The organism is Acutalibacter sp. LFL-21 (assembly GCF_025630755.1).
GTDB lineage: Bacteria > Bacillota > Clostridia > Oscillospirales > Acutalibacteraceae > Acutalibacter > Acutalibacter stercoravium.
The window spans coordinates 228,638-343,980 of the sequence record NZ_JAOTNT010000003.1; the positions used below are offsets into that span (position 1 = coordinate 228,638).

97 protein-coding genes and 1 pseudogene (2 of these 98 running past the window's edge) are annotated in these 115,343 nt (G+C 61.7%); 30 read left to right on the top strand and 68 right to left on the bottom strand.

What is annotated here, in order from left to right:
- Positions 1–180, top strand: the 3' portion of a protein-coding gene (locus ODJ80_RS05070; protein ID WP_263041187.1) for a recombinase family protein. It extends 1,353 nt beyond the left edge of the window; 180 of the gene's 1,533 nt are visible here — the last part of the coding sequence; its start codon lies beyond the left edge, outside the window; the stop codon is at positions 178–180.
- Between the two features lie 139 nt (positions 181–319).
- Here the strand turns inward: ODJ80_RS05070 and ODJ80_RS05075 are convergent, their stop codons facing one another.
- On the bottom strand, positions 320–1,300 hold the full coding sequence (locus ODJ80_RS05075) for a tyrosine-type recombinase/integrase (RefSeq protein ID WP_263041188.1): 981 nt from the start codon (positions 1,298–1,300) through the stop codon (positions 320–322).
- Positions 1,301–1,315: 15 nt separating this feature from the next.
- Entirely contained in the window at positions 1,316–1,507 is a 192-nt protein-coding gene (locus ODJ80_RS05080) for a transcriptional regulator (RefSeq protein WP_040917605.1), read from the bottom strand.
- 301 nt (positions 1,508–1,808) lie between these two features.
- On the opposite strand from ODJ80_RS05080, the gene ODJ80_RS05085 reads away from it, so the two are divergent.
- Together ODJ80_RS05085 and ODJ80_RS05090 are read left to right on the top strand one after the other, a co-directional pair.
- Positions 1,809–2,339 carry a helix-turn-helix domain-containing protein gene (locus ODJ80_RS05085; protein ID WP_263041189.1) on the top strand — a complete coding sequence of 177 codons (531 nt, stop codon included), beginning with the start codon at positions 1,809–1,811 and terminating at the stop codon, positions 2,337–2,339.
- Positions 2,329–2,784 (top strand): hypothetical protein, encoded by a 456-nt coding sequence (locus ODJ80_RS05090; RefSeq protein WP_263041190.1) that lies wholly within the window; start codon positions 2,329–2,331, stop codon positions 2,782–2,784. The genes ODJ80_RS05085 and ODJ80_RS05090 overlap by 11 nt, the downstream gene beginning before the upstream one ends.
- A gap of 206 nt (positions 2,785–2,990) precedes the next feature.
- On the opposite strand, the gene guaA is transcribed toward ODJ80_RS05090, so the two are convergent.
- The 6 genes from guaA to purC form a co-directional block, all read right to left on the bottom strand.
- Entirely contained in the window at positions 2,991–4,526 is a 1,536-nt protein-coding gene (guaA, locus tag ODJ80_RS05095; protein WP_263041191.1) for a glutamine-hydrolyzing GMP synthase, read from the bottom strand.
- Positions 4,527–4,609: 83 nt separating this feature from the next.
- The gene (locus ODJ80_RS05100; protein WP_263041192.1) at positions 4,610–5,113 is read right to left on the bottom strand and encodes a GNAT family N-acetyltransferase; all 504 of its coding nucleotides are present in this window, start codon (positions 5,111–5,113) and stop codon (positions 4,610–4,612) included.
- Between the two features lie 123 nt (positions 5,114–5,236).
- Positions 5,237–7,066 carry a glutamine--fructose-6-phosphate transaminase (isomerizing) gene (glmS, locus tag ODJ80_RS05105; protein ID WP_263041193.1) on the bottom strand — a complete coding sequence of 610 codons (1,830 nt, stop codon included), beginning with the start codon at positions 7,064–7,066 and terminating at the stop codon, positions 5,237–5,239.
- A 96-nt stretch (positions 7,067–7,162) separates the two neighbouring features.
- Entirely contained in the window at positions 7,163–8,443 is a 1,281-nt protein-coding gene (locus ODJ80_RS05110) for an adenylosuccinate synthase (protein ID WP_263041194.1), read from the bottom strand.
- Between the two features lie 69 nt (positions 8,444–8,512).
- Entirely contained in the window at positions 8,513–9,946 is a 1,434-nt protein-coding gene (gene purB, locus ODJ80_RS05115) for an adenylosuccinate lyase (protein ID WP_263041195.1), read from the bottom strand.
- 101 nt (positions 9,947–10,047) lie between these two features.
- Positions 10,048–10,761, bottom strand: a complete 714-nt coding sequence (gene purC, locus ODJ80_RS05120) for a phosphoribosylaminoimidazolesuccinocarboxamide synthase (protein WP_263041196.1) — start codon at positions 10,759–10,761, stop codon at positions 10,048–10,050.
- A gap of 332 nt (positions 10,762–11,093) precedes the next feature.
- On the opposite strand from purC, the gene gdhA reads away from it, so the two are divergent.
- Positions 11,094–12,425, top strand: coding sequence for an NADP-specific glutamate dehydrogenase (gene gdhA / locus ODJ80_RS05125; RefSeq protein WP_178864855.1), 1,332 nt, complete (start codon positions 11,094–11,096; stop codon positions 12,423–12,425).
- A gap of 417 nt (positions 12,426–12,842) precedes the next feature.
- A complete protein-coding gene (locus ODJ80_RS05130) occupies positions 12,843–13,931 on the top strand; it encodes a PTS transporter subunit IIC (protein ID WP_263041197.1) in 1,089 nt (362 codons plus the stop codon).
- 58 nt (positions 13,932–13,989) lie between these two features.
- Here ODJ80_RS05130 and ODJ80_RS05135 read toward each other — a convergent pair whose 3' ends face one another.
- The 22 genes from ODJ80_RS05135 to ODJ80_RS05240 all read right to left on the bottom strand — a co-directional run bounded on the left by ODJ80_RS05135 (position 13,990) and on the right by ODJ80_RS05240 (position 36,602).
- Positions 13,990–14,460 (bottom strand): 23S rRNA (pseudouridine(1915)-N(3))-methyltransferase RlmH, encoded by a 471-nt coding sequence (locus tag ODJ80_RS05135; protein ID WP_263041198.1) that lies wholly within the window; start codon positions 14,458–14,460, stop codon positions 13,990–13,992.
- A gap of 11 nt (positions 14,461–14,471) precedes the next feature.
- Positions 14,472–15,254 carry an MBL fold metallo-hydrolase gene (locus ODJ80_RS05140; RefSeq protein ID WP_263041199.1) on the bottom strand — a complete coding sequence of 261 codons (783 nt, stop codon included), beginning with the start codon at positions 15,252–15,254 and terminating at the stop codon, positions 14,472–14,474.
- 76 nt (positions 15,255–15,330) lie between these two features.
- Entirely contained in the window at positions 15,331–16,620 is a 1,290-nt protein-coding gene (locus tag ODJ80_RS05145) for a UDP-N-acetylglucosamine 1-carboxyvinyltransferase (RefSeq protein WP_178864852.1), read from the bottom strand.
- A gap of 354 nt (positions 16,621–16,974) precedes the next feature.
- Positions 16,975–17,673, bottom strand: a complete 699-nt coding sequence (locus ODJ80_RS05150; protein ID WP_263041200.1) for a glycerol-3-phosphate acyltransferase — start codon at positions 17,671–17,673, stop codon at positions 16,975–16,977.
- Between the two features lie 48 nt (positions 17,674–17,721).
- Complete coding sequence (gene der, locus ODJ80_RS05155) at positions 17,722–19,047, bottom strand: ribosome biogenesis GTPase Der (protein WP_263041201.1); 1,326 nt, start codon at positions 19,045–19,047, stop codon at positions 17,722–17,724.
- 113 nt (positions 19,048–19,160) lie between these two features.
- On the bottom strand, positions 19,161–20,516 hold the full coding sequence (locus ODJ80_RS05160; protein ID WP_263041202.1) for a DUF512 domain-containing protein: 1,356 nt from the start codon (positions 20,514–20,516) through the stop codon (positions 19,161–19,163).
- Positions 20,517–20,606: 90 nt separating this feature from the next.
- Complete coding sequence (gene rpmF / locus ODJ80_RS05165; RefSeq protein WP_178864848.1) at positions 20,607–20,789, bottom strand: 50S ribosomal protein L32; 183 nt, start codon at positions 20,787–20,789, stop codon at positions 20,607–20,609.
- 106 nt (positions 20,790–20,895) lie between these two features.
- Positions 20,896–21,399, bottom strand: a complete 504-nt coding sequence (locus tag ODJ80_RS05170; RefSeq protein WP_263041203.1) for a YceD family protein — start codon at positions 21,397–21,399, stop codon at positions 20,896–20,898.
- Between the two features lie 155 nt (positions 21,400–21,554).
- Positions 21,555–21,968 carry a hypothetical protein gene (locus ODJ80_RS05175; RefSeq protein WP_178864846.1) on the bottom strand — a complete coding sequence of 138 codons (414 nt, stop codon included), beginning with the start codon at positions 21,966–21,968 and terminating at the stop codon, positions 21,555–21,557.
- A gap of 69 nt (positions 21,969–22,037) precedes the next feature.
- Complete coding sequence (locus ODJ80_RS05180) at positions 22,038–23,378, bottom strand: glucose-6-phosphate isomerase (protein ID WP_263041204.1); 1,341 nt, start codon at positions 23,376–23,378, stop codon at positions 22,038–22,040.
- A gap of 215 nt (positions 23,379–23,593) precedes the next feature.
- Positions 23,594–24,727 carry a D-alanyl-D-alanine carboxypeptidase family protein gene (locus tag ODJ80_RS05185; protein ID WP_263041205.1) on the bottom strand — a complete coding sequence of 378 codons (1,134 nt, stop codon included), beginning with the start codon at positions 24,725–24,727 and terminating at the stop codon, positions 23,594–23,596.
- A 436-nt stretch (positions 24,728–25,163) separates the two neighbouring features.
- Positions 25,164–26,393 carry a peptidase U32 family protein gene (locus ODJ80_RS05190; RefSeq protein WP_263041206.1) on the bottom strand — a complete coding sequence of 410 codons (1,230 nt, stop codon included), beginning with the start codon at positions 26,391–26,393 and terminating at the stop codon, positions 25,164–25,166.
- A gap of 4 nt (positions 26,394–26,397) precedes the next feature.
- Positions 26,398–27,687 (bottom strand): endolytic transglycosylase MltG, encoded by a 1,290-nt coding sequence (mltG, locus tag ODJ80_RS05195; RefSeq protein ID WP_263041207.1) that lies wholly within the window; start codon positions 27,685–27,687, stop codon positions 26,398–26,400.
- Positions 27,684–28,271: a 5-formyltetrahydrofolate cyclo-ligase gene (locus tag ODJ80_RS05200; RefSeq protein ID WP_263041208.1), complete on the bottom strand. Its 588-nt coding sequence runs from the start codon at positions 28,269–28,271 to the stop codon at positions 27,684–27,686. Before ODJ80_RS05200 ends, mltG begins: the two co-directional genes overlap by 4 nt.
- Positions 28,271–28,819 carry a DJ-1 family glyoxalase III gene (locus tag ODJ80_RS05205; RefSeq protein ID WP_178864840.1) on the bottom strand — a complete coding sequence of 183 codons (549 nt, stop codon included), beginning with the start codon at positions 28,817–28,819 and terminating at the stop codon, positions 28,271–28,273. The genes ODJ80_RS05200 and ODJ80_RS05205 overlap by 1 nt, the downstream gene beginning before the upstream one ends.
- Positions 28,820–28,850: 31 nt before the next feature.
- Positions 28,851–29,036: a hypothetical protein gene (locus ODJ80_RS05210; RefSeq protein WP_263041209.1), complete on the bottom strand. Its 186-nt coding sequence runs from the start codon at positions 29,034–29,036 to the stop codon at positions 28,851–28,853.
- A gap of 14 nt (positions 29,037–29,050) precedes the next feature.
- The gene (locus ODJ80_RS05215; RefSeq protein ID WP_263041210.1) at positions 29,051–29,719 is read right to left on the bottom strand and encodes a dTMP kinase; all 669 of its coding nucleotides are present in this window, start codon (positions 29,717–29,719) and stop codon (positions 29,051–29,053) included.
- A 66-nt stretch (positions 29,720–29,785) separates the two neighbouring features.
- Complete coding sequence (thyX, locus tag ODJ80_RS05220) at positions 29,786–30,544, bottom strand: FAD-dependent thymidylate synthase (protein WP_263041211.1); 759 nt, start codon at positions 30,542–30,544, stop codon at positions 29,786–29,788.
- Positions 30,545–30,676: 132 nt separating this feature from the next.
- A complete protein-coding gene (locus ODJ80_RS05225) occupies positions 30,677–32,074 on the bottom strand; it encodes an extracellular solute-binding protein (protein ID WP_263041212.1) in 1,398 nt (465 codons plus the stop codon).
- A 134-nt stretch (positions 32,075–32,208) separates the two neighbouring features.
- Positions 32,209–32,730 carry a nitroreductase family protein gene (locus ODJ80_RS05230; protein WP_263041213.1) on the bottom strand — a complete coding sequence of 174 codons (522 nt, stop codon included), beginning with the start codon at positions 32,728–32,730 and terminating at the stop codon, positions 32,209–32,211.
- A 46-nt stretch (positions 32,731–32,776) separates the two neighbouring features.
- Entirely contained in the window at positions 32,777–35,257 is a 2,481-nt protein-coding gene (locus ODJ80_RS05235) for a transglutaminase-like domain-containing protein (RefSeq protein WP_263041214.1), read from the bottom strand.
- A 25-nt stretch (positions 35,258–35,282) separates the two neighbouring features.
- A complete protein-coding gene (locus ODJ80_RS05240) occupies positions 35,283–36,602 on the bottom strand; it encodes an alpha-L-fucosidase (RefSeq protein WP_263041215.1) in 1,320 nt (439 codons plus the stop codon).
- A 166-nt stretch (positions 36,603–36,768) separates the two neighbouring features.
- Between ODJ80_RS05240 and ODJ80_RS05245 the strand changes: the two genes are divergently transcribed.
- Entirely contained in the window at positions 36,769–38,277 is a 1,509-nt protein-coding gene (locus ODJ80_RS05245) for a DUF6056 family protein (RefSeq protein ID WP_263041216.1), read from the top strand.
- Positions 38,278–38,712: 435 nt separating this feature from the next.
- On the opposite strand, the gene ODJ80_RS05250 is transcribed toward ODJ80_RS05245, so the two are convergent.
- The 3 genes from ODJ80_RS05250 to ODJ80_RS05260 form a co-directional block, all read right to left on the bottom strand.
- Positions 38,713–40,410, bottom strand: coding sequence for an AMP-binding protein (locus ODJ80_RS05250; RefSeq protein WP_263041217.1), 1,698 nt, complete (start codon positions 40,408–40,410; stop codon positions 38,713–38,715).
- Positions 40,411–41,276: 866 nt separating this feature from the next.
- Positions 41,277–41,825: a helix-turn-helix domain-containing protein gene (locus ODJ80_RS05255; protein ID WP_263041218.1), complete on the bottom strand. Its 549-nt coding sequence runs from the start codon at positions 41,823–41,825 to the stop codon at positions 41,277–41,279.
- Positions 41,826–41,899: 74 nt separating this feature from the next.
- The gene (locus ODJ80_RS05260; protein WP_263041219.1) at positions 41,900–43,132 is read right to left on the bottom strand and encodes a glycoside hydrolase family 10 protein; all 1,233 of its coding nucleotides are present in this window, start codon (positions 43,130–43,132) and stop codon (positions 41,900–41,902) included.
- A gap of 118 nt (positions 43,133–43,250) precedes the next feature.
- Between ODJ80_RS05260 and ODJ80_RS05265 the strand changes: the two genes are divergently transcribed.
- The 4 genes from ODJ80_RS05265 (at position 43,251) to ODJ80_RS05280 (ending at position 47,226) form a co-directional block, all read left to right on the top strand.
- A complete protein-coding gene (locus ODJ80_RS05265; protein ID WP_263041220.1) occupies positions 43,251–43,946 on the top strand; it encodes a YjjG family noncanonical pyrimidine nucleotidase in 696 nt (231 codons plus the stop codon).
- 215 nt (positions 43,947–44,161) lie between these two features.
- On the top strand, positions 44,162–44,941 hold the full coding sequence (locus ODJ80_RS05270) for an ABC transporter ATP-binding protein (RefSeq protein WP_178864827.1): 780 nt from the start codon (positions 44,162–44,164) through the stop codon (positions 44,939–44,941).
- On the top strand, positions 44,934–46,922 hold the full coding sequence (locus ODJ80_RS05275; protein ID WP_263041221.1) for an FtsX-like permease family protein: 1,989 nt from the start codon (positions 44,934–44,936) through the stop codon (positions 46,920–46,922). Before ODJ80_RS05270 ends, ODJ80_RS05275 begins: the two co-directional genes overlap by 8 nt.
- A 25-nt stretch (positions 46,923–46,947) precedes the next feature.
- Positions 46,948–47,226 (top strand): hypothetical protein, encoded by a 279-nt coding sequence (locus ODJ80_RS05280; protein WP_178864825.1) that lies wholly within the window; start codon positions 46,948–46,950, stop codon positions 47,224–47,226.
- Positions 47,227–47,267: 41 nt separating this feature from the next.
- Here ODJ80_RS05280 and leuS read toward each other — a convergent pair whose 3' ends face one another.
- The 27 genes and pseudogenes from leuS to spoIIR all read right to left on the bottom strand — a co-directional run bounded on the left by leuS (position 47,268) and on the right by spoIIR (position 79,536).
- Positions 47,268–49,676: a leucine--tRNA ligase gene (gene leuS / locus ODJ80_RS05285; RefSeq protein WP_263041222.1), complete on the bottom strand. Its 2,409-nt coding sequence runs from the start codon at positions 49,674–49,676 to the stop codon at positions 47,268–47,270.
- A gap of 284 nt (positions 49,677–49,960) precedes the next feature.
- A complete protein-coding gene (locus tag ODJ80_RS05290) occupies positions 49,961–50,512 on the bottom strand; it encodes a DUF2441 domain-containing protein (protein WP_178864823.1) in 552 nt (183 codons plus the stop codon).
- 134 nt (positions 50,513–50,646) lie between these two features.
- Positions 50,647–51,000, bottom strand: coding sequence for a ribosome silencing factor (gene rsfS / locus ODJ80_RS05295; protein WP_178864822.1), 354 nt, complete (start codon positions 50,998–51,000; stop codon positions 50,647–50,649).
- Positions 50,997–51,584 carry a bis(5'-nucleosyl)-tetraphosphatase (symmetrical) YqeK gene (gene yqeK, locus ODJ80_RS05300; protein WP_263041223.1) on the bottom strand — a complete coding sequence of 196 codons (588 nt, stop codon included), beginning with the start codon at positions 51,582–51,584 and terminating at the stop codon, positions 50,997–50,999. The genes rsfS and yqeK overlap by 4 nt, the downstream gene beginning before the upstream one ends.
- Positions 51,581–51,934 carry a cupin domain-containing protein gene (locus ODJ80_RS05305; RefSeq protein WP_263041224.1) on the bottom strand — a complete coding sequence of 118 codons (354 nt, stop codon included), beginning with the start codon at positions 51,932–51,934 and terminating at the stop codon, positions 51,581–51,583. Before ODJ80_RS05305 ends, yqeK begins: the two co-directional genes overlap by 4 nt.
- Positions 51,935–52,017: 83 nt before the next feature.
- Positions 52,018–52,620, bottom strand: a complete 603-nt coding sequence (gene nadD, locus ODJ80_RS05310; RefSeq protein ID WP_263041225.1) for a nicotinate (nicotinamide) nucleotide adenylyltransferase — start codon at positions 52,618–52,620, stop codon at positions 52,018–52,020.
- A 13-nt stretch (positions 52,621–52,633) separates the two neighbouring features.
- A complete protein-coding gene (locus ODJ80_RS05315; protein WP_178864818.1) occupies positions 52,634–52,930 on the bottom strand; it encodes a YhbY family RNA-binding protein in 297 nt (98 codons plus the stop codon).
- 20 nt (positions 52,931–52,950) lie between these two features.
- A complete protein-coding gene (locus tag ODJ80_RS05320; RefSeq protein ID WP_263041226.1) occupies positions 52,951–53,415 on the bottom strand; it encodes a DUF3795 domain-containing protein in 465 nt (154 codons plus the stop codon).
- Between the two features lie 3 nt (positions 53,416–53,418).
- Positions 53,419–53,991 (bottom strand): RdgB/HAM1 family non-canonical purine NTP pyrophosphatase, encoded by a 573-nt coding sequence (gene rdgB, locus ODJ80_RS05325; RefSeq protein ID WP_263041227.1) that lies wholly within the window; start codon positions 53,989–53,991, stop codon positions 53,419–53,421.
- 319 nt (positions 53,992–54,310) lie between these two features.
- Positions 54,311–55,213 (bottom strand): annotated as a pseudogene (ftsY, locus tag ODJ80_RS05330) (signal recognition particle-docking protein FtsY); the annotation flags it as partial.
- A 35-nt stretch (positions 55,214–55,248) separates the two neighbouring features.
- Positions 55,249–58,812 carry a chromosome segregation protein SMC gene (smc, locus tag ODJ80_RS05335; RefSeq protein WP_263041228.1) on the bottom strand — a complete coding sequence of 1,188 codons (3,564 nt, stop codon included), beginning with the start codon at positions 58,810–58,812 and terminating at the stop codon, positions 55,249–55,251.
- Positions 58,809–59,834 carry an elongator complex protein 3 gene (locus ODJ80_RS05340; RefSeq protein ID WP_263041229.1) on the bottom strand — a complete coding sequence of 342 codons (1,026 nt, stop codon included), beginning with the start codon at positions 59,832–59,834 and terminating at the stop codon, positions 58,809–58,811. The genes smc and ODJ80_RS05340 overlap by 4 nt, the downstream gene beginning before the upstream one ends.
- The gene (gene rnc / locus ODJ80_RS05345) at positions 59,834–60,514 is read right to left on the bottom strand and encodes a ribonuclease III (RefSeq protein ID WP_263041230.1); all 681 of its coding nucleotides are present in this window, start codon (positions 60,512–60,514) and stop codon (positions 59,834–59,836) included. Before rnc ends, ODJ80_RS05340 begins: the two co-directional genes overlap by 1 nt.
- Positions 60,515–60,529: 15 nt before the next feature.
- Positions 60,530–61,531: a phosphate acyltransferase PlsX gene (gene plsX / locus ODJ80_RS05350; RefSeq protein WP_263041231.1), complete on the bottom strand. Its 1,002-nt coding sequence runs from the start codon at positions 61,529–61,531 to the stop codon at positions 60,530–60,532.
- Entirely contained in the window at positions 61,528–62,904 is a 1,377-nt protein-coding gene (trmFO, locus tag ODJ80_RS05355; protein WP_263041232.1) for a methylenetetrahydrofolate--tRNA-(uracil(54)-C(5))-methyltransferase (FADH(2)-oxidizing) TrmFO, read from the bottom strand. Before trmFO ends, plsX begins: the two co-directional genes overlap by 4 nt.
- 1 nt (position 62,905) lies before the next feature.
- Positions 62,906–65,002: a type I DNA topoisomerase gene (gene topA, locus ODJ80_RS05360; RefSeq protein ID WP_263041233.1), complete on the bottom strand. Its 2,097-nt coding sequence runs from the start codon at positions 65,000–65,002 to the stop codon at positions 62,906–62,908.
- 145 nt (positions 65,003–65,147) lie between these two features.
- Positions 65,148–65,531, bottom strand: coding sequence for a VOC family protein (locus tag ODJ80_RS05365; RefSeq protein WP_263041234.1), 384 nt, complete (start codon positions 65,529–65,531; stop codon positions 65,148–65,150).
- A 31-nt stretch (positions 65,532–65,562) separates the two neighbouring features.
- On the bottom strand, positions 65,563–66,723 hold the full coding sequence (gene dprA, locus ODJ80_RS05370; protein ID WP_263041270.1) for a DNA-processing protein DprA: 1,161 nt from the start codon (positions 66,721–66,723) through the stop codon (positions 65,563–65,565).
- The gene (locus ODJ80_RS05375) at positions 66,724–66,927 is read right to left on the bottom strand and encodes a hypothetical protein (protein WP_263041235.1); all 204 of its coding nucleotides are present in this window, start codon (positions 66,925–66,927) and stop codon (positions 66,724–66,726) included. It abuts the gene before it with no gap.
- Complete coding sequence (locus ODJ80_RS05380; protein WP_263041236.1) at positions 66,920–67,735, bottom strand: TrmH family RNA methyltransferase; 816 nt, start codon at positions 67,733–67,735, stop codon at positions 66,920–66,922. Before ODJ80_RS05380 ends, ODJ80_RS05375 begins: the two co-directional genes overlap by 8 nt.
- 149 nt (positions 67,736–67,884) lie before the next feature.
- Positions 67,885–68,238 carry a 50S ribosomal protein L20 gene (rplT, locus tag ODJ80_RS05385; protein ID WP_178864807.1) on the bottom strand — a complete coding sequence of 118 codons (354 nt, stop codon included), beginning with the start codon at positions 68,236–68,238 and terminating at the stop codon, positions 67,885–67,887.
- Between the two features lie 143 nt (positions 68,239–68,381).
- The gene (gene rpmI, locus ODJ80_RS05390) at positions 68,382–68,585 is read right to left on the bottom strand and encodes a 50S ribosomal protein L35 (RefSeq protein ID WP_178864806.1); all 204 of its coding nucleotides are present in this window, start codon (positions 68,583–68,585) and stop codon (positions 68,382–68,384) included.
- Between the two features lie 34 nt (positions 68,586–68,619).
- On the bottom strand, positions 68,620–69,153 hold the full coding sequence (gene infC / locus ODJ80_RS05395) for a translation initiation factor IF-3 (protein WP_263041271.1): 534 nt from the start codon (positions 69,151–69,153) through the stop codon (positions 68,620–68,622).
- Between the two features lie 301 nt (positions 69,154–69,454).
- Positions 69,455–71,884 (bottom strand): beta-mannosidase, encoded by a 2,430-nt coding sequence (locus tag ODJ80_RS05400; RefSeq protein ID WP_263041237.1) that lies wholly within the window; start codon positions 71,882–71,884, stop codon positions 69,455–69,457.
- A 73-nt stretch (positions 71,885–71,957) separates the two neighbouring features.
- Positions 71,958–75,482: a helicase-exonuclease AddAB subunit AddA gene (addA, locus tag ODJ80_RS05405; protein WP_263041238.1), complete on the bottom strand. Its 3,525-nt coding sequence runs from the start codon at positions 75,480–75,482 to the stop codon at positions 71,958–71,960.
- Positions 75,475–78,804, bottom strand: coding sequence for a PD-(D/E)XK nuclease family protein (locus ODJ80_RS05410; RefSeq protein ID WP_263041239.1), 3,330 nt, complete (start codon positions 78,802–78,804; stop codon positions 75,475–75,477). The genes addA and ODJ80_RS05410 overlap by 8 nt, the downstream gene beginning before the upstream one ends.
- A 111-nt stretch (positions 78,805–78,915) precedes the next feature.
- Positions 78,916–79,536 (bottom strand): stage II sporulation protein R, encoded by a 621-nt coding sequence (spoIIR, locus tag ODJ80_RS05415; protein ID WP_178864802.1) that lies wholly within the window; start codon positions 79,534–79,536, stop codon positions 78,916–78,918.
- A 178-nt stretch (positions 79,537–79,714) separates the two neighbouring features.
- On the opposite strand from spoIIR, the gene ODJ80_RS05420 reads away from it, so the two are divergent.
- From ODJ80_RS05420 to ODJ80_RS05430, 3 genes are all read left to right on the top strand, one after another.
- Positions 79,715–80,554 (top strand): putative manganese transporter, encoded by an 840-nt coding sequence (locus tag ODJ80_RS05420; RefSeq protein ID WP_263041240.1) that lies wholly within the window; start codon positions 79,715–79,717, stop codon positions 80,552–80,554.
- A gap of 1,196 nt (positions 80,555–81,750) precedes the next feature.
- Positions 81,751–82,422 carry a response regulator transcription factor gene (locus ODJ80_RS05425; RefSeq protein ID WP_178864800.1) on the top strand — a complete coding sequence of 224 codons (672 nt, stop codon included), beginning with the start codon at positions 81,751–81,753 and terminating at the stop codon, positions 82,420–82,422.
- Positions 82,413–83,729 carry a HAMP domain-containing sensor histidine kinase gene (locus ODJ80_RS05430; protein ID WP_263041241.1) on the top strand — a complete coding sequence of 439 codons (1,317 nt, stop codon included), beginning with the start codon at positions 82,413–82,415 and terminating at the stop codon, positions 83,727–83,729. The genes ODJ80_RS05425 and ODJ80_RS05430 overlap by 10 nt, the downstream gene beginning before the upstream one ends.
- 53 nt (positions 83,730–83,782) lie before the next feature.
- On the opposite strand, the gene ispE is transcribed toward ODJ80_RS05430, so the two are convergent.
- From ispE to ODJ80_RS05455, 5 genes are all read right to left on the bottom strand, one after another.
- Positions 83,783–84,652, bottom strand: a complete 870-nt coding sequence (ispE, locus tag ODJ80_RS05435; RefSeq protein WP_263041242.1) for a 4-(cytidine 5'-diphospho)-2-C-methyl-D-erythritol kinase — start codon at positions 84,650–84,652, stop codon at positions 83,783–83,785.
- Between the two features lie 61 nt (positions 84,653–84,713).
- Positions 84,714–85,850 (bottom strand): DUF362 domain-containing protein, encoded by a 1,137-nt coding sequence (locus ODJ80_RS05440; protein ID WP_263041243.1) that lies wholly within the window; start codon positions 85,848–85,850, stop codon positions 84,714–84,716.
- Positions 85,847–87,016 carry an aminotransferase class I/II-fold pyridoxal phosphate-dependent enzyme gene (locus tag ODJ80_RS05445; protein WP_317619867.1) on the bottom strand — a complete coding sequence of 390 codons (1,170 nt, stop codon included), beginning with the start codon at positions 87,014–87,016 and terminating at the stop codon, positions 85,847–85,849. The genes ODJ80_RS05440 and ODJ80_RS05445 overlap by 4 nt, the downstream gene beginning before the upstream one ends.
- Positions 87,012–87,500 carry an Lrp/AsnC family transcriptional regulator gene (locus ODJ80_RS05450; protein ID WP_178864872.1) on the bottom strand — a complete coding sequence of 163 codons (489 nt, stop codon included), beginning with the start codon at positions 87,498–87,500 and terminating at the stop codon, positions 87,012–87,014. Before ODJ80_RS05450 ends, ODJ80_RS05445 begins: the two co-directional genes overlap by 5 nt.
- A gap of 82 nt (positions 87,501–87,582) precedes the next feature.
- Positions 87,583–88,398, bottom strand: coding sequence for a histidinol-phosphatase HisJ family protein (locus tag ODJ80_RS05455; protein WP_263041245.1), 816 nt, complete (start codon positions 88,396–88,398; stop codon positions 87,583–87,585).
- A gap of 201 nt (positions 88,399–88,599) precedes the next feature.
- On the opposite strand from ODJ80_RS05455, the gene ODJ80_RS05460 reads away from it, so the two are divergent.
- From ODJ80_RS05460 to ODJ80_RS05485, 5 genes are all read left to right on the top strand, one after another.
- On the top strand, positions 88,600–88,881 hold the full coding sequence (locus ODJ80_RS05460; protein ID WP_178864794.1) for an ACT domain-containing protein: 282 nt from the start codon (positions 88,600–88,602) through the stop codon (positions 88,879–88,881).
- An 83-nt stretch (positions 88,882–88,964) separates the two neighbouring features.
- Positions 88,965–90,329 carry a PFL family protein gene (locus ODJ80_RS05465; RefSeq protein WP_263041272.1) on the top strand — a complete coding sequence of 455 codons (1,365 nt, stop codon included), beginning with the start codon at positions 88,965–88,967 and terminating at the stop codon, positions 90,327–90,329.
- A gap of 34 nt (positions 90,330–90,363) precedes the next feature.
- Complete coding sequence (locus ODJ80_RS05470; RefSeq protein WP_263041246.1) at positions 90,364–90,936, top strand: GNAT family N-acetyltransferase; 573 nt, start codon at positions 90,364–90,366, stop codon at positions 90,934–90,936.
- A 174-nt stretch (positions 90,937–91,110) separates the two neighbouring features.
- Positions 91,111–92,439 carry an HIT family protein gene (locus tag ODJ80_RS14190; protein ID WP_442863894.1) on the top strand — a complete coding sequence of 443 codons (1,329 nt, stop codon included), beginning with the start codon at positions 91,111–91,113 and terminating at the stop codon, positions 92,437–92,439.
- Positions 92,440–92,523: 84 nt separating this feature from the next.
- A complete protein-coding gene (locus tag ODJ80_RS05485; protein ID WP_263041247.1) occupies positions 92,524–93,828 on the top strand; it encodes a carboxylesterase/lipase family protein in 1,305 nt (434 codons plus the stop codon).
- Positions 93,829–93,928: 100 nt separating this feature from the next.
- Here ODJ80_RS05485 and thrS read toward each other — a convergent pair whose 3' ends face one another.
- Entirely contained in the window at positions 93,929–95,833 is a 1,905-nt protein-coding gene (gene thrS / locus ODJ80_RS05490; RefSeq protein ID WP_178864790.1) for a threonine--tRNA ligase, read from the bottom strand.
- 715 nt (positions 95,834–96,548) lie between these two features.
- Here thrS and rny point away from each other — a divergent pair.
- The 9 genes from rny to recG all read left to right on the top strand — a co-directional run bounded on the left by rny (position 96,549) and on the right by recG (position 107,476).
- Positions 96,549–98,111, top strand: a complete 1,563-nt coding sequence (rny, locus tag ODJ80_RS05495) for a ribonuclease Y (RefSeq protein WP_442863895.1) — start codon at positions 96,549–96,551, stop codon at positions 98,109–98,111.
- Positions 98,112–98,188: 77 nt separating this feature from the next.
- Entirely contained in the window at positions 98,189–99,121 is a 933-nt protein-coding gene (locus ODJ80_RS05500) for an aminoglycoside 6-adenylyltransferase (RefSeq protein WP_263041248.1), read from the top strand.
- On the top strand, positions 99,118–99,888 hold the full coding sequence (locus tag ODJ80_RS05505) for a TIGR00282 family metallophosphoesterase (protein WP_263041249.1): 771 nt from the start codon (positions 99,118–99,120) through the stop codon (positions 99,886–99,888). The genes ODJ80_RS05500 and ODJ80_RS05505 overlap by 4 nt, the downstream gene beginning before the upstream one ends.
- A 222-nt stretch (positions 99,889–100,110) precedes the next feature.
- Positions 100,111–101,982 carry a hypothetical protein gene (locus ODJ80_RS05510; RefSeq protein ID WP_263041250.1) on the top strand — a complete coding sequence of 624 codons (1,872 nt, stop codon included), beginning with the start codon at positions 100,111–100,113 and terminating at the stop codon, positions 101,980–101,982.
- A 42-nt stretch (positions 101,983–102,024) separates the two neighbouring features.
- A complete protein-coding gene (locus ODJ80_RS05515; protein ID WP_263041251.1) occupies positions 102,025–102,507 on the top strand; it encodes a hypothetical protein in 483 nt (160 codons plus the stop codon).
- A complete protein-coding gene (locus tag ODJ80_RS05520) occupies positions 102,473–102,961 on the top strand; it encodes a hypothetical protein (RefSeq protein ID WP_178864785.1) in 489 nt (162 codons plus the stop codon). Before ODJ80_RS05515 ends, ODJ80_RS05520 begins: the two co-directional genes overlap by 35 nt.
- 160 nt (positions 102,962–103,121) lie before the next feature.
- Complete coding sequence (locus ODJ80_RS05525; protein WP_263041252.1) at positions 103,122–104,813, top strand: DAK2 domain-containing protein; 1,692 nt, start codon at positions 103,122–103,124, stop codon at positions 104,811–104,813.
- Between the two features lie 89 nt (positions 104,814–104,902).
- On the top strand, positions 104,903–105,415 hold the full coding sequence (locus tag ODJ80_RS05530) for an AAA family ATPase (protein WP_263041253.1): 513 nt from the start codon (positions 104,903–104,905) through the stop codon (positions 105,413–105,415).
- 21 nt (positions 105,416–105,436) lie between these two features.
- A complete protein-coding gene (recG, locus tag ODJ80_RS05535) occupies positions 105,437–107,476 on the top strand; it encodes an ATP-dependent DNA helicase RecG (RefSeq protein ID WP_263041254.1) in 2,040 nt (679 codons plus the stop codon).
- Between the two features lie 112 nt (positions 107,477–107,588).
- Here recG and ODJ80_RS05540 read toward each other — a convergent pair whose 3' ends face one another.
- Complete coding sequence (locus tag ODJ80_RS05540; RefSeq protein WP_263041255.1) at positions 107,589–109,175, bottom strand: D-alanyl-D-alanine carboxypeptidase family protein; 1,587 nt, start codon at positions 109,173–109,175, stop codon at positions 107,589–107,591.
- A gap of 267 nt (positions 109,176–109,442) precedes the next feature.
- Between ODJ80_RS05540 and ODJ80_RS05545 the strand changes: the two genes are divergently transcribed.
- The 3 genes from ODJ80_RS05545 (at position 109,443) to ODJ80_RS05555 (ending at position 114,106) form a co-directional block, all read left to right on the top strand.
- Positions 109,443–110,567, top strand: a complete 1,125-nt coding sequence (locus ODJ80_RS05545) for an exonuclease SbcCD subunit D (RefSeq protein ID WP_263041256.1) — start codon at positions 109,443–109,445, stop codon at positions 110,565–110,567.
- A 21-nt stretch (positions 110,568–110,588) separates the two neighbouring features.
- The gene (locus ODJ80_RS05550; protein WP_263041257.1) at positions 110,589–113,336 is read left to right on the top strand and encodes an SbcC/MukB-like Walker B domain-containing protein; all 2,748 of its coding nucleotides are present in this window, start codon (positions 110,589–110,591) and stop codon (positions 113,334–113,336) included.
- Between the two features lie 77 nt (positions 113,337–113,413).
- Positions 113,414–114,106 (top strand): MBL fold metallo-hydrolase, encoded by a 693-nt coding sequence (locus tag ODJ80_RS05555; RefSeq protein ID WP_178864779.1) that lies wholly within the window; start codon positions 113,414–113,416, stop codon positions 114,104–114,106.
- Between the two features lie 63 nt (positions 114,107–114,169).
- Here ODJ80_RS05555 and ODJ80_RS05560 read toward each other — a convergent pair whose 3' ends face one another.
- Positions 114,170–115,343, bottom strand: the 3' portion of a protein-coding gene (locus ODJ80_RS05560; RefSeq protein ID WP_263041258.1) for a putative polysaccharide biosynthesis protein. 599 nt of this gene lie beyond the right edge of the window; 1,174 of the gene's 1,773 nt are visible here — the last part of the coding sequence; the start codon falls outside the window, past its right edge; the stop codon is at positions 114,170–114,172.

A 115,343-nucleotide genomic window follows, 5' to 3' on the forward strand; every position in this document is an offset into this window, starting at 1 on the left:
GCCGAACAGGAAGAACGGCAGCACCAGCGCCAGCAGATGGATATTTCCCGGATGCTGACGGAAAGCGATGGGCTGACTTCGGAATTGGTTGATCTTCTGATTGATAAGATTTATGTTTACCCTGATAAACGGGTGGATGTTGAATTTAAGATAAGGGACAGTTTTGCAGCTCACAAATGAGGGAAAGGGATTGATTATGCGGATTGCGTTTTATTACAGAAAAGGCAACACAACTTTTGGCTGTATGCTGCCGGAAGAAAAGGAACGACTTCATGTTTTTTTTGCCGCCGAACAGAAACGGGAGGCGGCAAAATCCCTATCAAGAAAGCTGGATCATGGGGACAAGAAAAAATAAATATTTTTTTGTCGTGGGCTTGACATAAGGGTGTCTCAAATCGTGGATGCGAATCCGTTTCACACCAGTTGCCTTGCATCCCCGATCCATTTCCCTGTGGAGATAACTTTTGCTGATGGGAAACATCCGGCTATCCGGCTGTACACCATAAAGCTGCTTGAGGTAATCCTGGATCTCGTCACAGAGGAATTTCGGCATCTGAATTACCCGGTTACTTTTCGGCGTTTTGGGATCTGTGATCACATCCTGCTTGTTCAGTCTCTGGTAGGACTTATTGATGCTGACCGTGCGCTTTTCAAAATTGAAATCTGCCGGGGTCAAAGCAAGCAGCTCTCCTTCTCGGAGGCCACACCAGTAAAGCATCTCAAAGGCATAGAAGGACAGCGGTTTATCCATCATAGCCTCGGAGAACTTGGTATACTCTTCCCTGGTCCAGAACAGCATCTCTTTCCGTTCTTCCGTCCCCATATTTCCCGCCTGTCTAGCCGGGTTGATGTTCAGGCCATAGAAGCGAGCTGCGTGATTAAAGATGGCGCTGAGCTGGTTGTGAACCGTTTTCAGATAGGTTTTGGAAAGTGGCTTTCCGTGCCAGTCCGTCAGTTCTCGGATCTCATTCTGCCAGTGGATAATATCCTTGGCTGTAATCTCCGACAGTTTTCTCTTGGCGAAATAAGGCAGGATCTTCTTTTTGATGATGCTCTCCTTTGTAAGCCAGGTATTGAGCTTCAGCTTTGGTTTGACATCCTTCTCATACAGCTCGACGAAGCTCTCAAAGGTCATATCGATATCCGCCTGTTTCTGCATCAGGAACTCACGTTCCCAGGCAAGAGCCTCCTTCTTGGTGGCAAACCCACGCTTGAGTTTTTGCTGCCGCTCACCTTTCCAGTCGGTATAGCGGAACTGCACATACCAGGTACCGTTGTTCTTGTTCTTAAACGCTGCCATAATCACTCCCTCCTTTCAGTCTTTCTCAGTTCTTGTACCGTAGAACTTCTCGTGGAAGAACTTGCGGTCAATCCGCCCGGAAATTGTGATGCACCCAGTTTTGGCCAATTCCTCATTCAACTGGCGGATCAGCTTGTAGGCGTAGGGTATCGATACACCCAATTCCTCGGCCACTTCGTTAACACGCATAAAAATCTGGTTTGCCATGATAAGTACCTTCCTTTCTCTGTTGTTCGTGACTGCGGCTTGCGGTTGTTGCGTTCCATACATGCCTCCTTGCTTATGGCCATCACCTTATCTCGTTTGTACCCAGAAATCGGACGGTCCATTTTATGCACTATGATTTCTAAGCTTTTATGCTTAGTGTTTTTATAATACTATACATATTAGCTTAGTTCAAGCCTTTTCAGAAAAATATTATTAAATAAATTTGTTTAGATTCTCTTGACTTTTCTAAGCAAATATGCTATGTTCACTATAAAGACAATCATAGATTGGAGTTGGACGTATGGCCATCGGTGAGAGAATCCACTTTTTCCGTCTGCTGCGAGGGATGACACAGAAATATCTGGGTATGGCCGTGGGCTTCCCCGAGAAATCCGCCGATGTGCGCCTGGCTCAGTATGAGACCGGATCAAGAACCCCAAAAGCAGAGCTGACGGCTGCCCTGGCCCAGGTACTGGATGTTTCCCCGCACGCACTCTCTGTCCCGGATATAGACTCCTACGTTGGCCTCATGCACACCCTGTTTGCCCTGGAGGACAACTACGGGCTGAAAGTCACAGAACAGGATGGTGTACTCTCCCTGCAGGTAGATTTCCGCAAAAATAAGGATGCTGCTAGACTTCACGAGATGCTCTGGGCCTGGCGGGAGCAGGCTGCCAAGCTGGAGGCTGGAGAGATCTCTCAGGATGAGTACGACCGCTGGCGTTACCACTACCCGGAGTTTGACAAGGCTCAGACTCATGTGAAGGTGCCATCTCAGCACTTCAGCAACCGGGTTGTTGACACCCTAAAGGAGGGCTCTAATGACTCTTAAAAAATTAGTTTATAAATTCCGTAATGCCATTGAGAGAGCCAAAGATAACAACGAACCCGGTGAATTTTTCAGAAAATTTCCAATCGGTCAATGTGGAAATACCAGCGATATGCTCGCTCAATATTTAATTGAAAACCACATAGGGCCTATTGAGCTTGTCAGCGGAATTTATTATGCAGATGACCCCAACTATCCAGACGACCGCCAATCTCATGCCTGGTTGCTCGTAAAGGGGGTTATCATTGATATAACTTGCGATCAGTTTAAATTTCATAACACTCCGTTAAAATGTGATAATCCTATATATATCGGCCCAATGTCTGACTACTATCGACAATTTGATACTAGCCATGCTGAGATTTATTGGCACCAGGGGCTGGATAAAAATTGGCCTCATTATAACCAGCTCCGTTCAACATATGAAACAATCAAACGTTACTTATGAATAACATAAAAAAGGTCTAACTGATCAGCAAAAATCAGTTAGACCTTTTCTCTTAGAATAAAAATCCTGCGTATTCGCAAGCCACCCAAATCACCAGAATAACTCTGAAATTGACGGGTGCTATCAATCTGCTATCAAAGGGGAAATCTGAAATCCAGAAACCCAGTGCCTATGCGGGTTTGCGGGCTCTCATATCCACTTTTTACTTACTCGAACTCTATTGTGGCGGGCGGCTTGCTGGTGATATCGTACACCACGCGGTTGACGCCCTCCACCTCGTTGATGATGCGGTTGGAGGTGCGGCCCAGCAAATCATAGGGCAGGTGGGCCCAGTCGGCTGTCATGAAGTCGGTGGTAGTCACGGCGCGCAGGGCCACGGTGACCCCATAGGTGCGGCCGTCGCCCATGACGCCCACGCTGCGGTTGGCAGTGAGCACGGCAAAGTACTGGTTCACGCTGCGCTCCAGGCCGGCGTTGGCCACCTCTTCCCGGAAGATGGCGTCAGCTTCCTGCAAAAGCTTCACTTTCTCCGGGGTGACCTCGCCCATGATGCGCACCGCAAGGCCGGGGCCCGGGAAGGGCTGGCGCCACACCAGCTGAGAGGGGATGCCCAGCTCCAGCCCCACGCGGCGCACCTCGTCCTTGAACAGGTCCCGCAGGGGCTCCACCAGGCCCTCAAAGCCGATATCCTCCGGCAGGCCGCCCACGTTGTGGTGGCTCTTGATGACGGCCGCCTGGCCGGTGCCGCTCTCCACCACGTCGGGGTAGATGGTGCCCTGGCACAGGAAGTCCATCTTGCCCAGCTTCTCGCTCTCCGCCTCGAAGACGCGGACAAACTCCTCACCGATGATCTTCCGCTTCCGCTCCGGGTCAGTGACACCGGAGAGCTTGGAGAAGAACCGGTCCGCCGCGTTGACGCGGATGATGTTCATGTCAAACTCTTTTTTGAACACCTGCTCCACCATGTCGCCCTCGTCCTTGCGCAGCAGGCCGTGGTCCACGAAGATGCAGGTCAGGTTCTTGCCGATGGCCTTGTGCACCAGCATGGCCGCCACGGAGGAGTCCACCCCGCCGGAGAGGCCGCAGAGGACCTTTTTGTCCCCCACCCGCTCCCGGATGGCGGCGATGGTCTCCTGGGCAAAGGACTTCATCTCCCAGTCACCGGCGCAGCCGCAGATGTTGTACAGGAAGTTGTGGAACATCTGCTGGCCCTGCTGGGTGTGCTCTACCTCGGGATGGAACTGGGTGGCATAGAGCTTTCTCTCCCGGTTTTCCATGGCCGCGGCGGGGCAGTGGGCGCTCCAGGCGGAGGCGGTAAAGCCCTCGGGCAGCTGGGAGATGTAGTCGTTATGGCTCATCCAGCAGACGCTCTCCCCCACGTTCTGGAACAAGGGAGAATCGTTCTTGAACTGGGTCATGGTCTTGCCGAACTCCGGCACCTCGCTGGAGGACACCGTGCCCCCCAGCAGATGGGCCATCACCTGGGCGCCATAGCAGATGCCCAGCACGGGGATGCCCAGTTCAAAGACCTCTTTGGAGCACAGGGGGGCGTCCTGGGCGTAGACGCTGTTGGGGCCCCCGGTAAAGAGGATGCCCTTGCAGTCCCGCAGCTCCTCCGGATCGGTTTTATAGCTTTTGATCTCGCAGTAGACCCCCAGGTCCCGGACCCGGCGGGCAATGAGCTGGGCGTACTGGCCGCCAAAGTCCAGCACCACTACCCGCTCGTGGGCGTTGTTTGCCATGTGTATCCCTTCCCTTTCCCTTTGGCTTGTTGTAGGGCTATTCTACCACACTCCCTGTCTTTTCGCAAGCCCGGCAGCTCGCTTCAGGGGCGGGGGATGCGGGTATAGTACTCCACGCCGTCCTCATGGTCCACCCGGGCGCCGTTGCGGAGCTGCACCTTCAGTGAAGCGGGGTTATCCTTGTGAACAGAGAGGTAGATCTCCTCTTCGGGAACGATCTTCCAAGCCTCCTTCAAGGCCAGTGCCAAAGCCGCCGTGGCGTATCCCCGGCCCCGGTACTCCTTGCGGATCCCATAGCCGATGTGGCCCGCACCCTGCCGCAAGGCGTCGTTCAGGCGGTGGCGCAGGTTCACCAGGCCCACATAGTCCCCGTCATCGTTCTCCAGCACATAGACTGTGTCAGGCACATAGCCCTCCGGCAGGTCAAGGCCCTGGGAATTTCGCTTACGCAGCTGGACATAGGCCCCAAACCCCTCCCGATCCAGGCCGCGGGCCGTGTTAACGAACCCATTCTCCTCTGGGAGGAAGCTCATCTGCAAATCGTAGGCTCGTTCCTCATCCGCCTCCCATAGAGGGACCAATCTCATGCAAAGCCACCCTTTCCAATTGAAAAATTGCAATCAGTATACCACAGCTTTCCTAAAAAGGGAAGAAATTTTTCCGGCATGAAAAAGGAACCGCCCTGCCGGACGGCCCCTTTCAAATTTCTCTTATTCCACGGTGACAGACTTGGCCAGGTTGCGGGGCTTGTCGATATCGCAGCCCTTCATGCTGGCCACATAATAGGCGAACAGCTGCAGGGGCAGGATGGACAGGCTGGGCAGCATAAAGTCCGTGATCTTGGGCACGCAGAACTGGAAGTCCGTCTCCTGCTTCAGGGCTTCTTCTTTGTCCTGCACCGTAATGCCCAGCACCACGGCGCCCCGGGCCTTCACCTCCCGCACGTTGGACATCATCTTGTCGAACAGCTTCTCATAGGTGGCAATGGCGATGACCAGGGTGCCGTCCTCGATCAGGGAGATGGGGCCGTGCTTCAGCTCGCCGGCGGTGTAGGCCTCGGAGTGAATGTAGCTGATCTCCTTGAGCTTCAGGCTGGCCTCCAGGCTGGCGGCGTAGTCCACGTTGCGGCCGATAAAGTACATGTCGTGGGCATTGAAGTACTGAGAGGCAAAGTATTGGATGGTCTCCTTGTCCTGCAGGCACTCCGCCGCCAGATCCGGCAGGCGCTGCAGGTCTGCCATGTACTGGGCCATCTCTTCCTGGGAAACGCTGCCCAGCTGGTCCGCCATGTACAGCACGATCATATAGATCACCGCCAGCTGGGTGCTGTATGCCTTGGTAGAGGCCACGGCGATCTCCGGCCCGGCCCAGGTGTACAGCACGTCGTCGCTCTCGTTGGCAATGGTGCTGCCCACCACGTTGACGATGGACAGGATGCGGCAGCCCTTGGCCTTGGCCATGCGCAGGGCGGCCAGGGTGTCGGCTGTCTCGCCGGACTGACTGATGATAATGACCAGGGTGTTCTCATCTAAAATGGGTTCCCGATAGCGGAACTCGGAAGCCACATCCACCTCCAGGGGGATCTTCAGCAGGCGCTCAAAGGCATACTTGGCCACCACGCCCACATGGTAGGCCGTGCCGCAGGCCACGATGCACACCTTGCGGATGTTCTGGATCTGCTCCCGGGTGAGGGTGATGTCATCCAGGACGATCTTTCCCTCCCGGATGCGGGGGGAGATGGTCTTGCGCAGGGCCTCGGGCTGCTCGTAGATCTCCTTCATCATAAAGTGCTCATAGCCGCCCTTTTCCGCCGCGTCAATGTCCCACTGGATGCGCTCGGGCTCCTTCTGGATGGGGTCCAGCTCCTGGTTGTAGAAGGCAATGGACTCCCGGGTGAGGACGGCGATCTCCCGGTCCTTCAAGCGGTAGATGTCCCGGGTGTAGGAGAGGATGGCGGGCACATCGCTGGCGATGAAGTTCTCCCCCTGGCCCACGCCAATGATGAGGGGGCTGTCCTTGCGCACGGCGAACAGCTTTTCCGGGCAATCCGCGCAGAGGATGCCCAGGGCATAGCTGCCTTCTACCCGGGCAATGACCTTCTGGATGGCCTCCAGCACATCCCCTGTATAGTAATATTCCAGCAGCTGGGCCACCACCTCGGTGTCCGTATCCGAGGCGAACTCCACCCCCCGGCCCATCAGGCGGTTTTTCAGCTCCAGATAGTTTTCGATGATGCCGTTGTGCACCACCACGAACTTGCCCCCATCGCTGACCTGAGGGTGGGAGTTTACATCGCTGGGGGCGCCGTGGGTGGCCCAACGGGTATGACCAATGCCCACTGTGCCGGGCAGGCTTTTGCCTCCCTCCAAAATGCCCTCCAGCACGCTCAAGCGCCCTTTGGACTTGACCACATGCAGGCCGGTACTGTTGTACACCGCCACACCGGCGGAGTCATACCCCCGGTACTCCAGCTTCTGCAGGCCGTTTAAGAGGATGGGAGCCGCCTGCTCCTCTCCGATATATCCTACGATACCGCACATTGCGTCTCGCTCCTTTCTCAGCCCGGGTTCTTCCCGGGCGTTTTGCTGTTACTAGCATAGCAGACCCTTTGGCCCATTATGCATGCCCGCCGCCCTTTACCGGTAAATGATATCCTCCCGGGCGGGGCCGTTGGAAACCATGGTGATGGGCACCCCGATTTCCTTCTCAGCAAACTCCACATACCTGCGGGCGTTTTCAGGCAGATCCTCATAGCGCTTGATGCCGCCAATATCGCACTTCCAGCCGGGCAGCACCTCCAAGATGGGCTTGCAGCGCTTCAGCTGGGCCGTGGGCGGGAAGCTGTCAATGCGCTTGCCGTCCAGCTCGTAACCCACGCATACAGGAATCTCATCCAGATAGCCCAAGGCATCCAGCACGGTGAAGGCCACCGCTGTGGCCCCCTGGACCATACAGCCATACCGGGCGGCCACCAGGTCCAGCCAGCCCATGCGGCGGGGCCTTCCGGTGGTGGCGCCGTACTCGCCGCCGTCGCCGCCCCTGCGGCGGAGCTCCTCGGCCTCGTCGCCAAAGATCTCGCTGACAAACTCCCCGGCGCCCACCGCGCTGGAGTAGGCCTTTACCACGGTGACGATCTCCCCGATGGCGTAAGGCGGAATGCCGCCGGCACCCACTGCGCCATACCCCGCCAGCGGTGAAGAGGAGGTGACCATGGGATAGATGCCCAGGTCCGGGTCTTTCAAGGAGCCCAGCTGCCCCTCCAGCAGGATGGTCTTGCCCTCCTTCACGGCGTTGTGGAGCAGGGTGGTGGTGTCCGCCACATAGGGGGCCAGGGCCTCCTTGTACTCCATGAGCTTTTCGTAGATTTCCTCACGGTCCAGGGGCTTCTGGTGGTAGAGCTCAGTATAGAGCACGTTCTTCAGGCCCAGCACATGGTCGATGCGCTCCATGATGGAGTCCTTGTCGTCGAACAGATCGCTGACCTGGAAGCCGATTTTGGCGTATTTGTCGGAGTAGAAGGGGGCGATGCCTGACTTGGTAGAGCCGAAAGACTTGGCGGCCAAACGGGCCTCCTCCATGCCGTCCAGCTCCTTATGGTAGGGCATGACCACCTGGCAGCGGTCAGAGACCAGCAGCTTGGGGGCGGGCACGCCCCTCTCCACCACGGACTGCACCTCTTTGAGGAAGTTCTCCACAGACAGGGCCACGCCGTTGCCAATGATGTTGGTGATGTTCTGCCGGAACACACCGCTGGGCAGCTGGTGCAGGGCAAATTTCCCATACTCATTGATGATGGTGTGCCCGGCGTTGCTGCCGCCCTGGAACCGCACTACAATGTCGGAATCCTCGGCCAGCACATCGGTAATCTTTCCCTTGCCCTCGTCGCCCCAGCAGGCGCCTACAATCGCTTTAACCATAATACTTCATGCCTTTCTGAATGATTCAGTCTGGGGGTCTCCCCCCTGGGTCGGATGGGAACAGGTGGCTTACACGGTGATCTCCGCAGCCTCCTCAGCTACATCTTTATATCTCTCCAGCACGGGGGCCACCGTCTCGGTGAGGAACTCTTCTGTCTGCACAGGAGCCCGGCCCACATACTTTTCAGGCTTCACAATGTCGTGAAGCTCCTCCAGGGTGACGCCGAAAATGGGATCCCCGGCGATGCGGGCCAACAGGTCGTTCTCGCCGCCCTGCTCCTTCACCACCTTGGCAGCCTCCATAGAGTGGACCCGGATGCGCTCGTGGAGCTCCTGCCGGTTGCCGCCCCGCTTCACCGCGTCCATCATAATGTTCTCTGTGGCCATGAAGGGCAGCTCCCGCAGCATGTGCTGCCGGATGACCTTGGGGTACACCACCAGGCCGTCGGCCACGTTCTGGTACAGGTTCAAAATGCCGTCCACCGCCAGGAAGGCCTCGGGCACGCTGATGCGCTTGTTGGCGGAGTCATCCAGGGTGCGCTCGAACCACTGGGCGGCCATGGTCATGGCGGGGTTCACCGCGTCAGCGATGACGTACCGGGCCAAAGAGGCAATGCGCTCGCTGCGCATGGGGTTGCGCTTGTAAGCCATGGCCGAAGAGCCGATCTGCCCCTTTTCAAAGGGCTCCTCCACCTCTTTCAGGTGCTGGAGCAGCCGGATGTCGTTGGAGAACTTGGCCGCGCTCTGGGCGATGCCGGAGAGGATGTTCAGCATCTGGCTGTCCAGCTTGCGGGAGTAGGTCTGGCCGGAGACGGGGAAGCACTTCTCATACCCCATCTTCTGGGCGATCTTCTCATCCAGCTGGCGGCACTTCTCGTGATCCCCCTCAAACAGCTCCAAAAAGCTGGCCTGGGTGCCGGTGGTGCCCTTGCAGCCCAGCAGCTTTGCCTTGGAAAGCTGGTACTCCACATCCTCCAGGTCCATCAGCAGGTCCTGCATCCACAGGGTGGCCCGCTTGCCCACGGTGGTGGGCTGGGCAGGCTGAAAGTGGGTAAAGGCCAGGGTGGGCAGATCCTTGTACTCCCGGGCAAAGTGGGAAAGCACCCGCAGCACCCCCACCAGCTTGTTGCGGATGAGCTTGAGGGCCTCAGTCATAATGATGACATCGGTGTTGTCCCCCACATAGCAGGAGGTGGCGCCCAAGTGGATGATGCCCGCCGCTTCAGGGCACTGCTGGCCGTAGGCGTAGACGTGGCTCATCACATCATGGCGGACCACCTTCTCCCGCTCCTGGGCCACCTCGTAGTTGATGTCCTCGGCGTGGGCTTTCAGCTCGTCGATCTGCTCCTGGGTGACGGGCAGGCCCAGCTCATGCTCCGCCTCGGCCAGGGCGATCCACAGCTTCCGCCAGGTGCGGAACTTCATATCCGGGGAAAACAGGTATTTCATTTCCCTGTCCGCATACCGGGCGGACAAGGGGGATTCGTACATGTCTCTTGCCATGGCTTGACCAAACCTTTCTTCTTTGAATTCCCGAAAAACACAGTGAGTCCCGGGGGATGGGCCTTCTTCCCCACCCCGCGGGACCCTGCTATACTCCTGCGTTACTTGCGCAGCCCCAAGCGGCGCATCATTTCCTCATAGGCCTCTTCCACACCGCCCATATCCCGGCGGAAGCGGTCCTTATCCAGCTTCTCGTGGGTATCGCTGTCCCAGAAGCGGCAGGTATCCGGAGAGATCTCGTCCGCCAGGATGATCTGGCCGTCAGAGGTCTTGCCGAATTCGATCTTAAAGTCGATCAGGTCCACCTTTACAGACTTGAAGAAATCCACCATAAGCTGGTTGATCTTAAAGCTCATCTGGGCGATCTGGTCCAGCTCCTCACGGGTGGCAAGGTCCATGGCCAGGATGTGGTAATCGTTGACCATGGGGTCGCCCAGCTCGTCATTTTTATAGCTGAACTCCAGCACAGGGCACTTGAGAGCGGTGCCCTCGGGCAGGCCCAGGCGCTTGGAGAGGCTGCCCGCGGCCACGTTGCGGATGATGACCTCCAGGGGCACAATCGTAACCTTCTTCACAGCGGTCTCCCGCTCGTTGAGCTCTTCGATGTAGTGGGTGGGGATGCCCTCCTTTTCCAGCATGCGGAACATGAAATTGGACATCTCGTTGTTGACCACGCCCTTTCCCACAATGGTGCCCTTTTTCAGGCCATTGAAGGCGGTGGCGTCGTCCTTATAAGAGACGATATAGACCTCGGGGTCCTCCGTCTTATATACCTTCTTGGCTTTCCCCTCGTACAGCAGTTCCTTCTTTTGCATGGCAGTAAAAACCTCCGTCCAGCAGCGTTTCATTTTCCCTTTTGTCAGAAGGGAAGCGCCCGCCCTTTGGCAGCAAGGCCCAGCGGGCAGTCCCATACGCTTCAATTTTAGTAAAAAGTTGGGCCGATGTCAACCGTTCGGGGAAAGATTTTCCCACCTGCCCCCGCTTCCAAGGCAGCGGGGGCGGGCAAGATGGGCGAGGGGGAATGTTCACAAAATCGCAAAAAGAATTTTCGAATTTTTTTCTTGTAAAATTCACCCCTCTATGGTAAAATAACCCTATGATTTTGCAAGATTCCCAAATCAGACTTGCAGTATGGAGGGAAAATACTATGTCTTATGTCAGCGAGCAGCTGGAGCTGCTGAAAAAGAAAAATCCGGGCGAGCCGGAGTTCATCCAAGCCGCCACCGAGGTGCTCACCTCTTTGGAGCCCGTTATCCAGGCCAACCCCCAGTATGAGGCCGCAGGCATTCTGGAGCGCATTGTGGAGCCCGAGCGCCAGATCATGTTCCGGGTGCCCTGGGTGGACGACAACGGCAAGGTGCAGGTAAACCGCGGCTTCCGGGTACAGTTCAACTCCGCCATCGGCCCTTACAAGGGCGGCCTGCGGCTCCATCCTTCCGTCAACCTGGGCATCATCAAGTTCCTGGGCTTCGAGCAGATCTTCAAAAACAGCCTGACCGGCCTGCCCATCGGCGGCGGCAAGGGCGGCTCTGACTTTGACCCCAAGGGCAAGTCTGACCGGGAAGTGATGGCCTTCTGCCAGAGCTTTATGACCGAGCTGTACCGCCACATTGGCCCCGACACCGACGTGCCCGCCGGCGACATCGGCACCGGCGCCCGGGAGATCGGTTACATGTACGGCCAGTACAAGCGCATCCGCAACGCCTTTGAGGGCGTGCTCACCGGCAAGGGCCTGACCTACGGTGGCTCTCTTGCCCGCACCGAGGCCACCGGCTACGGCCTGCTGTACTTCACCGCCGCCATGCTGAAGAAGAACGGCTATGACATGGCCGGCAAGACCGTGGTCATCTCCGGCGCCGGCAACGTGGCCATTTACGCCTGCGAGAAGGCCCAGGAGATGGGCGCCAAGGTGGTCACCATGTCCGATTCCACTGGCTGGGTGTACGATCCCGAAGGCATCGACCTGGCCGCCATTAAGGAGATCAAGGAGGTCAAGCGCGCCCGCCTGACCGAGTACAAGAACTACCGTCCCAACAGTGAATACCATGAGGGCCGCGGCGTGTGGAGCGTCAAGTGCGACATCGCCCTGCCCTGCGCCACTCAGAACGAGCTGCTGGAGGAGGACGCCAAGCAGCTGGTGGCCAATGGCTGCATCGCCGTGGCTGAGGGCGCCAACATGCCCACCACCATCGAGGCCACCAAGATCCTGCAGGAGGGCGGCGTGCTGTTCGCCCCCGGCAAGGCTGCCAACGCCGGCGGCGTGGCCACCTCCGCTTTGGAGATGACCCAGAACAGCGAACGCCTCTCCTGGACCTTCGAGGAGGTTGACGCCAAGCTGAAGGGCATTATGGAGAACATCTTCAAGTCCGCCGACGAGGCCGCTGAGAAGTACGGCCATCCCAAGAACTACGTTATGGGCGCCAACATCGCCGGCTTCATCAAGGTGGCCGACGCCATGCTGGCCCAGGGCGTGATCTAAGGGGTTGCACCCCGGGCAAGTCCCGTCCCGTTTCTATGAAGGTAAAAAAGGACATCCAAGGGTAAAAGCTTGGGTGTCCTTTTCCATTGCCTTCCCTGATGCCCCGCAAAAATCTCACGCCTGTTCTTCCACTTTCCCCCCATTTGTGGTATGATATCCCGGTAACCAAAACGGCCTGGGCGGCCAGTACCGCCAGTAGCGCCCTGGGACGACCAGCGCGCCGGGAGGCCCCCGGCAGGCGATCCCACGGCCCAAAACGGACAGCCCGCCCGGGCAACATAGCCAATATAGATTCCCCGCAGCACAGCGCCCTGTGCCGGGCCGCGGGAAAGGCACGGAAAAACCACGGAGAAGGATCGGTGAGGAACCGCCCGCGGTTTTTCTCCGGCCCCTCTCCTCTGAGAAGGGAAGATCGTTTTGGAAGATACAAAGCAAACTCAGGCTGCCGGGCCCCAAAAGGGGAACGCTGCCTGGGACAAAGTAAAAGCCTACGGCAGGCTCTACTTCGTAGACGCTATGAGCGCCATGGCCCAGGGCCTGTTCGCCTCTCTGCTGATTGGCACCATCATCTCCACCCTGGGCTCCCAGCTGGGCGTGCCCCTGCTGGAGGAGATCGGCAACTTCGCCAAGGAGATGGCGGGCCCCGCCATGGCCGTCGCCATCGGCTATGCCCTGAAAGCCCCGCCCCTGGTGCTGTTTTCCCTGGCGGCAGTGGGCAGCGCCTCTAACACCCTGGGCGGCGAAGGGGGGCCGCTGGCTGTGCTGGTGCTTGCCATTATCGCTGCGGAACTGGGCAAGCTGGTGAGCAAGAAAACCCCCGTGGATATCCTGGTCACCCCCCTGGTGACCATCCTCTCCGGCTCGCTGCTGGCCTATGTGCTGGCGCCGCCCATTGGCACTGCCGCCGCTGCGGTGGGACAGCTCATCATGTGGGCCACGGATTTGCAGCCCTTCCTGATGGGGATGTTTGTCTCGGTGCTGGTGGGCGTGGCTTTGACCCTGCCCATCTCCAGCGCGGCTATCTGTGCTGCCCTGGGGCTGACCGGCCTGGCCGGGGGCGCCGCTGTGGCGGGCTGCTGCGCCCAGATGGTGGGCTTTGCGGTCATCAGCTTCCGGGAAAACCGGTGGGGCGGCCTGGTGGCCCAGGGCTTGGGCACCTCCATGCTGCAAGTGCCCAACATCATCAAGAACCCCTGCATCTGGATCGCCCCCACTCTGGCCTCCGCCATCACCGGGCCTTTAGCCACCTGCGTCTTCCGCCTGGAGATGAACGGCGCGCCGGTCTCCAGCGGCATGGGAACCTGCGGCCTGGTGGGACAAATCGGCGTCATCGACGGCTGGGTGAACGATGTGGCCAACGGCTTGAAAGCTGCCATCACCCCTATGGACTGGGTGGGCCTGGTGCTGCTGTGTTTTGTCCTGCCCGCCGTGCTCTCCTGGGTCTTGAATCTGGGATTGCGCAAGCTGGGCTGGGTGAAGGACGGCGACATGAAATTGGACGTATAAACCGATCCGCCCAAGCTGAAAAGCGGACCTTCCCAAATGGGAGGGCCCGCTTTTCCCTTTATTTGTGATAAGAGGTGTTTCCCAAAATCTGGAAGCCCCGGTAAATCTGCTCGCACAGCATCACCCGGGCCAACTGATGGGGAAAGGTCATGGGGGACATGGAAAGCCCCTCCCCGGCCCGCTTCACCGCTGGAGACAGCCCAAAGGAGCTGCCGATGACAAAGCTCACCGCCCCCGGGGACTGCATGGCCCCCGCCAACCGCTTTGCCACTCCGGGGGAATCCACCGGCTTCCCCTCAATGCACAGGGGGTACACCGTTCCAGCCGTGTGGCGAAGGATTTGCTCCCCCTCCTTTTCCAGGGCGGCGGCGATCTCCGCCTGGGAGGGGGCGCTGGGCAGCCGTGCCTCCGGCAGCTCGATGAGCTCCCACTTGCACAGAGGGCGCAGACGCTTTTCATACTCCGCCACGGCGTCCCGCCAATAGGCTTCCTTCAGCTTCCCCACGCAGACCAGTTTGACTGCCAACATACCGCGCCCTCCTAAAAGATGATTGCTTTTCCCTCCTGGTTTTCCACGGGAGCTACCCCCAGCCAGAAGTCCGTGCCCTGGGAGAGCCCCGCCCCGCAGAGGGACGAGAGGGCCGCTTCCCGGGCCAGGGTGGGAGTGTTGTTCTCCCGGCTCAAATGGGCCAGCAGGAACCGCTTGGTTCCCACCTGGGCCAGCTCCGGCAGAAAGGCCGCGCACTCCCCGTTGGAGAGGTGGCCCGTCCCCGCCAGGATGCGCCGCTTGAGATAAGGGGGATAGGGCCCGTTGCGGAGCATCTCCTTGTCGTGGTTGGATTCGATGACCACGAACTCCGCCCCCAAAAGGTGCTCCCGCACACAGTCCGTCAGCGCTCCCAGGTCCGTTGCCAGGGCAAATTGACGGCCATCTTCCGTGCGGATGCGAAACCCAAGGGATTGGGCGCTGTCGTGGGGAGTGGCAAAGGGGCGGACTGTCATCCCCGCCAGCTGGAGCTCCTCCTCCAGAACCCAGCGTTCCACTCCCTCCAAGGAGGAGTCCATGGCCAGAAGGGTCCCTTGGGAAGCGAACACCGGGATGCCGTACTTCTTAGCAAAGACACGCACCCCGGCGATATGGTCGCTGTGCTCGTGGGTGATGAGAATTCCCTGCACGGCTAAGGGGTCTATCCCACAGCGTTGAAGCGCACCCACCAGCTGACGGGCGCTGCGGCCCGCGTCCAACAGCAGACCCGCACTGCGGGTGCCTATGTAGTAGCTGTTCCCCGTGCTGCCGGAGAACAGGGGGCACAGCCTGGCCATTTCCCTGCTCCTTTCTTCAAAACAAAAGAGCTGCCGCTCAGCAGCCGCAGCTCCATCCTTCCTCGTTTCAGGCTTTTCAGCCAATCTTATCCATCACCTGGTCCGGCTCCTGGCTGCGGTAGATATCCGCCCCCAGGTCCACCAGCTTCTCTACAATGTTCTCATAGCCCCGCTCGATATATTTCACGTCTTCCAAAACCGTGGTGCCCTCTGCCACCAGCCCGGCAATGACCATGGCGGCGCCGGCCCGCAGATCCAAGGCGCGCACTGGCGCGCCCTTCAGGTGGTCCACACCCTCTACAATGGCCACCTTGCCGTCCACAGTGATCTGGGCTCCCATGCGGCGCAGCTCATCCACATATTTAAAGCGGTTGCTCTCCCATACGCTCTCATTGACCATGCTGGTGCCGTGGGCAATGGACAGCAGCGTGGTAATCTGAGGCTGCATATCCGTGGGAAAGCCCGGGTGGGGCATGGTCTTCACATTACATTTGCGCAGGGGCCGGTCGCACACCACGCGAACCGTGTCGTCCCCTTCTTCCACAGTGACGCCCATTTCCACCAGCTTGGCGGAGATGGACTCCAGGTGCTTGGGCGTTACGTTCTTCACCGTTACGTCCCCGTGGGTGGCCGCAGCAGCCACCATATAGGTGCCCGCCTCAATCTGGTCGGGGATGATGGAATAGGTCACGCCCCGCAGCTTCTGCACCCCGTGGATTTTGATAGTATCCGTGCCCGCGCCCCGCACATCCGCGCCCATGGTGTTCAAAAAGTTGGCCAAATCCACGATGTGGGGTTCTCGGGCGGCGTTTTCAATGATAGTCAGGCCCCGGGCCTTGGCGGCGGCCAGCATGATGTTCATGGTGGCCCCCACAGTGACCACATCCATATAGACACTGGCCCCATGCAGGTCCCGAGGGGCGGAGACGGCAATCATGCCGTTATCCAGGCTGTAATCGCAACCCAAAGCGGAAAAGCCTTTCAAATGCTGGTCAATGGGACGGATGCCGAAGTTGCAGCCGCCCGGCATGGGGACCACCGCCCGGCGGCACCGTCCTAGCAGAGCGCCCAAAAAGTAATAGGAGGCGCGGATACGCCGTGCCACCTGATCCGAAACCGTATCCGTATCCACTGGCCGGGGATCAATCTCCACAGTATGGCGGTCCAGGTACTCCACCTTAGCCCCCATGCTCTCTAAAATATAGGTCAGGGTCTTCACATCGGAAATATCGGGAAGATTTTCCAGCCGGCAAGGGGAATCCGCCAAAATCACGGCGGGAATAATGGCCACTGCCGCGTTTTTGGCTCCGCTGATATTCACTTCACCGGTCAGGCGGCAGCCGCCTTTAATCACATATTTTTCCAAGTTTACACTTCCTAACACCCTCAATCGCAAAGCAGCTGAGAGGCTTCTAAAGTCTTCGGGAATAGTATTTGACTGATGACTATGATAATACATTGGGGCCAAAAAGTCAATATCAGGCAGCAGGGCCGCCGCTTCTCCGGCAAAGGTTCTCGAAAAAAGACACGTCCGTTCTTTTTCCACAACGCCTCTTCAAAAAGGAACAAGTCCCCAGAAAAAGCGGGAAAACCCGCCCTTCTCTCTGTAAATGGCGGAAAAGCGCCCCGTCCTTTTTTCCGGCTTTCCCCCGCAAGGAAGCCGCCTTTACACAGCGCGGCCTCCCCTGCTGGAACTGCATGGAAGCCGCTGGCAGGCGCCTTACTTCTTTTTCCCAAAAATCACGGGCTTCTCCTCGCCCCGGCGCAGGCGGCCAATATTGGCACGGTGCTTCACCAGCACTGTGCCCCCGATAAAGACTGCCGCCAACGTGGCAAACAGCACATAAGCCAGGCTGTGTTCTCCGTGGCTGGGCAGGGGGCTTCCGGAAAATTCCGCCAAAAACAGGAAGAGAAAGGTGAACACTGGGTACAGCGCCGCGCAGACCACAGAGGCCAGCGAGACAATGCGTTTCCAGGCAAAGACAATGGCAAAGGCCAGCAGCACCAGCAGGAATACACGCCAATCCGTCAGGGCAATCATGGCCGCAGAGGTGACCACGCCCTTCCCTCCCCGAAAGCCATAGTAAACGGGGAAGATGTGGCCCAGCACACAGGCCATTCCCGCCACATAGCGAGCCACGTCATAAAACTCTACGGACGCTGGGGCAAGCCATGCCACAAAGGCTTGAGAGAGCAGCAAAGCCGCTACGCATTTAAGGAAATCCCCCGCGAAGGTGAGCACGGCGGGCAGCTTGCCCACGCTGCGCAGCACGTTGGTCATGCCTGCGTTGCCGCTCCCGTACTTTCGGATATCCTCCTTGTCCTTAAAAAACCAGGTTAATATGATGGACCAATTGATGCTTCCCAGCAGATAGCCCGCAACCGCCGTGAAAACCAGTGCCAAAACCTCTTGCCCCATTGCCAAACCGCCTTTCTAACAGAAATTCGTATACGAGATCCAACCCGTTCAGTCCTTTTCTCCCCTCTCCCGGATGACCATGCGCACCGGGGTGCCCTCCAGGCCAAAGGTCTCCCGGATACGGTTCTCCAGGTAACGCTGGTAGGAAAAATGGAACAGCTCGTGGTCGTTGCAGAAGCAGATAAACGTAGGGGGCTTGGTGGAAGCCTGGGTCATGTAGTAAATTTTCAGCCGCTTGCCCTTGTCCGTAGGGGGCTGCACCCGGGCGGTGGCCTGGGCCAGGATATCGTTCAAGGTGCCGGTGGTCACCCGCATGGCGTTGGAGGAGGCCACCCGCTTGATCAGCTCGAACATCCGGTCCAGCCGCTGGCCGGTCTTGGCGGAGATGAACAGGATGGGGGCGTAGGACATGAAGGAGAAGTCCTTCTCCAGCTTAGCCCGCATCTCCTGCATGGTCTTGTCGTCTTTTTCCACGGCATCCCATTTGTTCACGCAGATAATGCAGCCCTTGCCCGCCTCGTGGGCGATGCCCGCCACCTTAGAGTCCTGCTCGGTAAAGCCCACCTGGCCGTCGATGAGGATGAGGCACACGTCGGCCCGCTCCACGGCCATCTCGGCCCGCAGGTTGCTGTAGTGCTCGATGGCGTCCTCCACCTTGCTCTTCCGGCGCAGGCCGGCGGTGTCGATGAAGGTAAAGGTGCCGTGCTGGTTCTGGATGGTGGTGTCCACCGCATCCCGGGTGGTGCCGGCAATGTCCGAGACAATGCACCGGTTCTCCCCTGCCACCTTGTTCACCAGGGAGGACTTGCCCACGTTGGGCTTGCCGATGACCGCCACCTTGATGACCTCTCCCTCGTCCTCCTCTTCCACTTCATCGGGGAGGACATCGCAGATGCGGTCCAGCAGGTCGCCGGTTCCATGTCCGTGGACAGAGGACACCATCACCGGGTCCCCCAGGCCCAGGTTGTAAAACTCGTAGAACTCGGCGGGGGGCTCTCCCACCGAGTCGCACTTGTTGACGCACAGCACCACCGGCACCCCGCTTTTCAGCAAGATGTTGGCCACATCCGCGTCGGTAGCGGTCACTCCCGTGCGGATGTCCGTGACGAAGATGATGGCGCTGGCGGAATCAATGGCGATCTGGGCCTGCTCCCGCATCTGGGTCAGGATCACGTCTTTACTGGCGGGCTCGATGCCGCCGGTGTCCACCAGGGAGAAGCGGCGTCCGCACCACTCCGCGTCACCGAAGATGCGGTCCCGGGTGACGCCGGGGGTGTCCTCCACAATGGAGAGCCGCTGCCCCACGATTTTATTGAACAGGGTGGACTTGCCCACGTTGGGCCTTCCCACAATGGCCACGATTGGCTTTGCCATGTTTTCACCAATCCTTTCTAAAAAGCGGGAAAACCCGCTTGCAGTTCTTCGTTTCTATAACGTACCAGGGGGACTCTCATGCGGGGACAGCCAGCCGCCCCAGAGCCCTCGGGCTACCGGTGCTCCCAGGAGCCTTCATAGGGGTTAAAGCCAGGGGTATCCGGCTGGGGCAGGCCGCAGATGGCGCACACCAAGGCCTCGCCCGTGCTGCCCACCCGGCGGCAGGGCACCCCCAGGCTGGCGGAGAGGTCCTCCCGGGTCATGTCATCCAAAAAGATGTCCTCCCCTGCCCGCATCATATTGGTAGCGAGAAGCACCTCATCCCCCAAGTCCCGGCCTTTCAGGTTCTTCAAAATGTCCTGGCCGGTGAGAAGCCCGGTGACGTTCACCGTGCCGCCGAAGAAGTCGTTCTTCACCGGGATCAGGTCGATAGTAATATTATGGCATTTCTGCCGCAATCCGTCAAGGAGCTGGCCCAGGAACCGGAACCCGCATTCCCCGGTGGGGATGGTCACATGGCGGGGAGAATCCGGCAGCTCCAGGTCCTCCAGGGCCCAGTCAAACTCATCCTGGAGGTTGCGCAGCATGCCCACCCCGTTTTCAATCTGGGGGAAGTCCTCGTAAAACTCCAAAGGCGGGATGGGCCGCCCAGCCAGCAGGTACAGCTCATCCGAGGCGTACACCGTGCGGGCGCCCCGCTCCTCTTTCCACTTGTTCCCCCACCGTTCCAGGATATCCAGCACCTCTCCGGCTGTCTTTTGGTTGTAGGGCTCCAAGGGGTACAGGCCCTCCCGGTAGCGGGTGAGGCCCACCGGCACACAGGCCACGCTGAGGAGCCCCTCCCCCAGGGACCAGAACTCCCGCAGGGTGTGCTCCAGGGCGGGGCCGTCGTTGACGCCGGGGCACAGCACAATCTGGCAGTTGAGCTGGATGCCCCCCTCCGCCAGCCGGTACAGGTGGCGCAGGGAATCCCCCGCGAACCGGTTGTGCATCATCTTGCACCGCAGCTGGGGGTCCATGGTGTGCACCGACACATTGATGGGGCTGATGCGCATTTGCAGGATGCGGTCCACTTCCCGGTCGTCGATATTGGTCAGGGTGATGTAGTTGCCGAACAGGAAAGAGAGCCGGTCGTCATCATCCTTAAAGTAGAGGGTTTCCCGCATCCCCTTGGGCAGCTGGTCGATAAAGCAGAAGATACACTTGTTCCGGCAGGAGCGCTGCTCGTCCATCAGATAGGTGGCAAACTCCAGGCCCAGAGAGGCGTACTGGGGCTTGACCAGCTCCAGCTGATAAGGCTCTCCCCCTCTTGTCAGGCACAGGCGCAGCTCCCGCTCCGTCTCGAAAAACCGGTAATCCAGCACGTCCACAATGTCGTGGCCATTGATGCTCACAAGCACATCCCCCGCCTGGATGCCCGCCCGCGCGGCCCGGCTGCCCGCCTCCACGCTGTCGATCCGCACCGCCATGTTCCATGCCTCCTTTTCCGGCCGCTTTTACGCCGGTAAAAATAAAGAAGGGAGCGCTTTGCCCGCGTTCCCTTCTCGCCTTTGCCGAATTTACGCTTCCTTCTTCACAACGGCACGGCCATTGTAGTAGCCGCAGTTGCCGCAGACTCTGTGAGGTGACTTGTACTCGCCGCACTGGGGGCATCTCATCAGGGCGGGAGCCTGGAGCTTCCACACATTAGAGCGCCGCTTGTTCTGCCGCGCGCTGGATACTTTCCGCTTGGGTACTGCCATGGGTGCACCTCCTTAAACACTTTATAGAATCTTTCCGCGCTCGGGCCGCCGCATTGGGCGCCAGTCCGCCGCGGACCGGATCTCTTGAAAAACTGTCCGCCGCTGGTTACAACAGCTCCTTCAAAACCGCAAGCCGGGGATCCACGTCCTCCCTCTCACAGCCGCAATCCCCTTCATTCAGGTCTTTGCCGCAGCGGGGGCACAGCCCCTTGCAATCGGGGGAACAGAGAAATTTGCTGGGCAGGTCCAGCAGGATGTCCTCGGTGACCAGCTGGTCCACATCCAGCGTCTCATCGGGCACCACCACAAACTCGCCGTCGTCGTTTTCCTCGTCGCTGAGCTCGCGCACCAGCACATGGAAAAAGCCGGTCTCCCGTTCCTGAGTTGTCGTTTTAAAGCAACGGTCGCAGGGCATGGTCATGGCGTAGCAGGCCTTTCCGCGAAGCTCCACTGAGCCCGGCGAACCCTTGAGCTCCGCCCGAACCCTTACCGGCGCACAAAACGGCTTGACACCGCCCAATTCCATACCGGAAAGATCCAGCTGGCACTCTAACACGCCGCTGCCGGGAAGATCTTCTCCCCGGAAATATTTTCGCAGATCAATGGTCATACGCTCACCCTCATGCCGTACTGATATATTATAATAAACCGCACATTGGTTGTCAAGGATTTTTTGCGCCCCTTCCTGGGAAAACACAGTGGGAAGGACGGCCCCAGGGGCCGCCCCTCCCACCACTTTAGTAAGCCTCTTTCACTGCCTGCGGCTTATTTGGCCACATATTCCGCCACAGAAGCGGGGATCTCCTCGTTGGCGGCGGAGATGGACAGCACAAAGTTGGCGCCGGACTCCTTCTCCAGCTTCTTCAGGTCGTTCACCAGCAGGTCCACTACCTCAGCGCCGGTGCCGGTGATCTTCAGGGTGGAATCCACCAGAATGTCAGTGACATCATAGTTGCCGGCGCAGATGCCAGCCAGGAAGCCGTACAGGCCCTTTCCGCCCTTCACATCGTAGGCGTCAATGTCAATCAGGCGGGCTGCATGGGAAATATCATAGGTCAGCTTCAGGCCCTTTTCCACCACCACCACGTTGCCGTTGGACTTCTCCAGCGCGGCGTTGGCCATCTCGATGAGCTTCTTGGTCTTGCCAGAGCCTTTTTTGCCAGTCAAAAGAGTGATCATAATACAACTCTCCTTTATTTTTTATATTGCTTCCGCCCCAGGGGAGCGGGGGACAGCGAATGGAATAACTCAGTGGGCCAGGCGCTTTTCCAGCTCTGCCTTGGCCTCTTCATAGCCGGGCTTGCCCAGCAGGGCGAACATGTTCTTCTTGTAGCTCTCCACGCCGGGCTGGTTGAAGGGGTTGACCCCCAGCAGGTAGCCGGAGATGGCGCAGGCCTTCTCGAAGAAGTAGATCAGCTGGCCCAGGGTATCCTCCGAGAAGTCGGAGGCGTGGATGACCACGTTGGGCACGCCGCCGTCGTTGTGGGCCAGCACAGTGCCCTCAAAGGCTTTCTCGTTGATAAAGGCCATGGTGCGGCCCTCCAGATAGTTGAGCCCGTCCACGTCGGCGGGGTCATTGCCCAGGGTGATCTGGTGCTTGGGCTCGTCGATGAGCACCACCGTCTCAAACAGGGTGCGGCGGCCGTCCTGGATGTACTGGCCCAGAGAGTGCAGGTCCGTGGAGAAGATGACGGAAGCCGGGAACAGGCCCTTGTTGTCCTTGCCCTCGCTCTCGCCGTAAAGCTGCTTCCACCACTCGTTCATCATGGCGTAGCAGGGCTCATAGCTGACCATGACCTCGGTGCACTTGCCTTTGTTGTAAAGGATATTGCGGATGGCCGCGTATTTATAGCAGTCGTTCTCCTCGATAGAGGGGGCGTTGTACAGCTCCATAGCCTTCTGAGCGCCGCCCATCAGGGCGTCGATGTCCGCGCCGGAGACGGCGATGGGCAGCAGGCCCACAGCGGTGAGCACAGAGTAACGCCCGCCCACGTCATCGGGCACCACAAAGGTCTCGTAGCCTTCTTTGTCGGCCAGCTGCTTCAAGGTGCCCTTCTCCTTGTCGGTGGTGCAGAAGATGCGCTCCCGGGCGCCTTCCTTGCCGTACTTCTTCTCCAGCAGCTCCCGGAACACCCGGAAGGCGATGGCGGGCTCGGTGGTGGTGCCGGACTTGGAAATCATGTTGATGGAAACGTCCTTGCCCTCGCAAATCTGGACCAGCTCCTGCAGGGCGGTGGAGCTGATGGAGTTCCCGGCGAAGTAGATGGCCGGGGTGTCCTTGCGCAGGTCGTTGTACTTATCAGACTTCAAAAACTCGATAGCGGCACGGGCCCCCAGATAGGAACCGCCGATGCCGATAACCACGAACACATCGGAATTGCCTTGGATCTTCTTGGCCGCAGCCTTGATGCGCGCAAACTCTTCCTTGTCATAATCGGCGGGCAGCGTAACCCAGCCGAGAAAATCATTTCCCAGCCCCGTTTTGTCCGTCAGCTGCTGGTGGGCAGCCTTCACCAAGGGCTCCATGGCCCCGTACTCGTGCTGGGAAACAAAGCCTTTCAAATATCCGTCTTCCAATTTCAGCGGCATTGCAAAAGACCTCCTTGTTGATTCTTAAGGCGCTGTCCCGGCGGGAAGGGTTCCCTTCTCCCCCACGGGCAACAACCTGGGAGAAGGGGCACGCCCCCTTCCCGAAAACAGGGTGCGCCGCTCTTTGTGCTTCTATTCTACAATAACTCGGAGCAATTTGCAAGTTTATAGGGCAGGCTTTCCGAAAAAGTTCCCCCCGGGCTCCCCTGTGCCCCTTAGAGGGTGAACAATGCCTGCACCAGGTGGGAGAGCACCCCGAAAAAGGTCACCTGCGCCACATCCTCCCCGGCGGTTATATCCACCTGGGCCATCACGCTTCCATCGACGGTGCAGGTCACCTGTCCAATCACGTCCCCGCGGGTTACGGGGGCAGTCAACTCTTCATAGGTAACTGTGGTCTCCACCTCGCCGGCCTCCCCCGCTTTCAAAAGCAGGGTGGGCATCTCCCCCAGCACTGGTTCCACCTGGGGCTCCATGCCCCGGGCCACGGGGACTGGCTCCAGAGCAGGGGATTCCGGCACGGTGGCTTTCCAGCCAGCGAAGCCGTAATCCAGCAAAGCGGCGGCGTCCTGAAAGCGGTGGTCGGTGGAATCGGCCCCCAGCACCACGGCGATAAGGGAAAGTCCCTCCCGCTCCGCGGTGGCGGTGATGCAGCTGCCCGCCTGGCCGGTGGTGCCGGTTTTCAAGCCGGTAATGCCCGGATAGCTGCGGATGAGCTTGTTGGTGTTCACCAGCTGGGTCTCCCCGCCCCGCACAGAGTCCATCCAGGTGAGGGTGTAGTCAAAGACTTTCTCGTGGCGGATCAGCTCCCGGCTCATCAAGGCTACATCGTAGGCACTGGTGACGTGGCCTTCTTCATCCAGGCCGTTGCAGTTTTTGAACACGGTGTCGTTCATACCCAGCTGCTGGGCCTTTTCATTCATTTGGGCCACAAAGGCCTCCTCGCTGCCGGACACGGCCTCCGCCAGCACCACGGCGGCGTCGTTGGCGCTCATAATCACCGTGGCCTTGATGAGATCGTCCACGGTCATGGACTCCCCCTCCTCCAGCCAGATGTCCGAGCCCCCCATGGAGGCCGCGTGAGCGGAGGCGGTGAGGGCCTGGTCCAGGGAGAGCTGGCCGCTGTCGATGGCCTGGAACACCAGGCAAAGGGTCATCACCTTGGTGATGGAAGCGCAGGAGCGCAGGGCGTGGGGGTCCTTCTCAAAGAGGACCTGGCCAGTGGAGGCCTCCATCAGCACGGCGGAGGGGGCGGTGACCTCCAGCCCTTCCGCCCGGGCAGGCAGGGCGGGCAGCAGCAGGGCGGCGGCAGTGAGCAGGGAAAGCACGCAAAGCCTGAGTTTTTTCATAGGGATCATCCTTTCTGTGGTATAGAAAGGATATGTTCCCCGCCGCGAAAAAAGACACCCAAGGCAAGGCTTGGATGTCTTTTCGCTCCGTTTTTCTTTTCCAGCACGCCCCACAGGGCAGGGGTCCGCTCCATGGGAGAGGCTCTGTCTTGCAGTTTCTGGGTGCCGGCCGGGCCTTGGCTATCGCCCTGCGGGCGCATGCGCCTGCGGCCCTGCATTTTTTGCAAAGCTGCGCTTTGCTTATAAAGCCGTGGAGCGCTGCTCCCTCTCGGCTGCCGCCTCGGCCGGTGTTTGGCGGTGCCCACCGGGCACCAACACCCTCGCAAACTTTTACTTGTCTCTATCTGACTCGAGCGCGGGCCGCTTGTTCGCCTCTCCCCACAAACCACGCCGCCCTTAAGCGGCGTGCGCGACTTGTCCCGCGCGGCCACGCGCTTTATTCGCTTCGCGGCGCTTTCTTGACCCGCAGGTAGGCCCCCGCCTCCACAGGCAGGTCTGTTTTCCAGCGGACCACCATCTCCGCGTGGGGAGCCACCTGGATGGCCTCGCCGTCCTCGTTGTACAGCTCGTCCAGCGTGGCGGTGAAGGGCTCTCTCCCCGGCTGGAGGATATCCACCTCCTGGCCCTGGAAAAACCGGTTGCGCTCCCGCAGGGTGACCAGGCCGTCCTCCCGGCCCTGGCACACGGCCACCAGCTCGTAGCCCCGGGCGTAGTGGCTGCGGTCCAGCGTCTGGCCGGGCTCGCCCCCAAAGTAGAAGCCGTGGGAGTAGGGCCGGTGGCTGATTTTCTCCGTCTCCGCCAGGATGGCGGCGGGCAGTGGCTCGCCGGGGTGCTCCCAAGCGAAATCAATGGCCCGGCGGTAGGCGGCGGTGACGCAGGCCACATAGTAGGCGGACTTGGCCCTGCCCTCGATTTTCAGGCTGGTGATGCCCGCGTCCATCATCTGGGGGATGGCGTCAATCATCCGCAAATCGTTGGAGTTGAAGAAGTAGGCGCCCTTCTCCTCCTGGACCAGGCTGTACACCTCCCCGGGGCGCTGGGCCTCCACCAGGTGGTACTCCCAGCGGCAGGGCTGGGCGCACTCGCCCCGGTTGGCGTCCCGTCCGGTCATATAGTTGGAAATGACGCACCGGCCGGAGAAGGACATGCACATGGCCCCGTGGACAAAGGCCTCCAGCTCCAGGCCGGGGTCCACCCGTTCCCGGATGCCTTTAATTTCCGAGAGGGGCACCTCCCGGGCCAGCACCACCCGCCTGGCCCCCAGCTCCCAGCAGACCTGGGCGGCGGCGTAGTTGACAATGCCCGTCTGGGTGGAGATGTGCCGCTCCACCTGGGGGGCCACCTTCCCGGCCAGGGCAAGCACCCCCAAATCGGAGATGATAAAGGCGTCCACGCCCATATCCTGGCAGGCGGTGAGGAAGCTGGGCAGCTCCTCAAATTCCTGGTTGCGGGGCAGGGTGTTGCAGGTGACATAGACCTTCACTCCCCGGGCGTGGCAGTAGGCCACCGCCTCCCGCAGTTCCTCCTCCCCAAAGTTCTGGGGGGCCGAGCGCATGCCGAAGCTCTTCCCCGCCAGGTACACCGCGTCCGCGCCGTAGCGCACCGCGGCCTCTAAGCGCTCCCGGTCCCCTGCGGGGGAGAGCAGTTCTGGTCTCACTCTTGTCATAAACTCACTCCGTCAGGCCCGCCAGCTGCAAATTGTAGGCATGGTCGTCCGCGTTGGTGGCATAGTAGGCGGTGCCGTCGGCGGCGTGGCAGAAATACAGGTAGTTGGCGGCGTCGCCCTCGGTGTTGGGGTTCAGTGCCGCTTCAATCGCGTCCAGTCCGGGATTGCAGATAGCTCCCGCAGGCAGGCCCTGAACCTCATAGGTGTCGTAATTTCCATAAGAGAGGGCCCCCGTCTCCGGCACGTCCTCCGCCCGCTGGTAGGGGTAGTAGATGGTGGAGTCGCACTCCAGCCGGTAGATGCCATACTCCCCGCCAAAGTCCAGGCGGTTGTGGAGCACGGCGGAAACGTTGGCCATGTCCTGGGTGTTGGCGGCCTCCCGCTGGATGATAGAGGCCATGGTGACAATCTGATCCAGCGTCATGCCAGAGGCGGCGATGCGCTCCTCCAGGTCGGCGGTGCGGTTCTGGAAGTTGTACACCAGCTTGCCCACTACAGAGTCGATCTCCTCCCCCTTGTAGAAGTCATAGGTGTCGGGGAAGAGGTAGCCCTCCAGCTTGTAATATTTGCCGGTGGCCCCGGCGATGGGGGCAATGGCATCATAGCCATCGAAATCGCTGGAATTAACCGCCGTCAGGAAATCCTCCTGGGAGCAGACCTCATTTTCCTCCAGCAGGGCAGCCACCTGCAGCACCGTCATACCCTCGGGGAAGGTGACGGTGACCACCTCGCGGGTCTCGTTGCCGCCCTGCAGGGTGCTGATGATATCCTGGTAATCCATGTTGGTCTCCAGCTGGTAAACGCCGGGCTGGAACCACCCCAGCTCCTCCTCATCCACCGTCACGTTGCAGAAGAGCTGGAAGAACTCCGGCTCCTTGATGGCCCCCGCGTCGTAAACGATCTGGGTCAGCTCATCAATGGTGACGTTCTCGGGGATGGTCACCTCGGTGGTGCCTTCCGAGCGACCCACCGCGAAAAAGTCGTTCGATCCGGTGATCAGGTAGCTGGCCAGGGTGAAGGAAACCAGCAGCACCATGCACAGCCACACCAGGGAGAACACCCGGCGGTTTTTCCGGGCCTTCAGCCTATCCCGCTTTTTGTGGGCCTTCTCCTCCTGACGGCGCTCCTTGTCCGTAAGGAACGCCTTGTTGGCAGAGTACTCCGGCCGGGGCGGCTGGCCCCGGCGCTCCTGCACGTCAATGCTGCCCGTGGCCAGATCCCGTTCATCAATGTTCAGCTTAAAATTTCCTGTGCCGCGGCTCTCTCCGCCGCGGGGATTCTGTTCGTGGTTCATTCGCAACCTTCCTTTCCGGGGCCTTGCTCCGCACAAAGGACCCCTGCCTCTGTCACCAGCCGGGCCACCTGCCTGTCAAAGGGCCCCCGGGGCAGCCTGGGCAGCAGCAGCCCTTCAAAGCACACCCCAACAGCCTCTATCGGGCGGGACCCCAAGAAGCGGTCATAATATCCTTTTCCATAGCCCAGGCGGAAGCCCGCCCTGTCAAAGGCAATGCCGGGCACCAGGCACAAAGCCCCCTCCCATTCCGTCAAGAGAGGGCATCTCTCCTGGAGGGGCTCCCACAGGCCAAAGCGGCCGGGGGCCAGGTCCTCCCGGGAAAAGACACGGTAAAAGGCCATGTTTCCCTGTCCATCCAGGCAGCGGGGCGCATACACGGCCCTTCCCTGGGCCAGTGCGCAGTCCAGCAGGGGCCAGGTGTCCACCTCGCTGCCCTGGCTCAGGTAAAGCAGCAGCCGCCGGGCCCGCCGGTATTCCGGCAAGGCCAGCACCTGCCTCCGAATGGCCCGGGATCTCTCCTCCCGCCCTGGCAAGGCGTCTCTGCGGGCCAACAGCTCCCGGCGCAGGGGGGCCTTTTTCTCCATTACCCCTCCCACTGGATGGAGGCGCGGATCTCCGCAGCCTTTTCCTCCGACACCAGCGCGGCAGCCAGGGCCAGGCCAAACTGGGTGGCCACCCCCATGCCCCGAGCGGTGAGGAATTGGCCGTCCCGCACCACATAGCTTTCACTGAGAAGGGCGCCGCCCTCCTGCAAATCCTTCTGGAAGCTGGGGAACGCCGTGGCATTTTTTCCAGCCAGCAGGCCCTTGTGGGCCAAAATAGAGGGCGCCGCGCAGATGGCGGCCACCAGCTTGCCCTGCTCCACGCAGCTGTCGATACAGCCCTGCACCGCGGGGGAAGCCTCCAGGTTGTGGGTGCCGGGCAGGCCGCCGGGCAGCACCATGGCCTCCAGTGCGGAAACGTCCACCTCTTCTGCGGCCAGATCCGTCTGGACACAGATGCCGTGGGAGCCGGTCACCCTCTCTCCAGTGACGCCGGCCAGCTTTACTGTAAGCCCAGCCCGGCGCATCACGTCCACAGGGGCCAGGGCTTCCACCTCTTCAAAGCCTTCCGCCAAAAACACAACCACCATCGCAAACCATCCTTTCCTATCAGACGGCTTTTTAAGAAAAGCCGTACCGTATCACATAATAGATCACATACGCCCAGCTGAGCAAGCCGTGGAAAATGGCCCACCCCACCGAGTGCCAGTTGCAATAGCTGATGACCATGGCAAGCACGCTGCCAAAGCTGACGCCCTTCCACACGGTCTTTTGCACCACCGAACGCTTTCTGTCCTGCTCGTCCATAGGGCTCTCTCCTCTCAAGGTTTTTCCAGCAGAGGCTCCACAGCCGCCAGCACCGCCCGGTGGATCTCCTCCACGGGCAGGGGCTCCCCGCCCTTCGCGCAGGGGACCACCTTCCAGCCCAGACGCTGCCCGGCATAGCGGGCGCATTCCCCGCAAGAGCGCAGGAACGCCAGGTGGCTCTCGTGGATATCCTTTTTCCCGCTGTCCCCCTGGTAGCGCCGCAGCAGCAGCTTTTGAGAAACTTCGATGGGCATGTCCAGATAGAGCACCAGGTCCGGCCGGGGAATGCCCAGCTTTTGATACTCAAAATCCTCCACCCAGGCCAGGTAGCCGTCCCACTCCGCCCGGGGGAGCTTTCCCATCTGGTACACCATGTTGGAGGTGGCGTACCTGTCGCAGAGGATGAGCTTCCCCTGGCGGTAGTCCCCGCCCCAGCCCTTGCGGAAACTGGCAAAGCGGTCCACCGCGTAAAAGGCGCTGGCGGCGTAGGCATTCACGTCCTCCGGCTGGGCGCCGAATTCCCCGTTTAGGTACATCTTCACCAGCGAGGAGGAGGGCGACTGGTAGTCGGGGAAGGTGACCTTCCGCACTGCCTTTCCCCGCTGGGACAGCTCCTCAAACAGCAGCTGGGTCTGGGTGCCCTTGCCGCTGCCGTCCAGCCCTTCCAGCACAATCAGGCTCATGGCTTCTCTCCCCTTTCCGAAGCCCGGCCTTCTTCCCCTTTTAGTATGGAACGGCCGGGCAAAAATTTACAGCGCTTTGAATGTTTCCCGCACCTGGACCATTTTCCCGCAGGACATCTTCCCCTCGGGGCAGGCGCCCCGCAGGCAGGGCGGGCCTGCCTTTTCAAAGAGATGGGGCGCCACGGCCTTCACCTCTTTGAGCATCTGGGTGGCCAGCTCCCGAATTTCCCACTGGGCCCGGTTGCAGCACCGGTGAGAGAAGAAGTTCAGCAGAGAGCGGGCGTTCATGGTGCAGATCATCTTGGTGGCGCAGGCGTTGGGCAGCACAAAGCGGGCATCCTCAATGGCCTTTTTCTCCGCCTTGCGGGCGGCGGCCTTCTCCGTCTCTCCGGCGGCCAAAAACGCCGCTTGGTGCTTCTCCTTCAGCAGGGCGGTCAGCCGTTCGTAGTGTTCCTGGTCCTCCTCCATGGCCCGCAGGAACTCCTCCTTGGCCTCTGGCAGGGCCTCGATCTCCGGAGGGAGCACGAACTGGAAGCCCTCTTCCTTCACATAGCGCTGGCTCTGCACGCTGAAGGAGGCGATGCGGTGCCGGGTAATCTGGGCCAGCAGGGACCGGGACACCCCCTCGATGCCAAAGGTGAAGCTGGCGTGCTCGATGGGGCTCTCATGTCCGATGGAGTTGAGCATTTCCAAAAAGGAGGCGGTCTTCTCCTCCGTCAGCCCCTCATACACTGTGTCGATGTCCGCCGCGGCATAGCACAGCTTGGCGGCGCAGGCCACCGTCTTCTCCGGCTCCGGCGTATAGGCCAGCAGCTTTACCTTCATCCCGCTCATCCTTTCCGACATAGAATCTCATAATCTAAAATATTATACCAAATTCACCGGCGCTTCACAAGGGCCTAATTTCACATCGGTCCCGCAAGGTGCGAAAAGGCCCCGGTGTCCCGGGGCCCAAGGTCACTGTTCTGTCTCCTCTTGCGCCTGCCACAGCTCCCCCTCGCCGGCCCGGGCCTGGCTCCAGTACCCGTCGAACGAGGCCAGAAGTTCCTGCTGGGTCATCTCCCCGGCAAGAAACTCCTGCAGGGCCTGATTGGCCGTCTCCCGCCAGCCCTCTTGGGCGCGGTACATCAGCGGCTCCTGGGCATAGAAGTACCAGTCTGCCCGGCGGACCATCAGCAGGTTCACAGACAGGCCCGTCTCCTCCAGGGAGGGCTCCAGGTCGGCGGCAGTGGTGTGGATGGGCACCGTGCCGCAGGCCTTGGCCAGGTGGGTGTTGTTGTCCCCGTTGGACAGGTAGGTGAGGAAGTGCACGGCGTTGCCCACATTCTCCGCGGAAGCCGCCACGCCAAAACCGGTGAACTCCAGGCTGGTGATGGCCGTGCCCGTGGTCCCCCGGGGATAGGCGGCCACGCCCCAGGTGCCCTCCTCCATGGCCCCGGCGATGTCCTCCAGCCGGTCCTGGCCCGCCAGCAGGGCAATGGCCTGGCCGCTGGTGAAGGCCTCTATGGCCTGGTCCTCGGTCCAGTCCAGGGCCTCTTGGGGAACGGCGTCCCGGATTAGGGCAGAGAACTGCTCCGCCGCCGCGGCGGCCTGCTCCAGGGTGAAGAGGGTGTCGTTCTCATCCACCGCGGAGAGGTAAGAGGCCGCCGGGTCCTCCATGCGGCCCAGGCTCACGGCGCTCCACAGGATGGAGTCGAACAGGTCCACCAGGCGGTCCTTCCCACCGAACACCAGCCCGGCCGCCCCCTTGTCCTGAAGCTTCTGCTGGGCGTCGGCAAAGTCCTCCCAAATGCGGCAGTAGACCAGGCCCTCCTCCTTGCCCTGGTTGAACTCCTCGAACCAATCGCTGCGGTAATAGACCAGGTCCTGGTTCAAGGTGGCGGGCAGCAGATAGGCAAAGTCCGCACCCATAGAGGCCACGGCCTGTTTGGCCGCGGCTGTCAGGGTGGAGCGCTCCTCCCACACGTCCAGATAGAGGGAGAGCTCTGTGAGAAGGCCCTGCTCCACCGCGGCGGGCTGCTCCTGTTCCGAGAGCTCCACCAGGTCCGCTTCGCCGGACTGGAGCATTCCCATAGCTTCCTCCCCGCTTTCCACCGTGACGATCTCGATGCGGGTCTGGGGGAAATCCGCCATGTATTTTTCCGCAATCTCCTCCAGGGCGGCGGTGCGCTCCGTGCTGAAAAAGCGCTCTGCTACCACCAGGCTGGCCTCCTCCCCGTCGTTCTCCAAGCGGAGCTGGTTGGCTTCCTCCAAAGTGGAGGAGGCCGCCTCCTCCGGGGAACAGGCGGTCAAAGTTCCCGCTGCCAGCAACACGGCCAGCAGCAGGGCCCCGGCCTTTTTCCATCTATGTTTCACAGGCTTCGCCTTCCTTTCGCTGTGGACTATGCTCCTATTATAGCTTTTCAAGGGGAAAATTACAAGGAAAACCAGCCCCGGGGAGAAAACGAAAAGAACGGTCCCTTTTTCGGGGACCGTTCGCAAGCGCTTTCTCAGACTTTGTGGATGTAGCCGGCCTTGCGCTCCTTGGGCTGGGGCAGGGGGCCGGCGGCGTAGCCCAAGGCCAGAGAGCCCACGCCCCGCAAATCCTGGGGCAGGCCCCACTCCCGCAAAAGGGCTTTACCCTCTGGCAGCTGGAACATCTCGCGCTCCCCGTGGATCCAGCAGGAGGCAAGGCCCACGGCGTGGGCGGCCTCCATCATGGTGCACAGCACGCAGGAGGCGTCCTCCACACAGGTGCCCCGGGCCGGGTCCGCCAGCACCAGCACAATGGTGGGCGCGCCGTAATAGGGGTCCCCCTCCATGCCCCGGGCTTTCTGGTTCAGCTCCATCACCGCCCGGCGGTAGGAGGGGCTCTGCACCGCCACAATCACCGGGGACTGCATCCCCATGCCGGTGGGGGCATAGGTGCCCGCCTCCAGCACAGCGTCCAGCTCCTGGGCTTGAATCTGCTCGGGCTTGTAGGCCCGCACGCTGCGGCGGGTCTTTAAAAGCTCCAACATCTTGTTCTCCATGGGACAAAACTCCTCTCTTTCTAAAAATAGCTGGTCCCTTTTGTTTTCAACAGGTTTCTCCCTCCTGGGGGAAAACCTCCGCTGCGGCCATCAGCCGCAGCAGCAGGGCCGCCGTGCCCACGTTGTAGCCGCAGCAGCCGTACAGGCACTCTCCCCGGCTGTTCACCAGCAGCACCAGGGGCAGCCGGTCCGGGTCCAGGAACATGCGCCGGGCCAGGGCGGGCACCGCCTCTGGGAAATCCCCCCGCCACACCTGGGCCCCGGGCAGAGCCTGGAGGGCCCTTTGCAAAGTGGGGTCCTGGCGGTGGGAGAAATCCTCCACCACCAGGCACAGGCCGCAGCCGCTGGCCTCCAGGGCGGGGGCGCTCTCCCGCAGCTCGTTGAGGATGTGCTCCGTGGGCTCCCGGCTGGGCTCCAACAGGCACAGCACCGTAAGGCCGTGAGAGGCCAGAACCTGACGGCCCGGCACCTCCCGGCCTGCCTCCTCCCACAGGGAGAACTCCGGCAGGGGGCAGCGCTGGAGCATGTCCTCTGCCCGCCCCTCCCGGAAGGAGAGGGCGCAGGCTTGCCGCTGCCCCTCCTCCAGGGACACAGCCCGCCACCAAACCAGCTGGGAGCCGCTGGGCAGGCGGTTCACCGTCCACAGGCGGTATTCCCCCGGCGGAAGGGGCAACTCCTCCTCCATCCCCGTAGCCAGGGCGGGGGCTGTCACAGGCTGCCAGCCCTGGGGCCCCTTGCGGAAGAGGGCGTAGTCCTGGCTGGGCAGGGCGGGCCGGTCCGCCGGGGCGGCAAGGGCCAGCCGGGCGGCGGGCTCCCCGCCCCACAGGGGGTGGAACGCGCCGTCCTTCCAAAACCAGGGGGTGCCATCCTGCAAATAGGAGGGAACCCCTAACGCCCGGCAGGCGGCGCAGAACAGCATGCCCCTGCCAAACGCCGTGGCCCTCCCCAGGGAGAGCATCCCTTGGGGGGTGCCCCACAGGGCGGCGTAGCAGTCCCCATCCAGAGAGACACGGGACTCCACCCAGGCCCACAGACGGGAGGGGTCCTGCCGGGCAGCCCCCGCCTCCTCCGGGGAGAACTGCCCCGCCAGCAGCTTATGCCAGGGGGTGAGCACCTCCAACCCCACGCGGGGGGACAGGAGCCCCTGCCGGAACGCCTCCTGCGGGAAGCCGGGCTCCCAGCGGAAGGCGGCCAGGGCGTCCTCTAAGACGGCCTCCGGCACCTGGCCCGCCCGGTCCTTTTCCGTCAGGGCGGACCACACCCGGCCCTTCTGGCCGGTGGGCGGGGCGGGACGCTGTTCCTGCCATGCCCGGGACTTCTCCTCCCGCAGGGCGGCGGCCCGGCCCAGGCAGGCCTGGCGCGCCTCCCGCTGTTCCCGGCGCAGGGCGGGGACGGAGACATCCCCGTCCGCCGGGGCGGCAAAGTCCGCCTCCCCCTGGGGGGCCAAAGCCCGGCCCAGCACCACTTGCACCGACTCCCCCTCGGGGGGCACCAGGGCCTCCCCCAGCAGCCCCGGGGCTTCCGGGTCCCAGGCGGTGAGGAGCAGGCTGCCCCGGCCCGCCCGCAGCTGGGCCCGGCCGGCCTCGTCCGTAGTGCGGCGGGCCACCTCCTGGGGGGCGGCCATATTCATCACAGAGAAGGCAACCCCTGCTCCCTGAACCGGGGAGCCCCTTCCGTCCCGCACCTCCACGGTGAGGAGCTTGGCCCGGCCGTAATGGGCGGTGCGGTTCTCATAGGCCACCCCTTCCCGGAGGTCCCAGTCCAGGGGGTCCAAGCCGGGGAACAGGAAGGCCGCCTCCTCCCGGCTGCCTGCAACGAAGGACCGGGCGTGGACCATCACCGCCCGGCTGGCGGCGTGGGTGAACCAGCCCCGGTCCAGCACGGGCTCCGGCTCGCAGGCCCCCAAATACCGCCAGGAGGCTCCGTCGAAGACCTCCACCCAGGCGTGGTTGTCGTCGCAGTGGGACCACCAGGGGGCGTACACCTGCCGGGCGGCGATGCCCACGCTGCGCAATGCGTTGGTGAGGAAGGTGGACTCCTCCCCGCAGCGGCCCCACCCGCATTGATACACCTGCAGGGCGGAGGCGGTGCGGTCATCGGTGGAGCGGTAGGTGGCCTGCTCCGCGCACCAGCGGTTCACCTCTAAAATGGCCTCCTCCAAGGGAAGGCCCTTCACCCGGGGGGCCAGCTGGCTGCAAAACAGCTCCCGGCAGGGGGAGAGCTCCTCGTTGTTCACCCGGGGGCACAGCACCTCCCGCAGGAACAGGGATTCCGACAGGGCGGCGCACCAGGGAAACTCCCGGCGGGCGGCCAGGGCCTGGCGGGCGGCCTCCCGGAAAAAGCGGGGGGAATAGTCCCCCAGGTCGGCGCTGGGCAGGGTGACGTACAGGTAGGAGAGCAGCAGGGCCTCCTCCTCTCCGCAGAGGGAGAGCTCCTCCTGCAGGGCCGCCCACCGGGCGCCCAAACGGGGCTTTCTCCCCTCCAGCTGGGTGTTCACATAGTTTCTCAATTCTTGGGACCAGGGCATAGACAGGGCTCCTTCTCTCTTCCAATTACTCCTTCAGGGTGATCTCCAGCACGGTGTCCACCGGGTCGGGCAGAACGGGGTCCGGCCCCAGGTTGGCAAACACCACGTCCGGGTAGTTGGCGCTAGTCCAGTCCCCCGCCAGGGAGACCTCTGCGCCGGTGGCCAGATAACGGGCCCGGCTGACCTTCTCCCGCTGCAGGCCCATCAGGGGCATGGGCCCCACCGAGCTCTCGAACAGGTGGTAATAGAGCTTGTTGCCCTTGCGGGTGATGCGGCCGTTGTCCGGCTTTTCCATGCCGGCCTTGCCGCAGTCGTAGATGCTCTCTCCGTTCCGCTTCATCCAGGCGCCGATCTCCCCCAGGATCTCCAGGGACTGGGGCGGGATATTCCCCTTGGCGTCGGGGCCCACGTTCAACAGCAGGTTGCCCCCCTTAGAGACGCACTCCACCAGCTTTTTGATGAGCATGGGGGCGGGCTTGAAGAAGCGGTCCTCCGCGCAGTAGCCCCAGTGGTTGTTCATGGTGATGCAGGCCTCCCACACCATGTCCCGGCCCTGTTTGTCCTGAATGCCGGCGGGGGGGATGATTTGCTCTGGGCTGACGAAGTCCCCATGATAGGGGGTGGGGTTGCACTCCCACAGGGAGCCAAAGCCCTCTCCGCTGACCTCCAGCCGGTTGTCGATGATCACATCGGGCTGGAGCTGGCGCACCATGTTCACCAGTTCCGTGGCCCTCCAGGCCTCTCCCCGCATGACGGCGTTCTCGTTCTCGTAGGAGAAGTCGAACCAGAGGAGGTCCAGCTTGCCATAGTTGGTGCACAGCTCCCGCACCTGGTTGTGGAGGTACTCCACATAGCGGCCAAAGTCCCGCCCTTCATTGGAGTAGGCGGGGTCGTCCCGCATGGGGTGGTGCTTATCCCCATAGTGGGGGTAATCCTCATGGTACCAGTCCAGCAGGGAAAAGTAGAGGCCCACTCGCAGGCCCTCGGCCCGGAACGCCTCTAGAAATTCCCGCACCAGGTCCCGGCCGCACTTGGTGTTGGTGGACTTGAAATCCGTGTACTGGCTGTCGAACAGGCAGAAGCCCTCGTGGTGCTTGGCGGTGAGCACCGCGTACTTCATGCCCGCCTCTTTGGCGGCCTTGGCCCACTGCTTGGGGTTGTAGTCCACCGGGTCAAACTCATAGAAATAGGGCATGTAGTCCTCTTTTTTGATGCGCTCGTCGCTGCGGACCCACTCTCCCCGGGCGGGGATGGCGTACAGCCCCCAGTGGATGAACATGCCAAAGCGCGCGCTGGTGTACCAAGCCATGCGCTTTTCATAGGCTTCTCGGTCAAAGGTGTACATAACTTTCTCCTCTCCGAGCGGGTCTTGCGCCGCCCATTCATTCTAAGTATCACTATACCACAGGGGCGGCGGGAAGAAAAGAGGGAAAATCCCCGCCTTGCGCGGAAGGGGAAAATCCGCTATACTGATAGCAGCATTACAGCGCCTTGGGCATGGGAGGTCTTTTATGGAAAAGCGGGTTTGGAAGGGGCTAAACGGCCTTCTCACCGAGAAACGGGTGGGCATCGCCTGCTGCGTGCTGCTGGGGCTGACCCTGCTGCCGGTGGCAGCCCTCTCCGTTTACAACCACCCCTGCTCCGACGACTACAGCTACGGCCTGTATGTGGCCCAGGCGGTGCGCAGCGGGGGCTCCCTGTGGGAGGTGCTGGCCGCCGCGGCCAAAGAGACCGCCGAGACCTATCTGGACTGGCAGGGAACCTTCTCCGCCGTGTTTCTCATGGCCCTGCAGCCCGCCGCCTTTGGGGAGGGCTTTTACGCCCTGACCCCCTGGCTGATGGCGGGCTCTCTGGTGTTCTCCACCTTTTTCTTCTTGAAAGAGGTCTGCGTGCGCCGCCTGGGCATGAGCATGTGGGCCTGGCTGACGGTCTCCTGCGCCCTCAGCTTTTTTCTGGTGCACTTTGCCCCCGACCCCTTCGAGGGCTTTTTCTGGTACAACGGCTCTCTGTTCTACACCTTCTTCCACAGCCTGATGCTGTGCGCCCTGACCTTCGCCCTCAAATTTCTGCGGGCTCCCACTTTGGGGCGCTCTCTGGCCTGCGGCCTGGCGGCAGGGGCGCTGTGCTTTTTCCTGGGCGGGGGCAACTACCCCACCGCCCTGCTCACCTGTGTGCTGTTGATGGGAGGCTTCCTCTGGACCCTGTGGAAGGGGCTTCCCCTCTCCCGCAAACTGGGGACCCTGGCCTTTTTCCTTCTGGAGCTCATGGCCTTTGGCATCAGCATGTTGGCCCCGGGCAACAGCGTGCGCCAAGCCCACTTTGAAAACCGCCCCGGCGCGGTGAAGTCCATCCTGCTGGCCCTGGGGGCCGCCGTGCGGAACATCACAGAGTGGACCACCCTGCCCCTGCTGCTGGCCCTGTTGTTTTTGTGCCCCCTGTTCTGCAAGTACGCCCAAAAGCTCTCCTTCCGGTTTCCCCTGCCGGGGTTGGCCCCTTTGGGGGCCGTGTGCCTGCTGGGGGTGCTGCTGACCCCGCCCATCTACGCTATGGGGGGCACCGGCGCCGGCCGGATGGAGGACCTGTACTACGACGCCTTCTGCCTGCTGGCGGCGGGGGTGGCCTTCTACTTCTGCGGGTGGCTTGTCCACCTGCCCGCCTTACAGGGCGCGCTCCAGCGGGCGGGGGAGCCACCGGCGGCGTTCTTGCTCTCCCTGCTCCTGCCCTTCTGCCTGACGGTGGCCTGCCTGCCGGGCTTCACCAGCCTGACAGGGGTGAGCGCGGGGCTCTCCCTGCTGCGGGGAGAGGCCCAGGCCTACGACGCCCAGGTGGACGCCCAGGTGGCCCTGCTGGAGGACGGGACCCTGCAAAACGTGGTGGTGGAACCGGTGACCGTCCGGCCGGAGCTGCTGCTGCCCACCTCGGTGCCGGTGCTCAGCCAGGACCCGGAGAACGCGGTGAACCAACGGGTGGCCACCTTCTATGGCAAGGAGAGCGTGCGCATCACCGGGGAAAACTCTTGATGGAAACAACGAAAGGACATCCAGGCTGTTGGCTTGGATGCCCTTTTTCTTTACAAGAACAAATTTGCGGCGGGTGGAAACAGGTTTGGTGTATGGGAACCGTGGCTGCGCTTGCTTAGGCTAGAAAGGCCGTAAGGCTCCGCCTTACCAACCGCAGCTTTTGAAAAAGCTGGCAAAACTTTTCCTTGTCTCCACCCAACTCAAGCGCGGGCCGCTTGTTCACTGTTTCCCCAAAGCCCCGCCGCCCTAAAGCGGCGGTCTCGGCTGCCGCCTCGGGTGCTGTCTGCCAGTGGCAGACGCCCAGCACCGACCGAAGTGGCAACGTAGACCGGTCCTGAACGGTCCCCACCGGGGACCAGGACCGCGTCTTGTCCCGCGCGGTCACGCGCCGCGACTTGAGTGCCCAGGCACTGGGCCGCGTCATGTCCCGCGCGGTCACGCGCCGCGACTTGAGAGCCCAGGCACTGGGCCGGACGCTTTGCGGATCTCCGCCCGCTTGATCTTGCCGCCGATGGTCTTGGGCAGCTCGTCCACATACTCGATGACCCGGGGATACTTATAGGGCGCGGTGGCGTGCTTGACGTGGTTCTGCAGCTCCTTCGTCAGCTCCGGGGTGCCCTCATAGCCCTTGGCCAGCACAATGGTGGCCTTGACCACCTGGCCGCGGATGGGGTCCGGCGCGCCGGTGATGGCGCACTCCACCACGGCAGGGTGCTCCAGCAGGGCGCTCTCCACCTCGAAGGGCCCAATGCGGTAGCCGGAGCACTTGATGACGTCGTCGTTGCGGCCCACAAACCAGTAGTAGCCGTCGCTGTCCCGCCAGGCCACATCGCCGGTGTCGTAGTAGGCGCCGCCCAGCTTTTCTTCTGTCATCTCCGGGTTTTTAAAGTAGCCCGTGAACAGGCCCGTGGGCGGGTTGTGCTTCACGTCCATCACGGCGATGGTGCCCTCCTCGCCGTCCTCGCACAGGTTTCCGTCAGCGTCCACCAGCTGGATATCGTACAGAGGAGAGGGCTTGCCCGTGGAGCCGGGGATGGGCTCGAACCACTTGAAGTTGGCCAGCATCACCGAGCTTTCCGACTGGCCAAAGCCCTCGTACAGCTTCAGGCCGGTCAGCTCCAGCCACTGTTTAAAGACCTCCGGGTTCAGGGGCTCTCCGGCGATGCAACAGTGGTGGATGCTGGAGAGGTCGTACTTGGTCACGTCCTCCTGGAGCATGAACCGGAACATGGTGGGCGGCGCGCAGAAGGTGGTCACCTTGTACTTTTCCAGGTGCTCCAGCAGGTGGCGGGGGTTGAACTTGGCCTCCATATCGTAGCAGAAGATGACGGCGCCGCAGACCCACTGGCCGTAGATCTTGCCCCAGCCGAACTTGGCCCAGCCAGAGTCGGAGACGCTCATGTGCAGCTTGTTCTCCTCCACCTGCTGCCAGTACTTGGCGGTGACAATGTGCCCCAGGGGATAGGAGAAGTTGTGCTGCACCATCTTGGGCATGCCCGTGGTGCCAGAGGTGAAGTACACCAGCATGGTGTCATCCCAGCGGGTGGCCTCCTCCCCGGTGGGGCGGGGGAACGCATCGGAGAACTTCTCCATCTCCTCGTTCAGGTCCAGCCAGCCCTCCCGCTTTTCCACCACCAGGATCTTATTTTTCAGAGAGGGGATGTCCGGCTGGGCGGCCTCCACCTGCTGGATGACGAAGGGGTCGTTGACGCAGACAATGGCGCAGACCTGGGCGGCGTTGCCCCGGTAGACGATGTCCTTTTTGGTCAGCTGCAGGGTGCCGGGAATCAAAATGGCTCCCAGCTTGTGCAGGGCTGTGGCGCAGACCCAATACTCCCACCGGCGGCGCAGGATGAGCATGACCACGCTGCCCTTCTTCACCCCCAGGCTTTTGAAGAAATTGGCGGCCTTGTTGGAGAGGCGCTTGATGTCGGTGAAGGTGAAATCCTTCTCGTTGTCCTCCTCATCGCACCAGACCAGGGCCTTTTTCTCCGGCTCCTCTTCGGCCCAGGCGTCCACCACGTCAAAGCCGAAGTTGAAGTTCTCCGGCACGTTCACCTTATAATTGGCTTTGAAATCCTCGTAGGAGTCGAACTCGATACGGGGCAGGAATTTTTTCAATAAGTAGTCCACGGGTAACACATCCTTTTCCATCCTGGGGGTTGCCCCCCTACTTGAAATCCAAAAGTGATCGAGTAAGCTGAAAAACCCAGGAAATAAGCCATTTCTGCTTACTACGACGTTTGCACCAGTAAGCGGGAAAGCTGCATCAATAAGCTCCTTACTCATGCACCTGCATGAATAAGCAAAACCCGCATAAAACCTGGCTTTTTCGCCTTACTGGTGCATTTTTCTCTCTCAAGCCCCTACTTGAAATGAGAAAATGAGCAAGTTAAGAAAAAAGCTAGGAAACATGCGGCTTTCGGAACTTGCTCACATGAGCATCTTAACAAGAATAAGACCGGCAACTTGCTCACCTGAGCAAGTTCGCAAACCCGCATAAACACTGGGTTTTTCCCTAAGATGCTCATTTCCATTTCTCAAGCCCCTACTTGAAATGAGAAAATGAGCAAGTTAAGAAAAAAGCTAGGAAACATGCGGCTTTCACCAGATGCTCACATGAGCATCTTAGAAAAGGGGCGGGCTCTTAGATGCTCACCTGAGCATCTTGGCAAACCCGCATAAACACTGGATTTTTCCCTAAGATGCTCATTTCCCTCTCTCAAGCCCTGGGGCAACGGCTTTTGTGGCACCCCAAGAGGGGGACATCCGTCCCCCCTTTTTGGGAAGTAGGGGAAGGCAGGACCTACGGTCCTTGCAACCCCCTTAAGGCCGTGGAGCGCTGCTCCACACCTCGCAAGTTTTTTGAAAAAAACTTGACTAAAAACTTTTCCTTGTCTCCACCTAACCTGGGCGCGGGCATAAAAACCAGCGGCTCTCAGAAAACCCCGCCGCCCTAAAGCGGCGTGCGCGACTTGAGAGCCCAGGCACTGGGCCGGTCACTCTGCGATGACGGTGACAAACCGGGCCTTTACGTCCCCGCCGCAGCGCTGGCCGTGGGGAATGGTGGGGTTGAAATAGATGGAATCCCCCGCTGTCAGGGTGAACTCCTTGTCCCCAATCACCACGATCACCGTGCCCTCCAGCACCAGGTTGAACTCCTGGCCCGAATGGGTAATCAGCCCCGCGGGCTTGTCGCTGGGCTCCAGAGTGACCAGCAGGGGCTGCATCACCTTGTCCGCGTAGCGGTAGGCCAGGTCCTCAAAGTGGTACTCTGGGTTGCGGTTGACCACCCGGCCGTGGCCCCGGCGCACAATGTGATAGGTGTCCAAACGGGCGGGCGTGCCGGTGAGGATCTCGGCAAAGTCCACCCCAAATTTATTGGCTACCTCATAAATCAGGCTGATGGGGATATCCTTCCCATCCTGCTCGTAGCCCCGGTATACCTCTGGGTCCACCTTCAGCTCTGCGGACAGGCGCTCTACGGTGTAATCGCTGGCTTCCCGCAGTTCCCGCAGGCGGGAGCCGATCTCATTGATCTCATTCATGGTACCCGTCTCCTTTGTTTTCAGATTTCGACATCTCTCGATTTTGCTATTATACCACTTTAAATCGCTATCCGTCAATATTGGCCCAGCAGGGCCGCGGCGTTTTCCACCTCCTTGGCTGCCTGCTCCGCTTCCAGGTACTCTGAGGAGTAGAGGATAACCCCCTGATACCCGCCGTTCAGGGCCGCTTCCGCCTGCAGGGCGATGATGTTGTCCCGCAGAAGCCAGGTGCCGCCGTCGGCATCTGTGCCGGCCTTGTACAGGGCCAGCCCTGCGTAGAGCTCCAGCCCCTGGTGCCGGGGCAGGGCGGCCCACTCCTCCAGCGCCTGCTGGTAGGGCAGGGCCTCGTTCTCAAAGCTGTAATACAGCTGGGGCGCCAGGTAGTCCACATAGCCGGGCACAGCGGCCCAGGTGGCCACATCCGCTCCCATCGCCTCATCGTTTTGCATGTTTCCCTGGGGGGAGATGCCGAACACCACCTCTGGCTTCACCGCCTTGATGCTCTCATACACTTGGGACACCATCGCGTTGATGTTGGCGGCCCGCCACTCCAGCAGGGGCAGGGGCTCCTCCACGCTTTGGGCGTAGGCCTCATAGGCGGCGCTGTCCAGGGCGGGGTCTTCCGCGGGGTAGAAGTAGTCGTCAAAGTGGATGCCGTCCACCTCGTAATTCCCCGCAATCTCCGCGGCTCCATCTGCGATGAGGGTCCGCATGGCCGGGTAGGCCGGGTTCAGGTACACCCCGCCTTCGCATTCCATAAAGTACTGGGGATACTCCTCCCCCAGCTGGACATAGGGGTTGTTCTCCGCCAGGGCGGCGGGGGTCTCCGCCGTCTTCACCCGCAAAGGGTTCAGCCAGGCGTGGAACTCCATGCCCAGGCTGTGGGCGGTCTCAATCATAAACTCCAGGGGGTCAAAGCCGGGGTCCTGGCCCTGGGTGCCGGTGAGGATGTGGGACCAGGGGTAATACTGAGAGGGGTACAGCGCGTCGGAGAAGGGCCGCACATGGACGAACAGGGCGTTGGCGCCCTTCTCCTGAGCGGTTTGGGCGATGGTCTGGAAGTTTTCCTCAAAGGCTTGCTGGGTGTGCTCCGCCGTGTTCAGGGAGAAGTAGGGCACCCACACCCCCACCAGGGCCCCCTCTTCCTCCGGCGTACTGGGGGCAGCGCTGGCCTGGGGGATGGGAGAGGCGCCCTCCTCCGGCAGGGGCTCCGGCCCCCGGCCGAAGAACCACACCCCAGCCACGGCGGCCAGCAGCGCGGCCCACAGCACCAGGTAACAGTATTTGCGCAGATGGAATCTTCCCATAAAGCCTTCCTTTCCAGCGCCTTCCTTGACAAAGGGGCGCCCTTTGTGTATCATCCAGTACAGATACATCATTTCTATGCGGCCCTGGCCGGGCCTATGTTACCAAAGGAGAAGCTGTATGAAGGACTACCGTTTTCTGCTGTTGGACGCCGACGGCACCCTGTTGGATTTCGACCAGGATATGCTCCACGCTTTTCAGGCCACTTATCAGGCCTGCTTTGGCAGCCAGCGGCCTTACTCCCCCCGCCTGTTGGAAATCTATGAGCGGTGCAACAACCGCTGGTGGGCCAAGCTGGAACGGGGCGAGTGCACCAAGCCCCAGCTCTTTGCGGGCCGCTTTCAGGACTTCCTCCGGGAGACGGGCCTCTCCGGGGACCCGGAGGAGATCAACCGCGCCTACTTTGCAAACCTGGGCCAGGGCGGGGCCCTGCTGCCCGGGGCTCTGGAGCTGGTGCGGGACCTCTCCCAGCGGTATAGGCTGTACATTGTCACCAACGGCAACGCCGCCAGCCAGCGGACACGGCTGGAGCACTCCGGCCTGCTGCCCTATGTGGGGGACGTGTTCGTCTCGGAGGATGCCGGGGCCGCCAAGCCGGACAAGCGTTACTTCGACTATGTGTTCTCCCGCATCCCCGGCTTTGAAAAGGAGAAGGCCATGCTCATCGGGGACTCCCTCACCTCGGACATGCGGGGGGCGCAGAACGGGGGCATCGACGGGCTGTGGTACTGCCCCCTGGGCGGGGAGGCCCCGGAGGACCTGTCCATCCCCTACCGGGCGGAGAGCTTTGATGAGATCCGGAGGCTGCTGCTGTGAGCTCCCCCCGCCCCGTTCTCTCATAAGAATTTCAGAAAAGCATGGGCTGCCGCCTTTTCAGCGGCGGCCTTTTTTCTTGAGACATGCTTCAAAACCGTAAGGTTTGCTTTCTGTTTTTGTAAGGCGCTTGTCGGAAACTTGTAAGAATTGGGGCCTATACTTTTCCTCGAACGAAACGAGAGGCGTTTTCAAACGTGGAAAAGGAGAAATGACATATGGCGCTTTTAAACGTGAACAGCCTGAAAAAGGTGTACACCACCCGCCTGGGCGGTGCCAAGGTACAGGCCCTCTCCGGGGTGAGCTTCACCGTGGAGGAAGGGGAGTTCGTGGCCATCATGGGCGAGTCGGGCTCTGGCAAGACCACCCTCTTAAACATCCTGGCGGGGCTGGACAAACCCACCAGCGGCCAGGTGTTTCTGAATATGCGGGACATTGTCTCCCTGAATGAGAAGGAGATCTCCGCCTTCCGCCGGGACCACCTGGGCTTTGTGTTCCAGGACTTCAACCTGCTGGATACCTTCTCTTTGCAGGACAACATCTTCCTGCCCCTGGTGCTGGCGGGCAAGAAGTACGACGAGATGAAAAAGCGCATCGACCCCATCGCCCACCGGCTGGGCATTTGGGAGCTGCTGCAAAAGTTCCCCTATGAGGTCTCCGGCGGGCAGAAGCAGCGGGCGGCCATCGCCCGGGCCATCATCACCTACCCAGAGCTCATCTTGGCCGATGAGCCCACCGGCGCCTTGGACTCCCGCTCCGCCGGGCAGATACTGGACATCTTCGCGGACGTCAACCGCAGCGGCCAAACCATTTTGATGGTGACCCACTCGGTGCAGGCGGCCTGCCGGGCCGGGCGGGTGCTGTTCATCAAGGACGGCCAGGTCTACCACCAGATTTACCGCGGCGCCATGACCGACGACGAGCTGTACCAGGCCATCTCCCGCACCCTGACCGAACTTGCCACCAGCCGGGAAAGGAGCGTGGCCGTCCATGGGTAAGCGGGGAGTGGGCTTCTACTGGAAGCTGGCCTTTACCAACCTGAAGGGCAACCGGCGGGTGTACCTGCCCTACCTGCTCTCCAGCGTGGGGATCATTATGATGTTCTACTCCATCAACGCCCTGGGCCAGGGCATTGACCAGGGAGCGCTGTACGGCGGCACCACCGTGGCCAGCATGATGGGCCTGGGGGTGTTTGTCATCGGGCTGTTCGCGGTGCTGTTCCTGTTCTACACCAACAGCTTCATCATCAAGCGCCGGAAAAAGGAGCTGGGCCTGTACAACATTCTGGGCATGGAGAAGCGACACATCGCCCACATCCTGTTCCGGGAGACGCTGCTTACCGCGGTGTGCTCTCTGGCCCTGGGCCTGGGGCTGGGGATTGTCTTCTCCCGGGTCCTATTCTGGCTGCTGGGGCTGCTGCTGGGCACGGATTTGGCCGTGGCCTTTGTCATCCCTGTGTCCGCCATTACCAGCACGTTGGGTTTGTTTGGGATTATCTTCCTGCTGACCCTGTGCTACAATCTGCTGCAAGTAAAGCTCTCCAAGCCCATTGAGCTGCTCCACGGCGGCGAGACCGGCGAGCGGGAGCCCAAGGCCCACTGGTTCCTGGCGGTGCTGGGGGCCCTGCTGCTGGGCACGGGCTATACCATGGCCGTCACCATCCAGGACCCCCTCTCCGCGCTGGTGTTCTTCTTTGTGGCGGTGATTCTGGTCATCCTTGGCACCTACCTGCTGTTCATCACCGGCATCACGGCCATGCTGAAGCTGCTGAAAAAGAACAAGCGCTTCTATTATAAGACAAACCACTTCACCGCCATCTCCGGCATGCTCTTCCGCATGAAGCAGAACGCCGCGGGCCTGGCCTCCATCTGCGTGCTGTTCACCGCCCTGCTGGTGACGGTGTCCACCACCTTCTCCCTGTACACCAGCATGGACGGCCTTCTCCGGGCACGCTATCCCCGGAACGTGCTGGTGTCTGTCTGTGACGCCAACCAGGAGGCCAAGGACATGGTGCGCTCCGCTGTGAACCAAAAGTCCCAGGAGCTGGGCCTGGCCCTGGAGAATGTGGTGGACCGGGAGGGCTGGAACATCACCACCGCCCGGGTGGGCAACACCCTCCACACCCAGGAGGTTTCCTTGGAGACTTGCGCCGTGGTGAATATCTTCACGCAAAGTGAGTTTGAGCGCTTCTCCGGCCAACAGGTGGATTTGGCGGAAAACCAGGTGCTGCTCTTCGACCCGGCAAACACCTTCCCCGAGGAGGACACCCTGCACATCGACGATAAAACCTATCAGATCGTCCCCTCGGACTACGTCATGCCCGAGGCCTCCACCCTGGCCCAGATTTATGAAATGTACTACCTGGTGGTGCGGGACGAAACGGTGGTGGAAAACATCCTGGCCCCCAGCGGCAGCGACACCTTCCCCATCTACTCCTACGACTTTGACGTGGCCGGGGGCGACCCGGAGGACATCGCCGCCTTGCGCGAAGCTCTGGGTACAGTGGACTTCTCCGGCCCCGGGGTGGAGTACGAGGCCTTGCTGTTCGAGGACAGCGCCACCTCCCGCCAGAGCTTTATGGAACTGTACGGCGGGCTGTTCTTCCTGGGGCTGTTCCTGGGGGTGCTGTTCCTGCTGGGCACGGCGCTGATCATCTACTACAAGCAGGTCAGCGAGGGCTACGACGACGCCCGGCGGTTTAACATCATGCAGAAGGTGGGCATGAGCCACCGGGAGGTCAAACAGAGCATCCACAGCCAGATTCTGCTGGTGTTCTTCCTGCCCCTGGTGACAGCCGTGCTCCATCTGGCCTTCGCCTTCCCCATGCTGCAAAAGATTTTGCTGGTAATGGGCCTGAACAACTTCCCGCTGATCTTATGCTCCACCCTGGGCTGCGTGGGGGTGTTCGCTGTGGCGTACCTCGTCATCTACGCCCTGACCGCCCGCACCTATTACAACATTGTGGAGAGCGCCAGCTGACGGTTTACGAAAGGAGGAACCTCTCATGTTTTCTGCACTGTGGGATATTTTTTCAAGCCTGGTAAGCGCGTTCTTCCAGGTGGTGGGGGCTCTTGGCCGGGGGCTGCTGGATGTGCTCTCCGCCCTGGCCTCGGCGGTGCTGTGGCCCATACGGGCCGCTTCGGGGATCTTGTTCGGCAACTGGGACGTTTCCTCCCAGTGGACGCCCCTGTACCTTTCGGCCTGCGGCGTGCTGCTGGCCGCCCTGATCCTCTTCTTCCTCTGGGCCCTGTGGTCCAACCACAAACGGAAAAAAGGGAATTAAAAAGACGCCCCCGCGGGGGCGCCTTTTTTGTTCCATACAGCTTATTTTACCACGATATTGACCAGCTTGCCGGGCACATAGATCTCCTTGACAATGCTCTTGCCGGCGATCTCAGCGGCAACTTTGGCATCGGCCTTGGCAGCGGCCAGGGCATCTTCCTGGGAGATGTCCGCGGCCACTTGCAGCCGGGCGCGGACCTTGCCCCGCACCTGCACCACAATTTCCACCATGTCGTCCTTGCACTTGGCCTCGTCAAACTCCGGCCAGGGCTGCTGGGCCACCAGGCCCTCTCCCAGGGCGTTGGCCGCCCACACCTCTTCGGTGACGTGGGGGGCGAAGGGGTTCAAGAGGATGGTGAAGATCCGCAGCTCTTCCTTGGATATGCTGCCCTTGGCGGTGACCTGGTTCATCAGGGTCATCAGGGCGGCGATGGCGGTGTTGAACTTCAGCACCTCGGTGTCCTCGCTGACCTTCTTAATGGCCTTGTGGAAAGCGCCCTCCATGTCGGGGCGGATGCCCTCCTCCCCGCAGAGGATATCCTGCAGGTTCCAATAGCGCTCCACCAGGCGGCGGCAGCCCTTGATGCCCGCGTTGGACCAGGGGGCGGCCTTCTCAAAGTCGCCAATGAACATCTCATAGAGGCGCATGGTGTCGGCGCCGTACTCATTGACGATGTCGTCGGGGTTGACCACATTGCCCCGGGACTTGCTCATCTTCTCGCCGTTCTCGCCCAGGATCATGCCGTGGCTGGTGCGCTTGGCATAGGGTTCCGGGGTGGGCACCAGGCCCTGGTCGAAGAGGAACTTGTGCCAGAACCGGCTGTACAGCAGGTGCAGGGTGGTGTGCTCCATGCCGCCGTTGTACCAGTCCACCGGGGACCAGTAGTTCAAAGCCTCTTTCGAGGCGAACTCCTTGTCGTTGTGGGGGTCCATATACCGCAGGAAGTACCAGGAGGAACCAGCCCACTGGGGCATGGTGTCCGTCTCCCGCCGGGCGGGGCCGCCGCAGTGGGGGCAGGTGGTGTTCACCCAGTCGGTCATGTGGGCCAGGGGGGATTCCCCGTTATCCGTGGGCTCATAGGACTTGACCTCCGGCAGCTTTAAGGGCAGCTCGCTCTCCGGCAGGGGCACCCAGCCGCACTTCTCGCAGTACACCACGGGGATGGGCTCGCCCCAGTACCGCTGGCGGGAGAAGACCCAGTCCCGCAGCTTGTAGTTGACCTTGGCGTGGCCGATGCCCTTCTCCTCCAGGTACTGGGTGATGCGCTGCTTGGCCTCTTCCACGGTCAGGCCGTCCAAAATGCCGGAGTTGACCATGATGCCGGTCTCGCAGTCGGTGAAGGCCTCCTTCTCCACGTCGCCGCCTTTCACCACCTCGATGATGGGCAGGCCGAACTTCTTGGCGAACTCCCAGTCCCGGGTGTCGTGGGCGGGCACGGCCATGATGGCGCCGGTGCCGTAGGACACCAGCACGTAGTCGGAGATGAAGATGGGGATTTCCTTGCCCGTCAGGGGGTTGACAGCCGACACGCCCTGGAGCTTCACGCCGGTCTTTTCCTTGGCCACCTCGGTGCGCTCAAAGTCGGACTTGCGGGCGGCCTGCTCCTGATAGGCCTTGATCTCCTCCAGGTTCTGGAGCTTGTCCGCCCACTTCTCCAGATAGGGGTGCTCCGGGGACACCACCATGTAGGTGGCGCCATAAAGGGTGTCGGGCCGGGTGGTGTAGACGGTCAGCTTGTCGCCGGCGGTGGTGTCGAAGTCCACCTCGGCGCCGGTGGAGCGGCCAATCCAGTTCTTCTGCTGGGTTTTCACCCGCTCGGGGTAGTCCACCAAATCCAGGTCATCAATCAGCCGCTGGGCGTACTCGGTGATTTTCAGCATCCACTGGCTCTTCACCTTGTGGACCACCTCGCTGCCGCAGCGCTCGCACACGCCGTTGACCACTTCCTCGTTGGCCAGCACGCACTTGCAGGAGGTGCACCAGTTCACGTTCATCTCCTTCTTATAGGCCAGCCCCGCTTTGAACAGCTGCAGGAAAATCCACTGGGTCCACTTGTAATACTCCGGGTCGGTGGTGGAAATTTCCCGGCTCCAGTCAAAGCTGATGCCCAGGGACTGGATCTGCTTTTTAAACCGGGCGATGTTCTGCTTGGTCACCTCGGCGGGGTGGACGTGGTTCTTGATGGCGTAGTTCTCGGTGGGCAAGCCGAAGGCGTCCCAGCCGATGGGGTACAGCACGTTATAGCCCTGCATCCGGCGCTTTCTAGCCACCACGTCCAGGGCGGTGTAGGGCCGGGGATGGCCCACGTGCAGTCCCTGCCCAGAGGGGTAGGGGAACTCGATTAAAGCGTAATACTTGGGCTTATCGCTGCCGTTCTCCGCGTGGAAAACGCCGGCTTCCTCCCATTTTTCCTGCCATTTAGGCTCTATGGCCTTGTGGTCGTATTTCATCGTTTCTCAACCCTTTCCCCTACTTTCTTGAAAGAAAGTAGGCAAAGAACTTTTACTTCGCGCACCGCGCTTTTGGCGCGGAACCCCGGCGGGATTTGTTCCCTTACCGCCCGCGCTTTTAGCTTTATAAATCCAGAAGCCTGCTTTTGGAAAGAAAGCAGGCAAAGAGCTTTTATGCCGCGGGGCGCTCGTTCCCTCGCTTTGTATGGCGAAAACCGCAAGCCCGGCGTCCGCGTTTTCCAGATTTATCCATTCGCATTTTGAGCATCTATCTGCAACCCACTTCACAGGTTTTTCCCAATCTCTTCTACAATTTCCACCACCCGTATCTCCCCGTCCGCCAAAATCTCCCAAATGGGGGGCTGACCGGCCGGGTCCAGGGCAAGGCTCCAATAGCGCTGCGCCAGGCGGCGGTTTTCCTCCTGGTTCACCGTGGCGTCAAAGCACAGATTGGCGTTGCCCACAAACTTTCTGCCCCGCACTTGAAGTTTGACGATGTGGTACGTGGGGCGGCCCAGGCTGGCGAAAAACGACGCCCACTGCTGGGCCTCCTCCCTGGTTTCCGAAACGTACAGGCAGTGGAGCCGGGAGGGATGCTGGGGGAACTGCTCCCTGCGCACCTGTTCCAGGGCCAGCTCCCGCAGGGCCACCATCGTGTGGTGCTCCAGCGGTTTCCCCGCCCAGGCACCGGGGTTCTGGTAGATTTCCTCCACCAAGGGGACCTTCTCCATCACCCGGCGGTACACGCCGCTGGGGTAAGTCTCATCCAAGCAGAGAACCTGCCCCACGGTCATGGGCCGCTCGGTCACCACATGGTAGGCAGTGTATTCTTTCACGGCGAATCGCTCCTTTCCCGAGAGCCGTCTTGTTTTCCCATAGCCCCGTTTCTCCGCGGGCCGCCGGGGAAAATGCCCGCCGCTCACTTCGCAAAGGCCGTCCCGGCCTTGGGGAACGCAAGAAGCCGGCCTGCTCACTCCGAGCACGGACTCCACTCCACTTTCTTTCCGTCCGCCCACAGGCGGTCCAGGTCGTAGAAATCCCGGCCCTCCTGGGTGAAGATGTGGATGACCACACTGCCCCAGTCCAGCAGAATCCAGGAGTTGGAGCGGTAGCCCTCCACCCGGGCGGGGGGCAGGCCCTCTGCCTTCAGCTTCTCCTCCAACTCATCGGCCAAGGCACGGACATGGGTGTTGTTGTTGCCCGTGGCGATGACGAAGTAGTCCGCCAGGCTGGAGATGTTCTCAATCTCGATCACGCTCAGCCGCTCCGCCTTCTTGCTGTCCAAAAAGGCGGCGGCCTTGCTTGCAAGCTCTAAAGAGGTCATAGGCTCTGCTCCTTCTTCTGCTCTAAGGTAAAAATGGCGTCGTTATACGCCTGGATGGATTCCGCCGCCACTGGCAGGCGCTGTTCCATCAGCTCGTTCACGGTGAAGAGGATGCCCTCCACCATGGCCTCCTCCAGGCTGCGGTTCGCGGCCCTGCGCATCTCCTCCACGCCGGGGTACTCCCGGTCGGCGGAGATGTAGTCCGCCACAAACAGCGTCTTTTCCAGCAGGGACATATCCCCCTTGCCGCTGGTGTGGCAGGCCACAGCGGACACGATCTCCTCATCGGAAACGCCCAGCGCGCCCCTAAGGTAGGCCGCCCCAGCCAGGGCGTGCCACAGCTTTCGGTTGCGGCTCTGGGTTTTGGTGAGTATTATACCAGAATCCCGCAGGATTTTCAACTGCTGCTCCGGCGGGGTGTCCTTCATAATATCGTGGAGGATGCCCGCCAGCCGGGCCTTTTCCACGTCGGCGCCATAGCGCTGGGCCAGCCGGGCGGCCTCCGCTGCCACGCACTGGCTGTGGAAAAACCGCTTGTCCGTCAGGTGGCGCTTCACTTCCTGCTCACACTGTTCAAAAGTCATGTGTCGTTCTCCCTTCCTTCTCCGCGCTCCACCACCAGGGTGAGCAGCACCAGGTCGCCCTCGCCGGTGTTCTGGATGCTGTGCTCCGAGCCCTTTTTGCAGATGTGGCACACGCCGGGCTCCAAGGGCTCCTCCTGGCCGTCGCAGACCGCCAGGCCCGTGCCCAGCAGGACGAAGTTCACGTCGTCGCTGGCGGGGTGGCTGTGCAGGCCGATGCTCCCGCCGGGGTGGATGCGGCAGGAGATGAGCTTGCCCCCCTCCCCGGCAAAGAAGCGGGCGGACATCTCCCCCGTGCCCTCATACCCGCAGGGCATGGTCATCTCTTGGATTTGGTTGAAATCAATGCGCATAGGAATCCTCCAATGCCGCTGGGCGGCGTGACATTTCCCCATCCTCTCTGGAAGGCCCGCAAAGAACAGGGAAGCCGGGTGTTTTACCCCCGGTACAGCCCATGCTCCCCGATATAGGCGGCCACGGCCTGGGGCACCAGGCCGCTGACGTCCTCCCCCCGGGCCACCGCCTGCCGCACCTGGGTGGAGCTGACGGGCAGGTAGGGAATGTGCTCCAGAAAGCACCGGGCCTTAAACTGGCCGGTGTACTCCAGGGCCTTCTCCCGCAGGGCGCCCAGGCCATCCGGACTGCGGGGCGTGGTGCACACCAAGGCCAGCGAAAAAATGGTCTCCGGCCGGTACCAATGGCCCAGAGTGAGGAACATGTCCTCCCCCATCAGCAGGTAGAACTGGTCCCGGGGGTACAGGGCGGAAAGCTCTTCCAAGGTCTCGGCGGTGTAGCTTTTGCCCTCCCGGCGCATCTCAATATCCGAGAGCTCCAGCCAAGGCTTTTCCTGAATCGCTAACCGGCACATGGCGCAGCGGTCCTGGGCGCTGGCCAAGTCTGGGGCGGCCTTGTGGGGCGGCACCCGGGTGGGGATGAGCAGCACCCGGTCCAGCCCCAGGCCCCGGCGGAACTCCTCCACAATGTGCAGGTGCCCGTTGTGGATGGGGTTGAAGGTGCCCCCGTAAATGCCTGTTTTCATTGTGGGCCTCCTGTCACCGGGGCAGGACGATCTTTGGGTCCTTTTTCTTTTTGCGGTACAGCACAAACCGGCTGCCGATCACCTGGACCACGTCGCTCCCCGTCTCCTGGGCAATGGCCTCCGCCGCCTCCCGGGAGGTCATGGGGCTGGACTCGGGCAGCACCCGGCCCTTGATAAGCTCCCGCTTTTCCAGGGCATCGTCCGCCTGCTTGACAAGCTCCGGGCTCATGCCGGACTTGCCCATCATCAAAATGGTGTCCTCGTTCACCGCCAGGGAGCGGAGGTAGGCTCTTTGCTTGCTCGTCAACATAGTTTCATTCTCCTGTATCGTTACTTTTCCCGGCGCTTGTACACCACAATCTCCGGGTCGCTGCCGTTGTCGCCGTACTCGCACACCAGCAGCCAGTTTTCATCCGCCGTCAGCCCAAAGCACCGGCCGCTTCCATCGTGCTTGCAAAGCTGGTTTCCCAGGTAGACCCGGCCGTCCTCCCAGAATTTGATCTTCTGGCCGCTTTCCAGGGTGTATTCCAGATTGATGTAGGAACCGGGCAGGGCATTCAGATCCGTCACCCGGTCCATGCCGGGGACGTGAAGGTCGTTAAACTCTTTTATGAGCTGCTCCTTTACGGCGCAGTTTCCGGAAAAGCAGCTGCCGGGGCTTTCGCAGCCCTGGGCTTTGCAGCACTCCCCCAGCACGCAGGTGCCCCCAAAGGGCTTCCCGCCGGTGGCGGCGCAGCCGGGGCAGCTCTCCACAGCGGGGCACTGGGCGCAGTCCAAACCGCAGTAGTTTTTCATGGCTCACTCCCCGCCTTTCAGGTACTCCTTCAGCTTCTCCTCAAACAGGGCGAAGGCCTTGCCCCGGTGGCTGCGGGCGTCCTTTTCCTCGTCGGTCATCTCCCCGAAGGTGCGGCCCTCCTGCTCGAAGATGGAGTCGTACCCAAAGCCGTTCTCCCCACGGGACTCAAAGGCGATGGTGCCAAAGCACTTGCCCTCGGCCTCAATCTTGTCCCCATTGGGGAAAACGCAGCACACGGCGCTGACAAAGTGGGCGCCCCGCTGCTCCACCGGCACGCCCTGGAGCTTCTCCAGCACGGTCAGGCGGCGCTTGCCGGGCTGGGCGAACCGGGCGGAGTAAATGCCCGGGGCCCCGTCCAAATAGTCCACGCACAGGCCGGAATCGTCGGCCACGGCGGGCAGGCCCGTCTCCTTGCAGGCGGCCTCGGCCTTGATGAAGGCGTTCTCCATAAAGGTTTTGCCGGTCTCCTCCGGCTCGGAAAGCTGGGCGGTCACCACCTCAATGCCCATGGGCTCCAGCATCCGCTTGAACTCCACCACTTTCCCCTGGTTGTGGGTGGCAATGACAAATTTCATGGTTCTTTCCCCTTCCTTATTCCTCGTCCCGCTTGCGGCCAAAGGGCCAGAAGCGGCGCTTCTTCTTCTCCGGCTGGGGTTCTTCCAATTCTTCCTGAGGCTCCTCCGGCCGGGACTCCTCCAGCATGGCGTCGACATCGGAGAGCAGGCTCTCCTCGGTGAGGGGGCGCTCCTCCAGCTGCTGGAACAGCTCCTCGCCCTCCAGGGCGTCCTCTCCGGCCTGCTCCTGCTCTTGCAGCACCTCTTCCTCCTGGCGCTGCTCTTCCAGCTGGGCAGCCGCCCTATCTTCGGCAAAGACGGGGGTGTCGTCCCGCTCGTTGTCAAACAGGGCATTGGCAAAGGCATCCGGGTCAAAGGGCTGCAGGTCGTCCACCTGCTCCCCCACGCCGATGAACTTCACCGGCAGGCCCAGGTCCTGCATGATGGGCAGCACCACGCCGCCCTTGGGGGTGCCGTCCAGCTTGGTGAGCACAATGCCCGTAATGCCCGCGGCGCTTTGGAACTCCCGGGCCTGGTTCACGGCGTTCTGGCCGGTGGCGGCGTCCAGTACCAGCAGGGTCTCCCGGTCGCAGCCGGGCAGCTCCCGGTCGATGACGCGGCTGATCTTCCCCAGCTCGTCCATCAGGTTCTTCTTGTTGTGCAGCCGGCCGGCGGTGTCGCAGATGATGACATCGCAGCCCCTGGCCTTGGCCGCGGCGATGGTGTCAAACACCACGGCAGCGGGGTCGGCCCCCTCCTGGTGTTTGATAAGGGGCACCCCGGCCCGGTCCGCCCAGACCTCCAGCTGCTCGATGGCAGCGGCCCGGAAGGTATCCGCCGCCCCCAGGATGACGGACTTGCCCTCTCCCTTCAAGCGGGAGGCCAGCTTGCCGATGGTGGTGGTCTTGCCCACCCCATTGACGCCGATGACCAGGATGATGGAGGGCTTGGTGCCGGCGTGGAGTTCATTGTCCCCCTGGAGCATTTCCGAAACAATGGCCTTCAGCTCCCCCATGATGAGGCTGGGGTCGGTGATGCCCTTTTCCTTGATCTTCTTCCGCAGCTGGTCGCAGATGTACTGGGCGGTATTCATGCCCACGTCCCCCATGACCAGCAGCTCTTCCAGCTCCTCGAAAAGCTCCTCGTCAATCTTGGTGAAGGAGTTCACCATTTGCGTGATCTGCCCGCTGATATTGTCCCGGGTCTTTTTCAGGCCTTCCCGGATCTTGTCAAAGATGCCCATGTATTCCTTCCTCTCTTGTTGGGATCAGTTCTCGTTTATGTGCCGAACTCGGCGGCCTCCTCTGTGCGCAGGGCCAGCAGCTTAGAGATGCCCTGGTCCTGCATGGTCACGCCGTAAAGCATGTCGCTGCCCTCCATGGTGCCCCGGCGGTGGGTGATGGTGATGAACTGGGACTGGCGGCTCATGCGCCGCAGGTACTGGGCGAACCGCGCCACGTTCACGTCGTCCAGGGCGGCTTCAATCTCATCCAGCACGCAAAAGGGCGGCGGGTTGACCCGCATAATGGCAAAGTAGATGGAGATGGCCACCAGGGCCTTCTCCCCGCCGGAGAGGGACTCGATGTGGGTGACGATCTTCCCCGGCGGGTGGACTTTAATCTCAATGCCGGAGGTGAGAACATCGCTGTCGTCGGTGAAGGAAAGCTCCGCCGCCCCGCCGCCGAACAGTTCCCGGAAGATCTGGCCGAAGTTCTGGTTGATCTGGGCGAAGCGCTCGGTGAACTGCTGGCGCATGTGCTTGGTCAGGTCCTGGATCAGCTCCAGCAGCTCGGCCTTGGATTTCTCCACGTCATCCACCTGGCTCTTTAAGAACGCATACCGCTCTGACACCTCTTGGTACTCCACCACGGCGCCCACGTTTACGGCGCCCAGGGCCTTGATCTTGTTTTTCAGCTCCGCCAGACGGCGCTGGGCGGTGGGAAGGTCCTCAATCCGCTCTCCCACCTCTTCCGCTTCCCGGCGGGTGAGCTCATACTCCTCCCACATTCGGGAAAGGATGGCGTCGTACTCCTTCTGCAGGTTTTCAGAGCGCTCTTGCAGGCGGGCCAGCTCCCGCCCCACGTTCTCCCGCTGGGCGGTCACCTCTCGCTCCCGCTCCCGCAGGCTTTGGGCCTCCCGCTCCAGGCCGGAGCGCTGTTGGGCGATGGACTGCAGGCTTTGCCGCTTGGCCTCCGCCTGGCCTTTCTGTTCCTGTGCCCGAACCAGCGCGGCCTGCCGCTGCTGTTCCAGATGCGTGTTTTTTTCCCGCAGGGCGTCCATTTCCTGCCGCAGCCGTAAAACAGCCCCGGCGGAATCCCTCTTGCGCTCTTCCAAACCCGCCACAGCGGCGGCCAAGGCGTCCCAATCTTTCTGGGCAGAGAACTCTCCCAAGCGGATTTCCTGAATGGTCTGGGAGATCTCGTCGCAATGGGACATCTGCTCCTCCCGGATGCCCGAGAGGCGCTGGCTTTCCGTCTCTGCCTGCCGCACCTGGCCCTCCAGCTGGGAAATGGCGGCGCGCACCGCCTTCTCCCGCTCTCCCAGCTCTTGCAGCCGGCCTTCGGAATCGCTCTGTTCCTTCTCCAGGCCGGCGGCGGTTTCCGCAAGCTGTTCCAGTTCCCGGCTGACCCGGGCCCGCTCTGAAGTGATGCGGATGCGCTCCTCCTGGGCGGAGGAAAGCTCGCCCCGGGCGGCATCCAGCTCCGCCTCGCAGGAGGAGAGCTCCCCTTGCCGCTGGCGGTACTCCTGCTGGGCGGCCTCCGCCTGCCGCTGCAGGTCCGCTGCCTTTTCCCGGATGCGCTGAATTTCAGAGGCCCGGCTCAGCAGCCCAGAGCTGCGGCCCTTGGAGCCGCCAGTCAAGGAGCCTCCGGCGTTGACCACCTGGCCGTCCAGACTGACCACCCGCAGGCGGTAGCCCGTCCGCTTGGCAATGGCCGCGGCGCTGTCCAAATCCTCCGCTACAGCCACCCGGCCCAGCAGGCTGTCCCGGATGCTGCCGTACTTCTCCTCGCAGGAGCACAGGGTGTTGGCCATGCCCACGAAGCCGGGCATCCCTTCAATCTCCCGGGGGCTGTACACACTGCCCCGAATGGTGGTCAGGGGCAGGAATGTGGCCCGGCCCCAGTCCCGCTGCTTCAGCAGCCGGATGGCGTTTTTGGCGTCCTGCTCCGTCTCCACCACAATGTGCTGCATCGAGGCCCCCAGGGCCGTCTCCAGGGCCACGGCGTACTCCCGGGGCGTTTTCAGCAGCTGGGTGACCGGGCCGCACACCCCGGAGAGCATCCCCCGGCCGGCCTCTTTCATCACCTGCTTCACACTTTGGGAAAAGCCCTCCAGGTTCCGCTCCAGATCCGTCAGCAGCTTGGCCCGGCGCAGCTGCTCGTTCCCATCCAGAACCAGCTTATCCCATGCCTCCTTGGCCTGCTGGGCCCGCCTGCGGCGGCTCTCCAAACGCATTTCGTAGCCCTTGACCGCGTTCTCCCGGCCGGAGACAGCCGTCTCCGCCGCCTGGAGCAGCTCCTCCAGTTCCCTGGCCTCCTGCTGGGCAGAGGCCAGGCGTTCCTGGGCCTGGCGCACGCTCTCCTCCACAGCCCCGGCCCGGTGGCGGATCTCCACCACAGAGGTCTGGGTAGACGACAGGGCAATGCGCTGCTCCGCCAGAGAGGCGTTGTACTGCGCCAGCTCCACCGCGGCCTGCTCCATCTGCCGGGTGGCCTCATCGGCTCCCTGGCGCAGTTCCTCCAGCCGCTGGGTAAAGGCGAGAAGCCTGTCACGGCTCTCCTGAATCTGGCGCTCCTTCTGGGCCATCTCCTCCCGCTTGCCAGAAATCTCTTGGTCCACGTCCTGGCCGGAACGGGAGGCCTCTTCCACCTGGCCCTCCAGCCGGTGGAGGTTCTCCCGGTTGTGGGCGGCGTCATTTTCCAAAAGGCTCGCCTCTCCCTCTGCCCGAACTGCCTGTTCATCCAGGGCAGCCGCCTGGGCGCGGGCCTCCTCCATCCCCACGGTGCACTGGTTTACCTCCCGGAGGTTTTCCTCGGTGCGCTGGGCAATGGACTGGATCTCCTCCTCCAGCTCCCCGTGCTGGGCCTGGGCCAGGGAGATTTTCTCCCCGTGCTCTCGCAGCACCCTGCCGGAGCGGTCCAGGGTCTCCAGCCAAATGCCGATCTCCAGGCCCTTCTTCTCCTTGTCCAGGGCGATGAACTGCTCCGCCTTTTCCGCCTGGAGGCGCAGGGGCTCCACCCGTCCCTCCAGCTCAGAGAGGATGTCCCGCAGGCGCACCAGGTTCTCCTCAGCCTTGTTCAGGCGGCGCTCAGACTCCTCTTTGCGGTAGCGGTAGCGGGAGATGCCCGCCGCCTCCTCAAAAATCTCCCGGCGGTCCTCGGAACGGGCGGCCACGATGCTGTCGATCTTGCCCTGGCCGATGATGGAATAGCCGTCCCTTCCCAGGCCCGTGTCCATAAAGAGCTCGTTGATGTCCTTCAAGCGCACGGTGTTCTTGTTGATGAGGTACTCGCTCTCCCCCGAGCGGTAATACCGCCGGGTGACGGCCACCGTGTCGTTGTCGAAGGGAAGGCGCCGGTCGGCGTTGTCGATGGTGAGGGTGACCTCGGCAAAGCCCAGGGCCTTCCGCTGGGGCGTGCCGTTGAAGATGACGTCCTCCATTTTCGAGCAGCGCAGCGTGCGCACGCTCTGCTCCCCCAGCACCCAGCGCATGGCGTCGCTGATATTGCTTTTTCCGCTGCCGTTTGGCCCCACCACCGAGGTGATGCCCCTTTCAAACTGTAGGCTGGTCTTGTCGGGAAAGGTCTTGAACCCCTGCAATTCCAAAGATTTTAAGATCATTGAGCCAGCTTCCCTTTCTCATTTCTTGTTTCCTGCCGTTCCAGAAGGAAGCTGCCAAAGGGCAGCTCCCGGTCCGGCACAAAGCGCACCCGGTAGCCCCGCTGTGCCAAAGCCTCCACATTGGCCCGCCTCTGCCCTGTGGCGGCGGAGAGCTGCCGGGGGCACACCCGCACCTGGTAGGCGCCGGGCCCCCGCCGCTCCAGCTCCGGCAGGAGCCGGGACAGGAACCGGCGGCTCTCCACCAGCTCCCGGAAAGCGGGGTGGTAGGCCCCCGCCACCCGGCGGCTCTCCACAGCTTCCTGGGCGTGGAGCCCCACCCGGATGACCCGCACCCCCGCCTCTTCAAACAGGGGCAGCAGCCGGGCGCAGAGCTCCACGGCCTCCTCCAGGCTTTGGGGCTTGTACCTGCCCTGCTGGTACAGGGTGGCAAGCTGGGTGCCCTTCAGCACCACCGTGGGGTAGATACGGGCCGTGTCCGGCTTTAGGGCGATAAGGGCCCGGGCGGTTTCCACATCCTGTTCCGGGGTGGAACCATACAGGCCCGTCATCATCTGCAGGCCCAGCTCCAGCCCCGCGGCGTGGATGAGCCCCGCCGCCCGGGCGGTGTCCTCCGGGGTGTGGCCCCGGAGGTTGAGGCGCAGCACCTCCCGGTCCATGGACTGGGCCCCCAGCTCCACGGCTGCCATGTGGTGGGCCTTCAGCAGGGAGAGCACCTCCCTGTCGATGGCGTCCGGCCGGGTGGAGCACCGCAGCCCCCGAAAGCCCAAGCGCTCCACGGCCTCCTTGGCGGGGGCCAGCAGGGAGAGCATATACTCCCTGCCGATGGCCGTAAAGCTGCCTCCGAAAAAAGCGATCTCTGTCTCTCTCACCCGCTCCCCCAAGTGAACGGCGGCCGCCTGGGCGGTCTCCCACACCTGCTGGGGCGTGGGGGCCTGGGCCCCCCCGGTAATGGCCCGCTGGTCGCAGAAGCTGCACTGCTGGGGGCAGCCCACATGGGGTACGAAAATGGCCACGTTCCCCATCAGTAGCCCATCAGCTCCAGGGCTTCCCGGGCGGCCTGCTGCTCCGCCTCCTTTTTGGAACGGCCGCCGCCCTTGCCGATGACGTTGGAGTTCAAGTGCACCTCCACGGTGAAGTGCTTGTCGTGGTCGGGGCCGCTCTCCCCGGTGACCACGTACTCCAGCCTCTCCTCCGGGTTCTGCTGGATGATCTCCTGCAGGGTGGTCTTGTAGTCCTTAAAGGGCTTCACGCTCTGGGCTTTTGCCGCTGGGGCGATAAACCGCAGGATGAACTTCTTGGCCTCCTCCAGGCTGCCGCTGTCCAGGTAGATGGCGGCGGTGGTGGACTCGAACACATCCGCCAAAATGCTGGGGCGCTCCCGGCCGCCGGAGTGGCGCTCCCCGTGGCTCAGGCGCAGGAAGTCCCCCACATGCAGCGCCTTGGAAAACCCGCACAGGCTGCGCTCGCAGACAAGGCCGGCCCGGGTCTTGGTCAGCTGGCCCTCTGGCAGCTGGGGGAAATGCTCGAACAGAAACTCCGCCGTGACGAAGCCCAGCACCGAGTCGCCCAGAAACTCCAGCCGCTCATAGCTTTTGCACTTGTGCTCGTTGGCGAAGGAGGAGTGGGTCAAGGCGGTTTCCAGCAGCTGTTTGTTTTGAAAGCGGTAGCCAATCAGCTTTTCGTAATCTTCCAATGGCCGCATGGCCTATCCCCCTCCTTACCCTTTTTTCGAGACCGCTTGCCCGATCTGCTCGATAATGCCAGACTGGGTGTAGTCCCGGCTCAGGGCCAGGGCGCTCTTCACCGTGGAGGCCTTGGCGCTGCCGTGGATCTTGAACACGGGCTTGGAGCAGCCCATGATGGGCGCGCCGCCGTACTCGTTGTAGTCCAGCTCTTTCTTCATCTTCTTCAGGTCGTTGTAGACCATGGCCGCCGCCATCTTGCCCTTCAGGCTGCCCATAAACACGCCCTTGACCTTGTCCATCAGAGCCATGGCAACGCCCTCGTACAGCTTTAAGATCATGTTGCCGGTAAAGCCGTCGGCAACCACCACGTCCGCCTGGTTGTAGGGGATGTCCCGGGCCTCGATATTGCCGGTAAAGCGGATGTCCGGGCAGGCCTTCAGCAGGGCCAGGGCCTCCTGCCGGAGCTGGTCCCCCTTGTGCTCCTCCGCCCCCACGTTGGCCAGGGCCACTCGGGGGTTCTCAACGCCCATGACGTTCTTCATATAGGCCGAGCCCATCAGGCCGAACTGCAGCAGCATCTCCGGGCGGCAGTCCACGTTGGCGCCCCCGTCGATGAGCATGAAAAAGCCATTGGTGCCCGGCATTACCGGGGCAAAGGCCACCCGCTTGACGCCCCGCACCCGCTTGACGATGGTGGTGGCCCCCACCACCAGGGCGCCGCTGTTCCCGGCGCTGGCAAAGGCGTCGCCCCGGCCCTGGGCCAGGGCCCGCAGGCCCACCGCCATAGAGCTGTCTGTTTTCTCCCGGATGACGCTGGTGGGCTCGTCCTCCATGGTCAAGATTTCCCCGCAGGGGAGGATCTCCATTTTCGCCAGGTCCTGAGAGAGGCCCAGCTCCTTGGCGCAGGCTTCCAGGCGGGCCTTGTCCCCAGTGAGAAGGATATCCACCCCCAGATCGGCCCGGGCCTGGGTGCAGCCCAGCAAAATCTCCTGGGGGGCGTTATCCCCGCCAAAGGCGTCTACAATGATCTTCATACGCTCTCCTCCTCTTGCGCGCTCACAGCGCTTTCTCGCAGGGGCTCGTCCATCTCCCGGCAATAGGCCCCCAGGTCCCGCAGGCCCCGCCGGGAAAGGGTTCCATACCGCTGCCGCTTGTCCCGGATCTTTTCAGAAAGGGGCGGCAGCACCCCAAAGTTGGCCCCCATGGGCTGGAAGTCCTTGCCCTCATAGCCAGAGACATACCGGGAAAGGGCCCCCATCATAGTGGTTTCCGGCAACAGCAGGGTGGGTTTTCCACACAGCCGCCGCGCCATGTTGATTCCCGCCAGAATGCCGGAGGAGGCGGACTCCATGTAGCCCTCCACCCCGGTAATCTGCCCCGCAAAGAACAGTGTGGGCCGCCGGCAGAGGGAATAGTCGCCCGCCAGCAGGCCGGGGGAGTTCAGAAAGGTGTTCCGGTGCATGACGCCGTAGCGGACGAACTCCGCGTTCCGCAAGGCGGGGATCATGCCGAACACCCGGCGCTGCTCCCCAAACTTTAAGTTGGTCTGAAACCCCACCAGGTTGAACAAGGTGCGCTCCCGGTTCTCTGTGCGCAGCTGCAGCACCGCCCAGGGCCGGTGGCCCGTACGGGGGTCCCGCAGGCCCACCGGCTTCATGGGGCCGAAGCGGATGGCGTCGTGCCCCCGGGAGGCCAGCACCTCGATGGGCATGCAGCCCTCGTAGACTTTGGGGTCCCGGGCGTCAAAGCTGTGGACCGGAGCCCGCTCCGCTTTCACCAGCTCCTCCGCGAAGGCGTCGTACTCCTCCTTGTTCATGGGGCAGTTGAGGTAGTCCCCCTCTTCCCCGTCCTGGTCCCCCCGGCCATAGCGGGAGGCGGCGAAGCAGTGCTCCATGTCCAGGCTCTCCCGAGTGACGATGGGGGCCGCCGCGTCGAAAAAGCTGAGGCCGCCCCCGCACAGGGCCTGGATCTTCTCGGAGAGGTGCTGGCTGGTCAGGGGGCCGGTGGCCACGATGGCAGGGCCCTCCGGGATCTCCGTAACCTCCTCCCGCACCACGGTGATAAGGGGCTCCCCCTCGATGGCCTGGGTGGCCAAGCGGGAGAACTCCCCCCGGTCCACGGCCAGGGCGCCCCCGGCAGGCACCGCGGACTTCTCCGCGCAGGCCATCAGCAGAGAGCCGAACCGGCGCATCTCCTCCTTTAAAAGGCCGGCGGCGCTGCCGATGCGGCTGGCCTTGAGGGAGTTGGAGCAGATCAGCTCCGCGAAATCCCCGCTTTGATGAGCCGGGGAAAATTTCTGGGGCTTCATTTCATAGAGGGTCACGGGGAAACCCCGGCGGGCCAGCTGCCAGGCGGCCTCACAGCCTGCCAGGCCCGCCCCCAGGACGGTCACGCTCTGATGTCCCATATCAGCCCTCGTCCTCTTCAGCAGGGCGCTTTCCAGGGAAAGTGCAGCCGGGGGTGACGCAGTACAGGGTTTTATCCTTGCTCTTCTTCTGCATCAGGGTTTTGCCGCAGACAGGGCACTTTTCCTTGCTGGGCGGGTCCCAAGAGACAAAGTCACACTTGGGGTACTCGCTGCAGCCATAGAACACCCGGCCCTTTTTGGACTTGCGCTGGATGATCTTGCCGCCGCACTTGGGGCACTCGGCGCCGGTGTCGTTGACAATCTTCTTCACGTTCTTGCACTCAGGGTAGCCAGGGCAGGCCAAGAACTTGCCGTACCGGCCCACCTTCACCACCATGCGGCGGCCGCACTTCTCGCAGATGACGTCGGTCTCGTCCTCTTTCAGCTTGATCTTGACCCCGTCCATCTCTTTTTTGGCCTTCTGCACAGTCTTGTCGAAATCCTCATAGAATTTCCGAAGGGTCTCCACCCAATCCTCGTCCCCCCGCTGGACAGCGTCCAGCTCGTCCTCCACCTGGGCGGTGAACTTTACGTTGACAATTTTGGGGAAGCGCTCCTTCATCAGTTTGGTGATAACCTCTCCCAGCTCTGTGGGCTTGAAGGCTTTTCCCTCCCGGGTGACGTACTCCCGGGTGGTGATGGTGGAGATGGTGGCCGCATAGGTGGAGGGCCGGCCAATGCCGTTTTCCTCCAGGGTCTTGATGAGGGAAGCTTCGGTGTAGCGGGGCGGCGGCTGGGTGAAGTGCTGGTTGCCCTTCAGGTCCTTCACCTTCAGCTTCATGCCCTCTTCCAGGGGGGGCAGGTCCTTGCCGGCCTTCTCCTCCTCGTCCTTGCTCTCCTCATACAGGGTGGTAAAGCCCTCGAAAGTCACGTTGAAACCGGAGGCCTTGAAGATGTAGCGCCCGGCGTTGATGGTGGCCTGGGTGGTGTTCATCACGCAGTTGGCCATCTGGCAGGCGATGAAGCGCTCCCAGATGAGCTTGTAGAGCTTGTATTGGTCCGAGGTCAAAGAGCTCTTCACCTGGTCGGGGGTCAAGCTGATGGTGGAGGGGCGGATGGCCTCGTGGCCGTCTTGAGCATTGGCACGGGACTTGAAATGCCGCGGCTTAGAGGGCAGGTATTTGCTGCCCCAGCGCTCCTCGATATAGGCGGTGGCGTCCTTAATGGCGTCTTCCGAAATCCGCAAAGAGTCGGTACGCATATAGGTGATCAAACCGATGGAGCCCATGCCCTCGATCTCCACGCCCTCATACAGCTCCTGGGCGGCCTTCATGGTGCGCCGGGCCTGGAAGCCCAGCTTGCGGCTGGCCTCTTGCTGCAGGGTAGAGGTGATAAAGGGCGGCGCAGGCGAACGGTTCTTTTTGCCCTTCTTCACGGCGGTGACCAGAAAGTCCTCCTTCTCCAGCTCCGCGAAAAGCTTGTCAGACTCTTCCTGGGAATTGATCTTGATTTCCCCGTTCTCGTCCCCGTAGAAAGCAGCGGCAAACACTGCCTTAGAGGGCGGCGCCGTCAGTTTCGCGTCGATGGTCCAATATTCCTGGGGCACAAAGGCCTTGATCTCCTCCTCCCGGTCCACGATCATCCGCACTGCCACGGACTGCACCCGCCCGGCGGAAAGCCGGGGACGGATGGTTTTGGCCAAAAAGGGGCTGAGGGTATAGCCCACCAGCCGGTCCAGGATGCGCCGGGCCTGCTGGGCGTTGACCAGGTCCAGGTCGATGGCCCGGGGGTGGGCCATGCCCTCCTCCACGCCGGTGCGGGTGATCTCGTTGAAGGTCACCCGGTCGGGGGCGTTCTCATCCAAGCCCAGGATATAGGCCAGGTGCCAGGAGATGGCCTCCCCTTCCCGGTCCGGGTCGGTGGCCAGCAGCACACCGTCAGACTCGGCGGCCGCCTCTTTCAGCTCTTTAACCAGCTTCTCCTTTCCCTTGATAATGCTGTATTTGGGCTTAAAATCATTTTTCACGTCCACGCTGAGGCGGGCTTTGGGCAAGTCCCGCACATGGCCGTTGGAGGCCACCACTTCATAGCCCTTGCCCAGATATTTCTGAATGGTCTTCGCCTTGGAAGGCGACTCCACAATCACCAATTTCGACATGCATCTGTCACGCTCCTTTTTCCTCCGCCCCCCTACCGGAGGCGGTTCTGCAACCCCGCCCGGCCAGACAGGCCGCCCGGGGGATATCCATTTTACAATACTCCGGCAGGGAGTGTTTGTCAAATCAAAATTTGTGAAGGTTCTGTTACACCGTCAATTCGATCAGGTTTCCTTCCACGCCCTCTACACAGCTCTCGTAGTAACCGTCCCCGGTGGTGCGCGGGCCGCTTATCACCCGGTACCCGTCTTCCCGAAGGCGCCGGGTCAGGCTGTCCACCGCCTCCCGGCTTCCCAGGCTGAACGCCAAATGGGCGTACCCGCGCTCCAACAAAGAACGCGGGCGGTCTTTCACATCCGGACGGGCCATCAATTCCAAGCGTGTCCCGCCCTGGAAGGAGATAAAATAGGTGCGCAGCCCTGTTTTGGGATTGTGATACCCTTCATTGGAGGCCCCATCAAAATAGCGGAGAAAAAAGGCCCGGGCTTTCTCCAAATCCTGCACATCTATTGCCACATGTTCTATTTTCAAATCACTCGCCCCCGATAGCAAAATAACCAGCTCACGTCCGGCGGTAGCGCTTGCCTGGGCAGGACTGGCACAGGCCCTGCAGCTCCAACTCTGTCAACAGCCCCAGCAGTTTCCCGGCGGGCAGGCCGGTGCACTCTTCCAGCTGGGCCACAGAGTGGGGACGCTCTTCCAGGGCGGTAAGCACCAGGGCCTGCTCCCCAGTGAGGGCCAGCGCGCCGCCGGCGTCCCGGCTTTTCTGGGGACTCCGCTCCCCCAGGCAATAGCGCCCGCCCGGGCAGGCGCGGCACACGCCGCGCAGCTCCAGCTCCGTCAAGACCCCCAGCAATTTCCCGGCGGGCAAGCCGGTCTGTTCCTCCAGCTGGGCGGCAGATTGGGGTTTCCGGGTCAAAGCGGCCAGCACGGCCTCTTCCAGCGGGGTAGGCGGCTCCTGCCCCGGGTCTGCCAGGGCGGGGAGCACTTCCTGCTCATCCAAATCCTTCTGGGGAACGAACAGCGGGATGACCCGTTCCTCCCTCCAGAAGCGGTGGCTGTATTCCATTAAAATGTCCTCGCCCCGCTCCACCGCCTTGGCGCCGTCCTCAATCAACCCACGTCCGCCGGCAAAGGCTGCATCCCCACAGGCGCCCGGCCAGACGAAAACATCCCGGTTCTGATCCTTGGCATGGGCGGCATAGAGCATAGTCCCGCTCTTTTGAGCGGCCTGGAGCAGCAACACCCCGCAGGCCAGGCCGGTAATCAGGCGGTTTCGCACCTGAAAGGTGCCATAGCTGGGGGTCTGCTGGGAGAAATACTCCGTCAGCAGGGCCCCGCCCCGTTCCAGAAGGCTTTGGCGCAGAAAGGCATTCCGGCTGGGGTAAGAGCTGTTCAGGGCTACCGGCAGCACACTGACCACCGGCCCCTCTCCGCTCATGGCGCCCAAAATGGCCGCGGCGTCAATGCCCACCGCTCCCCCTGTAACCACCGCCGCGCCTCCAATGGCCAGCTGGTAGCTAAACTCTTTCGCCTTTTCCTCCGAAACCTTCTGAGCCTTCCGGGCGCCTACCACCGCGATGGTTGGCTGCCGGTCCACGTCGGGCAGGCTCCCTTTCCCATACAGTACCGCAGGAGGGTCAAAAATATTCCTCAGCGCCAGGGGATATTTTTCACACTCCGGGGTAATCACCTGCCAATTTACCCGTTCGGCATACTCCAGCTACGCCTGGGCCTCCTCCAGGGAAAAGCTGTACAAGGCGGCCGCCTCTTTCTCCCGAATGCTGGGCATGCTGTTCCAAGCCCGGGGCCCATCCTCGTAAAAGCCACGCACCCCTCCAGGCCAGCTTTGGTGGATCCGCCAGGGCATAGGGCTGCCCTCCCCAAAGCCACGCTGTATCCAAATCCAGTACACCCGCTCATCCATGAGCCCGCTCTCCTTCCTGCCCTCGGGCCAGCTCCCACAACAGGATGGTGGCCGCCGCCGAGGCGTTCAGGGACTCCGCCCGGCCCGCCATAGGGATAGTCACCCGGCTGTGGCACAGGGCGATGGTTTCCTCTGTCAGACCGTTCCCCTCATTTCCAATAAATACCGCAAATTTTCCCCGGGCAAGCCCCGCCTCTGTCACGGGGCAAGCGCCCTTCTCCGGCACAGAGGCCAGCAGGGTGTATCCCTCCCCCCGCAGCTGAGAGCACAGCCGCTCCCGCTGGGGCTCTTCCCACAGGCTCAGGCGGAACACCGCCCCCATAGAAGCCCGCAGGGCCTTGGGGGAGAGGGGGTCGCAGCACTCCCCCAAAAGGCACACCTGTGAAACCCCCAGCGCCTCTGCCGTGCGGAGGATAGTGCCCAGGTTGCCTGGGTCCTGCAGGTCCTCCAGCACTGCGCAGGAGGTTCCCCGCCGGGCCGGGGGCTCCTGCAGGCTGCGGGGCCAGCGGCATTGGCAGAATACCCCCTGGGGGTGCTTTGTGGAGGACAGCAGCCCCGCCACATGGTCCGCGATCCGATAGCTTTCTCCACTGGCTGCCAGCACGGGCCGCAGATATTGGGCATATTTTTCCCGGGCGCCCTCTGTGACAAAGCACCGCAGAATCTCCACCCCAGAGCGGGCCGCGTCCTCACAAAGGCGGGCGCCCTCGCAGAGGAACTGCCGCCGTTTCCGGCGCTCCCCCGCAGAGGACAAAAGCTCTGCCGCCTCTCGCACCACTTTGTTTTGCCGGCTGGTAATGGCCTCCATCCCGCCGCCCCCTTTCCAAATCTTCCACATCGAAGGGGGGAGGACCAGCCCGCCGGCAGGCCCTCCCCGTTTCCCAGCGGGAAGCGCCCGCAGGGAAATAACAGGAACGCCCAAGGCAATCCCTTGCCTCGGGCGCACTTTCAGCTTTTTTATAACGCAGCCTTGGCCTTTTCCACCAGGGCGGTGAAGCCGGCCGGATCGGCAATGGCGATCTCAGAGAGCATCTTCCGGTTCAGGGTGACGCCCGCCTTCTTCAGGCCGTTCATAAAGGTGGAGTAGTTGATGTCGTTCATACGGCAGGCCGCAGAAATACGGGTGATCCACAGGCGGCGGAAGTCACGCTTGCGCTGCTTGCGGCCGATGAAGGCGTAGTTGCCAGACTTCATCACGGCCTGTTTGGCCATTTTAAAGTGGCGGGACTTAGCGCCCCAATATCCCTTGGCGAGCTTCAATACCTTTTTTCTTCTCTTGCGCGTCATCATCGCGCCCTTAACTCTAGCCATTCCTATACCATCCTTTCTTATGGTGAAACCAGGTAAACTTCAAAAAATCTCTGGGGCAACCCCCTGCAGAGGGCAGCGGCGCGCCCCCCGGGGCCCTGCCGCCGCAGCGCGCTGTCTTTTAAAGGAAAGCGCTGTTTCCTCTCTTATTTGTAGGGCAGCATCCGCTTGATGGCAGCCACGTTGGTCTTATCGGTTACGGTGGTGCCGCGCATGGCACGCTTGCTCTTGGGGGTCTTGCCATGGCCGTTCAGAAGATGGCTGGTGTTGGCATGGCCGCGAATGACCTTTCCATTTTTGGAAAGCTTAAAGCGCTTCTTGGCGCCGCTGTGCGTTTTCAGTTTCGGCATTGTACGTTCCTCCTTAGGATATTTTGAAACAACATTATTTGGCGGGCTTGGGGGCCAGGAACATCAGCATGGTCCTGCCCTCCAGCTTGGCGGGCTTTTCCACGTTGGCCACCTCGCTCATGGCGTCGGCAAACCGGCGCATGATCTCCAGCCCCAGCTCAGGGTGCCCCATTTCCCGGCCGCGAAACCGGATGGAGGCCTTCACCTTGTTGCCCTCGCTGATAAAACGCAGGGCGTGGTTCCTCTTGGTCTCAAAATCGTGGGTGTCGATATTGAGAGAAAGGCGGACCTCCTTGATCTCAACGACACGCTGGTTCTTTCTCGCTTCCTTTTCCCGCTTGGCCTGCTCAAAGCGGAATTTGCCGTAATCAATGATCTTGCACACCGGCGGGTTTGCCTGGGGAGCGATTTTCACCAAGTCCAGATTTTTCTGCTCTGCCAGCTCCATGGCCCTGCGCAGGGGCATAATGCCCAGCTGAGTGCCGTCAGAGTCGATAACGCGGAGCTCCTTGTCCCGGATCTGTTCGTTGATCTGCAGTTCCTGTTTGCTAATGGGTAGCACCTCCATCACACGTTGTTCTCAAGCTGTTCGGCAGCAGGCAGCGGACAAATAAAACGCGGGCAGAACTCCTTCTGCCCGCAAATCAATTCCCATTTCCACAGGGGCCTCTATCCAGAAAGGCCCTGCGCAAGAGCGCGCCATTCGGCGCCAGACCTCCTGCCCCTGGGGTATTGACCTGTGTCAGACGGTACTGCACGGGTGGGAGCCGCTGGCCCCGCTTTGTTTTACCGAGGTATTATTATAGCCCCTCTCCCTCGCCTTGTCAAGGGGTTCGGAAAAAATCCCGCGGGGAAGGCAGGGCGCTGGGTCAATGGATATCGTAGACGCTGCGCAGGCGCAGGCCCTCTGTAGAGCCGGAGAGCACCTTCACCCGGGTCTCCCCGGCGTTCATATCGAAATAGTTGTCCGAGAGCAGCAGGTCTTCGTTCTCGTTCTGGATCTCCACGCTCTTGGCGTAGGCCTTGGCGGAGACCACAATTTCGTCCCCTTCCACCCGGCAGGAGAGCTGGGGGTCGGCGTAGTGGAAGTACTTGGGCAGGGAGAAGATCACCGTGCCGCCGGAGATCCGCCGCCCCTGCTCAAAGAGCTCGTAGCTGACGTAGTCCTCAAAGATGTCCACGTCGGGCAGCTCCACCTTGTCCAGCCACACGCTGGTCAGGGCAGGCACAGAAAGGGCAATGGTCTCCTCTCTCTGGATGTTCCCGTTCTTGCCCCGCAGGGCCCACTTCACCGTCACCGCCCGGTCCTGCATGGTCTCGTTGGAGACGGACAGCCGGATGCTCTTCTCCATGTCGTAGGGCTCGGCGTTGACGTTGGGCTCCTGGGAGAGCATGCCCTCCTCGCAGCAGGAGAGCAGCACCGGCGCGAAGAACCGCTTGGCGTAGTAGTGCAGGGCCTTCCAACGGCCGGTGTAGTCGATGGAGGCCCAGCTGGCCACGGGCCAGCAGTCGTTGAGCTGCCAGTACACGGCGCCCATGCACACGCCCCGGATGCGACGGAAATGCTCCACGCCGTAGCGAATGGCCTCACCCTGCAGCAGCTGAGAGGCGTACAGGGCCGTCTCGAACTTGGTGGGATAGAGGAACATCTGCTGCAGATAGGACATGATAAGCATGCTGCCTCGGGCGCAGCGCTGGTGCTTCTCCATCACATAGGAGAACAGGTTCCAGTCCTGGGGCCCGGCAAAGGTCTTTACCGTGGCCATGCAGGGCAGGCTCTCAAAGCCGAACTCGGACAGGTAACGGAACTGGTGCTTGCGGTACTCCGCAAAGGGCAGCTGGCCGTGCCACACGCTCCAATAGTGCACGTCCCCCCGGGCAGGGTCGTTGGGGTCGTCGAAGCCGCCGCCGGAGGAGGGGCTGGCCGGCCAGTAAAAGGTGTCCGGATCCTCCTTGAGAAGCACCTCGGGGATGAGGTACTCGTACATGCGGATGTAGTCCGCCTTCTGGCGCTTGTTCAGCACCCACTCCCCCTGGTCCACGAACATCTCCATTTCGTTGTTGCCGCACCACAGCCCCAGGCTGGCGTGATGGCGCAGGCGCCTGACGTTGTCGGTAACCTCGGCCCGGATGTTCTCGGCAAACTCAGGGGTCAGGTTATACACGGCGCAGGCGAACATAAAGTCCTGCCAGACCAGCAGGCCCAGCTCATCGCAGGCATCATAGAAGGCGTCGCTGGGGTAATGCCCGCCGCCCCACACCCGGACACAGTTGAAGTTGGCCGCCACGCACTGCTCCAGCAGCTTGCGGGTACGCTCCGGGGTGACCCGGGAGAGGATGTTGTCCTCGGGGATGTAATCCGCGCCCATGGCAAAGATTTTCACCCCATTGACCTGGTGGGCGAAGCTCTCGCCGTGCCCGTCCTTTTCCCGGGCGATGGTCATGGTGCGCAGGCCGATGCGGCGCTGCCAGGAATCCAATTCCCTCCCATTTGAAAAGGCAGTTAGCTTTACAGTATAAAGAGGCTGTTCCCCATAGCCGTGGGGCCACCACAGCTGGGGATGTTCTATCAGGATTTCTGCGGGAGAACCTTCGTAAAGAGCGGCGTTGCCTTGGGGGTCTGTCACCTCTATTGTATAGGAGATATCCTTTACAGACACAAACTCATACGCAGGACAGATGGAAAGGGTCACACGGCCGTGCTCATGGCGCTGGCGCACCTGCACGCCAGCGAGCTTAGCGCCGTCTATTCCCAGCAGGGAAACCGGCCGCCACAGGCCCGCGTCTGGAAGGTGGGGGCCCCAGTCCCAGCCAAACATGCAATGGGCCTTGCGCAGGTTGGCAAAGCCCTTCATGGCGTCCGAGCTGCCCTCCGCCGGGTTTTGACGATAGTGCTCCCGGATCCATTTGGTGGGGGAATAGAGCTTTACCTCCAGCCAGTTCTCGCCCGGTTTCAGGATGCCCCCCACCTCAAATTGGAAGGTGCGGTGCATGTTCTCCACATGGGCCAGCAGCACACCGTTCAGGCGGATATCCGCCACCGTGTCCACGCCTTCAAAGCGGAGCACCTGGGTGGGGCAGTTCAAAATACCTTCCTCTGGAACAAAGCAGGCCGCGTAGAGAAAGTCCTTCTCCATCAGGGCCAAGGCCGCATCCTCGTTGTCCCGGTAGTAGGGGTCCTCCATTTTCCCCGCTGCCAGCAGGTCCGCGTACACCGAACCGGGCACTTGGGCCGGGACTGCCTCTGCCAGGCCGGGCATTTGCAGGCGCCAATTCTCGTGCAGTATCTGGGTAATCATTCCCATCGTTCCTCCCATCATCGTTTGCTATCCAAGCAGGACTGTTTCATCATATCCAGCCCGCCTTAGGATGTCAAGAGTGGGTTTTGTATTTTCGAGCGCTTTCCCTGTTTAAATGCGTGGAATAGAGGATCAGCTCTCCCACTGGCAGCCCGGTAACCTCCTCCATGGCATAGCCGTACAGCCGCAGCTGGGTCTCGTACCGCGCCCAAAGCTCTTCCATGCTGCGAACCCGGTCCGTCTTAAAGTCGATGATGTGAAGCGCCCCTTCTTCCACAAAAGTGCAGTCCACCGCGCCCTGAAGGATGATCTCCTCCTGGGCGGCGCCCGTTCCCGGCTGAACCAAAGAGGCGGGCACCACCGCAGTAAACCGGCGTTCTTTTTCCACTTGGGAGGAACGGAGCACCCGCTTTCCCAAGGGGCTTTCCAGGAATTTCCGCACCCGGGCCAGATCCACCACAGCGCCCTGCTCGGGGGTAAGCAGGGCCATGGAGACCATCCGGTCCCGCTCGGCCTCTGGGCTTTCCAGCGCCGCCGAAAAGTCCGCGAACTGCATAAAGGCGTGAAGGGCTGTGCCCCGTTCGGCAGGGGTCATGCCCTGCTCCCCCAGCCAGGCGGGCCGGGAGAGGGTGATTTCACGGCTGCCCGCCTGCTCTGCCGCCAGCTTAGAGGCCGCCACCTTGGCGGGCACCCCCACCGCCTCCTGGTGGGGATAGGTGAAGGCTGCCCGCAGCCGCAGGCGCTCCAGCAGCGCCAGATCCGCAGGTTCTGGGGTGCGGGCTTCCGGAGCGCACGTCTCCCCTTGCGGCTGATACTGGCTTATTCCCACTCTCCACGGGGTGTAATCCTGCCAGAAAACGCACCCCGCCGGGGCGCCGGACCGCTGGCGCAGCTCTCCCCCATCCGGGTGGCACAGGGCGCACAAAAGCAGCCACTGGGCCGCGTTCTTCCCCTGGCGCACCGTATAAGGGGCCGGGCCCCTCTCGGTAAGCTCCAGGGCCAGCTTCTCCGCCGTGCGGGCGGGGTCCTCCCAAGAGCCCACCAAAATCAGTTTCTCTTTGGCCCGGGTCAGGGCCACATAGAGCACCCGCAGCTCCTCCGCCGCAGAGGCCCGCAGGGTCTCCAGGCCAATGGCCTCCCGGGCGGTGGTGGTAAACCGGGCCGAGCGCTTCTGGTCCCGCAGCTTCACCCCCAGGCCCAGCTCTGGGTGGAGCAGCACCTCTGCCCTCTGATCAGAGACGAAATTCCGGCCGCACCCGGCCACAATGCACACGGGGAACTCCAGCCCTTTGGACTTGTGAATGCTCATCACCGTCACCGCGTCCCGTTCCTGCAAGGGAAGCTCCGCTGCCTGCAGGTCCGAGCCGCTCTCCTTCAGCCGGTCCAAAAAGCGCACAAAGCCGGACACGCCGTGGTAGCCGGAGGACTCGTACTCCCGGGCGTAGCGCTCCAGAAGCCGCAGGTTCTCCAACCGCTGGGGGCCGTCCTCCATGGCCTGGGCCAAATCGGGGAAGCCCGTCTTCTGATACAGGTAGTTGAGGAACCCATCGGAGGGCATGGTGGCCGCCACCGCCCGGTACTCCCCCAGCTCCCGCAGAACTTGGCGGCAGCGGGTGTCCCCCTCCGCCGCCCGCAGCAGCGAGAGGTACACGCTCTCCTCCCGGTTCTCCAGGCGCAACCGGGCCATGTCGTCCGCGGAAAAGCCGTACAGAGGGCTCATCAGCACCGCCAGCAGGGGGATGTCCTGGTTGGGGTTGTCGATCACCCGCAGCAGGGACACCATCACGCCAATCTCCGCGGCCTTGAAAAAGCCGCCGGAGACAGAGGCGCGGGCGGGCACACCCCGGGCTTGGAGCTGTTGGGCATATCCATAGGCGTACTGGTTGGCGCTGCGCAGCAGGATGCAGAAGTCCCCGTAGCCCGCCGGGCGTTCCCCCTCCCGGGTGGAGACAGTGAAGCCCCCCTCCACCAGCTCCCGGATACGGGCGGCAATCCAGGCCCCCTCCGCCTCCTCAGGAGAGGCGCCGCCGCTGCGGGAAATAAATTGCAGCTCTGTCTCACAGCCCTCCTTGGGGGCATAATCCGCCCCGCAGACCAGCCGCTCCTCTCCCGTGTAGTCAATGTCCCCGGCAGCCTGGGTCATCAGCCGGGAAAAGACAAAGTTCACCGTGTCAGTAACTTCCCTGCGGGAGCGGAAGTTCCGGTCCAGCACAATGTAGGCGGGGTACTGGTCCCTCTGCCGGTCATACTTCTGAAAGGCCCTTCTGGCCCGGAGGAAAATTTCCGGCATGGCCCGGCGGAATCCGTAGATGCTCTGCTTTACGTCCCCCACCATGAACAGGTTTTTCCCGTTCTGGGACACCGCCCGGAACAGGGAATCCTGCACCTCGTTGATATCCTGGTACTCGTCGATCATAATTTCGTCAAACCGGGCGGCCACCTCCCGGGCCGCGGCGGTGGGCTGCCCATCCTCCCCCAAAAACAGGCGGATGGCCTGGTGTTCCAGGTCGCTGTAATCCAGGAAGTTGCCCTCCCGCTTTTTCTCCGCGTACCGCTGGGAAAAGCGCAGGGTCAGTGTCTGCAGGCTTTTTACCAGCGGCGCGGTCCGGGCGGTCTCCTCCCAGCAGGCCTCCCGGGTGGCGGAGAAGTATTTTCCCAGCTCCTCCGCCACCCGCTTGACCTCTTTGCGAAAAGCCTCCAGCCGGTCCTTCAGCGGGTCCCCGTCATAGCCCCGCAGGGCGCCCCGCCGGGCCGGGGCAAAGCCGCAAGCCAGCTGGGAAAGGCCGTCCCAGTCTCCGGCCCGGGCCAGCTCCTCCATTTGGGAAAAGGCGCTCCGGTCCTTTTCCAGGGCTCCGGCATAGGCCCGTTCCACCGCTTCCTCCTCCCGGCACTCCTTCAGCGCCCGGGAAAGCAGCCCCACACAGTGGGCAGACGCCTCCCCGGCATAATCCAGAATCACCCTCTCCCAGGGGGAAATCCGCTGCCGGTCCGCCTCATCGGGAAAGTACATGGCCACCTTCTCCGACAGCCACCGCTCGGGGAAGGGATGGCTCTGCATAAAGCGGTAAAGGGAGAGGACCATGTCCATCAAGCGGCGGTCATCCCGCTCTCCGGCGAAGGCGTCGGCCAGGCTGCCCACCGAACCCTCCTCAAAGGCCTGGGTGAGCACCTCGTTGAGAGAGGCGTTGATCAGCTGTTCCTCCTGCTTGTCGGTGACGATCTTAAAATCCGGGGAGAGGTCCAGCAGGTGAAAAAATTCCCGCACCATCTCCGCGCAAAAACTGTCCACCGTGCCAATGTGGGCCTGAGAGAGCAAAATGCTCTGCCGCCGCAGGTGGGGGTCTGCGGGGTTTTCCCGCAGCATCTCGTGAATCCTCCCCTCCAGCCGGGCGCGCATCTCCGCCGCCGCGGCCTTGGTAAAGGTGACAATGAGCATCCGGTCCGCGCTGGTGGAATGCTCGGGGTCCGTCAGGCGCTCAATGGCCCGCTGCACCAGCACCGCCGTCTTGCCAGAGCCCGCCGCCGCGGCCACCAGCACAGTGCCGCTGCGGGCTGCGATGGCGTCCTGCTGGCTGTCTGTCCAGCGCATTTCAGCCATGGGCTTTTCCTCCCTTCTGCAACGCCTCCTCCATTTGGGCCAAAGCCTCCTGAGGGGTGGTTTTGTCCTGCTTCACGTTTTGGTCGCCCAGCTCCCGTCCGCACACCGGGCTGTAGGGGCAGTAGCGGCAGCTGTTCCGGCCGGTCAGGGCGGGTTCGGGTTCCACCCGGCCCTCCAGCAGTTCGCGCCCCATGGCGGCGATCAACAGCTTGGAATACTCCAGCACGGTGTGCAGCTCCTGCCGGGAAAGGGCCGAGCTGTACCGGCCCAGGCTGCCATCCTTGTTCAGAGAGGCGGGGATGAACCTCCCCTTGGCCCCGGCCTCCATGGCCTGGATGATCTCCTGGTCGCTGAGCACCACGCCGCTCATCTTCAACTGCTTGTCCGCCTCGGCCTGGATCTTCTCCTCCCCGGCGCCCCGGTCCACCGAGACCGAGGGCTCTGCCGCGGGCATGTAGAGCACCCCGGCAGGCAGCTCCCGGCCGCTTTCCACCAGGGCCGCCAAGTACACCAGCATCTGCATGTTCAGCCCCAGCAGCACATCCGGCAGGCGGAAGGATTTGTGGCCGGTTTTGTAATCAATGACCCGCACATAGCGGCAGCCGTCGCTGCCCAGGTACACGTCCACCCGGTCGATGGTGCCCCCCACTGTGACAATCCCCTTTCCGGTGTCAATGCGCAAGGGCGGGTAATCCCGGCCAAAGCCCAGGCCCCATTCCAGGTGTTCGGGGACAAAGCGGCTTTGGGCCAGCTCTTCCTCCACATGGCGGATAAGCCGGCAGGCGGACTGGGCCAGCCGGGAAAGGCGGTACTTTTCCCGGCCGGAGAGCAGCTCCATGCCTCCCATGTTTTCCTGGGCATAGGCCTCTATCAGCCCCTGTACACGGCTCAGGAGCTCCTCCTCGGTCCATTGCCGCCGTTCCTCCGCTGGAAGCCGGAAGATTCTCTCGAAAAGGTAGTGCATCAATGTGCCGTATTGAAGCACATCCACCTCAGCCCGGCGGCGCTCCTTGGCGTTCAGGCCATAGCGGCAGAAGTATTGAAACCGGCACTGGTGATAGGTCTCCACCTGGGTGGGGGACAAAAACAGCTTTTCCCCAAAAAGCTGCCGGGCCAGCGCTTTGTCCTCCAGCCGGGCCAGCCGCTGGCCCGAGGCCCTCTCCAGGGCCTGCACCCGTCCGGCATAGGCAGGGTCCTCCGCAAAAAACAGCCGCAGGGCCCCGGCCTCTCCATCGCCGGCGGAAAAGCGGGCCGCCAGCCGGGAGAAGGCCGCTTCCTTGGAATTGGCAAAGTACTCCCCCGGCAAGCCGCGCAGGGGCAGCAGGCTGGGAAAAATGGACAAGAGGGCCCCTACCAGCTCGCTGGGGGCCTTGTCCTCCCCTCCGGCGGAACGGGGCCAGCTGACATACAGCCGCTCTGCGGGGAGGCAGGCCGCGGAGTAGGTCAGGTACCGCTCCTCCATGGTGCGCTGCTCCAGGGGGTCTCCCAAGGGCAGGTCCCGGGCGATCAGCTCCTGCCGCTCCGCGTCGGAGAACACCCCGCTGGGCTGGGGCGCTAAGGGGAACTCCCCCTGAGCTGCCCCAATCAGGAACACCGCCCGGGGCGAGGACTGGCGCGCCTGCTCCACCCGGCCAAAAAGCACCTGGTCCACCGTTTGGGGAATTTCAGACACATCCTCTCCGGCAATCACCTCTTGCAGCAGCTGAAAATACCGCTGGCGGGAAATGGGCTTTTTCCCCAGGATAGAGCGCATCTGGTCCAAAATCTCCATAAGCAGGTCCCAAACGCGCAGCTGCTTCTGGGCCAGGGCCCCCTCCCCCGCCTCCTCCAAAGAGAGGCAGTAGGCGGGCAGGTTTTCCTCCATCCCATAGGCGGCAAGCAGCAGGTACACCGCTTGAGAGAGCTCCTCGCCGGTGGTCTGGCGGGTGCGGGCAGCAAAGCGCTCCAGGGGCCCAATCAACCGCTGGCGCAGCCCATTCAGGCGGGCCAGCTCCTGCCGGTCCTCTTCTTCCAGTTCTTGGCCAAAGCCCCGGGGATGGCGGACAAACTCCTGCCGCCAGCCAGGGCCGGAGACCTTCCACAGGTAGGCGTAGTTCTCCAGGGCAGAGATCTCCTCTGTGGTAAAGCCAGAGACCCCCGTCTTCAGCATCTCCAACAGGGACTCCGTCTGATAGCCCCCCTGCACCGCCTGGAACGCCCCCAGCACAAAGCGCATCACCGGTTCGGCGTCCACCCGGGCGGGCTGGGAGACAAAGCAGGGGATGTCCCGCCGCTTCAGCGCCGCGTCCAGGCAGCCGTAATACCGCTCTGGGCTACGGCAGATGATGGAGAAGTCCCGGTAGCGCCAGCCCTCCTCCATGACAAGGCTTCGGATGGTGGCCGCCGCGAACTCCGCCTCCTCATAGGGGTCCCGGGCCTCAAAGACGGCGATGCCCTGGTGGTCCGGAGATGTCATTCCCTCCCCCGGGGAGAAGAGCTGGGCCTCCACCAGCTTGAGGTTCTCGTTTTGAAAGCGGGGGGCGCCTGTCAGCATCACCGGCGGCGCCACCGCCACGCCGTTCTCCTGGGCGGCGGCGGTGAGCCTGCGGCGGGTGCGGTCCACCAGGGCGAACAGGCCCGTCCCGGTCTGGTCCAGGCCATCGGTGCACAGGGCCACCACCACCTTCTCCGCCCGGCGGAGAATCTGGGTCAGGACAGCCAGCTCTTGGGCAGTAAAGCCCTCAAAGGAATCCACAGCCACCAGGCTTCCCTCAAAAAAAGAGCTGGCCTCCAGCGCCTGGGCCAAGCGGGTCAGGTCGTCCCGAGAGTCCAGGTAGGAGGCTTCTACCAAAGCCTCATATGTACGGTACAGCAGGGCGATCTCTTGCAGTTTTTTGCCCAGGCCCCGCCCGCCCAAGCCCCGGGCGGTATCCAGCAGCTGCTGGGGCGAGATGCCGCACAGCTTCATCTCGTTGACTGCGGTGAGCATCCCCTCGGTGATGCGCCCGTTTTTCGCCGCCGCGCCGTAGACCTCCAGCCGGTCCTGACACTCTTCCACCGCTATGGACATGAGGATGCGCCGCCCCCCCTCGCTGAGCCTGCGCCCCACGGCCCCGCCCTCCCTGCGGAAGACAGCCTCTGCCAAGCGGGTAAAGCTGTACACAGAGACGGCATTGGCCCCCACGGGTCCCGCCAAGTGGAGCATGGCCTTCTCCGTTTCAAAGGTATACTGCTCCGGCACCAGCAGGATAGCGCCGCCCTGCCTCTGGCAGCTGTCGGCCAGCATGCGGCGCAGGTATTCCGTTTTTCCGGACCCAGCCCGGCCCAATACAAACTGCAACAATGAAAATCCCCCTTCCTTCTCCTTTGAAAGGAGCAAAAGGCCGCCCCCGCATCCCGCGGGAAGCTCTTTAAAGGGTATTATACCACATCCCCCTGCCGCGAAAAAGCCCCATCAGCCCCGCAGCCATTCCCGCAGGGCCTCCCACAGCTCCACAGCCTTGAGCTTGACCTGGCATTGCTGAGAGTCCTCCACCAGCCTCCGCTGCTCCTCCGGCAGGGAGAGCAGCGCCTCCTCGCCGCTGGCGGCGGGCAGGCACAGGCTGGGGAACACCACGCACCACCAGTTCTTCCCCGCGCCCTCTCCCAGGGTGACCCGCAGCGTCCGGTAACGGCCCGCGGGCAGGCGGAAGCTCTCATAGTCCCGGGTGGGAAAGTACATCTCCGTCACCTGGGCCGTTGCGGAATAGCCCATCCCCTGCTCCCGCAAAGTGGCCTGGGCTGTCTTTGCGATGGACTCCAGGTGGGTGCACAGCCGGGCGCTGGCCTCCTCCATAGTGCGGGCGCCCCCATACCAGCGGGCTGCCTCCTCCAACACGGCGTCCCGGACCAGCAGCTTCACCGCCTGGTCCTCTTCCGAGTCAGAGTTGGCCACCACATGGAGCCGCACAATGTTCTGGGGCAGCTCCTCACTGGCGGCGGCAAAGGGGAAAAAGCCAGCCAGCACCGTGAGGAAAAAACCGCAGGCAAGGGCCCGGCCTAAAATCGCAGTTCTTTTGGTATGTTCCCATTTCATAGCAAAGACTTCCTTTCCAGTTTCTGGAAGGAGTATGGGCGTGTTTCCCCCCGCTTATGCCGCCCATTTGACAAGGATGCTATAATAAGAGCTGCGAAGCGAGCGCTCGCCGGGCCCGGGCGGGCGCTTTCAGCGGAATTGACCACGGGCCAATCTCACCGCAAGGAAAGGTGCTGCTATGCTGGATATCCTATTGGACGCTCTCATCGACACCCTGAAGACATTGCCCTTCCTGTTTGGGGCTTACCTGCTCATCGAATTTTTGGAGCACCGGGCCAGTGAAAAGCTGACCGGGGCCCTGCGGCGGCTGGGGCCCTTTGGCCCTGTGGGCGGCGCGGTGCTGGGCCTGGTGCCCCAGTGCGGCTTTTCCGTGGCAGCGGCCAATTTCTACGCGGGGCGGCTCATCACCCCCGGCACCCTGATGGCGGTGTTCCTGGCCACCAGCGACGAGGCCCTGCCCATCCTGGTCTCCCAGCCGGGGGCCCTGCCGGACCTATTGCTCCTGCTGGGGGTAAAGCTCGTCTCCGGCGCGGTGTTCGGGGTGCTGACCGACCTCATTTGGAAGCGCCTGCCCCACCGGACGCCGGAACACCCCTTTGAGGAACTGTGCAAGGACTGCGACTGCGAGCACCACGGCATTTTCCGGGCGGCCCTCACCCACACGGTGCGCATCGCCCTGTTTTTGCTGCTGGTCAACCTGGTGCTGGGCGGGGCCATCCACTTTGTGGGGGAGGAGCGCATCTCCCAGGTGCTGCTCTCCGGCAGCGTGCTCCAGTCCTTTGTGGCGGCGCTCATCGGCTTTATTCCCAACTGCGCCTCCTCCGTCATCCTGACAGAGCTGTACCTCTCCGGCTCCCTGTCCTTTGGGGCGGCGGTGGCCGGGCTGTGCACCGGGGCCGGGGTGGGCCTGGCGGTGCTGTTCAAGTACAACCGCCACCTGAAGGAAAACCTGCTGCTGGCGGGCATTTTGTACGGGTCCGCTGTGGCCACGGGCCTGGTGTGCGGGCTGCTGTTTTGAGGGCGGAGCATGGGCTCTGTGCCACCCCAAGAGGGGGACATACGTCCCCCCTTTTTTGGAGTATGGGAAGGCAGGACCTACGGGTCTCGCCTGCCGGCTCGGTCGGCCGCTGGACAACGTCCCACCGGGACGTAGCGGCCCCGCACCCCCCTTAGGGCCGTAGGACTCCGGTCTCACCTGCCGGTTCGGTCGGCGCAGAGCGTTTGCCACCGGCAAACTGCGCCCTACAACCCGCAGCTTTTGAAAAAGCTGGCAAAACTTTTAAGCGCTTCGCGGTGCGTTGCCCCAGGGCCGGAGAAATGGAAATGAGGAAGTTGGCTGAAAACCCAGTGTTTATGCGGGTTTGGCAACTCCCCCAGGTGAGGGAGTTGAAGCGTCAAGTCCCTCAAACCGGCTGGCAACTCCCTCATGTGAGGAAGTTCGGGAACCCGCATAAAACCTAGCTTTTTTGGCAACTTTCTCACAAACTTTTTTCAAGTGGCCAAATCCCTGGACCTCACCCGTGAAAAGCTGGCAAAACTTTTACTTGTCTCCACCCAACTTGCGTGGAGGGACCCGCCCTTGGGTCACGCAAGAAGGCGGCTTGTCCCGTGCGGTCACGGACCCCAAGCGCGGGCTTTTGGGCTAGCGGCTCTCAGAAAACCCCGCCGCCCTTAGCGGCGTTCGCGACTTGAGAGCCCAGGCACTGGGCCGCGGTGCGTTGCCCCAGGGCCGAAGAAATTAAAATGGCGTAGTTGCCCGAAAACCCAGGAAATATGCGGCTTCAGGCAACTTAGCCAGCTTGGCGTAGTTGCCATCTCGCCCTCCAAACAAGGGGGAACTTAGCCACCTTGGCGTAGTTGCTCAAACCCGCATAAAACCTAGCTTTTTTGGCAACTTCCTCACAAACTTTTTTCAAGTGGCCAAATCCCTGGACCTCACCCGTGAAAAACTGGCAACACTTTTACTTGTCTCCACCCAACTTGCGTGGAGGGACCCGCCCTTGGGTCACGCAAGAAGGCGGCTTGTCCCGTGCGGCCACGGACCCAAGCGCGGGCCGCTTGTTCGCCGCCCTCAGCAAGCCTCGGCGCCTTTAAGCGCCGTGCGCGTCTTGAGAGCGCAGGCACTGCGCCGCGGCTTGAGAGCCCAGGCACTGGGTGAGAAAAAGTTGAAATTCTTCCCCTATCCTATCCCTTATGAGAAAGGAGAGAGGCCCTATGCCATACCGGATCTTAGTGGTGGATGACGAAGCGGATATCGTGCAGATGCTGCAGGACCTGTTCACTATGAAGGGCTATCAGGTGCTGGCAGCCACCGGCGGAAAGCAGGCCCTGGCGCTCTGCTCCCAAAAGCCCGACCTGATCTTGCTGGACGTGAACATGCCCGATATGGACGGCTTTACCCTGTGCCGCCAGATTCGGGACTTTGTCAGCTGCCCCATCCTGTTCCTCACCGCCCGCATCGAGGACGCGGACAAGGTGAAGGGCTTTGCCGCCGGTGGGGACGATTACATCTTAAAGCCCTTCTCCTCCCAGGAGCTGTTGGCCCGGGTGGCGGCCCACCTGCGCCGGGAGGAACGCCGCCAGGGCCAGGCCCAGGTGAAATTCGACCAGGGGCTTGTCATCGACTATGGCGCCCGGTGCCTCTACCAGGACGGCCAGCCGGTGCACCTGGCCAAAAAGGAATTCGACATCGTGGAGCTGCTGTCCATGCACCCCTCTCAGGTGTTTGACCGGGAGCGCATCTACGAATCTGTCTGGGGCTGGGACAGCGAGGGGGACAGCGCCGTGGTGGCGGAGCATATCCGGCGCATCCGGGCCAAATTTGCGGCGGCGGGCTGTGGGGACCGCATTGTCACTGTGTGGGGCGTGGGCTACAAATGGCAGTGAAACTCTTTCAAAAGAAAGCCCCTTTCGGCGGCAGGGCGCCCTGGCGCCGGCGCGTGTCCCTGCGGTGGGCGCTGGTGCTCACCACGGTGCTGTGCGCGCTGGGCGCTTTTCTCCTCATCGCTTTGGAGAGCTGGGGGCTGGAATGGGCCAGGGACGCCCTGTACCTCAAGTACATCACCCCCTACTACGCCGACGAAATGGAAACGGGAGAATATTACTCCGTTTCCCCAGACGGCACCGTCCTCTACGTGGAAGCCACCATGCCCTACGCCTATGTGGACCCGGACACCGGGGAGATTTACCCCATCGAAACCACCTCCCCCACCCTGTTTATCCCGGCGGGGCCCCTGCGGTTTTTCTACAAAAACGTGGGGCAAATCGCCGTATGCGCCTTTGTCCTCACGGCGGCTTTGGCCTTCTTGATCGACGCCTGGTGGTTCTACCGGTGGAAGATCAAAAAGCCTTTGGCAGTGCTGAACAACGCCTCTCAAAAAATTGCCCAGAATGATTTGGACTTCCATGTGGAATCCCCCAGCTCTGACGAGATGGGCCAGCTGTGCCAGTCCTTTGAGACCATGCGGGCCTCGCTGGAGGCAAACAGCCGCGCCCTGTGGGACGCCGTGGAGGAGAGAAAACGCCTGAACGCCGCTTTCTCACACGACCTGCGCACCCCCCTGACCGTGCTGCAGGGATACAGCGATTTTCTGCTGGACACGCTGCCCTCCGGGGACCTGTCCCCGGAAAAGACGGTGTCCACCGTCTTGACCATGAAGCGCAGCCTGGTGCGCTTGCAGCGCTATGTGGAGAGCATGAACTCCCTGCAGCGGCTGGAGGACCTGCACCCTCACCGGACGGAAGCGGGGTTTTCCAACCTGTGCGGCCAGCTGGCGGAAACCGGCGCCATCCTGCGGGGAGAGGGCCGCTTCCAATTCTTCGCCCAGGGGGAAGGGCCCCTGTTTTTGGACAGCGAGCTGCTGTTCCAGGTGTTTGAGAACCTGCTCTCCAACGCGGGGCGCTACGCCCAGCAGATGGTGTGGGCCCGGGCGGAGCTCTCTGAGGGCAGCCTGAGCCTGACGGTCTCCGACGACGGGCCGGGCTTTCCGCCCGAGGCGCTGAAACGGGCCGCCGAACCCTACTACCGGGGCGAAAAGAACGCCCCGGAGAGGGAGAACCACTTTGGCTTGGGGCTGTACCTGTGCCGGGTGCTCTGCGAAAAGCACGGCGGCTCGCTGCAAATCGAAAACAGCCCCGCCGGCGGCGCGAAAGTCACTGCACGATTTTTGGTACAGCTGGAAGAGAACACATAAATAAAGCAGCCCCGGAAAACTCCAGGGCTGTTTTTATTTGTCTGTTTTTCCGTTCACTTCTCTGGGGCGTAGTCCCAGCCCCGGTCCAGGGGGCGGGCCAGATACAGGCGGCCTTTGCCCTCCAACTGCTGCATGCAGGCCCGGGCGGCCTCCTCTGTTGGAAAGAGCCCGAACACGGCAGAGCCGCTGCCAGTCATGCTGGCGCCAAAGGCCCCCGCTGCCTGCATCACCCGTTTGATCTCCCGCACCTGCTGGAGCTTCATGGTCTCGTCGAACCGGTTGGCTACCCCTTCGCCAATGCGGCGCAGGTCCCCGCCAGCCAGCAGGGAAACCATTTTTTCCGTGGCTCTCGCCCGCGAAAGCGGGAACTGGTCGATCAGGGCGTAGGCCCGGGGCGTGCTCATCCCTGCGGGGGGCTTGCACAGCACCAGCCAGCACTCTGGCAGCAGGGGCACCTTTTCCACCTGTTCCCCAATGCCCTGGCAGCGGCAGGCCCCGCCCACCACACAGAAGGGCACGTCGGCCCCCACTTTGGCGCCCAGCTCCACCAGGGCCTCCAGCGGGAGCCCCGCCCGGAACATCTGGTTGAGCCCATGCAGCACGGCAGCCGCGTCGGCGCTGCCGCCCCCCATTCCCGCCCGGCTGGGGATGTACTTGCGGATGTGGATGGAAAGGCCCTGCCCCGTGATGCCGCAGCGCTCGAAAAAGTACTGGGCCGCCCGAAAGGCGGTGTTCTTCGTATCTACGGGAAGGTACTCCCGGTTGCAGAACAGCCGGATGCCCGGCTTGTTGATCCTCTTGATCTCCACCTCGTCCCACACAGAGACACTGTGCATCACGGTGTCCAGGGTGTGATAGCCGTCCTCCCGGCGCCCTGTAATATCCAGGGTCAGGTTGATCTTTGCGTATGCCTTCAGTTTCATCGGTCGCTCCGTTCTGTCCTCCCGGCCGGAAAGAGCCCGGCCCTTCTTCTCTCAAGCATCCTCAAAAATGCAGCAGCCCCCACCGCTTGATGTCGATGACGTGCTTGGGGCACATCTCGTGGCAGCAGAAGCACCGGATGCAGTTTTTATAGTCGATGACCGCTTTCCCCTCTTGGATGCGGATGGTGTGCTGAGGGCAGCTCTCGGCGCACTTGCCGCAGCCCACGCACTCTCCCCTGCGGATCTTGGGCGTGGGCGTGGCCACCTTTTTCGCCGCCGGCCGCAGAAATCTGGGCAGGCGGTCGATAAAGTCCGTGCTGGCGGCCTCCGCCTTCAAAAAGTCCGGCTGGGCCAGGGGGGCCACCGGCTCCTTTACCAACTGGCACTCCTCCGGGGAGAGGGGCCCCAGGCCCCTCTCATGGGCCTCCCGCAGCATAAGGACGCTCTCGGGCTTTAAGCCAATCAAGGAGGTCCCGCACACATCCAGGGCGTAGGGGCTTTTGCTGGCCCCCAGCACCCCCATCTGCCGTGGCTGCCCGCCGGTGGGGCCGTTGCCCTCCATAGCCAGGATGCCGTCCATGATGCACAGGTCCGGCGCAAGAAAGTCGCACAGGTCTACCAGCATCTCAGAAAAAGCCTGCTTCTCTGGAAAGCGGCAGTGAAGCTCCGGCTTCTGCAGGCCGGGCACCGCGCCGAACAGATTCTTCACCGCCCCGGAAAAGCCCACCATCCCGTGGGTCTTCAGCTTGCACAGGTCGATGAGGTAATCCCGCTCCAAAAAGGGCTCCGCCACAGAGAGCTGGCGGCAGCGCCGTGCCCGGGGCAGGGTGACCTCCCGGCTTCTGCATTCCGTATACAGGGAAAAGCCCCACTCCCGCGCCATGTCCGTGTAGCCGCAGCCACGGAAGATGGCCTTCATGGCCGCAGGGGTATAGGGGCCGCCGGGGCTCTCCGCGATGAGGACCTCTCCCCCGGCTTTCTGGACACACCTGCCCACAGCGGCCACCAGGGCCGGGTGGGTGGCGATGGCCGCCCCGGGTTTGGAGCTCATCACCAAGTTTGGCTTGAGCACCACCTTCATGCCGGGCTTTATCTCTTCCCACACGCCCAGGGCGGTGAAAGCCTCCTCCACCTGGCGCAGCAGCTCCTCCGGATGGTAGGCGGCGCACCGGGACAGCCACACCTTCTCCCCAGTCATTGCAGCTCCTTGAGGAACGCTTCCATGCGCTCCAGGGCCTCGATGATGTGCTGGGTGGAGTAGCAGTAGGAGATGCGCACGAAGCCCTCGCCGCAGGCGCCGAAGGCATCCCCGGGCACCACCGCCACCCGCTTGGAGTGGATGAGCCGCTCGCAGAATTCCATAGAGGTCAGCCCTGTGCTCTTCACCGAGGGGAACACATAGAAAGCGCCCTCGGGCTCAAAGCACTTCAAGCCCATCTTATTCAGGCCGTCCACAATCAACCGGCGCCGCATGTCATACTGCTGGCGCATGTACTCAATGTCGTCATCGCCATTCTTCATGGCCTCAATGGCGGCGTACTGGCTCATGGTGGGGGCGCTCATAATGGCGAACTGGTGCAGCTTGGTCATCAGGGAGATAATCTCCTTGGGGCCGGCGGCGTAGCCCATGCGCCAGCCCGTCATGGAGTGGGACTTGGAAAACCCGTTGACCAAAATGGTGCGCTCCTGCATGCCGGGAATGGCCGAAAAGGCGGTGTGCTTTTCCTCCCCATAGGTGAGGGAGGCGTAGATCTCGTCGGAGAGCACCATCAGGTTGTGGCGTTCCACCACCTGGGCCACGGCCTCCAGGTCGCTGCGGCGCATGACAGCCCCCGTGGGGTTGTTGGGATAGGGCATGATGAGGAGCTTGGTCTTGTCTGTAATCTTCTCCTCCAGCTCCTCCGCCGTCAGGCGGAACTTGTTTTCCGGCTTGGTCTCGATGATGACGGGCACGCCCCCCGCCATTTCCGTGATGGGGACGTAACAGACAAAGCTGGGCTCGGGGATGAGGACCTCATCCCCGGGCTCGATCAGCGTGCGCACGCACAGGTCGATGGCCTCGCTGCCCCCCACGGTGACCAGCACTTCGCTCTGGGGATCATACTTCACATTGTAATGGCGCTCCAAATAATTGGAGATCTCCGCCCGCAGCTTGAGGAAGCCCCGGTTGGGGGTGTAGCTGGTGCGCCCCTTTTCCAGGCTCTCGATGCCCGCCTCCCGAATGTGCCAGGGGGTGTGGAAATCCGGCTCTCCCACGGAAAGGGAGATCACGTCGTCCATCTCGTTGGCGATGTCGAAAAATTTCCGGATGCCGGAGGGCTTGATCTGGCGGACCGTGCGGTTTACCAAAGAATCATAATCAATCACAAAGGTTGCTCCCTCTCTCGTCAATTTCTTCATAGTCGCTGGCGAACACCACGCCGCCGTCCTTGTATTTTGTCAGCACAAAGTGGGTGGCGGTGGAAAGCACCCCATCAATGGTGGCCAGCCGCTTGGAGACAAACAGAGCGATGTCCGACATGGTTTTGCCCGTGACCGTGACAGCCAGGTCATAGCCGCCGGACATGAGGTAGACGCTCTCCACCTCGGGGAAATTCATCACCCGGCCGGCAATCTCGTCAAAGCCGGTGTCCTTCTGGGGGGAAACCCGCAGCTCGATGAGGGCGGTGGCCTGGGGCACCTCGGTGCGCTCCCAGTTGATAAGCGCGTGATATCCCTTGATCACGCCCTCCTTCTCATACTTTTTGATGGCCTTGACCACGTCCTCTTCCTTCTCGCCCAGCATTGCCGCCAGCTGCGAGGTGGTGAGGGTGGCCTGGTCCTGCAAGATCTCCAAAAGATGTTCCATTGCCATATAAGTTCCTCCTTTGCAAGATTTCAATTCTTAAGGTCTTATCCCTACTAACAATAAAAAGCCTAAAGTAACCCCTTTATTCCAGCGGCAGCAAAATGGGCTTGTGCTGCTCGTACACGGCAAAGCGGCGGAATCCCGCCTCCCGCAGCAGGTCCATGCCCGCTTCAATGCCCTTGCCCAGGTCTTCCACGCAGTGGGCGTCCGAACCCAGGGTGACCAGCTCGCCCCCCAGCTCCCGGTAACGGCGCACCAGGGGCAGGTCCGGCAAGGCACGGCCAATCTTCTGGCGCAAGCCCGAGGTGTTCACCTCCAGCGCCTTGCCCGAATCAATCAGCGCCCGAAAAATTCCGTCGATGGCCTCTTGATGCTTGGAGAGGTCCACCGGGATGCCGTGGTCCCCCTCGATATAGCGCAGAGGGTAGGTGAGATGGCCCAAGGCGTCAAACTGCCCCCAGGCGATGACCTCCCGCTCCTCCTCCCAATAGGTGGTCAGCAGGGCGTCGATAAAGCCGGGCTCCACCTGGGAATAATCCAAATAGAAAAAGTCCTCGTAACCCCGGATGTTGTGAATGGAACCAATGACAAAATCGTAGTCGCGGCCCTCAAGGGCCAGGGCTGCCGAATCCGGGTCCTGGTTGGGCTGGCCCAGCTCGATGCCCTTGTAAAAGCGGGTGCGCCCCCCCTGGGGCACCTGCAGGCTCATCTCCGCAAAGGCCATCTCCACCCGGGGACGGTAGCGGTCGGGAAAATTCTGACACTCGCAGTGATCGGTGAGAGTGTGGGCCCACAGGCCCAGCTCCTGGGCGCGCCGGCGCATCTCCAAAACAGAGTCGCTGCCGTCGAACGAACAGCGCGAGTGGTTATGACAGTCGCAAGCAAAGCGGTATTTCAATGCCGGAAGCACTTCCTTTCCCGCCCCAAAGCCGCCGCAAGGCCGCCAGAGGCGTCTTAGGGTATCTTACCACAAAACCGCGGAAAAGGAAAGGCAAAAGGAGAAAAACAGCCCCACGGCCATTCCACGCTTGACAGAACAGGCGAGATAGGCCATAATTTACCACAAAGACGTACGCACTGGAGAAAGGAAGGGTATGCAATGGAACGGACAGAAAAGGCGGTCATCACGGTGATCGGCAAAGATATGGTAGGTATTTTGGCAAAGGTTTCCGGCATCTGCGCGGAGAAGGGCGTGAATGTGCTGGAGGTGACCCAGTCCATTTTGCAGGACATGTTCGTCATGGTGATGCTGGTAGACATCACCCACGCCACAACAGAAGTGGCTGGCCTGGCCGACGAGTTTGACCAGCTGGGCCAGGAGAACAACTTGAAGATCCATGTGATGCACGAGGACATCTTCAACTCCATGCACCGGATCTGACCCGGCTGTGCCGGAGGAAGGGCGCGGGCAAAGGCTCCGGTTCCCTCCCCCGCTGCTTTGGCCATCACTCTTGGAAAGGAAGACTGCTTTTGAATACCAACGAAATCCTAGAGACCATCAATATGATCGACAACGAGGACCTGGACGTGCGCACCATTACCATGGGCATCTCCCTGCTGGACTGCATCGGCCCCGATGTGCACAAGGCCAGCCAAAAGGTCTATGACAAGATCTGCCGCTATGCCCAGCACCTGGTGAAAACCGGCGAGGACATCTCCCGGCAGTACGGCATCCCCATTATCAACAAGCGCATCTCCGTCACCCCCATCGCTATGGTGGCGGGGGCCTGCCCCACCGCCTCCCCCATCCACTTTGCCAAGGCGCTGGACAAGGCCGCCCATACTGTTGGGGTAAACTTCATCGGCGGGTACTCCGCTTTGGTGCACAAGGGCTTTGGCCCCGGGGACTACGCTTTGATTGAAAGCATCCCCCAGGCATTGGACGAGACAGAGCTGGTGTGCTCCTCTGTGAACGTGGGCACCACCAAGGCTGGCATCAACATGGACGCCGTGGAGAAGATGGGCCGCATCATCCGGGAGACCGCCCAGCGCACCGCCGACCGGGAGTGCATCGGCGCGGCCAAGCTGGTGGTGTTCTGCAACGCCCCCGAGGACAACCCCTTTATGGCCGGCGCCTTCCACGGCCCCGGCGAGCCGGACTGCGTCATCAACGTGGGCGTCTCCGGCCCCGGCGTGGTGCGGGCCGCCATCAAAAAGCACGGCGGGGGCAAGAGCCTCACCGAGATTGCCGAGCTCATCAAGCGCACTGCCTTTAAAATCACCCGCATGGGGCAGCTGGTGGCCCAAGAGGCCAGCCGCCGCCTGTGCGTGCCCTTCGGTATTGTGGATCTGTCCTTAGCCCCCACCCCGGCCATCGGCGACAGCGTGGCCTACATTTTGGAGGGCATGGGCCTGGAGCAGTGCGGCGCCCACGGCACCACCGCCGCTTTGGCGCTGCTCAACGACGCGGTGAAGAAGGGCGGCGTCATGGCCAGCTCCAGCGTGGGCGGGCTTTCCGGCGCCTTTATCCCCGTCACCGAGGACGCCGGCATGATCGAGGCCGCCCGCTCCGGCTGCCTGACGCTGACCAAGCTGGAGGCCATGACCGCCGTGTGCAGCGTGGGCCTGGACATGATCGCCATTCCCGGAGACACCAGCGCCGAAATCATCTCCGGCATCATCGCCGACGAAATGGCCATCGGCATGGTCAACTCCAAGACCACCGCCGTGCGGGTCATCCCGGCGGTGGGCAAAAAAGCCGGGGAGGAGCTGGACTTCGGCGGCCTGCTGGGCAAGGGGCCCATCATGGCCGTGAACCCCGCCAGCCCGGCGGAATTTATCCACCGGGGCGGGAAAATCCCCGCGCCCCTTCAGAGCTTGAAAAACTGAGGCGGCCTGTCCTTGGCCAGCCAGGGAGGAACCTATGAAGCGCGAAAAGAGCTGGCGCCGGGAGGACGGCTTTCTCCTGCGGCCTGGGAAACAGGAGGATGCGGAAGCCTATTATTCCCAGAACTACTGCCCCCTGGATGGAGAGGCCGCCCGGCTGACCGGCTGCAAAACCACCTTCACCCGTGAGGAAGTCACCCAGTTTTTCCTCCACGCGGTGGAGGCCGAGGACAGGTACCTGTTTCTCCTTCTCTCTCCCGAAGGCCGCATTGTGGGGGAGACAGCCCTCACTGACATCGATACCCAGCTGCGCAGCGCCAATTTCCGCATGGCCATCTTCCAGCCGGGGCTGCGGGGCAAGGGATTGGGCACCTGGGCGGCGCGGGCCACCCGGGACTTCGCCTTTGCGGAGCTAAAGCTCCACCGCCTGGAGCTGGACGTGTTCTCCTTCAACCCCCGGGCAGAGCGGTGCTACCGCAAGGCCGGGTTCCGGCGGGAGGGCGTCCGGCGGGACGCTGTGGTGGACAGCGCCACCGGCGCCTATGGGGACGACATCCTCATGGCCCTGCTGGAGGAGGAGTGGAAGGCTGTCAAACAGAACGAGACATAGAACCACGTAAAAGAGCGCTTTCCCGGCGCTCTTTTTTGTTTCCTCGGGGCAGGGCGGCCTGGGTGCAAAGGGGAGGCGGCCGGCGCAATTCCCTGTTGACTTTTGAAAAAATATGATATAATACTAGAAAACCGTCAAAAACCCATCTACACTTTTTTGGAATCGAGGAATGCTATGAAAAAGACCACCCATCCCAAGCCCACCCGGGAGCAGCGCCGCCAGCGGGCCCGGGAGGTCCGGGCCCAGGCCAAGCAGGATGTGCGCAGCCATCCCCTGCTGTTCACCACTTATGTAGTGCTGCGGGCCTTAGTGCTGTTGGTGCTGGTGGTGGAAGCCCTCAAGGGTGACTACTACAATGTGTTCCTATGCGGGCTGACCCTGGTTCTGTTTATGATCCCCACCTTTGTGGAGCACCGGCTGCATATTGATGTGCCAAACACCCTGGAAATTATCATCCTGCTGTTCATTTTCTCCGCGGAGATCTTGGGAGAGATCCAAGAGTATTACCTGATGTTCCCCTTCTGGGACACCATGCTCCACACCATGAATGGTTTCCTGATGGCGGCCATCGGCATTGCCATGGTGGACATTCTAAACCGCTCCCGGAAATTTAAAGTGCGGCTTTCCCCCGCTTTTGTGGCCTTAGTGGCCTTCTGCTTCTCCATGACTGTAGGGGTGGTTTGGGAGTTCTTCGAGTACGGCATGGACTTGTTCTTCCACACGGACATGCAGAAGGACACCTGGATCAACACCATCTACTCGGTCAGCCTGAACCCCGAAGGCCGCAATGTGGCCCAGCAGGTGATCGTGGACAGCGTGGTGGTCAACGGAGAGGCTTGGCCCGGCTATTTAGACATCGGCCTGCACGACACCATGAAGGACTTGTTCGTCAACTTTGTGGGCGCGGTGATTTTCTCGGTGATAGGCGCGCTGTATATCATGGGCCGGGGGAAGGGCTGGTTTGCCAAAAAATTCATTCCCCGGCTGAAAGTGGACGAACTGCCGCCCCCCTCGGAGGAACCCGGCCTGCTGGAACCCATCCCCTTAGGCGAGGGAGAGGACACGGGGGCCTCCCACCCATCCAGCCAGCACTGCCCCTTCTGCCGCATTGCGCAGGGGGAGGCGCCCTGTTACAGAATTTACGAGGACGAGTACTCCCTGGCCTTTTTGGACACCGCCGGGGACGTGGAGGGCCACACCCTGGTCATCCCCAAGGTCCATGTGGAGACCATCGACCACTGCCCGGAGGAGATCGCCCTGCAATTGGCGGGCACTGTGCGGCTGGTCTCTGAACACTATGTGAAGGACTGCGGCTATGACGGGGTGAATATCCTCAGCGCCAGCGGGAAGACCGCCCAGCAGAGCGTGCCCCACCTGCACTTCCACATCCTTCCCCGGAAGCAGGGGGACGGCTTGAACGCCTGGCCCCGCTTGGGCAAGGACCATCACGACCTGCAAGAGGTGGCCCAGCGCCTGCGGATTGCGCAGCCGGAAAACCCCTGACCGCAGCTTCCACCTATCGTCTGGATTTTCACATTCCCATCAGAATAGAAACTAGAAACAATTGTAAGAAGGAGGAGTTTTTCAATGAAACCCATTATCACCACAAAGCAGGGCGCCGTGCAAGGTACCCTGAGCCAGGACGGGAAGGCCCTGATCTTCCGGGGCGTGCCCTATGCCCAGCCCCCGGTGGGAAGCCTCCGCTTTGCCCGCCCCCAGGAGCACGAGCCCTGGGAGGGCCCGCGGGACTGCACCCAATTCTCCCCCCGGTGCCCCCAGTGCGACCTAACCGCCATGGACTTTTACAGCAAGGAGTTCTATGACGAAATGGTCCCCCCGGAGGACGAGGACTGCCTGTACCTGAACGTGTGGACCCCTGCGGACGCCCAGCCCGGCAGCAAGCTGCCCGTGCTGTTCTGGATCCATGGCGGGGCCTTTATGCACGGCTGCGGCAGCGAAAAGGAGTTCGACGGCGAGGGCATGGCCCGCAAAGGCGTCATCCTGGTGACGGTCAACTACCGGGTGAATGTGTTCGGCTTTTTCGCCCACCCGGACCTGGAGGCTGAAACCCCAGAGCATGTCTCCGGAAACTACGGCATTTTAGACCAGCTTTTCGCCCTGAAGTGGGTGCGTGAGAACATCGCTGCCTTTGGCGGCGACCCGGACAAGGTGACCATTGCCGGCCAGTCCGCCGGCTGCATGAGCGTGCAGACCATCATCTCCTCCCCCCTGACCAAAGGCATGCTCCGGGGGGCCATCCTGCAAAGCGGCGGCGGCCTGTACGCCATGAAGAAGTGCCCCACCAAAGAGGAGATCACCCAGACCTCCCAGAAACTTATGGAGCACCTGGGAGTCTCCACCATAGAGGAGCTTCGGGCCGTTCCCGCCGGACAGCTGCGGGACGCCGCCTACGCCGTGCAGGGCCAGGACCTCAGCTGGCGCCCCCATGTGGACGGCTGGCTGCTGCCCGCCCACGCCGACGCCCAGGCGGAAGCCGGGAAGATCCACGACATCGCCTACCTCATCGGCTCCACCGCCAAGGATATCGGCGACGGCCTGCTCCTGCAGGAGGCTGGGGCCCGCTGGTGCGAAAACCTGCTGAAGCTGGGGAGAAAGCCCGGGTACTTCTACTTCTTCACCCGCAGCCTGCCGGGAGACGACGCCGGGGCGTTCCACTCCTGCGAGCTGTGGTATGAGTTCGAGACCATGAACCGCTGCTGGCGCCCCTGGGAGGACTGCGACTGGGAGCTTTCCCAGACCATGTCCAGCTACTGGGCCAACTTCGTCAAGAACGGCGACCCCAACGGCCCCGGCCTGCCGGAGTGGAAGGCCTACACCGGGGAAAACACCCAGCCCATGGTTCTGGCGGAACAAGTGGGGATGAAGGCGTAAGCCTCCGGGCCCCTTTCATAGCAAAGTCAAAAAGGACGGCCAAGAGAGCTCTCTTGGCCGTCCTTTTCTGCATATTCACAGGGAGAGATGATCCCCTGGTTTACTTGATCTCTTTGCTCGCCACTTCCTGGCGCATCTTTTCCACGAAAGACTCCAGGCCCATAGAGCCCAGGTCGCCGTCGGCGCGGTGGCGCACGGAAATGGTGCCGCTCTCCGCCTCTTGGTCGCCCACCACCAGCATGTAGGGGGTGCGCTGCAGCCGGGCCTCCCGGATCTTATAGCCGATCTTCTCGTTGCGCAGGTCGCACTCCACGCGGAAACCGGCCTCCTCCAGCTCCTTCTGGAGCTTCTGGGCATACTCGTGATGGCGCTCGGAGATGGGCAGCACCACCGCCTGGACAGGGCTGAGCCACAGGGGGAACTTGCCCGCGAAGTGCTCTGTGATGACGCCGATGAACCGCTCGATGGAGCCCAGCACCACCCGGTGCAGCATAACGGGGCGGTGCTTCTGGCCGTCCTCGCCCACGTACTCCAGCTCGAAGCGCTCGGGCAGCTGGCTGTCCAGCTGCACCGTGCCGCACTGCCAGGTGCGGCCCAGGCTGTCCGCCAGGTGGAAGTCCAGCTTGGGGCCGTAGAAGGCGCCGTCGCCCTCGTTGACCTCGTACTCCTTGCCCATCTCGGTGATGGCCTCTTTCAAGATCTCCTGGTTGTGCTCCCACTGCTCCACGGTGCCGATGTGGTCCTCGGGCATGGTGGAGAGCTCGATCTTGTAGGAGAGGCCAAACACGGAGTACACCTCGTCAAACAGGCGCACCACGTTCTTCAGCTCGTCCTTCAGCTGGTCGGGGGTCATAAACAGGTGGGCGTCATCCTGGGTGAAGCACCGCACCCGGAACAGCCCGTGCAGCGCGCCGGAAAGCTCGTGGCGGTGGACCAGGCCCAGCTCACCCACCCGCAGGGGCAGGTCCCGGTAGGAATGGGGCTGGCTCTGGTAGACCATCATGCCGCCGGGGCAGTTCATGGGCTTGATGGCGTAGTCTTCCTCGTCGATGACAGTGGTGTACATATTGTCTTTATAGTGGTCCCAGTGGCCGCTGCGCTCCCACAGCTTGCGGCTGAGGATGATGGGGGTGGAGACCTCCACATAGCCGTACTTCTTGTGGACCTCACGCCAATAGTCGATAAGCAGGTTCTTCAGCACCATGCCCTTGGGCAGGAAGAAGGGGAAGCCGGGGCCCTCGTCCCGCAGCATGAACAGGCCCAGCTCCTTGCCCAGGCGGCGGTGGTCCCGCTTCTTGGCCTCCTCCAGCATTTGCAGGTGCTCCTCCAGCATAGACTGCTTGGGGAAAGCGATGCCGTACACCCGGGTGAGCATCTTGTTCTTGGCGTCGCCCCGCCAGTAGGCGCCGGTGATGGCCGTCAGCTTCACCGCCTTCACCATGCCGGTGCTCATCAGATGGGGGCCGGCGCACAGGTCGGTGAAATCCCCCTGTTTGTAAAAGCTGATGTTCTCGCCCTTGCCGGCATGCTCCGCAATGAGCTCCTCCTTGTAGGGCTGGTCCGCCATAAGCTTTTCCGCCTCCTCCGGGGGCAGCTCAAAGCGCTCCAGGGGCAGGTTCTCTTTGATAATCTTTTTCATTTCCTCTTCGATGGCAGGCAGGTCCTCAGTGGAGAGGGGCTGCTCCAGGTCGAAGTCGTAATAGAAGCCATTTTCAATGGCCGGGCCAATGGAGAACTTGGTGCCGGGGTACAGGCGCATCACAGCCTGGGCCATGATGTGGGAAGTGGTGTGCCAATAGGCGTGCTTGCCCTCCTCGCTGTCAAAAGTGAGGATTTCCAGGGAACAGTCCCGCTCAATAGGGGTGCGCAGGTCGCAGGCCTGCCCGTCGATCTTGGCCGCGCAGGCGGACTTGTACAGGCCCATGCCAATGGACTTGGCCACGTCCGCGGCGGTCACGCCCTGCTCAAACTCCTTGATCTGTCCTTTTAAGTCGATCTTTACCATAGCGAACTCCTTTCCGCTGGGGAAGCAAAAAACGCCTGCCCCAGCATCATTCTGGGGCAGGCGTCCGGCGTTGCGATAAATTTGCCGGGAACCCGCGGTTCCACCCGGATTCAAAGCGTGGGAAAAGCCCTTTCCCGCGCTTCCTCATTGGGCCTGTAACGGGGCCGCCCGGCGTCCCTTAGGCGAAACTCGCGTTCGGGAGCAGCTCAAAGGTGGTGGCCTTTCCCAGGCGGGATCGCTCCGCCGGCAGGGCGCTTTCAGCCAGGGCGCCCCCTCTCTGTTCCCGGCAAACGCCGGGAAAGGCTTCCTTTTCACAGCATTTTATTTTACCCTGTTATTATAAAAGGAGCGGGGGGGAAAGTCAAGCCACCGCAAGGAAAAAACAAATTGTGACCAAGGCGTTAAGAAAAGATTACAAATTTCTTGACAACTGCCCCCGGTGGGACTAGAATAAAATAAAGTGCATGCGGCACTTTTTATATAGCATATTTTCCTGTTTTTCATTTTACCCATTCTCTTTATTGAGGGTTTTTCCATAGAACATGCCTGCCGGCCCTGCCGGGCCCGCAAGCGCCAATAAAGTCTGAACAGCCAAAATGGAACATGTTAAAATAGCCTGCAAAGCCAGCCGCCTGCATTTTGCCGGGGGAGGCCCCCGGTTTTACCCTACCCGAAATTTTACAAAATAATTCTGTTAGGAAAAGGAGGTGCCCGATTGGGCCAGATCGCAGTGTGGCTGTGCATCGTCATCGCTATCCTGGCCGCTGCGGCAGCAGGGACAGCGGCTTTCTTCTTGGGAATGACCTACCGCAAAAACAAGGCCGAAAGTGAGATTGGTTCTGCCGAGCAGGAGGCCAAGCGTATTGTGGCGGATGCTGTTAAATCCGCAGAGGCCAAGAAGAAGGAAATCGTGCTGGAGGGCAAGGACGAACTGCACCGCCTGAGAGACGAATCGGAAAAAGAGCTCAACAACCGGCGCAAGGAGATCCAGCATCAGGAAAGGCGCGTGCTCCAAAAGGAGGAAAGCCTGGAAAAGAAGCTGGAAAGCATGGAGCGCAAGGAGAGCCAGATCGACCAGAAAAACAAAAAGGCCGAACAGCGCCTGCAAGAGGCGGAGGCCGTGAAAAAAAGCCAGTTTGACATGCTGGAGCGGATCTCCTCTTTCACGGTGGAACAGGCCAAAGAGTACCTGCTCAACAACCTGGAGTCTGAGCTGACCCACGAAAAGGCTGTAAAGATCCGGGAGTTTGAGCAGCAGACCAAAGAGGACGCCGACAAGAGCGCCCGGGAAATCATCGCCCTGGCCATCCAGCGCTGCGCGGCGGACCATGTTTCGGAAGCCGCCATCAGCGTGGTGCCCTTGCCCAACGATGAGATGAAGGGCCGGATCATCGGGCGGGAGGGCCGCAACATCCGTGCCATTGAAACCCTGACGGGTGTGGACCTGATCATTGACGACACGCCCGAGGCCATCACCCTCTCCAGCTTCGAGCCCGTCCGCCGGGAGGTGGCCCGCATTGCCTTGGAAAAGCTGATTACGGATGGGCGCATTCATCCCACCCGCATTGAGGAAACCGTGGAAAAGGCCCGCCGGGAGGTGGAGTCCACCATCAAGCAGGAGGGCGAGCGCGCCGTGCTGGAAGTGGGCGTCAACGGCGTCCACCACGAGCTGGTGAAGCTCTTGGGCCGCCTGCGCTACCGCACCAGCTACGGCCAGAATGTGCTGAACCACTCTTTAGAGGTGGCCTATTTGGCAGGGATGATGGCCTCTGAACTGGGGTTGGATCCCACCGTGGCCAAACGGGCCGGCCTGCTGCACGACATCGGCAAGGCCCTGGATCACGAGATGGAGGGTTCTCATGTGCAGATCGGCGTGGAAGTGGCCCGGAAATACCGGGAGAGCGAGGCGGTCATCCACGCCATCGCCGCCCACCATGGAGATGTGGAAGCCAAGACTGTCATCGCCTGTTTGGTGCAGGCTGCTGACGCCATCTCCGCGGCCCGCCCCGGCGCCCGCCGCGAGAACCTGGAAAACTACATCAAGCGCCTGGAAAAGCTGGAAGAGGTGGCCTCCTCCTTTGACGGGGTGGAAAGCTGCTACGCCATCCAGGCCGGCCGCGAGATCCGCATTATGGTGCGCCCTGAAAGGGTCAGCGACGAGCAGATGACACTGCTGGCCCGGGAGATCTGCAAAAAGATCGAGGCAGATTTGGATTATCCCGGCCAGATCAAGGTGAACATGATCCGGGAGAGCCGGGCCGTGGATTACGCCAAGTAAACCGCGTTATTACCGTACAGGGACGTACAGTGTGCGTCCCTGTACGTTTTTCTACAGGATTGGGAGGGAAAATGGCAATGCGCAGCGAACGGGAAATGTATGAACTCATCCTGGGCTATGCGGAGCAGGACCCCCGGGTGCGAGGGGTGATCTTAAACGGTTCCCGGGCAGACCCCAACCGGCTGCTGGATTCGTTCCGGGACTATGACATCGTCTACCTGGTGGCCGACGTGGGGCCCTATAAAAGCGGGGATATCTCCCCCGCCTTTGGCGAAATGCTGGTGATGCAGCGCACCGATGAATCGGAGCTGTATGACGAACACCTGCCCCACGCCGCTGTCTACCTGATGCAGTTTGCCGACGGCAACCGCATCGACCTGACCATCGCCCGGAAGGAGGATTACCGGGGCTACTGCTTTGACGACCGGCTGAGCATGGTCCTTTTGGACAAGGACGGCTTCCTGCCATCCCTGCCTCCCCCGGCGGACCTGTCCTACGGGGTGGAAAAGCCCAGTGCCCGGGTGTTTCAGGAGTGCCGCAACGAGTTCTGGTGGACGGCGCCCTACGTCTCCAAGGGGCTGTGGCGGGGCCAGCTGCTGTACGCCCAGCACCACCTGGAAACCTGTACCCGAGAGACCCTGCGGCTGATGCTGTGCTGGCAGGCCGGCGCCCAGCAGGGATTTCCTGTATATCCCGGCAAAGCGGGCGAGGGCCTGAAAAGGTATCTTCCTCCCGAGGTTTGGGAACGCTACTGTTCCACCTATGTCCCCTGCCAGCGGGAGGCCCTGTTCCAGGCGCTTTCCACCGCCTGCCAGCTGTTCACCCAGGCCAGCCGGAAGGCGGCCGAAACCCTGGGATATTCCTGGCAAGACCGCTGGGACGAGACGGTGCCCCGGTTTATGGCGGAGACCCAGAGGGACATCGCCGCCCTGCCCCTGGCGGAGGGCTGGGGGGAAGAGCTTTCCCGGCAGATCCAAGCACACGAGAGGAGAAAGGAGCAAGAGCCTTGAATATTTTGTGCATCGGCGATGTGGTAGGCAGCGTGGGCTGCCAGTTTTTGCGGGCCCATCTGCCCGCCTTAAAAAGGGCCAAGGGAATCGACCTGGTCATTGCCAATGGGGAAAACTCGGCGGACGGCAACGGCGTCACCCCTGCCTCGGCGGAATACCTGCTGGACAGCGGCGTGGACGTGATCACCACCGGCAACCACAGTTTCCGCCGCAGGGAGAGCTATGAGCTGTACGACACCTGCGAGACGTTGCTGCGCCCGGCCAACTATCCAGCCGCCGCGCCGGGCCGTGGCCTGTGCGTGGTGGACATGGGCCGGGTGCGGGTGGCGGTCATCAACCTGATGGGCACGGTCTATTTGGAGAGCCTGCGCTGCCCCTTCGAGACCTTGGACGCCCTGCTGAAGACCCCGGACCTGCCCAAGCTGTGCATCGTGGACTTCCACGCGGAGGCCACCGGGGAAAAGCGGGCCCTGGGCTTTTATGCCGACGGCCGGGTGACGGCCCTGTTCGGCACCCACACCCATGTGCCCACCGCTGACGAGTGCCTGCTGCCCCACCACACGGGCTACATCACCGACGCAGGCATGACCGGCGTGGTGGACTCCGTGCTGGGGGTAAAGCCGGAAATCATCATCGGCAAGCTGCGCACCAAAATGCCCGCCCGGTTCGACCTGGCCAAGGGCCCCTGCAAAATGGACTGCGTGCTCTTCTCCGCCGACGAGCGCACCGGCCTGTGCACCAGCGTGGAGCGAATGACTATCCTTTGATCCTTTCAGCAGTATAGACCAAGACATCCGGTTTTCCCGGATGTCTCTTTTTTATGCCCTTTGGAGCTTCAAGAAATATCTAAAAACAAAGATTACACATCTGTCTTTTTAGTTAAAATTCTGTAACACTCCTTTACATTTGCCCCTCTCCACAGTAGAATAAGAATGGATAGGTGTCCTGTGCGAAAGGACAAACATCGCGTTGAGAAAGGAGTGGCTGTGATGAAAAGACGTTGGAGAACACGTTTCTGGACCCTTCTGCTGGCATGGCTGATGCTGGCAGTCTCTTTGAGCGGCTGCGGGCCGGAGGAGGGCGCTTCCAGCGAGGAGAGCCAGGCCCCGGCTGCGGAGGGCAGCTCCCTCTTCGCCTTCGACCCCGCTGAGATCCGCTCCATCGAGCTGTGCTCCTCCGGGAACATCGACAGCTCCATCGAGCTGGAAAACCGCTGGCAGATCCAAGACATGGTGGAGCTCATCAACGGCTTCACCTACACCTCCTCAAAGGAGATCCCCCCTTCCTCCGGCTGGTCATACAGAATCACCCTGCACACCGACACCTGGAGCGAGGGCTTCACCTTCCAGCCGGAGTCCAACTCTGTGCTCCTGGATTCCACCCTGTATTACGGGCCGGAGGGGTATTTTCAGGAGCTAGGGGATATCACCGATGGCAGGGTCTGGCTCCACTACTACGACCTGGATCCGGAGGACATCTCCTCCATCTCCTTTGACAAGACGATCGGCGACCGAGAGGACATCGAGACCGTTGTGGAATACCTCAATGGGTTCACCTACCGCACCGTGGCAGACTCCGTGCCGGAGGAAGAACGGCACAACTGGATGCACCTGCAGGGCCCGGACGGCAGCTTCTCCTTGTGCTTCGGCTCCTACTTCATCCGGGACACCAGCGGCCCGGTGGACCGGTTCTACTGCGGCGAGCGGGACTATTTCGCCCCGCTGCTAGAATTTTTGCGGGAGGCGGAAGACTCCCAGCCCGAAACGACGGCCCCCGCCCCCGGCCCCACGGCCACGCCCCAGCCGGCCCGCTCCAATCCCCTGTTCCAGCTGGAGGAGGGGCAGGTGAAGGCCATGCGCATCCGCCGGTGCGACCCCCGGGCAGAGACGGTGGAGCTCACGGGACAGGAGCTGCAAGACGCCATCGTGCTGCTCAACGGGTTCACCTATGAGGAGTTCACGGATGAGACCCGCAGCTCCACTCCCTTCCCTATGGAGTACGCATACGAGCTGGAGATCGAGGAACGGGACGGGGAGCTCACCTGTGTGACCCTGGGCAGCCGGGTGGTGGAAGAGGAGCTTTACAACAACACGGTGCTCTACACGGGAGAGGAGGACTACTTCCGTCCCCTGCTGAACTTGGCCGACGCCGCCCTGCTCCCGGCGGGGACGCCGCTGCTCCACTATGAGGCCGAGAAGATTCAGTCCGTCCGCTTCTCCCTCTCTCACGGGGAATTCATGCTGACGGACCGGGAGGAGATCGAAAAGATCGTGGAGCTGCTCAACGCTTTCCCCTTTGAGAGTGCCCACATGGAGAGCGAGCTTTCCGCCCCGCCGGAGGAGACCCATTCCATCTTTCTCTGGGGGGACCCTGACGGCGCCGCCGAGGATATCCTGAATATCCTGGAGGTCACCTCAAACGGGATCTCCTACTACGCCGGCCACGGGACCGACTTCTGGCTCTTTGGGGAAGAGGGATATTTCGATCCCCTCATCCAGTGGGAGGAACGGTTCCAAACGGACCTGCCCTGTGAGCTTGACCCGGAGCAGGTGACGGAGATCCAGCTGTACGGCGACGGAAAGAGCACCCGTATCACCAAGCCAGAGGAGATCCAAAGGGCCGTGGAGCTGTTCAACACCTTCACCCCCACGGAGAGCCGCACCGTCGAAGAGCTGGACCGGGCGGAGCTCCTCTCCTTCTGGATCACCGTGGAGAACGAGCTGGGCACCCTGATGATCCGGGGGGACTTTGACGGCAGCCATCTCTGCCAGGACGAAGGCGGCGGAGCTATCGTCCACACCGGCCAGCCCGGCCACTTCGGCCCCCTTCTGGCACTGTATGAAGACGGGGTGCCGCTGTAAACTTTGGTTTTTCCTTTGTTGCGTAGATACAGGGGATAAACGATGCAATCTGAATCGAACACCGCTTTCCGCAAACGTCTGTTGAAAGCATTGGCCGCCCTGGGGATCTTCGCCTTTTTGCTGTGGGAGATCCTGTACACCTGGTTTTTCGACAAGCGTTTGTTCCACATCGACCCGGAACAAGTTACCGCCGTGAGACTGAGCGTTACTCACTACTATGAAGAGTTCATCACGGACCGGGAAGAGATCGAGGAGATGGTGGACCTTCTAAACGGCTTTACCTACCGGCGAATGGATGCCGCATACGGGCAGTTTGCAGGCGCCGGCGGTCCCGGGATCGGGATCTATCAGGAGAATGGCGAGAACATTGGATTCATCTTCAACCCCAATGCCGTGCGGTTTAGCTGGGAAGGGGTCCAAGTCGCTTATTACGGCCCCGATGGGTACTTTCAAGAGCAGATCGACTATCTTTCTGAAAGGGTGGGACGCGATGTGGCACTCAAAGACCGGCCCCGTGAAAACTGAAAAGCCCGTACAGCGCCGCCTGATCCGGGCGTACATTTGCCTGCTTCTGGCCCTTTTGATCTTGGCAGGCGTCTTCGTCTGGCGCTACACTGCCACCCATGTGTACTTCATCCTCCCTTCCTCTGTCAGCTATATCGAGGTGCAGAGCGTCACCTCCTACGCAAAGCTGGAAGAGCGGGAGGAGATCGAGGCGGCGGTCCGGCTGATCAACCGTTTTGCCTATTCCTCCCGGGAGGAGCTGCCGCCCCTGGGGGGCGAAGGGGTGCGGGTCACGGTGCACTACTATGGCGAAAGATTGGCTTTCAAAGGGGTGAGGTTCAGCCTCGGCACCGACCCGGAAACGGGCCAGGACTACCTCCGCAAGAACAATGAGGACGGCAGCATCACGGAGTATTTTGGCCCTCCGGGCTATTTCCAGCCCCTGCATGACCTGTTGGAAGACGGCGGAGCCTGAAGATCCACCTGTTTTGCCCCGCCCTGCCGGGTCCTTCCGGCGGGGCGGGGCATTTTAGACGAGATTTTCAGAAATCAGCGGGGAACGATTGTATTTTTTAAAAATCTGTGATAAACTAGTTAAAAGATATGCCATCTATCTCTTGAAGGGTGTGTTTACCGTGATTTTAGGTTCCCAACTGAAAAATGCCATTATATCCGGTTCCAACAACATTTCCAAGTACAAAAAGCAGATCAACGAGCTGAACATCTTCCCCGTGCCCGACGGCGACACCGGCACCAACATGTCCATGACCATCGGCGCCGCCGCTGAGGAGATGCGGAAGCTGGAGGACTCCGCCACCGCTGCCCAAGTGGCGAAAAAGGCCGCTTCCTCCATGCTGCGGGGGGCCCGGGGCAACTCCGGCGTCATCCTGTCCCTGCTGTTCCGGGGCATCTCCAAGGGCCTGGAGGAGAAGGAGGAGATCGCCGCCCAGGACCTGGTAGAAGCCCTGGAGCTGGGCGTGGAAGAGGCCTATAAGGCCGTGATGAAGCCCACCGAGGGCACCATCCTCACTGTGGCCCGGGTGGCCGCCGAGCGGGGCCGGGAAGCCCTGGAGCTGGGCAGCGACCCCATCCAGGTGTGGGACGCCGTGTGCATGGGCGCCGCCGACGCCCTGGAGGAGACCCCAGAGCTGCTGCCCGTGCTGAAAAAAGCCGGTGTGGTGGATGCCGGCGGACAGGGCCTGTGCCTGATCTTCGAGGGCATGCTCAGTGTGTTCCGCAGCGGCATTGTGCTGGAGTGCGGCCTCTCCGAGGAGGAGAAGGCCGAGGAGACCGCCGAGTTCTTCCGCAACGTGGCGGCGGAGTTCGACAGCGAGATCAACTTCACCTACTGCACGGAGTTCGTGGTGGGACGGGACCCAGAGGTCCAAAAGGACCCCCTGGACCTGCGGCTGTTCCTGGAGACCATTGGCGACTGCGTGGTGGTGGTGGATGATGACGAGATCATCAAAACCCATGTGCATACAGAAAATCCCGGCGACGCGTTGCAGGCCGCCCTGCAGTATGGCCAGCTGCTCACCGTAAAGATTGAGAACATGAAGGAACAGCACCGCAAGGCCGCAGAGGAGAACGAGGCCCAGAAGGCCGCTGCCGCCCAGGCACAGCCCCAGCCCGAAAAGGCCAAGCTGGAGCCCCAAGAGCCCACCGAGGAAATGGGCTTTATCTCTGTGGCGGCGGGCGACGGGCTCAAGAGCCTGTTCACGGACCTGGGCTGCGCCAATGTGGTCAGCGGCGGCCAGACCATGAACCCCTCTACCGAGGACCTGCTGGAGGCGGTGCTGGCCACCCCCGCCAAGAAGGTATTCATCCTACCCAACAACAAGAACATCATCATGGCCGCAGAGCAGACTGTGCCCCTGGCCACCGACCGGGAGGTCATCGTCATCCCCACCCGGACCATCCCCCAGGGCCTTTCCGCCATGCTGGCCTTTGACCCGGACTCTGACGCTGAAACCAACCAAGAGGCCATGCTGGAGGCTGCCGGCAACGTGGACACCGGCCTGGTGACCTTTGCCGCCCGGGATTCCGAGTACGGCGGGCACACCATCCGCCACGGGGACATCTTGGGCCTAAAAAACGGCAAGCTGGAATATATCGAGAAGGACCCGGTCAGCGCCTGCGTGCGTGTGGCCCGTTCCTTTGCCAACAAGCACACCTCTTTCATCACACTGATCTATGGCGAAGGCATCACTCAGGAGCAGGCCGAGGAGGCCAAGCGCACCCTGGAGAGCAAGCTCCACTCGGATGTGGAGATCACCCTGGTCAACGGTGGCCAGCCGGTGTATTTCTTCATTATCAGCGTGGAGTGAACAAGGCCCTTATACCGGACCGCATGAAGAAACCTTTCTTTCCGGAAAGGTTTCTTTTTGTCCGCCCAGAAGACGGAACGGAGGCGCGTATGAAGCTCTATATCACGGGGCCGGTGGGCAGCGGGAAAACCACCCTGGCCCGGCAGCTCTCTCAAAAAACCGGGGTTCCCTGCTTCCACCTGGACCAGGTGGCCCACGAACCGGACCCGGACCGTCCCGGCGGCAACCGGAAGCGGCCGGAGGAAGAGCGGGACGCAATGTTCCGTTCCATTCTGGAACAGGAGGACTATATCCTAGAAGATACAGGCCGGGCCTGTTTCATTGCAGGGATGGAGCAGGCAGACCGGGTTGTATTGCTGGAGCCCCCTCCCCTGCTGCGGCGGAAACGGGTGGTGGCCCGGTGGCTGCGGCAGAACCTGGGCCTGGAGGCCTGCGCCTACCGCCCCACCTTTGCCATGCTGCGCAGCATGTTCCGCTGGAGCCGGGAGTATGAGAACGGCCGGGACGGGGTGCGGGCGCGGGCGGCCCAGTTTCCGGAAAAGCTCACGGTGCTCCGCAGCAAAAAAAACATCCGGCGCTGGATGCGGGACCTGGAACACTGACTGGGAGAAAGGAGGTCCGCCATGCCATCCCTGTTTGAAATGGATATCCAAAAGCTGAAGGGCGTGGGGGAAAAGCGGAAAAAGCTCTTCGAGAAGCTGGGCGCCCCCACCGTGGGGGACCTGCTGCGGCTCTACCCCCGGGCCTATGAGGACTGGAGCCTCCACACGCCCATTCAGGAGACTGTTCTCAACGAGGTGGCGGTGGTGAAGGCCACGGTGCTCCACAAGCCCACAGAGACCCGGGTGCGGGGGGGCATGACCCTGTATAAGACCCGGGTGACCGACGGTGAGAGCGACATGGCCCTGACCTTCTTCAACAACAAGTACATCCCCTCCATGCTGCGGGAGGGCCAGGTCTACCTGTTCCGAGGCAAGGTGACGGGCACCCTGCTCCGGCGGGAGATGCTCTCCCCGGAGTTTCTGCCAGAGGCCAAGGAGCTCCGCATCCAGCCGGTGTATCCGGCCACGGCGGGGCTCTCCTCCCGGCAGATCGGTGCGGCGGTGCAGCACGCCCTCTCCCTGCTGCCGGAGCGCATCCACGACCCCCTGCCGGACAAGCTGCGGGAGAAGTATCACCTGTGCACCCTGCGCTACGCTTTGGAGACCATCCACTTTCCCAAAAATCAAGAGGAAATCACTGCCGCCCGGTTCCGGCTGGCCTTTGAGGAGTTCCTCGTCCTGCAGCTGGGACTGCTGCGCATTAAAAGCGGCCGGAAGCAGGAGAACCTGCACCCCGTCCCCGGGGAATTTCCCGAGGGCTTTGCCCGGCTGCTGCCCTTCCAGCTGACCGGGGCCCAGCGCCGGGCCATCACCGAGGCGCTGGAGGACATGGCGGGGGACTCCCCCATGAACCGGCTCATCCAGGGGGACGTGGGCAGCGGCAAGACCGCAGTGGCCGCCGCCCTGTGCTGGGCGGTCATCCAGAACGGCATGCAGGCGGCCTTAATGGCCCCCACGGAGATTTTGGCGGCCCAGCACTATCAGTCTCTCAACGCCCTGCTGGAGCCCGCCCACATCGCCTGCGCCCTGCTCACCGGCTCTGTAAAGCAGGCGGAAAAGAAAAAGATCTACCAGGCCCTGGCCGATGGGCGCATCCAGCTGGTCATCGGCACCCACGCTCTGCTTTCGGAAAAGGTGGAATTCGCCAACCTGGGGCTGGTCATCACCGACGAGCAGCACCGGTTTGGGGTGGGGCAGCGGTCCGCCCTGGCCCAGAAAGGCGCATCCCCCCACCTGTTGGTGATGAGCGCCACCCCCATCCCCCGCACCTTGGCGCTGATGGTCTATGGGGACCTGGATATCTCCGTGCTGGACGAGCTGCCCCCCGGGCGGCAGAAGATCGAGACCTATCTCATCGGCCCAGCCAAGCGGGACCGGGCCTTCGGCTATGTGCAGAAACACCTGGACCAGGGCCGCCAGGGCTACCTCATCTGCCCCCTGATTGAAGAGGACGAGAGCGGCATGCAAAGCGTAACCCAATACGCCGCGCTGGTAGAAAAGGCGTTCCCCAGTGCCTCCGTGGGCGTGCTCCACGGGCGGATGAAGCCCGCGGAAAAAGAACAGGTGATGGCCTCTTTTTCCCGGGGGGAGACCCAGCTTCTGGTTTCCACCACTGTGGTGGAGGTGGGCGTGGACGTGCCCAACGCGGTCATCATGGTAATCGAGAACGCGGAACGGTACGGGCTCTCCCAGCTGCACCAGCTGCGGGGGCGCATCGGCCGGGGGCAGCATCAGTCCACCTGCATCCTCATCACCGGCGCTCAGGGGGAAGAAACTCTCAAACGGCTCAAGCTGTTCCGAGACACCAGCGATGGATTTAAAATTGCCGAGGCAGACCTGAAGCTGCGGGGCCCAGGGGACTTCTTTGGCCAGCGCCAGCACGGCCTGCCCCAGCTGAAGATCGCCGACATGACCACGGACATGGAAGTCCTGCGCCAGGCCCAGGCCTGCGCCAAGGAGCTGCTGGCCCAAAACGCTTTGGAGCAGCCGGAGTACAAGGGCCTGCGGGGGGAAATCCGAAGGCTGTTTGCCAAAACCGGCGGCGAAGACGTGGTGCTGTAAGCTGCCGCTGCCCGGCAGCTAAATGGCGGCTGTCCTTCCCGAAAACGGAAAACATTGCGCGAGAAAGGGCCCCAAAGGGGCCCTTTCTCAATATTCCGCGGCGGGCAGCTGGTCACAGATCCCGGTGGCGGCGCACCCGGCGCAGCTGCTTCTGTTTTCTCCGGTACAGCAGGATCAGGATGATATACACAATCACCAGCAGCAAAATAATCCCCATGATGAGCAGGAACCAGGGCGAAGTGAGCACCGAGGTCCCCTGGCTGATAAAGGAGAGCATCTCACTGCGGGAAACGGACTCGGCAGCCACCAGCGGCACCGTAGCGATCACCTCCCCGGCGTAACTCATGGTGGCGGTGCCCACCTGCTCTCCCTTTTCAATGGGGGCCTTCACGCTTTCCGGCTTATCCGTTTCCACAATAATGCTGGAGGAATCCACGCTGTCCGGCAGGATTACGGACACATTCTCCCCGGCCACCAGCTGCAGGGTGTCCTGCTTCCAGGCGTATTCCAAGGGCACGTCTGCCAAAACCTCCCCCTGGGCGGCAATGGTCTTGCTGGAAAGATTTAAAAAGGCCCATCGGAACAGGGAGGCCGCATCCAGCATTTCCCCGTGTACATCCGAATCCACTGAGGGGCACCCCAAGCAGCAGACAATGTAGGTATACCCCTCATAAGTGGCAGAGGCCACAATGCAGTAGCCCGCCTGGTCATGGGAGCCGGTTTTGATGCCGGTGGCATAGGAATAATAGTAAGAGCCCCCATCCGAGGCATAGTTGGTCAGCATGCGGTTGGTGGTGTTGGCAGAGCGGATGTCCTCCGGGTCCTGCTGCGGATAGTAATTATAGGTGGTGGTTCCGGTGATCTCTGTAAAATAGGGCAGGCTCATGGCATATTGGGTTATGGTGATCATATCCCGGGCACTGGAATAGTGATTCTCGTTGTGCAGGCCATGGGGATTGGTAAAGTGGGTGTTGGTACATCCCAGCTCTGCCGCCTTCTCGTTCATCAGCTGGACAAAATAGCTGCGGCCGGTGTAATCGCTGCCGTCAAACCCCTCTTCTCCATAGGCGGGGGCCACATAGCCGGCCTCCGCACTGGCCTGCGAGGCGCTGGAAGCCTCGGGGTCGTCGGCAGAGGCAGCCTCCTCTGAAGAGGGAGAAGCCTCAGAGCCCTCCTCCCCAGAAGCGCTTTCCTCTCCAGAGGACGCGCTCCCTTCCTGAGAAGAGGTGTCCAGCTTGCCCTCAGCGTAAAGCTGGTCCACATACTTGGCCAAGGTCAGGGCGGCGTTGTTGCCGGAGGGGACCATCATCAAATAGAGCATATCCAAGCCCGTGAAGGTCTCTCCCACGCTGAATTCCGCCACAGAGCTGCCGGTGCCCACCAGCTCATCCACCACGCTTTGGGGAATGGTGATGAGGGTGTTCTCAAGGTCAGGGATGGTTTCATAGGCCACAATATACGTCATAATCTTGGTAAGGCTGGCCATGGGAAGCTGCTCGTCGGCATTGTTGCTGTACACCACCGTATCCGTATCCAGGTTGAGCATAGAATAGGCCTTGCAGTGAGGGCCGTTGGGGTTGTTGGTCAAATCCTGATCCCAGCTGTATTCAAAGCCCTCGGCCGAGGCGGGAAGCGCCATGGCGCTGAGCAGGCAGAACACAGACAGCAGCGCCGCGGCAAATCGCTTGAGTTTCTTCATGGTCCAATTCCTTTCTATCGTCTATCGCTGTCTCCCCACCCCGCCCAAGCAGGGCTGGGCCCTATGCCGCTTTTGCTGCGGCCTCTCCCACAAGGCCAAGGGGTGGAGGCATCTCTTTTCATTCCCCGCCAAATATGGTACAATAGCAGGGAAACCAGTTTACCATAAACAGGAGTCCTTCCCATTGTACCCTATTTCACAGAAAAAGGAAAGCCTTTAATTCCCGCATTCCCCTGAATTCTCACAATTTTCAAAAAGGAGGCCTCTATGAAGCTGTTCCACACCTCAGATTGGCATTTGGGCCGGATGCTCTATGGCCGCAGCCTGCTTCAAGACCAACAGTGGTTCCTAGAGCAGGTCTTTCTTCCCGCTGTAGAGCGGGAGCGCCCCGCCTGCGTGCTGATTGCCGGGGATATCTACGACCGCCAGATCGCCCCCACAGAGGCCATCCGCCTGTTCGACGCCACCCTTTCCCGCCTGATGTCTCTGGGAACGAAGGTCTGCGTCATCTCCGGCAACCACGACGGCGCCGGCCGCATGGCCCTGCTGAAGCAGGCTTTAAGCCGCAGCGGCGTCTACTTTGCCACCGAGCTCTCCGATGCCCTCACCCCAGTGCTTCTGGAAGAGGGGGAAGAGCGGCTGCAGTTATTCCTCCTCCCCTATTTCGACACGGCCCAGGCCCGGGAATTTCTGGGGGACGGCTCTCTGCGGGGAGAGACCCCCTGCATGGAACGGCTGCTGGAACAGCTTCTTCCCCTGTTTGACCCAGAGGCGGGCCATGTGCTGCTCTCCCACTGCTTTGCCGCCGGCGCCCAAACCTCCGATTCGGAAAGCACCCTGTTTGTGGGCGGCAGCGGCCAGGTGCCCCCCTCCCTTTTCGACCCCTTCGATTACGCCGCCCTGGGGCATCTGCACGGCCCTCAGCCGGCGGGGAAAAAGGGCAGGTACTCCGGCTCGCCCCTCAAATATTCCGTGGACGAGGAGCGCCAGCGGAAGGGGTATATCCAATTGGAATGGGACGGGGCAAAAATGTCCCAAGAGTTCGTCCCCTGCTCTCCCCTGCGGGACGTGCGCCGGGTGAAGGGCTTGTTTGAGGACCTGCTGCGGGCCGGGGAAGAGCACCCCTGCCAGGATTATGTAGAGCTGGTGCTGGAGGACAGCGCCCCTGTCATGCTGGCGGCAGAGCGGCTGCGCCCCTTTTACCCCAACCTGCTGTCCGTAAGCAACCTGTGGATGGCCGCCACTGTCACGGGGGAGCGGGCCGCCAAGCTGAAGGGACAGAACGAGCGGACCGTGCTCACCTCTTTCCTGAAAGAGGTGTGCGGCACAGAGGCGGAGCCCCAGGACCTGGCCCTGTTCCAGGAGGTGCTGGAAGAGCTCCGCGCGGAATGACGGAAGAAAGGAGGGCGGTGAATGCGTCCCCTGCGTTTGCTGCTGCAGGCCTTCGGGCCCTATTTGGATCGGACGGAGCTGGATCTGACCCAGTTCCAAGAGCATGGGCTGTTCCTCATCACCGGCCCCACCGGCGGCGGGAAGACCTCCCTGCTGGATGCCATGAGCTTTGCCCTGTACTGCCGGGCCACCGGCGGGCGGCGCAGTTTTGCCGCCATGCGGTGCATGAGCGCCCCAGAGGACCTGCCCACCCTGGTGGAACTCGACTTCTCCCTGCAGGGGGAGACCTACCGGTTCCGCCGCAGCCAATACACCTACCGCAAGCGGAACAAGGAAACCGAGCTGCGGGAATCTCACGAGTGCTTCCAGTGGAAGGAGGGGGACTTCCAGCTGCTGGAAAGCGGCAGTGAAAGCGCCGTGCGCCGCCGGGCCGAGGAACTGCTGCACCTGACCTGTGAGCAGTTTTCCCAGGTGATTGTATTGCCCCAGGGGGATTTTCTGCGCCTGCTGCGGGCCAATTCCAAGGATAAGGGAGAAATGCTTAAGACCCTGTTCTCCGCCGGGCTTTGGCGGCAGGTGACGGACCGCCTCCACCAACGGACCCGGTCCCTGGAGGAGCAGACCGGCCGTTTGTCCGCCATGCGGGAATCCTTCCTGCGAAAAGAGCAGGCGGAAAGCACGCCAGAGCTGGAGGGAAAAGCCGCAGCCCTGGCCCAGCGGGAACAGGCCCTGCAGCAGGAGGCTTCGGACCTCTCTAAAACACTGGAGGAATCTCAAAGCCTGCTGCAGGCCGCAGAAACCTACTCCCGGCTGGAGGCGGCCTGCCAAGAGGCAGAAACGGCGCAGGAGCAGGCCCTGGCCGCCTGGAAGGAAACCGAGCGGGAAGCGCCCCTGCTCCAGCAAAAGCGGGAACAGGCCCAAGTCCTGCGGGAGCAGGCTGTGGCAGTAGCTCAAGAGCAAACACAGCTCTCTCAGCAGCGGGAAGAACTGCACAGGGCGAAAACAGCCGCGGCACAGGCCGCTTCTGCCCGAAAGCAGGCCCAGGCTAAGAAACAGGAACTGGAGGGGCTGCAGCGCCAGGGCGAGGCCCTCTCCCTGCGGATGGAAAAAGGGAGGACCTTCTTAAAGACCTGTGAGGAAGCCGCCGCGCGGCTTCCCGCCCTGCTGGAGCGCCGCCAGGCCTTGGAAAAGCTCACCGCTGCCTGGGAAGAGCTCTCCCGCCGGAAGCAGCGGGAGCAGGAGGCCCGGTCCGCCTGGGCTGCCGCACAGCGGGGGGAAGAACAAAAGCAGCTCCTGCTGGAGACGCTCGCCCAGCGGCTGGAGCGCCAGGAAGCCCTGCTGCGGAAAAACGCCGCCTTGGACCTGTCCCATCGCCTGCGGGAGGGGGAGCCCTGCCCGGTGTGCGGCTCTTTGGAGCACCCCGCCCCCGCCCAGGGGGAGGAAGCCGTCCTGGCTCCCCAGCAGCTGGAGGCCCTCCGCCAGGAGGAGCGGACCGCTCGCCAGGCCCAGGTGCAGGCCGCCGCTTTGGCCGGCTCCCGAAAGCTGGAAGTCCAGCAGGCCCAAGAGGCCTCCCGGCAGCAGCAGGCCCTTTGGGAAGAGGCCTCCCGGGCGGCGGAAGGGCTTTCCGGAGAGGAGGCTGCCCGTCAGCTAGAGGATCTCAAAGCGCAGGCCGAGGCTGCCCGGCGGGACGCTCTCCGGCTGGAGGCTGCCAAAGAAAAGCTGCACGCCCTGGAGAAGGAGCGGGACGCCTGCGCCGCCGGCGGGAACGCCCTGCGGGAGCAGCTTTCCGCCCTGGCCGCCCAAGGGGAGGAGCTGGAACGCCAGGCGCAGGCGTCCCAAAAAGCGCTGGCCGGCCTGGACCAAAAAACCTTGGAGGCCGCTATCCTGCAAAAGCGCCAGGAATACGATTTCAAAGAGAGGGAGGCGGCCCGGCTCCTCAAGGAGGCCCAGGAGCAGGAGGCCCAGCGGGAACGGGCCAGAACTGCCCTAAACCTCTCCCAGCAGGCCTTGGAAAAAGCCCAGGCCCAGTGGAAGGCTTTCCCCGTCCCCTGGAAAGAGCGCCCCCTGATCTCCGCCCTGCGGCAGGAATATCAAACCCTGCGTGAAAAAAGCCTGGCCTGCCGGGAGGAGCTGGGCAAGGCCTCCAGCGCCCTGCAGGCTCTGCGCGCCTCTCTGGAGGAGGTGCGCGGGCTGGACCGGGAGCTTTCCCAGCTGGAGGGGAACTACGCCCGGGCAGCCCGTCTCTCCAAACTGCTCTCCGGCGCGAACCCCCTGAAAATGCCCATTTTGCAGTATGTGCTCAGCGTCATGCTGGAGGAGGTCCTCGTCAGTGCCAACCACTTCTTCGCCGCCCTCAGCCGGGGGCGCTACGCCCTGCGGCTGATGGAGGGCCCCAAGGGAGGCAACGCCCTGGGGGGGCTGGATTTGGAGGTGCTGGACGGCGCCTCTATGCTGCCCCGGTCCATTGAGACCCTCTCCGGGGGCGAACAGTTTTTGGCCTCCCTCTCCCTGGCCTTTGGGCTCTCGGACGTGGTGCAGAACCATTCCGGCGCGGTGCGGCTGGACTCCCTGTTCATCGACGAGGGCTTCGGCAGCTTGGACGGGGAAACCCTGGACACCGCCATGAAAGCCCTGGCCGCGCTGCAAAACAGCGGGCGGCTTATCGGGCTGATCTCCCATGTTTCCGAGCTGAAAAACAGAATTCCCTGCCGCATTGAGGTCACCCGGGACGCCGCCGGGTTTTCCCATGCCAGCCTCCGCGCGCAGTAAACCAGCCGGCCGCCAGGCATTTCAAAAAGCGCGGGTCCGCCCCCCGCAAAAGAATCAAGAAAGGATGGCACTTACTTATGAAAGTTACATTTCTCTACCACAGCTCCTACTTTGTGGAGATGGATACCTGCTGCCTGCTGTTCGATTATTACCAGGGGGACATCCCCCAGGTGGACAAGCCCCTGTATGTCTTTGCCAGCCACAGCCACGGGGACCACTTTTCCCCCGTCATTTTCCAGCTGGCCCAGGGTGGAAAAGAGGTCCACTATCTGCTCTCCGATGACATCTCTCCCTTGCAGGTGCCCAAGGAGCTGAAAAGCCAGGTGACCTTCCTGGCACCCTATGCCTTCTGCCAAGTGGGGGCGGTCCAAGTGGCCACGCTGCGTTCCACCGACATGGGGGTGGCTTTCCTCATCCAATGCGAGGGAAAGCGCCTTTACCATGCGGGGGACCTGAACTGCTGGGTCTGGGACGGGGCGCCCCGGTTTCAGAACGACCAGATGCGGGCCCTTTACCGCCAGGAGCTGCAGCTTCTTTCCGGCGGCAAGAAGATCGACGTAGCCTTTGTGCCCCTGGACCCCCGGCAGGAGGCGGACTTCGACCTGGGGATGAAGTACTTCTTCGAGGCGGCCGGGGCAGAGTATGTGTTCCCCATGCACATGTGGGGAGACTACTCTGTGGTGCCGCTGTTTAAATCCACCCCCACATACCGGGAGTACGCGCCCCATGTGATGGACGTCTCCCAGCCCGGCCAAACCTTTGAGATTTAAGCCGGGGACGGGAAAAGCGCCGGGGGACCTTCCCCGGCGCTTCTTTTTCCGTTCTATCCTGTTTTACCGCATGTGGCGCGGGACATACTTTCCCCGGCTCCGGGAAGGCGCCTTCCTCGCGGGAGGGGCCTTCCTTTCCTCTGAGGCTGCGCCGCTGGAGGCCGCTTTTTCCAGGGGAAGCTCCTCCTCCGGCAGCGGGGCTTCCCTCCGGCGGGGGGGCTCCTCCGGCTTCATGCGCAGCAGGCGGGCCAGCGTGTGGCCCTTGGGAAGCGCGGCCACGTCCTCGTAGCCCACGCCCTTAAACAGCACCGCGCACAGCGCGTAGACCAAGATGGCAACCAGAATGGCCGGAATCACGGCCACCCGGGGGCTGACCACCCAGGTGAGCAGCCAATAGGCCCCATAGGACACCGCCCCCATCACGGCGGAAGCCAGCACCAGCGGCAGAGCGGTCTTTACCACGCTGTCCATCTTGGGAAGGCTGCTGCGGAGGGCAAACACATTTAGCACCACCATCACCACATAGGAGACCACCGTACTGATGGCGGAGCCCATGGCCGCCACCTGGGGGATTCCAATGAGCACATAGGAAAGGACAATCTTTACCACACCGCCCACCGCCATGTCAATCACAGGCCGGGTGGCCCTGCCAAAGGACTGCAAAATGGCATTGGTGGTAAACAGCAGGCCGCTAAAGGCAATGGCCAGGCTGAGCATGGTCAGCAGGGGGGCGGCCTCTTTCGCCACCTCTGGCTGGTTGTACAGCAGCAGCTGGCAGATGGGCCTTGCGAAAATGGCCATGCCCACAGAAGAGGGCACCCCGATGAGCAGCGTCACCCGCAGGGCCATGGAGGAAATCTTGTCCACCTGGCGCTGGTTCTTAGAGGCGATGGCCCCCGAAAGGATCGGCAGAAGGCTGGTGGAGATGGGCACCACAAAGGCCCCCGGCAGGTCGAAAAACTTGCGGGCGTGGCCAATGGTGCCGTTCCACCAATCGGCCATTTCCTGGGTCAGGCCCGCCCCGGCCTGAAGCCGCTGCAGCAGGATGGCCCCGTCCACCGTGTCCAGCAGGCTTAAAAAGCAGGAGCCAATGGTAATGGGAACCGCGAAGCGGATCAGGTTCATCAGCATCTGCTTGCGAGAGGTGAGGATGGGTTCCTCCGCCCAGGCCTCCTTTTTATCCCGGCGGCTCTGAACAGCCTTGAAGCCCAGCAGATACATGGCGCCCAACGCGGCG

Excerpts from the sequence above, each read along its gene's own strand:
- ODJ80_RS05185 (WP_263041205.1), bottom strand. The coding sequence starts at position 24,727 with ATGAAAAAACTCAGGCTTTGCGTGCTTTCCCTGCTCACTGCCGCCGCC.
- ODJ80_RS05530 (WP_263041253.1), top strand. The coding sequence starts at position 104,903 with ATGAAGCTCTATATCACGGGGCCGGTGGGCAGCGGGAAAACCACCCTG.
- trmFO (WP_263041232.1), bottom strand. The coding sequence starts at position 62,904 with ATGGGACATCAGAGCGTGACCGTCCTGGGGGCGGGCCTGGCAGGCTGT.
- ODJ80_RS05425 (WP_178864800.1), top strand. The coding sequence starts at position 81,751 with ATGCCATACCGGATCTTAGTGGTGGATGACGAAGCGGATATCGTGCAG.
- rplT (WP_178864807.1), bottom strand. The coding sequence starts at position 68,238 with ATGGCTAGAGTTAAGGGCGCGATGATGACGCGCAAGAGAAGAAAAAAG.
- ODJ80_RS05520 (WP_178864785.1), top strand. The coding sequence starts at position 102,473 with ATGTGGCACTCAAAGACCGGCCCCGTGAAAACTGAAAAGCCCGTACAG.
- ODJ80_RS05245 (WP_263041216.1), top strand. The coding sequence starts at position 36,769 with ATGGAAAAGCGGGTTTGGAAGGGGCTAAACGGCCTTCTCACCGAGAAA.
- leuS (WP_263041222.1), bottom strand. The coding sequence starts at position 49,676 with ATGAAATACGACCACAAGGCCATAGAGCCTAAATGGCAGGAAAAATGG.
- ODJ80_RS05485 (WP_263041247.1), top strand. The coding sequence starts at position 92,524 with ATGAAACCCATTATCACCACAAAGCAGGGCGCCGTGCAAGGTACCCTG.
- ODJ80_RS05315 (WP_178864818.1), bottom strand. The coding sequence starts at position 52,930 with ATGTTGACGAGCAAGCAAAGAGCCTACCTCCGCTCCCTGGCGGTGAAC.
- ODJ80_RS05170 (WP_263041203.1), bottom strand. The coding sequence starts at position 21,399 with ATGACCATTGATCTGCGAAAATATTTCCGGGGAGAAGATCTTCCCGGC.
- ODJ80_RS05380 (WP_263041236.1), bottom strand. The coding sequence starts at position 67,735 with ATGGAGGCCATTACCAGCCGGCAAAACAAAGTGGTGCGAGAGGCGGCA.
- recG (WP_263041254.1), top strand. The coding sequence starts at position 105,437 with ATGCCATCCCTGTTTGAAATGGATATCCAAAAGCTGAAGGGCGTGGGG.
- ODJ80_RS05080 (WP_040917605.1), bottom strand. The coding sequence starts at position 1,507 with ATGGCAAACCAGATTTTTATGCGTGTTAACGAAGTGGCCGAGGAATTG.
- ODJ80_RS05235 (WP_263041214.1), bottom strand. The coding sequence starts at position 35,257 with ATGCCCTGGTCCCAAGAATTGAGAAACTATGTGAACACCCAGCTGGAG.
- ODJ80_RS05305 (WP_263041224.1), bottom strand. The coding sequence starts at position 51,934 with ATGCGCATTGATTTCAACCAAATCCAAGAGATGACCATGCCCTGCGGG.
- ODJ80_RS05150 (WP_263041200.1), bottom strand. The coding sequence starts at position 17,673 with ATGGGGCAAGAGGTTTTGGCACTGGTTTTCACGGCGGTTGCGGGCTAT.
- rdgB (WP_263041227.1), bottom strand. The coding sequence starts at position 53,991 with ATGAAATTTGTCATTGCCACCCACAACCAGGGGAAAGTGGTGGAGTTC.
- purC (WP_263041196.1), bottom strand. The coding sequence starts at position 10,761 with ATGCAAAAGAAGGAACTGCTGTACGAGGGGAAAGCCAAGAAGGTATAT.
- yqeK (WP_263041223.1), bottom strand. The coding sequence starts at position 51,584 with ATGACTTTTGAACAGTGTGAGCAGGAAGTGAAGCGCCACCTGACGGAC.
- ODJ80_RS05440 (WP_263041243.1), bottom strand. The coding sequence starts at position 85,850 with ATGACTGGGGAGAAGGTGTGGCTGTCCCGGTGCGCCGCCTACCATCCG.
- ODJ80_RS05175 (WP_178864846.1), bottom strand. The coding sequence starts at position 21,968 with ATGATCACTCTTTTGACTGGCAAAAAAGGCTCTGGCAAGACCAAGAAG.
- ODJ80_RS05180 (WP_263041204.1), bottom strand. The coding sequence starts at position 23,378 with ATGCCGCTGAAATTGGAAGACGGATATTTGAAAGGCTTTGTTTCCCAG.
- ODJ80_RS05470 (WP_263041246.1), top strand. The coding sequence starts at position 90,364 with ATGAAGCGCGAAAAGAGCTGGCGCCGGGAGGACGGCTTTCTCCTGCGG.
- ODJ80_RS05100 (WP_263041192.1), bottom strand. The coding sequence starts at position 5,113 with ATGAGATTGGTCCCTCTATGGGAGGCGGATGAGGAACGAGCCTACGAT.
- ODJ80_RS05085 (WP_263041189.1), top strand. The coding sequence starts at position 1,809 with ATGGCCATCGGTGAGAGAATCCACTTTTTCCGTCTGCTGCGAGGGATG.
- ODJ80_RS05320 (WP_263041226.1), bottom strand. The coding sequence starts at position 53,415 with ATGAAAAACTACTGCGGTTTGGACTGCGCCCAGTGCCCCGCTGTGGAG.
- glmS (WP_263041193.1), bottom strand. The coding sequence starts at position 7,066 with ATGTGCGGTATCGTAGGATATATCGGAGAGGAGCAGGCGGCTCCCATC.
- gdhA (WP_178864855.1), top strand. The coding sequence starts at position 11,094 with ATGTCTTATGTCAGCGAGCAGCTGGAGCTGCTGAAAAAGAAAAATCCG.
- ODJ80_RS05275 (WP_263041221.1), top strand. The coding sequence starts at position 44,934 with ATGGGTAAGCGGGGAGTGGGCTTCTACTGGAAGCTGGCCTTTACCAAC.
- ODJ80_RS05110 (WP_263041194.1), bottom strand. The coding sequence starts at position 8,443 with ATGGTTAAAGCGATTGTAGGCGCCTGCTGGGGCGACGAGGGCAAGGGA.
- ODJ80_RS05215 (WP_263041210.1), bottom strand. The coding sequence starts at position 29,719 with ATGAGCCTGATTGTGCTGGAAGGGCTGGACGGCAGCGGCAAGGGCACC.
- ODJ80_RS05515 (WP_263041251.1), top strand. The coding sequence starts at position 102,025 with ATGCAATCTGAATCGAACACCGCTTTCCGCAAACGTCTGTTGAAAGCA.
- plsX (WP_263041231.1), bottom strand. The coding sequence starts at position 61,531 with ATGAAGATCATTGTAGACGCCTTTGGCGGGGATAACGCCCCCCAGGAG.
- ODJ80_RS05280 (WP_178864825.1), top strand. The coding sequence starts at position 46,948 with ATGTTTTCTGCACTGTGGGATATTTTTTCAAGCCTGGTAAGCGCGTTC.
- ODJ80_RS05500 (WP_263041248.1), top strand. The coding sequence starts at position 98,189 with ATGCGCAGCGAACGGGAAATGTATGAACTCATCCTGGGCTATGCGGAG.
- ODJ80_RS05240 (WP_263041215.1), bottom strand. The coding sequence starts at position 36,602 with ATGTACACCTTTGACCGAGAAGCCTATGAAAAGCGCATGGCTTGGTAC.
- ODJ80_RS05550 (WP_263041257.1), top strand. The coding sequence starts at position 110,589 with ATGCGTCCCCTGCGTTTGCTGCTGCAGGCCTTCGGGCCCTATTTGGAT.
- smc (WP_263041228.1), bottom strand. The coding sequence starts at position 58,812 with ATGATCTTAAAATCTTTGGAATTGCAGGGGTTCAAGACCTTTCCCGAC.
- ODJ80_RS05400 (WP_263041237.1), bottom strand. The coding sequence starts at position 71,884 with ATGATTACCCAGATACTGCACGAGAATTGGCGCCTGCAAATGCCCGGC.
- ODJ80_RS14190 (WP_442863894.1), top strand. The coding sequence starts at position 91,111 with ATGAAAAAGACCACCCATCCCAAGCCCACCCGGGAGCAGCGCCGCCAG.
- ODJ80_RS05420 (WP_263041240.1), top strand. The coding sequence starts at position 79,715 with ATGCTGGATATCCTATTGGACGCTCTCATCGACACCCTGAAGACATTG.
- topA (WP_263041233.1), bottom strand. The coding sequence starts at position 65,002 with ATGTCGAAATTGGTGATTGTGGAGTCGCCTTCCAAGGCGAAGACCATT.
- ODJ80_RS05140 (WP_263041199.1), bottom strand. The coding sequence starts at position 15,254 with ATGGCCAGGCTGTGCCCCCTGTTCTCCGGCAGCACGGGGAACAGCTAC.
- ODJ80_RS05375 (WP_263041235.1), bottom strand. The coding sequence starts at position 66,927 with ATGGATGAGCGGGTGTACTGGATTTGGATACAGCGTGGCTTTGGGGAG.
- mltG (WP_263041207.1), bottom strand. The coding sequence starts at position 27,687 with ATGAACCACGAACAGAATCCCCGCGGCGGAGAGAGCCGCGGCACAGGA.
- ODJ80_RS05200 (WP_263041208.1), bottom strand. The coding sequence starts at position 28,271 with ATGGAGAAAAAGGCCCCCCTGCGCCGGGAGCTGTTGGCCCGCAGAGAC.
- ODJ80_RS05230 (WP_263041213.1), bottom strand. The coding sequence starts at position 32,730 with ATGGAGAACAAGATGTTGGAGCTTTTAAAGACCCGCCGCAGCGTGCGG.
- ODJ80_RS05255 (WP_263041218.1), bottom strand. The coding sequence starts at position 41,825 with ATGAATGAGATCAATGAGATCGGCTCCCGCCTGCGGGAACTGCGGGAA.
- der (WP_263041201.1), bottom strand. The coding sequence starts at position 19,047 with ATGGCAAAGCCAATCGTGGCCATTGTGGGAAGGCCCAACGTGGGCAAG.
- nadD (WP_263041225.1), bottom strand. The coding sequence starts at position 52,620 with ATGAAAACAGGCATTTACGGGGGCACCTTCAACCCCATCCACAACGGG.
- ODJ80_RS05540 (WP_263041255.1), bottom strand. The coding sequence starts at position 109,175 with ATGAAGAAACTCAAGCGATTTGCCGCGGCGCTGCTGTCTGTGTTCTGC.
- ODJ80_RS05340 (WP_263041229.1), bottom strand. The coding sequence starts at position 59,834 with ATGGGGAACGTGGCCATTTTCGTACCCCATGTGGGCTGCCCCCAGCAG.
- ODJ80_RS05460 (WP_178864794.1), top strand. The coding sequence starts at position 88,600 with ATGGAACGGACAGAAAAGGCGGTCATCACGGTGATCGGCAAAGATATG.
- guaA (WP_263041191.1), bottom strand. The coding sequence starts at position 4,526 with ATGGCAAACAACGCCCACGAGCGGGTAGTGGTGCTGGACTTTGGCGGC.
- rnc (WP_263041230.1), bottom strand. The coding sequence starts at position 60,514 with ATGCGGCCATTGGAAGATTACGAAAAGCTGATTGGCTACCGCTTTCAA.
- thrS (WP_178864790.1), bottom strand. The coding sequence starts at position 95,833 with ATGGTAAAGATCGACTTAAAAGGACAGATCAAGGAGTTTGAGCAGGGC.
- spoIIR (WP_178864802.1), bottom strand. The coding sequence starts at position 79,536 with ATGAAATGGGAACATACCAAAAGAACTGCGATTTTAGGCCGGGCCCTT.
- ODJ80_RS05205 (WP_178864840.1), bottom strand. The coding sequence starts at position 28,819 with ATGGTGGTTGTGTTTTTGGCGGAAGGCTTTGAAGAGGTGGAAGCCCTG.
- ODJ80_RS05265 (WP_263041220.1), top strand. The coding sequence starts at position 43,251 with ATGAAGGACTACCGTTTTCTGCTGTTGGACGCCGACGGCACCCTGTTG.
- ODJ80_RS05135 (WP_263041198.1), bottom strand. The coding sequence starts at position 14,460 with ATGTTGGCAGTCAAACTGGTCTGCGTGGGGAAGCTGAAGGAAGCCTAT.
- ispE (WP_263041242.1), bottom strand. The coding sequence starts at position 84,652 with ATGAAACTGAAGGCATACGCAAAGATCAACCTGACCCTGGATATTACA.
- ODJ80_RS05270 (WP_178864827.1), top strand. The coding sequence starts at position 44,162 with ATGGCGCTTTTAAACGTGAACAGCCTGAAAAAGGTGTACACCACCCGC.
- thyX (WP_263041211.1), bottom strand. The coding sequence starts at position 30,544 with ATGAAGGTAAAGCTGCTGGCCTATACGCCGGAGCCGGAGAAGACGGTG.
- purB (WP_263041195.1), bottom strand. The coding sequence starts at position 9,946 with ATGGCAAGAGACATGTACGAATCCCCCTTGTCCGCCCGGTATGCGGAC.
- ODJ80_RS05430 (WP_263041241.1), top strand. The coding sequence starts at position 82,413 with ATGGCAGTGAAACTCTTTCAAAAGAAAGCCCCTTTCGGCGGCAGGGCG.
- ODJ80_RS05545 (WP_263041256.1), top strand. The coding sequence starts at position 109,443 with ATGAAGCTGTTCCACACCTCAGATTGGCATTTGGGCCGGATGCTCTAT.
- rsfS (WP_178864822.1), bottom strand. The coding sequence starts at position 51,000 with ATGACCTCTTTAGAGCTTGCAAGCAAGGCCGCCGCCTTTTTGGACAGC.
- addA (WP_263041238.1), bottom strand. The coding sequence starts at position 75,482 with ATGGCTGAAATGCGCTGGACAGACAGCCAGCAGGACGCCATCGCAGCC.
- ODJ80_RS05260 (WP_263041219.1), bottom strand. The coding sequence starts at position 43,132 with ATGGGAAGATTCCATCTGCGCAAATACTGTTACCTGGTGCTGTGGGCC.
- ODJ80_RS05510 (WP_263041250.1), top strand. The coding sequence starts at position 100,111 with ATGAAAAGACGTTGGAGAACACGTTTCTGGACCCTTCTGCTGGCATGG.
- ODJ80_RS05190 (WP_263041206.1), bottom strand. The coding sequence starts at position 26,393 with ATGACAAGAGTGAGACCAGAACTGCTCTCCCCCGCAGGGGACCGGGAG.
- infC (WP_263041271.1), bottom strand. The coding sequence starts at position 69,153 with ATGGAGGTGCTACCCATTAGCAAACAGGAACTGCAGATCAACGAACAG.
- ODJ80_RS05210 (WP_263041209.1), bottom strand. The coding sequence starts at position 29,036 with ATGGACGAGCAGGACAGAAAGCGTTCGGTGGTGCAAAAGACCGTGTGG.
- ODJ80_RS05075 (WP_263041188.1), bottom strand. The coding sequence starts at position 1,300 with ATGGCAGCGTTTAAGAACAAGAACAACGGTACCTGGTATGTGCAGTTC.
- ODJ80_RS05160 (WP_263041202.1), bottom strand. The coding sequence starts at position 20,516 with ATGGCGGTGCGGATCGACAGCGTGGAGGCGGGCAGCCGGGCCGCGCGG.
- rpmI (WP_178864806.1), bottom strand. The coding sequence starts at position 68,585 with ATGCCGAAACTGAAAACGCACAGCGGCGCCAAGAAGCGCTTTAAGCTT.
- ODJ80_RS05450 (WP_178864872.1), bottom strand. The coding sequence starts at position 87,500 with ATGGAACATCTTTTGGAGATCTTGCAGGACCAGGCCACCCTCACCACC.
- ODJ80_RS05555 (WP_178864779.1), top strand. The coding sequence starts at position 113,414 with ATGAAAGTTACATTTCTCTACCACAGCTCCTACTTTGTGGAGATGGAT.
- ODJ80_RS05090 (WP_263041190.1), top strand. The coding sequence starts at position 2,329 with ATGACTCTTAAAAAATTAGTTTATAAATTCCGTAATGCCATTGAGAGA.
- rpmF (WP_178864848.1), bottom strand. The coding sequence starts at position 20,789 with ATGGCAGTACCCAAGCGGAAAGTATCCAGCGCGCGGCAGAACAAGCGG.